We start from the raw sequence: 115,343 nt of genomic DNA, 5'->3' as shown, positions 1-115,343 counted from the left end.
AGTAGATCGGGAAGACCCACACCAGGCAGAACAGCACCGCCAGGGTGTTGGCGAGCACCCGCGGACGCTTGCGGCGGCTCCGGACGACGGGACGTGCCTCGGTGCTGGTCACAGGTCCTCCTCCCCGCTGCGGACGAGCCGGCGGATGTAGTAGCTGGAGAGCACGCCGAGGATGACGGTCGAGATGACCGCGATCGCCGCGCCCTGCCCGTAGGCGTTGGAGACGAACGACTTCACGAAGGTCCAGATGCCGAGCGTCAGGGTGGCGTCCTCGGGACCGCCGCGGGTGAGCAACCAGATCTGGTTGAACACGTTGAAGTCCCAGATCACCGACAGGATCGTCACGAGCAGCAGGGTCGGTGCGAGCGCGGGCAGCGTGATCGCCCGGTACATCGCCCACGTGGTGGCGCCGTCGAGCGAGCCGGCCTCGTAGTACTCCGGCGCGATCTGCGACTGGGCGGCGTACAGCGTCAGCGCGACGAACGGCACGGCCTGCCAGATCACGAGCGTCAGCACGATCGTGTACGCCTGCGCCGGGTGTGACGCCCAGTTGTCCTGCGTGTGGTCGCCGAACACCCGCATCTGCGTGACGACCCAGTTGAGCACGCCGTAGAACGGCTGGAACAGCCACTGCCAGACCAGGCTCGAGGCGACGTTCGGCATCGCCCAGGCCAGCACGAGCACCACGCTCACGACCGTGCGCATCACGACACCGAGCCGCGTGAGCAGCTGCGACACCGCCATCCCGATCAGCAGCGTGCCGAGCACCATCGCCGCGGTGACGACGATCGTCCGCAGGATGACCGGCCAGAAGCTCGCGTCGGTGAGCACGTTCGTGTAGTTCGTGACCCCGGCGAACCCCGCCTGCCCGGTGAAGATCGCGCGCAGGCCGTACTCCTGGAAGGAGATGACGACGAGCCGGACCAGCGGGTAGACGACGAGTGCGAGCAGGATCACGGCGGCCGGGGCCAGGAGCACCAGCGGTGCCCGCGACGCCGTGACCGGACGCCGCCGGCCGGGCCCCGGGCGTCCGAGTCGACCCGGACGCCCCGTGCGGCCCGGACGCCCGGAGCGTCCGGTGTCGGGACCGGCAGCGACATCGGCAGCAGCGGCGTCAGCGCCGGCGACCGGCCCGGCAGCTGCCGGACCGGTCGCCGTGTCAGCGGTCGAGGTCATCGACTACAGACTCGCGTTGAGCGCCGAGGTGAGGTGCTTCGAGAAGTCCTTCGCCGACTCCTCCGCCGTCTTCCGGCCGGTCGCCACGTCGGCGAACATCGACTGGAAGCTCGCGTCGCCCTCGATCGTCGACCAGCCCGGGGTCGCCGGGGTCGGACGGCTCGTCGAGGCGGCCTCGAAGTACGGCTTGTGCAACGTGTCGACGTCACCGGCGACCGCCGAGAGCAGCTGCGTGGAGTTCGGCTCCCAGCCGTCCACCCCGAAGACCTGGTCCTGCTGGAACTTCTTCGAGGTCAGGATCTTCAGGTAGTAGAGCGCCAGGTCCTGGTTCGCCGACTTCGCCGGGATGCCGAGGTCCGAGCCACCGAGGAACACGGGCTGCGTCCCCGATCCGGACACGGACGGCATCGGGAACGTGCCGATCTGGTCCTTCAGCTCCGGCTTGGCGGTGGTGATCGAGCCGATCTCCCACGCCGACCCGAGGAACGCCGAGGTGTTGCCCTGCGCGAAGATGTCCGACTGCGCCGGCTTGTCCGTGTTGATGTCCTGCGTCGACGTCGCCGAGTACGCGTTCTGGAACTGCTTCCAGGCGTCCAGGCCCTTGACGGCCTTGGCGGAGTCGAGCGTGCCGGTCCACTTCCCGCCCTTCTCCGTCGCGATCTGCCCGCCGGCGTCCCACACCCACTGCAGCCCGCCGTACCAGTACTGGCCGGGCATGTAGAACGCGGAGAAGTCGCTGCGCGTGTTCGCGCCCTTGACCTTGTCGAGGTCGGCGGTGAGCTCCTCGTACGTCGTCGGTGCCGCGGTGACGCCCGCGTCCGCCCAGACCTCCTTGTTGTAGATGACCGCACGGTTGCCGGCGAAGAGCGGTGCGCCGTAGAGCTTGCCGTCGACGGTGGCGGGGCCCTCGAGCCCGGAGAGCCACTCCTGACCGCCCTTGAGCTCCGACTTGTACGGCGTCAGGTCCTTGAGTCCACCCGTCGCCGCGTACACCGGCACCTGGGTGTTGCCGAGGTCGACGACGTCGGGGGCGTCCGACTGGGCCAGTGCGGTGGTCAGCTTCGTGGTGATGCCGTCCCACTGCTGGGTCTGCAGCTTCACCTTCGCTCCGGTGGCCTTGGTGAACTGCGTCTGGGCGGCGTCGAGCACCTTCTCGCTGAGGTCGCCGTTCATCATCCAGACGGTGATGGTCTTGCCCTTCCCATCGGGTGTGCCGATGGACTTCGTGCCGCTGTCGGAAGCGCCGTTGCTCCCTGCGGAGCACCCGGTGAGGGCGAGCGCGGCCGCCAGGCCGAGCGCACCGAGTGCAGTGAATCGCGTGCGTGTCACGTTGACTCCCTAGGTCCGGCCTTTATGAAAGGTCGTTGCGTATTCCGCAATAGAAGACCCTGGGACGCCCTGTGTCAACCGTTGGATCGGTCCCTGTGGACACCCGTGATCCGCGTGTTTCCGGGGGATCACGGATGGCGAACGAATCGCGACCGATGCTTGACGAACTGGTCATGACCACCGATCATCCGCAGTGCACCTCGGGGTCCGGACCAGGACCGCCTGGAGGCCCGGTGCCGGTCTCGCAGACCGGCACCGGGCCTCCAGGCGGTGGAGTGGACACCCCTACACAGCCGCCAGCGCACTCGTCGGCGGGATGCGCGCTGCGCGCGCCGCCGGGTACCACCCGGACACCCCGCCGATGACGACCGTCGCGCCGAGCCCACCGAGGACCGCCCACGGCGGGATCGCCACCGGCCACCCCTGTCCGATCGCGAAGACGACCGTCACCGTCGAACCGATGACCACGCCGGCGACGCCGCCGAGGAACGACAGCAGGAGCGACTCGACGAGGAACTGGTCGCGGACGTCGCGTCGTCGAGCACCGAGTGCGCGTCGGACACCGACCTCGGCCCGCCGTTCGAGCACGGTGATGACCATGGTGTTCGCGACACCGATGCCCCCGACGAGCAGTGCCACGCCGCCGATGCCGACGAGCAGCCCGGTGAAGGAGTCGTCCGTGGCGTTCTTCGCGGCGAGGGCGTCCGACGGTCGACTCACGCCCACGTCCTGCGGCGAGCCGGGGCTGATCGCACGTGCCAGCAGGTCTCGCGCCACGACGACCTGCGCGGGGTCGACGCGGGAGTACACGGCGGTCGGGTGCCCGTCGAAGCCGAGCGACGCAGCCGTGCTCGGCGGGACGAACACCTGGGCGTCCAGGTCCTCGGCGAGCGCCATCGGGGCGAGCGTCCCGACGACCTGCACCCAGCGACCACCGAGCCAGACGCGGGAGTCGGCGCGGACGTGGTCGATCCCGAGCGCTGCTGCGGCCGCGGCCCCGAGCACGACCTGGTCGGGCGCGTCGGACCCGCCCACGAGCCAGCGCCCCGACCGCACCGAGCCGCCGAGCACCGCGGGGACGTCGCCCTCCGCGGCCATGATGCCGATGCCCTTCGTCTCGGGTTCCGGCACGTACGGGGTCCGGTAGCCGTGGGCTCCCTCGACCGTGCCGACGGCGGCGGCGGCCTCGACGTCGTCCTGGCGCAGCACCGACCCGAGCGCCGTCGGCGGCAGCGGGGGCGTCTCGGTGATGCTCTGTGCCGTCGTGACGGTGAGGACGTTCGTGCCGAGGGCGTCGAGCGCCCGGTCGAGTTCCGCCTTGCTCGAGGTCGAGATCCCGACGACGGCGATCATCGCCGCGATGCCGATGGCGATGCCGAGTGCCGACAGCACCACGCGGCCCGGGCGGGTGCGGAGCCCGAACACCCCGAGCCGGAGCAGGTCACCGGGCCCGAGGGTCCGCCGCCCGCTCACCGCGGGCCACCGATCGACGCGGCGAGCGCGGCGGCCGTGGTGGTGGCCGCAGTCGTGGTCGTGGTCGTGGTCGTGGTCGTGGCAGCGGAGTCCTCCTGCACGAGACCGTCGCGCATCCGGACCTGTCGGGGCAGCGACGCCGCGAGCTCCAGGTCGTGCGTGATCACGAGCACGGTCGTCCCGCTCGCGTTGAGGTCGCGCAGCAGTGCCAGGACCGCCGCTCCCGACGCGGTGTCGAGTGCCCCGGTGGGCTCGTCCGCGAGCAGGATCGTCGGCGCCCCGACGACCGCCCGCGCGATGGCCACGCGCTGCTTCTCGCCGCCGGAGAGCTCCGGCGGGCGGTGGTGCACGCGGTGTCCGAGCCCGACGCGGTCGAGCGCCTCGAGGGCACGCCGACGTCGCTCGGACCGGGTGGTGCCGCTGTAGAGCAGCCCGTCGGCGACGTTCTCCGCTGCGGTCGCTCCCTGCTGCAGGTGGAAGTGCTGGAACACGAAGCCGATGTGCTGCGCCCGCAGGAGCGACAGCGCGTCGTCGGCCATCGTCGCGACGTCGTTCCCGGCGATCGTCACCGTGCCCGTGGTCGGCCGGTCGAGCGTGCCGACGACGTTCAACATCGTTGACTTGCCCGACCCGGACGGCCCGACCACGGCGACGAGCTCCCCCGCGCCGACGTCGAGCGTGACCCCGCGGAGCGCTCCCACGTCGCCGTACGCCTTCGTCACGTCCCGCAGCGACAGCACCGGACCCGCGGCGTGCGCCCCCGCGGCGAGCCTGCCCGGGTGCGGCCGCGCCGCGGGAGCGGTCCTCCCGCTCATGCCGGCGCCACCACCCGGTCGCCCGCGGCGACGTCCCCGGTGACCGCGACGCGCCCCGACGCCGTGAGCCCGGGGACGACGCGGACGCGCTCCGTCCTGCCGTCACGACGCACCACGTCGACGGCGTACCGCCCGTCGTCGGCAGCCACCAGTGCCGCGACCGGCACCGACAGCACGTCCTGGGCCGTGGTGCCCTGCGCCTCGATCCGGGCGGAGGCCGCCGCGGGGAGCTGTCGGTCACCGGCGTCGAAGGACACCGACACGTCGACCTTCGTGGTGGCGTCGTCGCCGGTGGCCGGTCGGACGTCCGTGACCTCGCCGGACATCGCGTCCCCGGCCCCGTTCACGCGGACGTCGACCGCCGTGCCGACCGCCAGCCGTTCGGCGTCGCGCTGGGACACCGTCGCCGTGACGATGCGCTCCGTGCTCGTCACGTGGAGCACGTCGCCGCTCGCGGGCTGCCCGAGCCGCCCGTCGACCGACGCCACCCGGACCGGCCCGTCGACGAACGCGACGTCGTCCGCCGTGAGCACCCCGGTGACGTCGTGCCCGCGGGCGCGCTGCCACTGCTCGACCGCACGCTGCGTCCGGGGACCGAAGGCGTCGTCCTGCGCCACGTCGTACCCGAGCGCCGTCAGGTTCTCGTTGAGCTGCCGGACGTCGGTGCCCGAGGTCCCGCGCTCCAGGTCCCGCCACAGCGGCACCGTGCCGTACATCGACCGGACGGCGCGCTCGTCGACGGCGTACAGGAACTCGTCACGCGAGACCACCTGCCCGGGCTCCGGCAGCCACGTGATCGTGCCCGACGCGGCGCCGGGCACGCCGGTGGGGGTCCCGTGTCCGAGCGACCCGGCGAACACCTCCGAGTCGGTGAGGTCGCCCCGCGTCACGATCCCGGTCGGCCCCGTGTACCGGTCGCCCGCACCCGCACGCGCACCCGAACCAGCGCCGCCCCCACCGGCAGACGCCGCTGCCGATGCCCCCGTCCGCGCCTCCACGAGCGCCCACGTGCCGGCACCCGCCGCGAGCACGGCGACGAGCCCCACGGTCACGAGCAGGCGCGTGCGTCCCGAGGCGATCACGGTGCGACCCCGGCCGGGCTCCCGCCGAAGGCCTCCTCGGTGCAGGTCTGCGCGACCTCCTCGAACGCCGCCTCGTCGTCCGGGTGGTACTGCGCCTTCGCCGCCTCGTCGTCGGGATAGTCGGTGAAGCCGTGCTCCCGGATGCACGCAGCCGCCTTCCGCGCCTGCTCCGGGCTCGGTCCCATCGGCTTCGCCGCCTGCGCGTCGCCCGCCCCGGTCCCGTCGCCGAGACACCGCTGCAGGTCGCCGCGGTACTGGTCGGGGTCGACGCCCTCGGGCACGCTCAGCCCCACGTCGGAGCTGGAGCGGTCGGGGTCAGGCATGTCGTAGCCCTGGTCGCGCATGCACGCGGCCAGCGACGAGCCCGCCGCGGCGGATCCGCCGGTCGACGAACCGGTGGCCGTGTCGTCGCCGTCGGGCGATCCGCCCGAGCAGGCGGCGAGGAGTCCTGGCAGCAGCAGCACGGCCGTCGCAGCGGCGAGGAACGCGCGGGTCCGGCGGGTGGTCCTGGTGGTGTCGGTGGTGTCCATGCACCCAGCACAGCGGACCGGGTGTTGCGGCCCGCGTCCCCGGCAGCTCACATCGACGAAACACCGACCAGGACGCGCAGGCCGCCGTCCTCGCGGGCTTCGACCCGCAGGTGCCATCCGTGCGCCTGCGCGACCGCGGCGACGATCGACAGGCCGAGGCCGCTGTGGCGTCGTCCGGGCACCGCGTCCGCGCACCGCCGGAAGGGCTCCACGAGCAGCGGTGCCACGTCCGCGGGCACGACCGGCCCGGAGTTCTCGACGACGATCCCGGCCTGCGTGGTGGTGACGTGGACGAACCCGCCGGGCACGTTGTACTCGACGGCGTTGCCGACGAGGTTCACCAGGAGCTGCCGGACCAGAGTCGGCTCCCCGACGAGCGGACCGGCACCGCCTGGAGGCTCGCTGCGGCTCCGGAGCGTGACGGTCACCCCCGCCTCGTCGGCGGGCCCGGCGACCCCGGCGACGACGTCCGCGGCGAGCGAGCCGAGGTCGACGGGCGCCAGGTCGCCGGCGAGTCCCCGGTCGGCCTCGGCGAGCACCAGGAGCGACTCGACGAGGTGCTCGGTGCGACGGTTCTGCTCGAGGAGACCTGCCCGGACGGTGGCCAGCTCCTCGGCGTCGACCCCATCGGCGAGCCCGATCTGGATCGCCGCGCGCTGCACGGTCAGGGGTGTCCGGAGCTCGTGCGACGCCTGCGCCACGAACCGGCGCTGGCTCTCGAACGCGGTCTCGAGTCGGTCGAGCAGGTCGTCGACGGTCCGCGAGAGCCGCCGGAGCTCGTCGTCGGGGCCGTCGAGGGCGATGCGCTCGTGCAGGTTCGCAGCGGAGATCCTGGTCGCGGTGTCGGTGATGCGGTCGATCGGCCGGAGCATCCGCCGACTCAGGAGCCAGCCGATCCCGCCCGCCACCACGCCGGCCCCGGCGACGCCGACCGCCGCCCACTGCCACTGCTGCACGGCGACGACCCGGACGAACGCCAGCTCCGCACCCCGTCCCTGCGCTGCTGCCGTGGGGTCCCGCAGCGTCGCGACCCTCCCCGCGCTCCCGAGGGCCGCCTGCGACATCAGGTTCGTGAACACGACGACGGCCACGGCGAGCGCCATCGACGCCAGCGCGAACACCAGGGCGGTCCTGGCCCGGATGCTCCACGTGCGCGTCACAGCGCGTACCCCTGACCCGGCACCGTCCGCACCGGGTCGGGGTCCCCCAGCTTCCGGCGGAGCTTCGACATCGTCACCCGCACGGCCGAGGTGAACGGGTCGATGTTCATGTCCCAGACCTTCTCGAGCAGCTCCTCGGCCGAGACGACTCGTCCGTCGGCCCGCAACAGGGTCTCGAGGACGCCGAACTCCTTCGCGGTCAGGTCGAGCGGCCGTCCGTGCCGGGTGACCATCCGCCGGTTCGTGTCGAGGGCCAGACCGCCGCGCTCCAGGACGGGCGCGACCGGGGCGACGCTCCGCCGTCCGAGTGCTCGGACCCGGGCGACGAGCTCGGGGTACTCGAACGGCTTCGTCAGGTAGTCGTCCGCGCCGAGTTCGAGTCCGTGGACGCGGTCGGACAGGGTCGTCGCCGCCGTCAGCATGAGGACCCGGGTGACGCTCCCCCTGCTGGCCACGCGTCGGGCCACCTCGTCGCCGTGCACGCCGGGCAGGTCCCGGTCCAGCACCACGACGTCGTAGTCGTTCACCGCCAACAGCTCGTCGGCATCGTCGCCACGGTAGGCGACGTCGACGGCCATGCCCTGCCGGGTCAGCCCCGTCGCGATGAGGTCAGCGAGGGCGGTTTCGTCGTCGGCCACGAGGATGCGCATGCGCACATTGCACGTGACATACCTCTGAACCGGCTGACATCAGCCGTCACCGAGCAACGTCAGCGCGACGCGTCGAACGGGACCTCGCCGTGCTGGCTGACACCCGCGCGCTGCCGGTAGGCCAGGTGTCCGCCGAGGTACCCGCCGACGCTGACGACCGTCAGCGCGGCGAACCCGGTGAGCTTGCCGGCCCCGTGGTTGCCCGCCTTCCGCTGCAGCCAGGACAGTCCGTACAGCGAGATGCCGACCCAGTTGACCGCCTGGTGCACCCAGCCGGTGCGGAGCTGCTCCCGGTCGAGCTCGGACCAGTCGACGTACCCGGCGATGCTCGCACTGCCGGCGGAGGTGATCCCGACACCGATCAGGGTCTTGGCGGCCTTGGCGTTGCCCTTGCCGCCGAGCAGGTCGAGCACCGCGGCGGAGATCCAGGCCCCCAGCGGCACCTGCACCATGAGCGGGTGGATCGGGTGCCCGAACGGCACCCCGTGCAGCAGCTGGCGGAGCGCGCGCGGCTTGGCGGTCAGCTGCACGAGCTTGCGGTCGAAGTCGACGGCGGTGTCGAGGATGCTCGCGCCCTCGATGGCGTCGGTGAGGCGACGGAACGCACGGATCTCAGGCATGGGGCCGACGGTAGGCCAGGAGGCCCGGTGCCGGTCCCAGGGACCGGCACCGGGCCTCCCGTCCGGAGCGCTACTCCTCGACGATCTCCGCGAGTTCGAACGGCTCGACCAGCAGTGCGTCGCCACCGGCGGCGACGTCCACGCGGACGGTGTCGCCGTCCCGGACGTCCCCGGCCAGGATCGCCCGCGCCAGCTGGTCGTCGATCTGGCGCTGCATGAGCCGACGGAGCGGCCGCGCCCCGTAGACCGGGTCGTACCCGCGCTCGGCGAGCCAGCCGCGGGCCTGCGGCGTGACCGCGAGCTCCAGGCGACGGCCGGAGAGTCGGCGTGCCAGCCGGTCGACGTACAGCGAGACGATCTGCCCGAGGTCCTCTTCCGTGAGCGCCTGGAACACGACCATGTCGTCGAGTCGGTTGATGAACTCGGGCCGGAAGGCCTGCTGGACCAGCTCCCGCACCGCGGTCTCGCGCTGCTCGGGCGTCAGGGCCATGTCGGTCAGGAACTGCGAACCGAGGTTCGACGTCAGCACCATGATCGTGTTCCGGAAGTCGACCGTGCGACCCTGCCCGTCGGTGAGTCGACCGTCGTCGAGCACCTGGAGCAGCACGTCGAAGACCTCGGGGTGCGCCTTCTCGACCTCGTCGAGCAGGATCACGGAGTACGGGCGACGCCGGACGGCCTCGGTGAGCTGCCCGCCGGCCTCGTACCCGACGTACCCGGGCGGGGCGCCGATGAGCCGCGCGACGGAGTGCTTCTCGCCGTACTCGCTCATGTCGATGCGGACGAGGGCCTTCTCGTCGTCGAACAGGAACTCGGCGAGCGCCTTCGCGAGCTCGGTCTTGCCGACGCCCGTCGGCCCGAGGAACAGGAACGACCCCGTCGGACGGTCCGGGTCGGAGATGCCCGCGCGCGTGCGCCGGACGGCTTCGGACACGGTGCTGACGGCGGTGCGCTGCCCGATGATCCGGCGCCCGAGCTCGCTCTCCAGGTGCAGGAGCTTCTCGGTCTCGCCCTGCAGCAGACGCCCGAGCGGGATGCCCGTCCACTGCGCGATCACGGCGGCGATGTCCTCGTCGGTGACGCTGTCGTTCACCATCCGGTCGGAGGACTCGGCCTGCTCGGCGGCGGCCAGCTCGGCCTCGATGCGCGGGAGCTCCGCGTACCGGATGCGCGACACGGTCTCGAAGTCGTTCTCGCGGTTCGCCTTGGCCTCGGCCATGTTCAGCTCGTCAATGCGCTGCTTCAGCTCACCGATGCGGTTCAGGGACGCCCGCTCGGCCTGCCAGCGGGTCTCGAGCTCGCGGAGGCGTTCTTCGCGCGACTGCAGCTCGGTGCGCAGGGTCGACAGGCGGGCCTTCGAGGCGTCGTCCCGCTCCTGCTTGAGCGCGAACTCCTCCACGCGCAGCCGGTCGACGCTCCGCTTGAGCTCGTCGATCTCGACCGGGCTGGAGTCGATCTCCATGCGCAGGCGCGACGCTGCCTCGTCGATGAGGTCGATCGCCTTGTCGGGCAGCTGCCGGCCGGAGATGTACCGGTTCGACAGGCTCGCCGCGGCCACGAGGGCGGAGTCGTTGATCGTCACCTTGTGGTGGGCCTCGTAGCGCTCCTTGAGCCCGCGGAGGATCGCCACGGAGTCCTCGACGCTCGGCTCCCCCACGTAGACCTGCTGGAAGCGACGCTCGAGGGCGGCGTCCTTCTCGATGTACTGCCGGTACTCGTCGAGCGTCGTCGCGCCGATCATCCGCAGCTCACCGCGCGCCAGCATCGGCTTGAGCATGTTCGACGCCGCGACCGAGCCCTCGCCGCCGCCTGCGCCCATGAGCGTGTGCAGCTCGTCGATGAACGTGATGACCTGCCCGTCGGAGTCGTTGATCTCCTTGAGCACGGCCTTGAGGCGTTCCTCGAACTCGCCGCGGTACTTCGCGCCGGCGATGAGCGAGGAGATGTCGAGGGAGACGAGTCGCTTGTCCTTGAGGGAGTCGGCGACGTCCCCGGCGACGATGCGCTGCGCGAGCCCCTCGACGACGGCGGTCTTGCCGACGCCGGGCTCGCCGATGAGCACCGGGTTGTTCTTGGTGCGGCGCGTCAGCACCTGCGAGACACGACGGATCTCGGCGTCGCGGCCGATCACGGGGTCGAGCTTGCCGCTCTTCGCGATCGCCGTGAGGTCGACGCCGTACTGCTCGAGGGCGGTCTTCTGCTGCTCCGCAGAGTCAGGAGCGCCCTGGAGGTTCGCCATGCGTTGTCGTCCTTTCGTTGCGGTGGTCGTATGGTCACGAAGTCCTCGGACTCACTTGAGTCCTACTGGCTCAAGTTTACAACGCTGGCAGTCATTCCGCCTCGCGTGATCGTACGTTCACGATGCCGACCGCACTCACCAGGGCCCCCGCCAGCAGCAGGACGGCCATCACGACCATCGCGCGGTGGACCCCGCCGACGCTCACCTCACCGCCGAGCACCACACCCGCCAGCGCCACCATCACGGAGACCGGCGATGCGCGCGACGGCGTTGTTCACGGCGGACCCGACGCCGGCCTCGGACTGCGGCACGGACCCGAGCACCGCGCTCGTCAGCGGGGTCACCATGAGCGTGATCCCGAGCCCGACGAGCACCAGCCCCGGCAGCACCGCGAACCAGTACCCCGACGGGTCGTCGCCCACCGTCACCATGAGCAGTGCACCGGCGGCCGCGACCGCCGGCCCCGCCGCCATGAACCACCGCGGACCGAACCGCCCCGCCAGGCCGCCCACCGTCGTCGAGAGCAGCAGGAGCACCACCGTCGGGGGCAGCGTCGCGAGGCCGGCCAGCCACGCGGGGAAGGCCCACACCTCCTGCAGGAACAGGGTGATCACGAAGAAGACCATGCCGAGGGCGCCGTAGATCGACAGCGTGGCGATGTTGCCGACCGCGAAGTTCCTGGCGCGGAACAGCTCGAGCGGCACCAGCGGGGCACCCGAGGTCCGCGTCACCCGGAGCTCCCACGGCATGAACGCCAGCAGCGCCGCCCCGCCGACGACCAGCGCCGCGACGACCACCGGCGAGCCCCAGCCCAGGCGCTCCTGCTCGATCAGCCCGAGGACCACACCGCCGACCCCGACGACGGCGAGCACCGCACCGACGACGTCCACGCGCGGACGGTGCCCGGCGACCACGTCCCCGGAGATCCGGCGGACGAGCGGGATCGTCACCGCGATCGGCACCGCCGTGACGACGAAGATCCAGCGCCAGCCGATGCCGTCCACGATCAGCCCGCCCACGACCGGGCCGAGGATCGACGCCGCGCTCGACCACGCCGTCCACGTGCCGATCGCCTTCGCCTGCGCCGCACCGCGGAACGCCGCCACGATGAGCGCGAGGGCACTGGGGGTGACCAGGGCACCGCCGACGCCCTGCAGTGCCCGCGCGACGATGAGGACCTCACCGGTGGGGGCGATCGCACACACGATCGAGGCGATGCCGAACACGACGAGCCCCCACGTGATGATCCGCACCCGGCCGAACAGGTCCGACAGGGAGCCTGCGACGAGGATGAGCGACCCGAGCGTCACCAGGTACGCGTCGACGGTCCACTGCTGCACGACCAGTCCCCCGCCGAGCTCCGTCCGGATCGCCGGCAGTGCCACGTTCACGACGCTCGAGTCCAGGCCCACCACGAACGAGGACAGGATCGCGACGACGAGCACCACGCGGCGGTCGTCACGGAGTGGCGCGGTGTACACCGGGGCGGGCGAGGAGGTCATCCCGTCATCATCCGCCTGCCGGGGCTCCGCCGCGCCCGGACATGACGAAGCCCCGGTGTGGGATCACCGGGGCTTCAGCAACGGGGCAGGGCCGGATCAGATCCGGTGGTCTGTGGTGGCGTTCGGCTGGGCCGAGGGGCCAGGGTTCACGACGGGGGCCTGGGAGACCACCGGCGTCTGCGGGACAGTGGGGTCGACGGTCGTGTTCTGGACCGTGCCGTCGGCGTTCTTGCTCTTCTTGTCGTCGATGTCCATCTCCTTCTTGAAGATGTTGATCGACTGGCCGAGGCCCTTGGCGAGGGCCGGGAGCTTCGTCGCACCGAACAGCAGCACCACGATGCCGAGGATGATCAGCAGGTGCATACCGGTGAGGTTTCCGAGCATCATGACTCCTTGATTCTGGAACTGTTCGCCGTCAGCGGGTCATCGTCGATCCACCCGGCGGAAGCCCGTGTTCGTCCAATGGTAACTCGGTCGGCGCTGGATGCCCAGAACAGGGGGTCGAACGGTCACCTCCCGCTCAGGAACCGCGGTCAGTAGGCACCGCGGGACCGGAGCACCGACGGGATGGTCCGCGCGAGGATCACCAGGTCGTGCACGAAGGACCAGTTCTCGACGTAGTGCAGGTCGAGCCGGAGCCCGTCCGCCCAGTCGAGGTCGGACCGGCCGCTGATCTGCCACAACCCCGTCATCCCCGGGGTGACGAGGAGGCGCCGGTCGTCGAAGTCGGCGTACGCAGCGACCTCGCGTGGTGATGCCGGCCGCGGGCCGACCAGGCTCATCGAACCGGTGAGCACGTTCCAGAGCTGCGGGAGCTCGTCGAGCGACGTCCGCCGCAGGAACGCCCCGACACGCGTGATCCGTGGGTCGTCCTTGATCTTGAAGTGCGGCCCGTCGCCGTCGTTGTGGACCACGAGCTCGGCCATCCGGTCCTCGGCGTCGACACACATCGTGCGGAACTTCAGGATCGAGAACTGCGCGCCACCCCGACCGACGCGGACGTGCCGGAAGAGCACCGGGCCGCGGTCGTGCGCGCGGATGCACACGGCGATCACGGCGAACACCGGCAGCAGGAGCACCAGACCGACGGCCGCGCCGGCCACGTCCAGCGCACGCTTGCCGACGCGACGGGTGTAGTCCGGGGTCTCGACGTGCATGAGGGGCAGCCCGTCGACCGGACGCTGGTGGACCCGGCCGGAGTCGATGTCCGCGAGCGGCGACGACACGACGAGCTCCACGCCGCGTTCCTCGAGCTGCCACCCGAGACGTCGGAGGCGCTCGTGCCCACCCGCGACCGCCCCCGCGACGACCACCGCAGCCACGCCAGAACGCTCCGCGGCGGTGACGAGCTCGTCCACACCGCCGACGACGGGGACGTGCACGCTCCCGACCCGCAGGTCGCTGCCCACCGGTTCGCAGTCGGTGACCGCAGCGGTGATCCGGTAGCCGGCTGCCGGCGTCGTCACGATGCGTCGGCCGACGTAGCGGACGTCGTCGGCGTCCCCGGCCAGCAGGACGTCGACGAGCTCCTCGCCACGCGCTCGCCGCCGGGCCAGGGCGCCGCGGACGGCCCGGCGACCGAGCGCGAGCATGAGCAGGCCGATCGGGAAGGCGATGGCGACGTACCCGCGAGCGATGTCGATCCCCATCGCGTACGCGGCGACGGCGACGACGGCCCCGGCGACGAGGCTCGCGGTCAGGAGACGGCGGTACTCCTCTCCCCCGACGCCGATGATCCGCCGGTCACGGGTGCGGTACACCGAGAGGAGGGCCATCCACACGACGACGATCACCGGCGCGGTGAGGAACTCGACCGCACCGGCGGTGCGGAGACCCGCAGCGGGGTCCCAGGGGAAGCGCAGGACGTGTGCGATCGCGAAGGCGGCCACGAGGAGCGCGAGGTCGAGCAACGTCAGCGCACGCCGCGATCGACGCTCGGGCGCCGACGAAGGACGTCGGGGGGCGGGACGAGCGGGACCCGCCCCGAGGGGTCGACGAACGACGAGTGACACGGAGGCCTCCTGCAGGGTCGGCGACCACCGGCCGCCAGCGCCGCCGACCGCAGGCACGGTCAGTCGACGAGACCCCAGGATATCACTGTGGTATGTCGGATATCGACAGTCCGCGGTCGATGGTCCACATCGCCGGTCCCTCGATCAGACGTGGCACGTCGGCCTCGGTGACGCCGCGCAGACGATACGACACCCGCTCCCCGGGCAGCAGCGTCATGAACCCGCGGTCGACCGTGCCCTCGGGCTGCACACGGTCGGGCTGCAGGAGCAGGTCCCGCACGAGCGACTCGGCCTCGATGACGAGCTCGAGCCCGTCGCCGTCCTCCGCCTCGGAGAACGCGGCGCGGTAGTGCGCGGGCTGCCACCGCATGTCCTTGTCCGCCGACGGGGTCCAGACCGCACGGCGCCAGTCCATGTCCGCGACGACGAGCTCGCCGGTGCGGTCCTGCACGATGCCGACCGACTCGGGCAGGGTGACGACCCCGACCCCCGCGCCGTCGAGCCGCACGGGCAGGTGCACCTCGGCCAGGGTCTGCCCGGCCATGTCGATCCGCCGCACGCGCACCACGCTGTCGAGGCCCCGCCGGGTCGAGCGCACGACGACCTCGATCGGTGCGACCGGACGGTCGATGACCGCGGTGTCCCCACGTGCCGCGGACCCGGCCGTGTCGGGGACCGGCAGCGACGCGGTCGACTGGTCCGAGCCTCCAGGCCGACCGGCCGTGTCCGCCGGCGCGCCACCGGGCGCGGTCCGCACCGTGGACACCGGACGGATGGCGAGCAGGACGTCGTCGTACAGACGACGCAGCTCGTGCGCGAGCGGCTTGAGCCGCCCCGCCGAGTCGATCGCCGACCACGACGACACCGACCACAGGTCGTTGAGCTGCCAGACGATGACGCCCGTGTTGCGCGGCCAGTGCGACCGCCAGTGCTCCACGCCCGTCGCGATCGCGCGGGCCTGCTGGAGCTGCGTCAGCCAGTGCCAGCGGTCCAGGTCGCCGTCGGGGACGGTGCCGAAGCGCGGTTCCAGACCGCGTGCGAGCTTGCCCATGCCGTCGGCGGCCTTCTGGTGGTGCACGACCCCTGGTGACGTCGGCGTCATCGGGTCGTCCGACACGGCGTCGCGGAGCGTGCGCCAGGCGGGCGGCGCCTGCCAGCCGAACTCCGAGACGAAGCGCGGCACCGAGTCGCGGTAGTGGTCGTCGGACAGCCGGTTCCAGACGTCCCACGAGTGGTGGGTCTCGTGGTCGACGTCGTTCGCCGGCAGCGACTCGGAGCCGGACCACGGCGACGCCACCGTGTAGAAGCGCGACGGGTCGACGGCGTCGACGATCGTCGGGAGCAGGTCGAGGTAGTAGTCGAGGCCCCAGCCGCGGTCACCGAGCTCGTCGCCCCAGCCGTCGGCGTCGTGCAGCCAGATGTTCTCGTTGTTGCCGTTCCAGACCACGAGCGACGGGTGGCGGGACAGCCGGGCGACGTTGTCGCGGGCCTCGGCGACGACCTCGCTGCGGAGCGGTTCGTCCTCGGGGTAGGCGGAGCAGGCGAACGGGAAGTCCTGCCACACGAGCAGGCCGAGGTCGTCGCAGACCTCGTAGAAGTCGTGCGACTCGTAGACGCCCCCGCCCCACACCCGCACCAGGTTCGCGTTGAGGTCGGCGGCCGCCGCCAGACGGCCCTGGTACCGCTGCCGGTCCACGCGCGACACGATCACGTCGTCGGGGATCCAGTTCACGCCGCGGACGTCGATGAGCGTGCCGTTGACGTGGATGTTGAACGGACGGCCGATCTGGTCCGGCGTGGTGTCGATGCGCGTCGACCGGAAGCCGGTGCGGAAGGTCTGCCGGTCGAGGACCTCGCCCTCCACGGTCTGCAGTTCGACGAACACGTCGTACAGCGGCTGTGCGCCGTAGCCCCGCGGCCACCAGAGACGCGCCTCGGGGATCCGGACCGTGACGACGGTCTCGTTCTCCTTCGGCGTCACCTGCGCGCGCGACCGCTGGCGGGTCTTCGTGCCCTCGACGGTCTCGCCGGACACGGTCACGACGAGCACCAGGTCGTCGTCCTCGCCGTCCTGGTCGAGGTCGTTCATGCCGGAGCGCTCGAAGGCGATGTGGGCGTCGAGCACGCCCTCGCCCGCCTCGACGTCGACGAGTGGACGGACGTCGCGCAGGCGTGCGGTCGACCAGCGCTCGATCGCGACGTCGCGCCACGGGCCGCTCGTGACCGCGGTCAGGCCCCAGTCCCAGCCGAAGTTCGAGGCCATCTTGCGGACGTACGGGAACGGCTCGTCGTACGGGCCGGGCATGCTGCCGGCGCGGGCGGCGACCCGGCCGGCCTCGCGGTACGGCGACTCGAACAGGATCTCGAGCTCGCGCTCGGTGGCGGTGTTGCTGCCGCCCGTCGCATCGAGCAGGTCGAAGCGGTAGCGCCGGTGCATGTTCCTGGTGGCGCCGATCTGCACGCCGTCGACGGTCAGCTCCGTCACGGTGTCCAGGCCCTCGCAGACCAGGTCCACGCGCTCGTGGCCGCGCGGGTCGACGTCGACCGTGCGCCGGTACGTCCAGTCCGCACGACCGACCCAGCGGGTGGCGGCCTCGTTCCGGTCGTGGGTCGGGTCCGGCAGCAGGCCCTCGCGCTCCAGGTCCGTGTGCACCTGACCGGGGACGGTCGCGCTGATCCCGGCGCCGCGGAGCGCGTCGCGCACCTCCGGAGGCACGCCGGCCGGGGCGCTGTCCTCGACGATCGAGACCGTCCAGGCGTCGCGGAGTTCCTCGCGGTCGAGGGTCATGCGGGGTCCTTCTCTGGACGGGCCGCTGGTGCGGTCCGCCGCGGTCTGGCCCGTCTCGGTTCCGTCCCGTGGCCGGTCAACGGCCTGGAGGCACGGCACCGGTCGTCCGGGCGTCGTCGCGTCGCGCGCGCGGAGCGTCGACGGCCCGCGCACGATGGGTGCTCCGCGATGCTAGTACGGGTTGCCATCCGGAACACGTGTACCGCCCGAGCGTGGCAGGTTGGTGTCGTGATCACCGTCGAACTCGCCAAGACCCTCCGCGACGCAGGACTCCGCTGGCACCCCGAGACCGGGGACCGGTTCGTCATCGACAAGCCCGGCGTGGACGAGGACGTCTACACCGTCTCCGAGATGACCGTCGAGCGTCACGACCACCCCTCCGGCACCATCCTCGGCTTCAACGGGACCACCGAGTGGGCCCTCGACTCGGTGACCGCCGACGAGTCGCTCTGGCTGCCCCGCGAGGACCAGCTCCGCGAGCTCCTCGGGCCGGCGTTCGTCGGCCTGACGCGGGTCGCCGCCGGGGAGCGGGTCGTGCACACCGTCACCGCGACGATCGCCGGGGTCGACCGGACGTTCGCGGCCGAGGACCCGGCGATCGCCTACGGTCAGGCGCTGGCGGCGTACATCGCGGCGGCGCTGGCGTAGCGGGACGACCCCCCGTCAGCTCCGAGTCTGGGTGTTGCTGGGGTGCGCGTCGGGTGCGGGCTGGTTGTCTGGGCTCATGACCGTTCCGAACATCACACTCAACGACGGCAAGACCATCCCGCAGCTCGGCTTCGGTGTGTTCCAGATCGATCCCTCCGAGACGAAGGCCGCCACGCTGGCCGCGCTCGAGGTCGGCTACCGCCACATCGACACTGCCGAGATGTACGGCAACGAGAAAGAGGTCGGCGAGGCCATCGCGGAGTCCGGCATCGACCGCTCCGAGATCTTCGTGACCTCGAAGCTGAACAACGGCTTCCACGACCACGACCTCGCGCTGGAGAACGGCAAGAAGTCGGCTGACCTGCTCGGCGGCTACACCGACCTCTTCCTCATCCACTGGCCGCTCCCGACCGTGTCGGACTTCGTCCCCACGTGGAAGGCCTTCGAGGAGCTCTACGCCGCCGGCACCGCCCGCTCCATCGGTGTCTCGAACTTCCAGGCGCACCACCTGCGTCGCCTGATCGCCGAGACGGACGTGCCGCCGGCCGTCAACCAGATCGAGGTGCACCCGTACCTCGCGCAGGACGAGCTCCGCGCCGTCGACCGTGAGCTCGGCATCGCCACCGAGGCCTGGTCCCCCATCGCCCAGGGCCTCGTGCTCGACGACGAGACCATCGTCCGGATCGCCGGCGCCGTCCAGAAGACCCCGGCGCAGGTCGTCCTCCGCTGGCACATCCAGCGCGGCGACATCGTCTTCCCGAAGTCGGTCACCCGTGCCCGCGTCGAGGAGAACTTCGCGATCTTCGACTTCGAGCTCTCCGACGAGGACATGACGGACATCACCACGCTCGACAAGGGGCACCGCACGGGCCCCGACCCCGACACGTTCGACTACGTCCCGGCCTGATCCGGCGGGACGACGAAGGGCGGCTGCGCATCTGCGCAGCCGCCCTTCGGCATCTCCGGTCCTGTCGGTCAGGGGCGTCGCGACGCCGTGACCGTGAAGCGGTCGGTCCGCACGACCTGACGGGTCGGTCCGACGGCCTTCTCGAGCACCGGCCGGTAGCGCAGGTGCGAGTTCCAGACGCACCACAGCTCTCCCCCGGACTGGAGGATCGTGGCCGCGTTCCGGAACATCGCCTCGGCCGCGTCGGTGCTCACCGTGGTGTCCGCGTGGAACGGCGGGTTGCACAGCACCAGCTGCGCCGAGCCCTCGTCGAGCTCGTCACCGGCGTCGCTCCGCACGGTGGTGACCCGGTCGCCGACGCCGTTGAGGTCCGCCGTCATCCTCGTGCTCCGCACCGCTGCGGAGGACACGTCCGTCGCGATGACCCGGATCGCCGGACGCCGCCGGGCGATCTCCGTCGCGATGACGCCGTTGCCGCTGCCGAGGTCCACGGCGACGCGGGCGGTGGGCACCGCGGCGTCCATCGCCTCGATGAGCACGCGCGTGCCGAGGTCGAGCGACGCCCCGGCGAAGACCCCGCCGTGGGCCGCGACCGTGATGCCGAGCTCGTCCAGGTGCACCTGCTTCGGCCACGGCGACGTGATGGCGGCGCGCTTCGCAGCGGCGGTCAACGGGTCCTGCGCGACGAGCAGCCGGGACTTCGCACGCCCCCGTGACGCCACGACGTCCCCGAACGACCGCCGGAGCACGTCGTTCTGCGACAGCGTCATGAACTTGGTCCGCCCGCCCGCGAGCAGCACGACGTCCGGGGCGGCGAAGCGGGCGACCGCGCGGGCGATCTCGTCCAGGCGGTCGTGCGACTTCGTCAGCCGGAGGAGCACGAGTCGGGCGTCACGGAAGGCGTCCTCGAACGAGTCGGGGTGGTGGAACCCGCGCAGGCCGAACGTCCCGGCGTTGGCCTGCAGCGCGCGCTGTCCGACGAGGGAGTCCTGCACCACCCGGACGTTCGCGGCGCCGTGCAGCGCGATGAGGCCGAGCGTCAGGAACCCGCGGACGTCGTCGACCACGACGACGGCACCCGGGGCTCGGACCGCGTCCCCGTGGACGTGCGGTGCCTCGTCGAGCATGAAGCGGTCCGTGCCGTCGAGGGCGACGAGGTCCGGCTCGTCGTCGGGGTCGCGGCGGAAGCGGTCGGCGAAGTCTGGCACCGCGTCAGCGTACCCGGGGCCACTGGAACGGTTGTTCCCATTGCTCTCGGCATACCTTCGAATCCCAAATACCACATGTGCGTATGCTACTGGTTCCCCCAACACAAGGAGCCCTCATGGCACCCTCCCCCTTCCGCACCACCGCAGTGGTCTGCGGCATCGTCACCGCATCACTCAGCGTCGGTCTGCTGACGCCCGCGGTCGCCACCGCTGCCACCACCACTCCCACAGCCGCCTCGTCGTCGGACTCCACCGCGCAGGAGGACGCTCCCGACTTCGACGCGCTGCCCGTCGACCCCTCGCTGACGGCGCCGACGTTCCACCAGGACTGGAGCACGCCGTTCGGATCCCGGATCCTCGCAGGCGACGCTGGCGGCGATGACCTCTGGCTGGTCCTCGGTGACACGGTGTACGACCGCTCGACCGGCGGTGGTGCGTTCTTCATCACCGTGCAGAACCGGCTGCAGGACGCCGGTCTCGAGGTGATCCGGGTCCACACCGCCGCCGATGGCACCCAGACCCGCGGCGAGCGGATCCCGATCCCCCGCACCATCAAGATCGACGGACTGCAGCAGCAGAACACGTTCACGCCTGGCACCACCCACTTCGCCGGCAGTGCAACCGCCGGCGCCACCGTCGTCGCGAAGGACACCACCTCTGGTGCCACCCTCTTCACGACCGAGGTCAGCGGGGCGCGCAACGGGACCGGCACCTGGGACGCCGATGCCCACCTCACCGCCTCCGACCACGTGATCACCCTCACGCAGACGACGACCGACGGCCGGACGAACGAGCTCCGCGACGTCCGGTTCTCGCCGGCGGCATCGGACGCGCCGCAGGCGCCGACGGTCGCGCAGAAGGGGCGCGTCCTCGACGGCTCGTTCGTCGTGGCGGGTTCCGTCGCGAAGGACGTGGACTCGGTCGTCGTGCAGGACGAAGCCGGCACCACCATCGCCGACGCCGACCTCGGCGAGACCGGCTACGCCGCGCGGCTTCCGCAGGACCGTGTCGGCTCCACGGTCTACGTCGTCGGACGCACTGCCGACGGCACCTCGTCGGCCCGCGTGCCCGTCGCACTCGAGCAGCTGCCGGTCGACCCGGCTGCCGCCGCACCGTCCCTCCGGTCCGTGTTCGTCCACCCGGACGGGCGCATCCAGGTGGTCGGGGAGCACGACGACGCTCCTGGGCTCTGGATCCTCGACGGCGACCGCGTCGTCGGGCACGCCACCAGCGCCGATGCCGTGTGGAGCTACACGATCGCCGCCGCCGCGACCGGCAAGCAGCTCGACATGGTCAACCTGGTCTTCGACGGCCGCGACTTCAGCGGGACGTCCGAGCGCGTGCACCTCCCCCGCCTCCTGCAGGTCGACGGCATCGCCGACGACAACACCTACGAGCCCGGCGCGCGGGCCTTCTCAGGGAAGGCCGAGGCCGGTGCGACCATCACCGCCACGGACCAGGACGGCCACCAGCTGTTCCGCACAGAGGCAACCGGCTCGCGGTCCGGCGTCGGGACGTGGAAGGCGGACGCCGACCTCACCGCTCGCGACGGGTACCAGATCACGTTCACGCAGACCACTGCCGACGGACGCACCTCGGTCATGCGGGACATCGCGTTCGACGCCGGCACGACGAAGCCCTTCGCGGTCACGAGCCCCGACGCAGGCTCCGACCAGAAGGGCAAGCAGGTCACCTTCACCGGCACCGGCACGCCCGGCGACACCGTCACCCTCCACGTGAGCAACTTCGCCTCCGCCGACGTGACGACCACGGTCCGCGACGACGGCACCTGGACGACCAGCCGCTACCTCGGCACCGGCGCCTACACGTTCGACGTCACCCAGACGAACACCGCAGGCACCACCACCGGTGAGGTCACGGGCTTCCGCCTCAACCAGGCCCCCGTGACGAAGCCCTTCGCGGTCACGAGCCCCGACGCAGGCTCCGACCAGAAGGGCAAGCAGGTCACCTTCACCGGCACCGGCACGCCCGGCGACACCGTCACCCTCCACGTGAGCAACTTCGCCTCCGCCGACGTGACGACCACGGTCCGTGACGACGGCACCTGGACCACCAGCCGCTACCTCGGCACCGGCGCCTACACGTTCGACGTCACCCAGACGAACACCGCAGGCACCACCACCGGTGAGGTCACGGGCTTCCGCCTCAACCAGGCCCCCGCGAGCGCCGATCAGCCGTTCGCCGTCACCGGACCGACGACCGGGTCCACCTTCACCCCGAACACCGTGCTGGAGTTCTCCGGCACCGGACCGGTGGGTGCCCGCATCGACATCGACCCGGGTGCCGGGCTCGCACCGGTGGAGACCGTCGTCGGCCCGACTGGTGCATGGAAGGTCGGCAAGTACGTCGGCAACGGCGGCTACCGCTTCACCGTGACGATGACCCCGGTCACCGGCACCCCAGAGGTCTCGGACCCGATCGTCGTGACACCCACGCGCTGACACCACGCAGAACGCCCCCGCAGCCTTCTTGGCTGCGGGGGCGTTCTGCGTTGCCGGGTGTGCGCGTTCGCGCTCCTACTTCTTGCTCGAGACCGGTGCGAGCGTCGTGCCGGAGCCGACCTCGTGGTGCGTCGGCTCGGAGCCGCTGTAGTAGATCGTGTTGTCCTTGCCGGAGGTCGTGACCTCCTTCACCGACTTCACCGTGATCGTGTTGCCGTCGCCCTCGACGGTGAGCTTCTCGAGCTTCCCCGCCGTGATCGTGTTGCCGGTGCCCATCACGTCGACGAAGTCGCAGCTGTCGATCGAGAACTCGGCCTTGCTCTTGATCGGCGTCGACACACCGTCGACACAGGCACCGGTGTCATCGGCGACACCGCCCGTCGCGGTCGCGACGGTGGGCGATGCGGTGGGCGTCTTGGTGGCCGTGGAGTCGCCGTTGCCCGAGCACCCCGCGAGGGCGACGGCCGCGAGGACCGAGGCGGTGATCGTGATGCCGATCCGAGTGGTGGTGCGCATTGTTCGTTCCTGTCTGCGAGCTCACGGTGTGGTCGTACCGCGAGGGGGAAGCGTGAAGGCCGGGCCCGGCTGGCGCCGGACCCGGCCGTTGTCATCGACGGACGTCGATGCCGATGAGGGTGGTGATCAGGAGGCGGGCTGGTTGAACTGCAGGCCCTTCGCCTCACCGGTGACGTCACCGGTCGAGACGTTTTTCTGCGTGATGTCGATCGTGTACGCACCGGTACCGAGGAACTTCTCGATCTTCCAGTGACCCGTGCGGTCCACGCGCGTGGTCGCGACTGCACTCTCGAAGTTGGTGACCTTCAGCGAGATCTCCTCGTTCGCGTTGCCAGTCCCCTCGAAGGTGACCGGCTCGCCCTTGTGGTCCGAGCCGTTCTCCGGCGAGGTCACCGCGAAGGGCAGGTTCACGACCGTGTTCAGGACGATGTTCTTCGACTCGCCCGTCACGGCTCCCGCGGAGTTGTTCATGACCACGTCGACGTCGTAGACGCTGACGCCGGCCCAGCGGTTGAGGCTCCAGTGGCCGTTCTTGCCCACGACCGTCGTCCAGGAGGACTGCTCCGGGTTCTTCGGGGTGAAGGACACCGTGTCGCCGGCGTTGCCGGTGCCCGACCAGGTGACGCTCTCACCGAGGTGCTCGGAACCCGACTCCGGCGACGTGATCGCCCACGGCAGGTTCACCGGGTCTTCGTCGGACGGCTGGTTGAACTTGAGGTCCTTGACCTCGCCGGTGACCAGACCAGTGGAGACGTTCTTCTGCGTGATGTCGATCGTGTACGCACCGGTGCCGAGGAACTTCTCGATCTTCCAGTGACCCGTGCGATCGACGCGGACCGGCGTCGGGGACGAGCTCTCGAAGTTGGTGACCTTCAGCGAGATCTCCTCGTTTGCGTTGCCGGTGCCCTCGAAGACGACCGGCTCACCCTTGTGCTCCGACCCGTTCTCCGGCGACGTGAGCGCGAAGGGCAGGTTCACGACCTGGTTCAGCAGCACGTTCTTCGACTCGCCGGTGACGTTGCCAGCGGCGTCCTTCATCACCACGTCGATGTCGTACGCGCCGGTACCGGCCCAACGGGAGACACTCCAGTGGCCGTTCTTGCCCACGACCGTCGTCCAGGAGGACTGCTCCGGGTTCTTCGGGGTGAAGGACACCGTGTCGCCGGCGTTGCCGGTTCCTGCCCAGGTGACGCTCTCAGCGAGGGTGCTCCGAACCCGACTCCGGCGACGTGATCGCCCACGGCAGGTCCACGGGGTCCTCGTCGGACGGCTGGTTGAACTTCAGGTCCTTCGCCTCGCCGGTGACGGCACCGGAGGTGAGGTTCTTCTGCGTGATGTCGATCGTGTACGCACCGGTGCCGAGGAACTTCTCGATCTTCCAGTGACCCGTGCGATCGACGCGGACCGGCGTCGGGGACGAGCTGTCGAAGTTGGTGACCTCCAGCGAGATCTCCTCGTCCGCGTTGCCGGTGCCCTCGAAGGTCACGAGTTCACCCTTGTGGTCGGTGCCGCTCTCCGGCGAGGTCACTGCGAAGGGCAGGTTGACGGACTGGTTCAGCAGCACGTTCTTCGACTCGCCCGTGACCGAACCGGCCGCGTTCTTCATGACCACGTCGATGTCGTACGCGCCGGTACCCGCGAAGTGGTCCACGCTCCAGGTGCCGTTGTTCTTGACGACCGTCGACCAGGAGGACTGCTCCGGGTTCTTCGGGGTGAAGGACACGGTGTCGCCGGCGTTGCCGGTGCCCGTCCACGTGACCATCTCACCGCGGTGCTCGGATCCGGACTCCGGCGACGTGACCGCCCACGGCAGGTTCACCGAACCCTCGTCAGCGGGCTTGTTGACCGTCAGGCCGCGGACCTCACCCGTGAGCGAGCCAGCAGCGTTCGTCTGCGTGACGTCGAAGACGTACATGCCCGTCCCGATCCACCGCGAGACCGACCAGTGCCCGTCGTCGTCCACCTCCGCGGTGACGTCGGCGCTGTCGAAGTTCGTCACGTGGACGCGCACGGTCTCCCCCGCGCGGCCGTTGCCCGAGAAGGTGACCGACTCACCCTTGTGCTCGGAGCCGTTCTCCGGCGTCGCGACGGTGAAGTCGCGGTTGATGCCGTCGACCTTCGCCACGACGTCCGTCGAGTCGAACTCCTGGCCGCCGATCGTCTGCACGACGTGCAGTGTGTTGTCGCCGTACTCCAGACCGCCGACCGTCAGCGTCCACGAGCCGTCGTCGTTCGTGACCTCGACGGACTCGTCCCCGATGGCCACCGTGGCGCCCTTCGTTGCCGTGCCCGAGACGACCGCGGTCTTGTTGACGTTGTCGACCGAGTCCACCTTCGCTTCCAGCGGTGTCTGCGCCGGCGCCTCGACGGTGGTCGCCGTGGTGCTCGTGGTGTTGAACGCGCCCTCGCTTGCCGTCCCGACCAGCGTGGCGCTCATCGACGACGTGTCAGCGACGGCGTCCGCCGGCGTGTCCACGTCGATGTTCCAGCGCATCAGCGATGCGTCGGGGAGGTTCCAGGTCGTGGTGGTGGTCGCGAAGTCGTAGGTGTACTTCGTGCCATCCTCGGAACGGACCCCGTTGGTCAGGGTCATGGCGGCGTTCGTCCAGGCGTCCTCACCCGGCTTCTTGAACGAACCCTCGATCGTGCCCTGGTCCTCGGCGAACGTGGTGCCCTCGGGCGCGGTGAACTCGACCTTGCCCTGCGGGCGGCTGATCGACCCGTTGGTCTTGAAGAGGGACTCCACCGAGGTGACCTCGCCACGCTCGAGCGTGACGGCGGTGCCGTCCTGGCCGGAGATCGCGGCATCGTTGATGACGACGTCGAGGTCCTTCGAGTCGTGCTCCTCGCCGTCGATCTCCTGCACCACGTGCAGCGGGTTCGTACCGCGGTCGAGATCGTTGACCGTGATGCTCCACGCACCGGTCTCCGGATCTGCATCCACGCTCTTGTCGCCGATGGTGACCTTGGCACCCGGCGTGGCCGTGCCCGAGATGACCGCGGACTTGCCCGCGTGGTCGATCGAACCGATGTTCGCGACCAGGTCGACGACCGAGGCGCCGACCGTGGTGGTGGTCGAACCCTGCGCGCGGAAGTCGTTCGTGCTGCTCGTTCCGCTGACGTCGAAGTCCATCGCGCTGGAGCCCTCAGGGGCGTCTGCGCTCGTGGCGACGTCGACCATGAAGCGGTACTGCTGGTCGGCCGGACGCTCGCTGGTCCAGTCCGCGTCGAACGTCAGCGTCGTGTTGTCGTTCGACAGGCGGCCGTTGGTGAGCGGGATGGACGTGGAGGCGTTCCATGCGGTGTTGCCGACGCGTCGCCAGGAGCCCTGGACGGTGTCCTGCTCGGAGAAGGTCGCGCCGTCCGGAGCGGTCAGCACGACCGTGCCCTTGGTGTTCGTGCGGGAGACACGGTTCTCGACGACGAACGGCACCTTCGTGGTCGCACCTCGCTCCAACTCGACCGGCCCCTGGTCGACTGCGAACAGGCCGCCGCCGTCGACGATCGTGGCGGAGACGGTCTTCCGGTCGAACTCGGTGCCGTCGATCTTCTGGATCACGACCAGGTCGTTCTTGCCCGCGGCAAGTCCAGTGACCGTCATCGACCATGCGCCGGTGGTCTTGTCGGCCTCGACTTCTTGGCTGCCAATCGACACCTTCGCACCCGGCGTCGCCGTTCCCGAGACGACCGCGGTCTTCGCGATGTTGCTCACCCGCTCCAGCGAAGCCGAAAGGGCGACGGTGTAGTCAGACATCTGATCGAAGCGGAAGATGTCCGTGGCCGAGGCGTTCGGCTTCAAATTTGCGCTGTTCGGATTGCCTGAGCCTACGGAAATGACGTATCCCCCTTGGCTGTTCTTCAGAACGTGCCCGCCGGACTTCGCTTCCCAAGACCACTCCTGTCCAGAAGAACCGTTGCATTTCTGGATCTGCAGGGCCGGGTATCCATTAGCCGACCCAGTTCGGTCCGCGCAGAGGTCAGTCCCGGAGAGACTGACAGCTCCGACAGAGCCAGCCTTGGGAACGATCCAGTTGCTCGACGCAGATGTCGCGGAGGTTTGGGATGTGTACCAGCTCATTCCCACCATCGCCCCGACGCTTGCCTTTGCCGTGAACGAGTAGAAGTAAGTCCTGTTGTCGAAACCCAATTTCGTCGCGTAGATCTTCCCCTGGAGGCTCCCGGAGGCCTGGATCGTGGCTCCGTCCAGTGGCGCTTGACCAGCCACTGCACGTGCTTTCGGAGCTTCTGAGGCCGCGACGGCTCCTGCAGACCCGAAGGACAAGCCGGAGACGATGGTGGCGGCGGCGAGCCCCGCCGCACCCATGGACTTGAGGGCAGTCGAGGCCCTCTTCTTGTGAGACATGTGCATCTTTCAGGACAGGCCGCATCGTGCACGGCTTGCGGGAAGGGAGCAGCTGCGCCACCCATGGCGCAACGTGTGTATCAAGAATATCATGTGAAATACGAACGGACAGCCAGGCCCGTCCTCGTGTGGAAACTGGGAGTTGAGCCTGATCGACGCAACTTCTGCCTCCTCGACTTGACGTCCAGGCGGGCCTGAGTAGAGTTGAGTCCATCGGACGCAAGTCCAACGACTTACCCCTAGCAAGAAGGAGCACCCACACATGGGACGTGCAGTAGGCATCGACCTCGGAACCACCAACTCGGTCGTCAGCGTGCTCGAGGGCGGCGAGCCCACGGTCATCGCCAACGCCGAGGGACTCCGCACCACGCCGTCGATCGTCGCGTTCACCAAGGACGGGGAAGTCCTCGTCGGTGAGACCGCGAAGCGTCAGGCCGTGACGAACGTCGACCGCACCATCGCCAGCGTGAAGCGCCACATCGGCACCGACTGGACGACGGACATCGACGGCAAGAAGTACACGCCGCAGGAGATCTCGGCCCGTACCCTCGGCAAGCTCAAGCGCGACGCCGAGCAGTACCTCGGTGAGGACGTCACCGACGCGGTCATCACCGTCCCGGCGTACTTCAACGACGCCGAGCGCCAGGCCACGAAGGACGCCGGTGAGATCGCCGGCCTCAACGTCCTCCGCATCATCAACGAGCCGACCGCGGCCGCTCTGGCCTACGGCCTCGACAAGGGCAAGGAAGACGAGCTCATCCTGGTCTTCGACCTCGGTGGCGGCACGTTCGACGTCTCCCTGCTCGAGGTGGGCAAGGACGACGACTTCTCCACGATCCAGGTCCGCTCGACGTCCGGCGACAACCGCCTCGGTGGCGACGACTGGGACCAGCGCATCGTCGACTACCTCGTCAAGAAGTTCAAGGACGAGCACGGCGTCGACCTGTCCACGGACAAGATCGCGAAGCAGCGCCTCAAGGAAGCCGCTGAGCAGGCCAAGAAGGAGCTCTCGTCGCAGATGTCGGCGAACATCCAGCTTCCGTACCTGACGCTGACGGCCAACGGCCCGCTGAACCTCGACGAGACCATCTCGCGTGCCCAGTTCGAGCAGATGACCTCTGACCTGCTCGACCGCACCAAGAAGCCCTTCAACGACGTCATCAAGGAAGCGGGCGTGTCGGTCAACGACATCGCGCACGTGGTCCTCGTCGGTGGCTCGACCCGCATGCCCGCCGTGGCAGAGGTCGTCAAGTCGCTGACCGGTGGCAAGTCGCCGAACCAGGGCGTGAACCCGGACGAGGTCGTCGCCGTCGGCGCCGCGCTGCAGGCCGGTGTCCTGAAGGGCGAGCGCAAGGACGTCCTGCTCATCGACGTCACGCCGCTCTCGCTCGGCATCGAGACCAAGGGCGGCCTGATGACGAAGCTCATCGACCGCAACACCGCGATCCCGACCAAGCGCAGCGAGACCTTCACGACCGCTGACGACAACCAGCCGTCGGTCGCGATCCAGGTCTTCCAGGGCGAGCGCGAGTTCACCCGCGACAACAAGCCGCTCGGCACCTTCGAGCTCACCGGCATCGCGCCGGCTCCCCGTGGCGTGCCGCAGGTCGAGGTCACCTTCGACATCGACGCGAACGGCATCGTGCACGTGTCCGCGAAGGACAAGGGCACCGGCAAGGAGCAGTCGATGGTCATCTCCGGCGGTTCCTCGCTGCCGAAGGAGGACATCGAGCGCATGGTCCGCGAAGCCGAGGAGCACGCGGCCGAGGACAAGGCCCGTCGCGAGGCCAACGAGCGTCGCAACCAGGCCGAGCAGCTCGTCTACTCGATCGAGAAGCTCATCAAGGAGAACGACGAGAAGCTCCCCGCGGACGTCAAGTCCGAGGTGCAGGCCGACGTCGACGCGCTGAAGTCTGCCCTCGCGGGTGACGACGACGACGCGGTCAAGACCGCCTACGACAAGCTCAACGAGTCGCAGGGCAAGCTCGGCCAGGCCATCTACTCCCAGCAGGACGCCGGCGCTGCCGGTGCTCCGGGCGCTGAGGGTGCCGGCGAGCAGCCCCAGGACGGCAACGACGAGGACATCGTCGACGCCGAGGTCGTGGACGACGAGGACGACAAGGACAAGAAGTAAGCGATGGCTGACGAGAAGAACGCCAACGACGACAACGTCCAGAACGAGCCGGAGCCCCAGGTCGAGGGCGACGCCACCAACGCGGAGCAGCCGGAGGACCTCATCGAGGCCGAGGGTCCCGACGTCGAGGTGCCGAGCGACCTGAGCCCCGAGGACCAGGCCCTGCTCGACGACGCCGCCCGCGGCATCGCCGAGGACGGCCTGTCCGCGAGCGACCGCGACCTGGTCGCCGAGATGCGGACGGACATGCTCCGTGCGCAGGCCGAACTGGTGAACTTCCGGAAGCGCGTCGAGCGTGACCGCGAGGCCAACCGCGAGGTCGCGATCGCCGAGGTCGTCCGTGCACTCCTGCCGGCGCTCGACGACCTGAGCCGCGCCGAGGCGCACGGCGACCTGACCGAGGGGCCCATGCAGGTCATCGGCCAGAAGATCCGTGGCGGCTTCGAGAAGTTCAAGCTCGTCCAGATCGGTGAGAAGGGCGAGGCCTTCGACCCGAACATCCACGAGGCGATCGTCCAGCTCCCCACCCCGGGTGCCACCGGCCAGACCGTGGCGGACGTCGTCGAGCCGGGCTACAAGCTCGGTGAGCGCGTCATCCGTGCGGCCAAGGTCGCCGTGGCGGTCCCGGCCTGAGCCGGGAGCGCTCGGACATGGAAGAAGAAGGTAGGTAGCCGTGGCCAGTCAGGACTGGTTCGACAAGGACTTCTACGCGGTCCTCGGCGTCGACAAGAAGGCGTCCGACGCCGACCTGAAGAAGACCTACCGCAAGCTCGCGCGGCAGTTCCACCCGGACTCCAACCCGGGTGACGCTGCGGCCGAGGCGAAGTTCAAGGAGATCAGCGAGGCCTACTCGGTGCTCTCCGACAAGGAACAGCGCGCCGAGTACGACCAGGTCCGTGCCATGGGCTCGGGCGCCCGCTTCACCGCGGGCGGCCCGGGTCAGGGCGGCGGGTTCGAGGACGTCTTCGGCGGGATGTTCGGTGGCGGCGGCCAGCCCGGCGGCGGTGGACAGCGCGTCCGCTTCGGCCAGGGTGGCGGCTTCGAGGACATCCTCGGCGGCATGTTCGGTGGCGGCGCCGGCGGGGCTGGTTTCGGCCAGCCCTCCGGCGGCTACCGCGGCTTCGGTGGTCCGTCCAAGGGCCGTGACGTCACCGCGTCGACGACCCTGGACTTCACGACGGCCATCGCCGGCGACACGATCAAGCTGTCGCAGGGCAACGGCCGGCCGGTCAACGTCCGGATCCCGGCGGGTGTCGCCGACGGGCAGAAGATCCGGTTGCGTGGTCGGGGCGAGCCCTCGCCCGACGGCGGCGACGCCGGTGACCTGGTCGTGCTCGTGCACGTCCGCAAGCACCCGGTCTTCGAGCGCGACGGGCAGCACCTCCGCGTGGACGTCCCCGTGACGTTCGTCGAGGCAGCGCTCGGTGCCACGATCCAGGTGCCCACGCTCGGCGGCGAGCCCGTCAAGCTCCGGGTCGCGCCGGGCACGCCCTCCGGTCGGGTCCTCCGGGTCAAGGGACGCGGCGTCGCGACGAAGGACGGCACGGGCGACCTGCTCGCCACCGTCCAGGTCGCGGTGCCCTCGCACCTGTCGGACAAGGCACGCGATGCCGTCGAGGCACTCGCCGCCGCACTGCCCGACGAGGACCCCCGCGAGGACCTGCTCGCCAAGGCGCGCAGCTAGGACAACGCATCAACGCAACCCAGCCTGGAGGCTCGGTGTGGCTTCCTGACGGACGCTCGCCGGGCCTCCAGGCTGTTCCAGGACCACGCGAACGACGGAAGGACACCCCATGACCGACATGGACGAGAACTCGCCCGTCTTCGCGATCGCGGTCGCCGCGGAGCTGGCGGAGATGCACCCGCAGACGCTGCGGCAGTACGACCGGCTCGGCCTGGTCGTGCCGGGGCGGACGCGCGGTGGGTCGCGTCGGTACTCCATGCGGGACGTCGTGCAGCTGCGCGAGATCGCGCGGCTCGGTTCCGAGGGGGTGTCCCTCGAGGGCATCCGGCGGGTGCTGGAACTCGAGAACGAGAACAAGACGCTGCGCGACCGGGTGCGCGAACTCGAGCGGGCGCTCGCGGACCAGCTGATCAGCCGCCCGGGTGCACGCGTGTTCGCGGCGACGGCCAGTGGTGCGGCCATCTCACTCCGCGCCGGTGCCCGGCCGCAGCGGAACACGCAGATCGTGTTGTACCGCGGACCGCACTGACCGTCAGGTCCCCTGCACCGGTCGTGAGTGGCGTCCACCCGTGTCCGGGTCGACGACGAGCCGTTCCGGCCCTGACGCGGCGTCGTACCGGTAGTCGTACGCAGACCGTCGGGCGGGCTTCGCCATCGTCATGATCGACCCGACTGCGGCGCACCCGACGTCTGCGAGCGCCGCTCGGGCGCCGGCCAGCTGCTTCCGCGTGGTCCGGTGCATCGAGGCGACGAGCAGTGCGCCGCCCGTCAGCTTCGTGAGCACCGCGGCGTCGGCCACCGGCAGGAGCGGCGGGGCGTCCACGAGCACGACGTCGTAACGGCGCTCGAGTTCGGCGATGACGGCGGCCATCGCGTCGCTGCCGAGGAGTTCGGTCGGGTTCGGAGGGATGGCCCCGGACGGCAGGACGGCCAACCCGTCGCGGCCCCACGGTTGCAGGGCGTCGTCGAGCTCCAGGCGGGCGATGAGCACGTCGGTCAGACCGGCGGAGCCCTCGACGCCCATGACGTCCGCGATGCGCGGCCGACGGAGGTCGGCGTCGACGAGGACCACCCGGAGACCGTTCTCGGCGAGCGCGAGTGCGGTGTTGGCGATCGTGGTCGTCTTGCCCTCGCCCGGGATGGAGGACGTGACGACGAAGCTCCGCGTCGGTCGCCCGATCTCGAGGAACTGCAGGTTCATCCGGAGGCGGCGGAACGTCTCGGCGCCGGGGCTGGTGGGCTCTCCCCGCAGGATCAGGGGGTCCTGACGCATCGACTTGTCGTAGGGGATCTCCCCGACGGCGGGTGCGCCACTGATCGACTCGACGTCCGTGCGGGAGTCCAGGCGGGTGTCGAGCGTCGCACGCAGCGCCGCGATCGCGAAGCCGAGCAGGAGCCCGATCGTCAGGCCGCCGGCGACGTTGGCCACCGGCTTCGGTGACGATGCCGTGGTCGGCGCGACGGCTGGTTCGATCGTGCTGATCCGGAACGGACTCGTGCCCTCCACGGGTTCCTCGAGCTCATCGGTCACCACGTGGGCCAGGCTCGTCCCGATCCCGTTCGCGATCGCCGCCGCCCGCACCGGATCGTCGTCCGACACCGTCACGTTGACGAGCACGCTGTCGATCGGCGACTGCGCAGAGACCCGCTTCGCCAGGCGCTCCGGCGTGGTGTCGATGCCGAGGTCCTCGATCACGGGTCGGAGCACCCTGGCGCTCACCGCGACGTTGGCGAAGGACTGCACCTTCTGCTCGGCCGCGGTCCCGCCCTGCGCGAGCTCCGAGGAGTTCGCTGCGCCGGGGACCGACACGTAGAGCGAAGTCGAGGCCTCGTAGGTGGGCTCCTGGACAGCGGCGAGGACCCAGCCCCCAGCGCCACCGACCAGGGTCGCGGCGAGGAGCACCAGCCATCCTCGGCGCAGGATGCGGATGATCGATTCGAAGTCCATCGGGTTCCTCTGATCAGGTCGGTATTGCAAACATTGTATATCACTACGCTGACGCAGGGGCAGGACGTTGCTCGACCACATGCTCGTAGAGCTCGATGTGCTCCCGGACGGCTCGGTCGAGCGACAGCAGTTCCCGTTCGACGGGCGCCTGGGCGAGGAACGTCCGGGCTTGGTGCTCGTAGTCGACGAGACGTTCGCAGCCGAGGGTCAGCCACCGCTCGACGTCCTCGACGGCCGGCAGCTCGTGGCCGACCGGGACCTGCTCGCAGGCAGCGGCGACGTCGAACATGTGGACGGGGAGACCGCTGATGACGGCCTCTCCCGCCACGGTCGACTGCCCCTCGCGGTACGACGGCAGCACGAGCATGTGCGCCCGACGCATCTCCTCGCCGATGCCGGCGCGGTCGCGGGAGCCGACGTAGTGCACGTCCTGCGCGACACCGAGCCGCTCAGCCTCGGCTTCGAGTTCGAGCCGCAGCGTCTCCCGGTGCGACACGACCCGGAGGACTGCGCGGTCGCCCGACTGTCGGATCCGCTGCAGGAGCCGCAGCGCCAGGTGCACGCGCTTGAACTCGACCAGCTGACCGACGTACAGCAGTTCCCAGGGCTCCCCCGCGGCGGGACGGACCCGCGGCACCGCCGAGAAGTGTTCGACGTCGAGCGCGTTCCTGATCACGACGACCTTGTCCTCGGCGACCCGGCCGCCGAGCCGCCGACGCTCGTCCTCGGTGAAGACCACGACGCGGTCCGCCCGACGTTCGGTGGCGCGGAGCGCGAGCCGGTGGTGCACGGGCTTCCAGCCGCTGAAGTGCGGCGTGAAGACGACGCGCGCGCTCGGTGTGACCAGGGACCGCACGCACGCGTTCATCAGGTGGTTGAGGTGCACGACGTCGTAGCGGCTCCAGTCCCCGCGGAAGCGCGGCGCGGCGGTCGTCACGTCGACGCCGGCCCGTGCGAGCCCGGCCGCGAGGAGCGAGTCGGGCGTCTCTGCCATGTGCGTGGCGCGGTACTCCTGGGTCTGGGCGAAGATGCCGCTGAGCATGAGGACCTTCATGTGGTGGGCCTTCCGGTGAGGGAACGAGTGGTCTGGTGTCGCGGAGGGGCCGGGTCGACCGCGGTCGTCGGGACGAACGGCTGGCGAGGGCCGAGCGCACGAGAGGGAAGCACCGACCCCACCGCGACGAGGAAGAGCGGTGGGAGGGCGTAGCAGAGGAGGTTCTGGAAGATCGAGTACGTCCCGACGGCGCTCGGCTGGGACACCCAGAGCGCCACGATGGCCGCTGCGTACGCGGCGGGGAACGACTGCAGCCGTGTCCGCATCCGGTCGCTCAGGAGCATGAGCAGACCGAAGACGAGCCCCACCCCGAAGACCCCGGGCACACCGAAGGACAGGTAGCCCTCGAACCACGTCGGCACGAGCTGGTCCCGGCCGACGAAGCTGTGGTAGACCGCGTGGTTGAACAGGGCGACGCCTGACTGCAGTCGCCACTCGTCAGGGATCCCCGGCACCGGGCCGAGCAGGGAGAGGACGAACGTCCACGGGGTGAAGGCGCCGGTCTCCGCGGCCCACGGCATCGCTCCGGAGAGCTGCATCGGGCTGGCTGCGTACACCAGGACCGACTGCAGCGCCGGGACGATGCCCACCTCGGGCGCCTCGAGACCGGTGCGCTCGAGCCAGAGCGTCGACCTCAGCGTGCCGGCGCCGAAGAAGAACGCCCCGAGCACCGCCACGGCAGCGACCGACGGGACCAGGCGGATGCGCCGGCTGCTCCGGTCGAGGAGGACGAACACGAGCGCGATCACCGCGAAGGCCATCACGGCGCGACGGAGTCCGTAGGAGCCGAGCGCGAACACGACCGAGCCGAGGACCGGGAGCACGAGCCACCACGTGGACGAGCCCGCGCGGTGCCGCTTCCGCATGAGCATCGCGAGACCGATGAAGAGGAGGGGACGAGCGACCTCGGAGAAGAAGGTGATCGGTCCCTTCGGTACGACGTCGTTCCGCTGCAGGCCGTCGATGTCACCGGCGAGGAACGACGTGACCGATGCAACGTCGGGGAACCGGAGGACCAGACCGACCAGGCCGAGCGCGATGAACACCGCGGGCGTGAGCGGTCCGTCGACCAGCGGTGGCACCGTGACCAGTGGGGACCGCACGGCGGCTCCCGTTGCCCGACGTGTCCGGTCGCCCGCCGCAGCGGCCAGACCCCCGGCGGTCGCTCGCGTGACGACCACCGTCGCCGCGAACGCCAGACCGAGGTACAGGACGACGGTTGCGTCCGCGTAGGTGCCGGGGCGCCAGAAGAAGTTCCCGCCGGACCCGAACCACTGGATGATGACGGGCGCGACACAGCCACGGAGGGACTCCCACCCGAGGAAGAGCGTCAGTGCGTCGACGCGCAGACCGGTCCGCGACGCCCGGGAGACCTCGATGCCCACGAGGACGACGACGGACTGCAGGAGGACGGGGAGCACGAAGGGACCGGCAGGGCCCCCGACGAGGCAGGCCTGTGCCAGGGAGAGCGTCGTCGCGATGACGACGACCCCGCGCAGCAGCCAGTGCACCGTGGCACGGCTGGACCGCACCACGTCGGACTCGGTCATCGGACAGCCTCCGGGACCCGGCTGGTCGGCCTGCGCAGTCCGACGAAGCGCGTCGCGATGCCCGCGACGTTGGCGACGGCGGACGCCAGCACGACGAGGACGGCGCCGTGCATGCCGGTCGGCCCGACGAAGACGACGAGGACACCGATGACCGTCACCACGAGGCTGGCCGCATCGGCGACGACCCAGGTCCGCCACCGCCGCTGGGCGACGCAGACCTGCCCGAGGCCGATGAGCACCGCTCGGAGCGACGTCGCCGTGAGGACCGCGGCCAGCATCCACCAGAGTCCGTCGTAGCGGTCGGGGAGCGACGGGAACCCGAGGGCCATCACCCCTGCAGCCAGGAGCGAGCCGACGACGGAGAGCCCGGCGAGCATCCCGACGAAGGACCGCGGCGTCCACTGGTTCGCGGAGAGCCCGGGGGCGGCCAGCTGTCCGATGACCGTCTTGCCGAAGTACACCGGTGCGAGCGTCACGACGGAGGCGAACCGCAGTGCGACGCCGTACGCGCCGAGCCCGAGGGCGCCGCCGGTCGCTCCGATCGCCCAGAGCACCACCCAGTTGGCCACCTGACCGAGGACGTTCGCCACCAGACCGGCGTGCAGTCCGTCCGCGGACCGGTCCGGAGCTGCAGGCGCAGGGACCGCAAGCCCCGTCAGGGTCGTCGTCGCCCGCCGGTGGTTCGTGGCGAGCACGATGGCGGCGACCGCGATCAGGACGTCGGTCGCGAGCAGTCCGACCGTGGCCCACCACGGGCCGGACACCACCCCCAGGACGAGCGCGAGCGCTGCACCGGCGACGGCCCGGACCGCGTCCGTCCACGACGCGGCGCGGTACCGGCCGCTGCCGGCGAGCACCGCGACGACGGTCTCGCCGACCGGGAGCGCGGCGCTCATGATCCCGATGGCGACGAGCATCGGGAGCCGCTCGGGGGTGACACCGACGACGAGGAAGTACCCGACGGGCACGGCGACCGACGAGACCACGAGGTTGACGAGCAGGGCGCGACGGCGTGCGCGGAGCAGCGTGGCGAGGATGGCCCACACCCCGAGGGCACCGTCGCGTGTGGCGCGGGCAGCCGCTGCGTTCGACGACGCCCCCATCGAGGACCCGGTGATGCTCGCGAGGCCGAGGACGAGCACCTGGAGGGTGGAGAACCGACCGTAGTCGGCCGGCGAGACGACGGCAGCCATGGCGGCGAGCGCGAGGAACTGCACGCCGCGTCCGCCGAACGCCGGCAGCGTCACGCGGAGCAGGTGCGCAGAGCGCTGGGCGACAGCTCGCCACTTCGTGGAAGGCACGTGGTCTCCTGGATCAGGACGGGAACATCGAGCATAGCATCTGATATGTCATACTCGAACGATGTCCACACCGCCGAGAGTCTCCGTGATCGTCCCCACCGTCCGTGTCGACGACTGGCTCCGCGCAGCCCTGCAGTCCTTGCTCGCGCAGACCGCGGAACTCGAGGTCGTCGTCGTGCTGGACGGCGTCGAGGACACCACCGGGATGCCCCGACACGAGTGCGTGCGGACCGTCACGCTGCCGCAGCGCTCCGGGTCCGCCGCCGCCATCAACGCCGGCGCGGCCGTCGCGCGCGGCGAGTTCATCGGCCGCCTCGACGCCGACGACCTGGCCGAACCAGGTCGTGTCGCCGCGCAGGTCGCGCTCCTCGACGCCGACCCCGGCATCGTCGCCGTCGGCACCGCCGCCACGGTCATCGACGACGCCGGGAACACCGTCGGGGCCATCGATCCCCCCGCCGGCACCGACCTCGCGAGGGGGCTGCTCCGGAAGAACCTCGTCGTGCACTCCTCCGTCCTCATCCGGCGCTCGGCACTGGTGTCCGTGGGCGGGTACGACACCCGATGCGTCCGGATGCAGGACTACGACCTGTGGCTCCGTCTCGCACGGGTCGGACGCGTGACGAACCTCCCTGGACGCCTCACGCGGTACCGCGTCCACGCGACGATGCACAGCCGGGAGACCAGCCCCTTCAGCGCCTCAGCGACGCGGATCCGCGCCTCCCGCCTCGCCCTCGCGCGCCACCTCGGCCGGTCCGTCCCCGGCCAGACGCTGCGCAACCTCGCGTGGACCGCGTCGCAGTCAGCCCGCCACTGGGGCCTGCGCCGCCCGCGATTCCTCACCCGCTGACCCGAACGACGACCTCAGGAGGACCCGCCATGACCCACCCACGTTCCGGCACGCTCATCGTCAAGACCGACATCGCGCTCGACGTCATGCTCCGTGACCAGCTCCGGTACCTCGACTCCACGGAGCTGGCACCCGTGCGCGTCGCGTCCGACGACACCGGACGGCTCGGACGCGTCCGGGCGCGCGAGGGCGTCGACTCCCACGTCATCTCGCTCGAGCGCGAGCCGTCGCCCATCGCCGACCTGCGCGGACTGGTCCAGCTGATCACGCTGATGCGACGCCTCCGGCCGTACCGCGTCGTCTACGGCACCCCGAAGGCGACCCTGCTCGCCGGCATCGCGGCGCGGATCTGCCGCGTGCCGGTGAGGATCCAGGTCCTGCACTGCCTCCGACTGGAGACGACGAGCGGACTGTTCCGCCGGTTCCTCCTGATGACCGAGCGGCTCGCCCTCGCACTGTCGACGCACACGGTCGCGGTCAGCCACGGGCTGCGCACGCGCCTCGCGGAGCTGGGGGTCGACGTGGCGCGCGTCGACGTCATCGGGAAGGGGTCCGTGGTCGGGGTCGACGGGCAGCGTGCTCGCCGGATCGGTGAGGACGCCGCACTCCGCCGCGAGCAACGCCGTGCGCTCGGTGTCCGTCCCGACGAACTCGTCGTCGGGTTCGTCGGACGAGTCACCCGCGACAAGGGGATCGAGGAGCTGGTCCGGGCGGTCGCGGCACTCCGGGACGAGGGCCTGCCCCTCCGCCTCGCCCTGATCGGACCCGACGAGGGCACGGACGCGCTGGACGCCGACGTCCGTGGACTCCTCGGCACGCCGTGGGTCACGAGCACCGGGAACCTGACGGACCCGGCGGAGGTGTTCGCCGCCTTCGACGTGTTCTGCCTGCCGTCCCACCGCGAGGGGCTGCCGACCGTCGTCCTCGAAGCCTGGGCGACGGGGATCCCCGTGGTCGTGACCGACTGCACCGGGATCCGGGACCTGGTCGTCGACGGGCAGACCGGTGTGGTCGTGCCCACCGGCGACCGCCGCGCGCTCGCCGCAGGGCTCCGCGGTGTGCTCGGTGACGAGGCGCTCGGTGCGCGGCTCCGTGCTGCGGGTCGTGACGAGGTCGAGCAGCACTTCGACCGCACCGGCGTCTGGGAACGGTGCGCGCAGTACTTCCTGGACGCCAGGCCCCGCTGAGACGGGATGCCCGTCCTGGCGAGGGACGGGCATCCGCCGCATCAGGCCGCCGGCAGCCCGACGAGCGCCGACGGCTCGTGAGGCTCCGATGCACCCGCGGCCGACCACGCCGACGACACCGCATCCGTGACCGAGCAGCTCGCAGACCAGTCGAGCAGTCGGACCGCACGCTCGACATCGGCCACCACGATCGCCGGGTCGCCCGACCGTGCGGGGGCGTCCTGCGTCGCGATCCGGAGGCCGGTGACCGCCTCGGCGATCTCCACCACACGGCGGACGGACGTGCCGGTCCCCGTCCCGATGTTGAACGCGTGGGCACCCGAGGTGGACTCGAGGTGGTCGAGCGCGGCGACGTGCGCCCGGGCGAGGTCCAGCACGTGGACGAAGTCCCGGACACAGGTGCCGTCGGGCGTCGGGTGGTCGGTCCCGAACACCGGGACGGCCCGGCCCTGCCGCGCCGCCCAGAGGACGATCGGGATGAGGTTCGCGACGCCGTCGTCCGCGAGCTCCGGCCACCCGGCGCCAGCGACGTTGAAGTAGCGCAGGTTCGCCGTACGCAGGCCCCATGCCCGTGCCGCGTTCTCCGTCATCCACTCGCCGATGAGCTTCGACTGCCCGTACGGGTTGGCCGGCGCGCAGCGGTGGTCCTCGGCCACGAGCGGCGCCGTCGTCTCGCCGTAGACCGCGGCGGACGACGAGAACACCAGGCGATCGACACCCACGCGCTCCATCGCGGCGAGCAGGTTCACGAGGCCGCCCACGTTGCGGTCCATGTAGCGCGTCGGGAACGCCATCGACTCGCCGACCTGCTTCATGGCAGCGAGGTGGACGACGTCGGTGACGCCGTGGTCGACGAGCCCCCGCTCGAGGACGTCGGACGCGGCGGCAGATGCGAGGTCGACCCGGAGGTCGAGCGGGGCACCGAGCCGACGCGCTGAGCCGGTGGAGAGGTCGTCGAGGGTCACGACGCGATCACCCCGGTCACGGAGGACACGAGCGACGTGGGAGCCGATGTAGCCGGCCGCACCGGTGACGAGGACGGTCTTCAGAGGGCGCAGGAGAACGGACATCGAACCAGTGTACCAACATGTGATATTGCAACACGACGGAACGTGTCCGGCTGGGGCAGTAGTGTCGACCCCGTGCGCTGGAGTCGAGTGAACTGGCCCTCGGTGGGCTACGTGTCCCTCGAGGACTTCGACGGACAGCCCGAGCACATCGCACGGCTGCTCGAGGACGCTCCTCCACCGGTCGCAGCCCTCGCCACCGTGCGCTGGACCGACGCCCGGGTCGCGACCCTGCGCAGCGAAGCGGCACACCGACATGCCTCCGATGCCCCGACGGACGCGGCAGACGACGCGACGACCGACACCACCGCGATCCCGGGGCACGGCCTGCCCGACCCGGTGGTCGTGCACGCCGAGGTCGTCGTCCGGAACGACGAGGTGCTCGACACCGCCGACGGACTCTGGCGGCGCTGGAACCATGCCCGTGTGACCCTGCGCTTCGACGACGCCGTGATCGACCCGCCCGACGTGGACGCCGGCGCGGTGCTGGCCGGGGACGCCCACATCGCCCGCGGCGAGCTCGACCACGTGACCGGTGCGGACGCCTGGGAACTGCGGCTGCTCATCTCCCCCGTCGGCGAGGTCGCGATCCGGTTCCGGGACGCCCAGGTCTCGGTGCGCAGCGTCGACGAGTCCGACTACGACGTGCTCGGCGACCGCCCGACACGCGGCTGGCACGGCCCGGTCCCCGACGGCTGGGTGGAGTGGGCGACCGAGGGCGTCCGCGCCGCGGCGTACGGCGACCTCGGTGGGCTGCACCTCGCCGACGACGCCAGCGACGTCGACGACGTCGACCCGCGATGGGGCTTCGCCCCGCTGCACGCCGCCGCGTGGTTCGACCGGCCCGAGATGCTCGAGGAGCTCCTCCGCCGCGGGGCCACGCTCGCCCTGGTGGACTCCGAGGGGCGGACGCCGCTGACGCTGGCGATCGACCGCGACGCCCGGCGGGCACTCCGGGTCCTGATCGCGGCGGGCGCCGACCTGGAGGCACGGGACAGTGACGGCACCACCCCGGTCGTCCGCGCTGCATGGGGTGGCCACGCGGAGGTCGTGCGGGCCCTCGCCGACGCGGGTGCCGACGTCCGGGCCCGGGGCTCGCGCGGTGCGACGCTGCTCATCGCGGCGGTCGACTCCGCGGACCTGGAGACCGTCGGAGTGGTGCTCGCCCTGGACGTCGACCGCGACGCCGAGGACGACGAGGGCTCCACCGCCGCGGACCGCGCTGGGCTCCTCCGCGACGGCGCGATCGCGGCCCTGCTCGCCGCGGACGCGACCGACTAGCGACCCGACCCGACCGGGCACCCGACACGAGGTACCGGGGCCGGCCACGGCCGGACCGAGCCGGCGCGACGGACGCGGGACGAGCCTCCCGTCAGACGGTCAGGGCGTTCGCGGACGCGACGCCGCCGTACCAGTGCGCCGACGGCTTCGGGGTGCGCGCGAAGGTCTCGCGGTCCCATGCCACGAGACCGAAGGTCGGCCGGAAGCCGGAGGCCCACTCGTAGTTGTCGAGCAGCGACCAGTGCTGGTAGCCGCGGACGTCGATGCCGTCCTCGATGCAGCGGTGGACGCCCTCGAGCGCGCCCTGCGTGTAGGCGATGCGGCGGGTGTCGTCCGCGGTGGCGATGCCGTTCTCGGTGACCATGACCGGCACGTGGCCGGACAGCTCCCAGGCGCTGCGGATGCCGGCCGCAGCGGCCTCGGGCCAGAACTCCCAGCCGGTCAAGGTGGTCTCGACGTCGTCCGAGACGGGCAGCGGGCCGTCGGTGCCGATGAAGGTGCGCGTGTAGGCCTGGACGCCGACGAAGTCATCGCCCGCGGACTGCTCCAGGTACCAGTCGTCGCGCGGGTACCCGTACTCGCGGAGCTTCTCGGCCGAGCCCGGCTGGTCGGTCTCCTGGAACGCCTGGGTCGCGATGGTCCACCCGGACTGGAGGCCCGGCACCTGTCCCAGGACATCTCGCGACCGCTTGTGGCTGGCCAGCAGGGCGTCGGCCACCTGCAGGTCCGGGTTCGGCAGGCCGAACGCCACCAGGTTGGCCGCGTCCTCGCCGCCGGCGAGCATCGCGGCGATGTTCGGCTCGTTGATCGTGCAGACGTAGCGGACGCCGTCCTGCACGACGGGGAGCGCGGCCTCGGTGTACCGGGCGAACAGGTCGGCGGCGTCGGGGGCGCGCCAGAAGCCGTCGCGCTCGAACCAGCGCGGCACGGTGAAGTGCATGAGGGTGACGATCGGCTCGATGCCGAACTCGTGGCAGGCCTCGACCATGCGGCGGTAGTGGTCGACCTCGGCGCGGCTGACGAACCCGCGCTCGGGCTCGATGCGGGACCACTCGATGCTGAACCGGTAGGAGTTCAGGCCGAGGTCGGCGGCGATCCGGATGTCCTCGCGGTAGCGGTGGTAGCTGTCGGCCGCGTCGCCGGAGGGCTCGACGATCGTGGTGTCCGGCTCGTGCTCGTGCACCCACCAGTTGCTGTTGACGTTGTTGCCCTCGATCTGGTGGGCAGCCGTGGCGGCGCCCCAGAGGAAGCCGTCGGGGAAGTGCAGCGAAGCGATGATGGTGCCTTTCAGTGGGCGGACAGGAACCGGTCGAAGACCTCGACGGTCCCCTGCGGGTTCTCGATCTGGGGGCCGTGCCAGCTCTCCGGGATCACGACGTACTCGGCGCCGGTGTCCTCGGCCATGGCCCGCTGCCACGGGATCGGCCAGGCGCCGTCCCACTCCCCGTGCGTGACGAGGACGGGGAGCCCGGTGGCACGGAGTTCGGCGGAGCTGTCGGTGTGGTCCTCGAGGATGTGGCCGCCGGCGACGATGCTCAGGGGGCTCGTGGCGTCGAAGCGCTCGCGGACCATGCGCACGTCGTCGGGGAGCTCCTCGTCGGGGCGGTAGGCCCAGAGCGGGTTCGTGGCGTCGAACAGCGTGCGGTTGTTCCCGCCGGTGTCGTGCATGATCGTCAGCTCGGTGACCTTCCGGTACGGCCAGCCGTACGGGCCGGAGCAGAACTGCACGACGTCGCGGAAGGCGCTCGGGTCCTGGATCGCGGCGGCGCGGACGATCACCCCGCCGAGCGAGTGCCCGACCAGGTGCACGGGGGCGCCGTCGTCGAGCAGCCGGGCGACGCGGACGACGTCGGCGGCTTCCTCGTCGAGGGAGTAGTCCCGGGGTTCGATCGGCGCTGCCGAGTCCGCCTGGCCGCGACGGCTGATCGCGACCGCGGTCCAGCCGGCGTCACGGAGCAGGGGCATGAACGTGCGCCAGTCCTCCTTCGAGCCGGTGTACCCGGGGACGACGAGCACGACGCCCTTCGACGGGCCCGTCGGGACGACGCGGTAGGCGGTGAGCCGGCCGACGGGCAGGTCGATGCCGACGACGTCGACGCCCTCGGGTGTGGGCAGGTGGCCGAACGGCGGGACGGTGGGGAACGCGTGCAGATTCGTCATGAGGCCAGTCTGCGACGGGGGTTGGGCACGGCGTCCAGCAGCGCGACCGTGTAGTCGTCCTGCGGGTGCTGCAGCACGTCGGCGGTCCGCCCCCGCTCGACCACGGCGCCGTCGTGGAGCACCATGATGTCGTCGGTGATGAGCCGGGCGCTCAGCAGGTCGTGCGTGATGTAGAGGAGCGAGACGCCCCACTGTTCGCGGAGGTCCTCGAGGAGTGCGAGCACCCCGGCACGCAGGGTCACGTCGAGCATCGAGACCGGCTCGTCGGCGATGATCACCTGCGGGTCGCTCGCCAGCGCCCGGGCGATGACGACGCGCTGCCGCTGCCCGCCGGAGAGCTGGTGCGGGAGCTTCTGCGCGAACTGCTCCACGGGCGTCAGGCCCACGGTCTCGAGGAGCTCGAGCACGCGGCGTCGGGCGTCCTTGCCTCGCAGTCCGGTGTAGTTCACGACCGGACGGGTGAGCGTGTACTCCACCGTGTGCAGCGGGTTGAGCGCCGAGTACGGGTCCTGGAACACCATCTGCACCTCGGAGCGCAGGTCGCGCATGCCCCGACGCCCGAGCTTCGCCACGTCGAGGTCACCGAACCGGACGGTGCCCGAGCTCGGCTTCTCGACGCCGGTGAGCAGCTTCGCGATGGTCGACTTGCCGGAGCCCGACTGGCCGACGAGCGCAAGGGACTGCCCCGGTTCGAGGGTGAACGACACGTCGCGGACCGCCCGGACCGGGTCCTCGCCACGACGGGGCGGGGCGTAGGTCTTCACGAGGTGGTCGACGACGATCGGGTTCCGCGCCGCGCTGCGCTCGCGCGAGCCGACCGTGGCGTGGGAGGTGGTGGCCTCCTGCCGCTTCTCGCCGTGTTCCGCACGGAGCGAGCGGTCCGGGAACCCGGGCAGGGAGACGACCGACGCCCTCGGGTCGGCATAGTGCGACAGGAGCATCTGCGTGTACGGGTCCTGCGGGGCACGGAGCACCTCGCGCGACCCGCCGTCCTCGACGATCCGGCCCTCGTGCATGACGAGGACGCGCTCGGTGGCCTCGAGCACGATGCCGAGGTCGTGGCTGATGAGCACCGCCGTGAAGCCCTCGGCACGCTGCAGCTCGATGATCGTGTCCATCACCGCGTGCTGCACGAGGACGTCGAGCGCCGTGGTCGGCTCGTCGAACACCATGAGCTGCGGTTCGAGCGACAGCGCGAGGGCGATCGAAACGCGCTGCCGCATGCCGCCGGACAGCTCGCCGGGGAACCGCGCCAGCATCGAGTCGGGCAGCTTCACCTTGCCGACGAGCTCCCGCATCCGGCTGTCCCACCGCTCGCGCGGCACGTGGCCGTGGGCCTTGAAGACGTCGATGAAGTGGTTGCGGATCGTCCGCACCGGGTTGAGCGCGTTCATGCCCGACTGCAGCACCATCGCGAAGCCGCCCTGGCGCTGCTGCCGGAGCTCCTCGTCGCCGAGGTCGCGGATGTCCTTCCCCGCGAACACGATGCTGCCGCCGTTCGTCCGCGCCGGGGGCTTCTGCAGCCGGGTCAGCGCGTAGCCGAGCGTCGACTTGCCGGAGCCGGACTCGCCGACCAGGCCGACGAACTCGCCCTTCCGCAGGGAGAAGGACACGTGGTCGACCGCCTGGACGGCGGTCTGCCCTGACGACTCGTAGACGACCGACAGGTCGCGGACGTCCAGCAGGACGTCACCGGCGGTGGATCCGCCGGACGGGAGGCTCGTGGCGGCGCCGGTGGGGGCCTCCAGTCCGGTGGTGGGGACGGGACGTGCACCGCTCATGCGGTCGCCTCCTTGCGCTTCGGGCGCGCGCCTTCGCGCAGCCGCGGGTTCGACACGGCGTCGACGCCGAAGTTGATCAGGGTGAGGCTCATCGCGAGGAGGGCGATGCAGAGCCCGGGGGCGAACAGCAGGATCCACTGGCCGGTGAGCAGCGCGTTGGAGTTCTGCGCCCAGTAGAGGATCGTGCCCCAGCTGACGATCGAGGAGTCGCCGAGGCCGAGGAACTCCAGGCCGGCCTCGGCCAGGATCGCGCTCGTGGCGGCGCCGAAGAAGCTGCCGACGATGAGGCTCGTCATGTTCGGCAGGATCTCGCGGAAGACGATGCGGGTGGCACCCTCGCCGGAGAACTGCGCGGCCGTCACGAAGTCGCGACCACGGAGGGACTGCGTCTGGCTGCGCAGGACGCGAGCGCCCCAGGCCCAGCCGGTGACGACGATCACCGCGATGATGACCGCGATGCCGCCGTTCTGCAGGTACGCCGCGATGACGATCATGAGCGGCAGCCCCGGGATCACCAGGAACAGGTTCACGATGAAACCGATGACCTCGGCGACCCACCCGCGGACGTAGCCCCAGCTGAGGCCGATCGCGACGGCGACGAGCGTGGAGAGGATGCCCGCCACCGCGCCGACCATGACCGAGATGCGGGCACCGTAGATGAGCTGGGAGAGGACGTCCTCGCCAGCGGCGGTGGTTCCCATCCAGTGGGCCCAGGTGGCGTCCTCGCTGCGGGCGAAGCCGTTCTGACTGGCGCCGTACGGGGCGAGGAGCGGGGCCGCGATCGCCACGACGACGAACACCGCGAGGACGATGATGCCGATGCGGGCCTTGGTGTTGGACCAGACGACGCCGAACTGGCGGGCGGCGGACCTGAGCCTGGACGGGGCTTGCTGTTCCGGTGCGTCCTGCGTGCGGACTGCGACGGTTGCGTCGGGTGTGCTCGTGTTCGTCATCGGCGCGTCCTCGGGTGGGGGTTGTGGGCGGGGCACGCCGCTCGTCGCGAGTTGCGGGTCATCGGCGCGTCCTCGGGTCCAGGACGCCGTACAGCACGTCCACGATGAAGTTGGCGATGAGCACCGACACGGTGATCATCAGGAAGAGCGCCTGCATGAGCGGGTAGTCCTGCCCGATGACGGCGTTGAACAGCAGGTAGCCGATGCCCGGGTACCCGAACACCTGCTCGACGAGCACCGAGCCACCGACCACACCGCCGAGGGCCAGGCCGAAGCCGGTCAGGTTCGGCAGGATCGCGTTGCGGGCGGCGTAGCGGATGGCCACGGTGCGACCGCGCAGGCCGTTCGCCTCGGCGAAGGTGACGTAGTCGTCGCCGAGCGTGTTGATCATCGCGTTGCGCATGCCGATGATCCACCCGCCCAGGCTGGTCACCAGGATCGTCACCGCCGGCAGGACCGCGTGCTGCAGGGCGTCACCCGTGAACGCCAGGTTCAGGCCGGGGGTGGTCGTCGCCGAGTACGCGCCGGTGGTCGGGAACCAGTGCAGGACGTAGCCGAGGAAGAACAGCAGGAGCAGCGCCGTCCAGAAGTACGGGAACGTCGACATGAACGACCCCGACAGGGTGGGGAGCGAGTCGAGCCAGGTCCCCCGCTTCCAGGCCGCCGCGATGCCGATCAGGGTGCCGAGGACGAACGCCAGGATCGTCACGACCCCGACCAGGACCAGTGTGTACGGCAGGGCCTTGCCGACGAGGTCGCCGACGGGCTGCGGGTAGAACGTGTAGCTCGTACCGAAGTCGAGGGTGACGACCTGGTGCAGGTAGCTGCCGTACTGGGCCCAGAGGCTGCCGGTCGGGACGCCGAGCTGGGCCTCGATGGCCTTCTTCGTGGCGTCGGTCACCGGGCCGTTCTGGCTGAGCTTCGCGAGGGCCGCGTCGCTCGGGCTGCCCGGCATGAGGCGCGGGAGCACGAAGTTCAGAGTGACCGCGGCCCAGAGGGTCAGGACGAAGAGGACGAGTTTCTGGAGGATGTACTTCACTTGCCCTGCTCGCTCTCGGTCGCGACGATCGCGCGCCCGGCGGCGCTGTCGCGCAGCCGGAGCTTGGTGAAGATGAGCAACGGCGCGGAGTCGTAGTTCTGCGGGGCCATGTACGGGTCCTCCGCGCTCGGCCAGCCGACGAACTTGCCGGTGTTGAACAGGCCCCAGAGCCCGCCGTGGTACATGCCGATGACGGGCAGCTGGTCGTACACGATGGTCTGCAGCTGGTCGAGGATCTCCTGCTGCCGCGTCGTGTCCGTGGTGGCCTTGTACTCGTCGAGCAGCCGCTGCGTCGCCGGGTCCCGGTAGCGCTCGTAGTTGTTCACGGTCGACTTGCCGACGGGCTGGTAGAAGTCGGTCGACATGAGCGAGTTGAACGCCTGGTAGACGTCGCCGTTGCCCATGCCGCCCATCGCCATCTCGAAGGTGCCGTTGTTGATGGCCTGCTGGTAGCCGGCGGGCTGCGGCGCGCTGATCGACACCTTGACGCCGATGGCGGTGAGGTCACGGCGGACCTCCTGCGCGGCGCGGAGCCAGTCGGCGTAGCCGTTCGCGGTCGTGATGGTGATCTCGAGCTGCTTGCCGTCCTTGACGATCTTCCCGCCCTGCTCGACCCACCCGGACTTCGCGAACGACGCCTTCGCCGCGGCGACGTCCTGCGTGACCATGCCCTCGTCGGGGATGTCGGGGTTCGCGTACCGCTCCTGGTTCGGCAGGATCAGGCCGGTCTGGGCCGCCGCGGTGAGGTTGCCCTCGGTGGCGGTCTCGGCGATGTCGTCGCGGTCGAGCGCGAGGGAGATGCCCCGGCGGACGTTGACGTCGTCGTACGGCGCCTTCGTCAGGTTCGGGATGAGGCCGATCACGCCCCCCGGCGGGAACCAGTACGTGTTCGTGTCCGATGCGGCACCCCACGTGCCCTTGACGTCGGAGATGAACGAGTACGCCCAGTCGTAGCCGCGGGTGACGGTGTCGAGCTGCGTGTTCGTCGCCGGCAGGACGAGGTGCTTGATCGCGATCTTGCCCGCCTGCCAGTACCGCGGGTTCTTGTCCATCGAGTACTGCTGGTCGGAGTAGTTGCCGAGGACGAACGGCCCAGTGCCGACCGGGTTCGGGTCACGCCACGTCGTCGGGTCCTCGACCCTCCCCCAGTGGTGCTCGCCGAGGATGTACGTCTGGCCGATGATCGTCAGGCTCGGGACGTCGTCGGACTTCAGGTGGAAGACCACGTGGTCGCCCTGCTGCTCGACGGTGTCGATGTGCTGCCAGGCGCCCTTGACGTCCATCGCGGGGAACTTCTTGAGCAGCTCGAACGTGAAGACGACGTCGCGCGCGGTGAACGGCGTGCCGTCGGACCACTCGACGCCGGTGCGGATCGTCATGTCGATCGTCCGGGCGTCCGGCTGCTCCCACGAGCTGGCGAGCCAGGGGTTCCGCCTGCCGTCGAGGGGGTTGACCTCGATGAGGGGCTCGTACATCCACTTCGACGCCGTGCGGGCGTTCGTGATGTACGGGTTGAAGTTGCGGTCGAACAGCGGGTTGCCGTGGTCGGCGTTGATGAGCATCGTGTCCTTGCCGATGCTCGGGTCCGGCTCCGACCGGACCTGGATGCTGCAGCCGGTCGCTGCGAGGGCCACGACCGCGATGCCGGCGAGGGCTGCGACGAGGCGGCCGCGCCGCGTGTGCGGCGTGCTCCGCGACTCGCGCCTCGTGCGCCGTGGGGTGCGCTGTGGGGGAAGCGTCATTGCTCGGTCGACCTCCGTGTCGAGTGGGTACGAGGGTCAATGTATGCGCTTACATCACGCCGCGCAAGTCGTGGTGCCGCGCAGCAGCCGGCACTACAGCGTCGGGGGGCAGCTCTCGCGCAGGAGCACCTCGACGGGGAGCCGCACGGCACGGGGCGGCCCCTCGCGGCGCTCCAGCCGGTCGACGATCGCGACGACCGCGGCCCGCCCGAGCTCCCCCATCGGCTGGTGCACGGTGGTGAGCCTCGGCGTGGAGAACCGACCGGCGTCGATGCCGTCGAAGCCCGTCACGACGATGTCCTCCGGCACCCGGAGCCCCGCCGCGAGCACTGCGTCGAGCACCCCCAGCGCGGACTGGTCGTTCGAGCAGACGATGGCCCGCGGTGGAGTGTCCGCCAGCAGTGCGACCGCCAGCTCCCGCGCCCGGCCCCGTCCGAAGTCGCCGTGCACGGTGCGGACGGTACGGGGCTCGACGCCGTGGTCGTCGAGCGCCTGGCGGAACCCCGCCGAGCGTTCCTGGTCGTCCGGGGAGTCGATCGGCCCCGCCACGTAGGCGATCGACCGGATGCCGAGCCGCCCGATCACGTGTGCGGCCAGCGTGCGCATGCCCGCGGCGTTGTCGACGCTGACGGAGTCGAACCCGTGCGAGCGCCGGTCGTCCGCGAGCACCACCACGGGCACCCGGCGGGCGACGTGCTCGAGCAGCTCGTCCGGCACGGTCTGCGCCAGCACCGCGAGGCCGTCCACCCGCCCGGCGACGTCGTTCACGATGACGTCGCGGGAGGGTCCGCGCCCGGCGGCGACCATGAGGGCGAGGCCGCGCTGCCAGGCCTCGGTCTCGGCGCCGCGGAGCACCTCGTCGAAGTACAGGTTGGACGCGAACGGCTGCGTCACGTGTCGGCGGTCGTCGACGACCCGCACCCCGCCGTCCGTCACGAGCCCCGGTCGCTCGTCCGGCACCACGTCGAACCCGGGCAGCAGGAGTCCGATCACGCCGGTCCGCTTGCCCGCCAGCGCCCGGGCGTTCCCCGACGGCACGTAGCCGAGGTGCCGGATGGCGGCCTGCACGCGGTCGCGTGTGCCCTCGCGGACGGCGTCGGGTGTGCGGAGGACGCGGGAGACGGTGGCGATGGACACTCCGGAGGCGGCGGCGACGTCGTAGACCGTGGGAGGTGCGGTGCGCTGCTCGGCCAACCAGGGCCTCCCGTCCGTCCGCTCGTGCGCGCCGGAGGCGAGCCGCCCCGACCGCCGACCATCCTAGGCAACCCGTCTCGACACACTTCTCCACAACCGCTGCCAGGCCCTTGCGGCGGACGGCAGCAGCGGATCACACTGGGGCGACCTCAGTACGTCCCGTGAGGAAGCGCAACCAGCGGGCGGTGCCCGCATCGACGCGGGCCGAGCCCGCCTACGGGAAGGACGACACGAGATGTCACAGTCGACGCAGTCAGGACGCCGCGACGCGGTCAGGGTCAGCCTGGACGAAGCCGAGGTGCGCGAAGCACTCCTCGAACGTACGCGCGAACCGCGGGAGGGCGCAGCCGCCTTCGCGCAGCTCGACGGCGCGGATGGGCGCACGCGCATCGAGTGAGCGTCGCCGCGGCCGGATCAGGACGCGGCACTCGGCCATGGAGGCCCGGCTCGCCCCCGCAGGGCGGGTCGGGTCCCGCGCCCGGTCGCGTCCGGACATGAGCACGACTGTGCGGGGGCAGTTGCCCTCAGGCCGTGGACGACGTCCGGTCGGTCGCGCCGATGATCGCCATGCCGGCACCGCGCAGTCGTCGGCGCTCCTGGGCGATCCAGGCGATCAGGCGGTCGTTCGTCCCGGCGACGTGCGCGGCGAGCAGGTCGGCCGCACGGTCGGCGTCCCCGGCCTGCACGGCGTCGAGGACGGCGCTGTGCTCGTCCCACGCGGCGTCGCGGGCCTCGGGCGTGCGGACCTCGATCCAGCGGGTGCGTTCGAGCCGGGTGAGGGCGTCGCCGATGGCGTCCGTGACGAACCGGTTGCCGCCGAGCGCCGCCAGGTCGAGGTGGAACGTCGAGCCCATCCGGATGCCGGCCTGCTGGTCGGGCGTCGGACGGAGGGCGTCGAGGTGCGCCCGGACCTCGGCGAGCGCTGCGGCGTCCGCCCGCTCGACGGCGAACCGGACGGCCGCGGGCTCGAGCACGCCACGGAGTTCGGCGAGCGAGGCGATCTCGTCGAGGTCGATCGGCGTGACCGTCCACGAGCGACCCTCGTGCAGGATGAGCCCCTCGCGTTCGAGCCGGGACAGGGCCGCGCGGACGGGGGTCCGCGACGCGTGGAACCGGGCTTCGAGCCCGCGTTCGGAGATGCGCTCCCCCGGCGCGATCTCGAGCGTCAGGATCGCGGCGCGCAGGTTGTCGTAGAGCTGGGCCGTCTGCGACACGGGCACTGCGTCGGTCGGTTCGGTCACGACGGACCAGCGTAGCGGCGGAGCGGTCCGGATGGTATACCGTTTTGGTATACCAAACCGTTCCGCGACGAAACGACGGCCATGACCACGACTGCCTCCGCGCCCACGACCACCGCCCGCGCGTGGTCGATGCTCGCGCTCGGCGTGGCCGCACAGGCAGCGGGCACGCTCGTCGTCTCGGCGCCGGCCCTGCTCATCCCGTACCTGCACGCGCACGGCACGCCCCTGCCGGTCGCCGGGGTGCTCGCCGCCGCGCCGACCTTCGGCATGGTGCTGACGCTCATCGCGTGGGGAGCGCTCACCGACCGGATCGGCGAACGGGTCGTCATCGCGGGCGGGCTCGTCCTTACCACCCTCGCCACGGTCGGTGCCTGGCTCGCTGCGGGTGACCCGGTGCTGCTCGGCTTGGCGTTCCTGGCGGGCGGGATGACGAGCGCGTCGACGAACGCCGCCAGCGGACGGGTCGTGGTGGGGTGGTTCCCGAAGGAGCGGCGCGGCCTGGCGATGGGGATCCGGCAGATGTCACAGCCGCTCGGCGTGACGCTCGCGGCGGTCACGGTGCCGCAGCTCGCCGAGACGTCCGGCATCCGGGCGGCCCTGGTGCTGCCCATCGTGCTGTGCGCGGTGCTCGCCGTGCTCTGTGCGATCGGCATCGCGAACCCGCCGCGACCGGCACGCAGTGACGCTCCCGCGGCCCACGTCGCCGACCCCTACCGGACGTCGGGCTTCCTGTGGCGGGTCCACGCGGTGTCCGTGTTGCTCGTGGTCCCGCAGTTCACGCTGTCGACGTACGGACTGGTGTGGCTCGTCGGGCTCGGGTGGCCCACGGCCGCGGCGGGGCTGCTCGTCGGGGCGTCGCAGTTCGTCGGGGCGATCGGGCGCATCCTCGTGGGGGTGTGGAGTGACCGGGCGCGCTCCCGGGTCGGTCCGCTGCGGGTCGTCGCCGTGAGCGCGGCGGTCGTGATGGCCGTCATGGCGCTCGTCGACGTCTCCCACCTGGCGGGTGCCGCCGTGTTCCTCGTCGTGGCCACGAGTGTCACGGTCGCGGACAACGGGCTCGCGTACACGTCGGTCGCCGAGGCAGCGGGGCCGTTCTGGTCCGGCCGGGCCCTCGGCGCGCAGAACACCGGCCAGTTCATCGCGGCGAGCGCCGTCGGCCCGGGCATCGGTGCCCTGGTCGGGGTGCTCGGCTTCGCGGCGTCGTTCGGGATCGTGGCGGTGCTGCCGTTGCTGGCGCTGCCGCTCGTCCCGCGGTCGGACCGGTCGACGGGGTGAGCGGTGGGCGTTCCGACCCATGACACCCGCGATGGGAGGTCGGATCGCGCGTTGGGAGCTGGAAGAACCGACCTCCCACGCGCGATCCGACCTGCTGCGCACGATACGACTGACCACGCGCGGTCCCGACCCCCGCACCCACCGCCCCGCGTCAGGCCGGGACGGCCGGGCCCACCCGCCACCGGAGCAGCGCGGACGCCGGTGCCCCGCTCGGCAACGACGCGGCGTTGACGAGCACGAGCTCGGCGTCGGTCAGCACGATCGCCCGGACGAGGGCGCACACCGCGGGCACCTGCCCGAGCACCTCGACCCCGCCCGCCTGCTCGGGCGCCGTCGCCACCCAGGGTGCTGCGGCGAGGGCGTACAGCGTGCGGTCGCCGAGCGCCGCGGCGTCGAGAGCGACCACGGCCGCCTGTGCCTGCTGCAGCGCGTCGACCACGGGGCCGATCCCGCTGACGCTCTCGTTGTCGCCGCGGCCCTCGTGCGTGCGCAGGAGGTCCTGCACGTCGTGCCGCCGCGATGCGAGGACCCGCGCGAGTGCCAGGTCGACGTGCTGCACGAGCGCCTTCTCGGACGCGTCGTCGGCCCGCGGGTCGACGGCGACCTCGGTGACGAGCGCCTTCGTGGCCGCGGAGAGTTCCCCGCGCAGCAGTTCGCGGGCGCGGATGTCCCCCGCCACGACGATGAGCCGGGGCGAGGTGGTGCGGACGGCCTCCTCCAGCGCGGCGGCGACCTCACCGGCCGTCTGCTTCCAGATCTCCTCGGTGTGCTGCTGCCAGTGCGACTGCTTCCAGCCGTTCCCGGACTTGACCTTGTGCAGCGTGTCCGTGCGGCCCTGGACGCGCTGCTCGTCCTCGGGGGCGCCGGACGGGGCATGTCCGAGACGGTAGCCGCGGAAGCCACCGCCCTCGCGGCCGACCTGGACCACCAGGAACGGCAGGTCGAACGGGCGGTGCGCCAACAGCGGGAGCAGGTCGGGGACCGTGCCCGTGCCGACGGACTCCTGCCCGTGCAGGTGACCGGGGAGGACCTCGCTCAGCACGAGTTCGTCGTCGCGGACGAGCACGTAGCGGGCGACGGGCGCCGGGACGCCCGGCTGCTCGACGAGCTCCTCCTCGATGACCTCCACCGCCCGGCCCGAAGCGCCCTGCTGCTGCAGTGCGTCCGACACGGTGCGCCGCTGGAGCGCGGCGAGCCGACGGGGGTCCTCGCGGTTGCCGGAGGCGTCGACGTACGCCCAGGTCCAGGTGCCGGGAGCCTGCAGTGCCTCGACCAGGTCAGGCTGCAGCGCCGTTGTCTCACGCGTCGTCTGTGCCACCGTCCACCACCTCGTTCTCGGTCTCCTCGCCGGTCTCGGTCGTGAAGACGGTGTCGTCGCCGCCCACGGTGTCGCCGGCGACCGCTCCCCCGCCGATCGCGCCCCGGCCGTCCGTGTCCGTGACGACGTCGGCGTCGTCCTCGGGCAGGACGTCCGTGCTGTCGTCCTGCAGCTCGCCCTCGACCTCGCCGTCGTAGCCGGACGCCCGGAGCGTCTCGGCGTCGTCGGTGTCGTCGGGGACCGGCTCGGACTGCCGGAACTCCTCGACGTGGCTGTTGCTGCCGTGGCCCTGGACGATGCTCTGCGCCTCGTGCGCGAGCTGCTCGTCGAGCTCTGGCCGGTGGGTGGTGTTCCCGCGTTCAGCCATCAGTGCTCCTCCCGTTCGTGTCGCCGTGGCGATCGCCGTCGGCGGCCTTCGTGCTTGCTCTGGGTCCCCACCGTCCGCGCTCCGACCTGACGCCGTTCCAAGGTCGGAGCGAACACCCAGGCCCGAACACCCACCGCCACTCGGGTTCCGTGGTTTGCTGAGGCGCAACCCCGATCAATGACGAACCGGAGTGCAGGCAATGACGCCATCATCACGACCACCAATCACGAGACGCCAGCTCTTCGGGCTCGGCATCGGAGCGGCTGCGACGGGTCTCCTCGCCGGTTGCGCGGTGCCCGGCTCGACGAACGTCAACCGGGCGGCACTCGTCCCCGCGGCGGCGAGCGGCGAGACCATCCAGCTCACCTACTGGGCCTGGCTCAAGGACCTGCAGAAGGTCTGCGACGTCTGGAACGCGAAGCACCCCGACGTGCAGGTCACGGCGAACTGGATCCCCGGCGGCAACAGCGGCGGGTACCAGAAGATGTACTCCGCGCTCGCGGCCGGTGGCGGGCCCGACATCGGCCAGGTCGAGCTCCGGCAGATCCCCGAGTTCATGCTCGCGAACGGCCTGGTCGACCTGGCCCGCTACGGCGCGAAGGACGTTCAGGACAAGTACGACGAAGCCGCCTGGGCCCAGGTCTCCTTCGTCGACGGCGTCTACGGCATCCCGCAGGACACCGGCCCGATGGGCTTCTACTACCAGACCGCGATCCGTCGAGCAGGCCGGCGGTGAGCCCCCGACGACGTGGGACGAGTGGAAGGTCCTGGCCGACAAGGTCCGGGGCACCGGCAAGCAGAACTACCTCGAGGTCTTCCCGGTCGCCGACGCCTCACCGTTCGCGGCGTACGCGCAGCAGGCCGGCGCGCGCTGGTTCAAGGTCGACGGCGACGAGTGGGTCGTCGACATGACGGACGACGCCACGCTGGAGGTCGCCGACTTCTTCGACGGGTGCATCGACGAGAAGCTGGTCGACACCAGCGCCGGCGCCTACTCCCCCGGCTGGTACGCCGCGTGCGCCAGCGGTCGGATCGCCGCCGTGACCAGCGCGAGCTGGGGCGACGCCCTCATCGAGTCGATCCAGGGCGGCAAGGGCAAGTGGAAGGTCGCCCCGATGCAGAAGTGGAGCGCCGACGGCTTCGGGTCGAGCGCGATCGGCGGCTCGACGGCCGCGGTCCTCGCGAACGCGAAGCACCCCAAGGAAGCGCTCGACTTCATCACGTGGATGACCACCTCGAAGGAAGGCGTCGACGCCATGATCAAGCACTGCGGCATCGGCTGGTCCCCCGCGAAGGACTACATCGGCGCCCAGCGCGAGCAGCCGAGCGCCTGGTTCTCGGGGCAGAACTACAACGAGGACGTCTTCGCCCCGGCTGCCAAGGAGCAGAACATCGACTGGTCCTGGTCCCCCGTCACGCAGTCGGCGTTCACGTCGCTGCAGAACCAGTTCCGTCGCAAGATCACCGGCGGACTCAAGCTCAGCGACGCCGTCGAACTCGCCCAGCGCGAGATCGTCCAGTCGTTCAAGGACAAGGGCCTCAGCGTCAGGACGGCATCGTGAGCACCCAGACCCCCACCCAGGCGCGCACCACCGAGCGCGCGCAGCCCACCTTCCGCACGAGCACCAAGGCCACCCGGGCACAGAAGCGTGCCCCGTGGATGCTGCTCGCACCGTTCCTGGCGCTCTTCGTCCTGACGTTCATCATCCCGATCATCAGCGCCCTGTTCCAGAGCTTCACCACCGTCGACCGGAAGGGCCTGTTCGGCGAGGACGGCGTCACCGGCCGGTTCGCCGGCTTCGACAACTACGTCACCGCGCTGAACGACAACGGCTTCGTCGCCTCGATCGGCCGCATGCTCCTGTTCGGCATCGTCCAGGTGCCGGTCATGATCATCGCCTGCACGGTCCTGGCGCTGCTGCTCGAGTCGGCGAGCGCCCGCTGGCCGGGCTTCTTCCGGGCGATCTACTTCATGCCGTACGGCGTCCCCGGCGTCATCGCGACGATCCTCTGGTCGTTCCTCTACGTGCCCGGCCTGTCGCCGATCGTGTCGCTGCTGCAGTCGATGGGGCTGCAGCCGGACTTCCTCGGCGCCAACAGCGTGCTGTGGTCGATCGCGAACATCGTCACGTGGACCTACACCGGCTACAACATGCTCATCATCGTGGCGCAGCTGAAGTCGATCCCCGGCGAGGTGTACGAGGCCGCCAAGATGGACGGCGCCGGTCCCTTCCAGGTCGCGTGGCGCATCCAGATCCCGCTCATCGCGCCGGCTCTGGTGCTGACGACGGTGTTCTCGATCATCGGCACGCTGCAGCTCTTCGCGGAGCCGCAGATCCTGTCGACGGTCGCCCCCGCCATCGACACCGAGTACACGCCGAACTACGCCGCGTACACGAACGCGTTCGCGTTCAACGAGTACGGCGTCGCGAGTGCACAGGCGGTCATCATCGCGTTGGCCGCCTTCATCCTGTCCTTCACGTTCCTGGCGCTGACCAACCGTCCGCCCAAGGACGAGCGCGACCAGCGCAAGCGGGCCAGGAAGGACGGCCTGGAGGCCCAGCGCGCGCTCCAGACTCGCGGCACCTCCGCCACCGGGTCGCGTCCGGCGACCGGTGCCGTCACCCGCAGCACGACCACCGGGGCCGGGACGAGCCTCCAGTCCGGACCGAAGGGGACGAGCGCATGAGCGGCGAGACGATCCAGGCACCCATCACGCGGCAGGCGGCCGAGCCCGTCGACACGACGTCCATCTCGGCGCACCAGCGCCGCAAGCTCGACCGCTCGCCGCGGTCGCAGATCGTCGTGACGGGCATCCTCGTCGTCGTCGCGCTGTACTTCCTGGTGCCGCTGTACTGGGTCGTGATCGCCGCCACGAAGACGACGGGGGCGCTGTTCTCGACGAACGGGTTCTGGTTCGGCGGCGACTTCGCGCTGTTCAGCAACCTGCAGCAGGTGTTCACGTACGACGGCGGGATCTTCGTCCGGTGGATCGCGAACAGCATCCTGTACTCCGGCGTCGGCGCGGTCCTGGCGACCTACTTCGCGGCGGCCGGCGGGTACGCGCTCGCGAAGTACGAGTTCCGCGGTCGGCAGCTGGTGTTCGGGACGATCCTCGGCGGCGTGCTCGTGCCGGGGACCGCGACGGCCCTGCCGCTGTTCCTGCTGTTCTCGACGATGGGCCTGACCGACACGTACTGGAGCGTGCTCATCCCGAGCCTGGTCTCGCCGTTCGGCCTGTTCCTGTGCCGGGTCTACGCCTCGGCGTCGATCGACACGGCGCTGATGGAGTCCGCACGGCTCGACGGCGCCAGTGAACTGCGGATCTTCCACACCATCGCGCTCCGGCAGATGACGCCGGCACTCGTCACGGTGTTCCTGTTCCAGGTCGTCGGCATCTGGAACAACTTCTTCCTGCCGCTCATCATGCTGGCAGACCAGAAGCTGTACCCGATCACACTGGGACTGAACAACTGGCGGTCCCAGGTGGACCGTCTGCCAGAGTTCTACCAGCTCACCACCGGCGGAGTGCTCGTCTCGGTCATCCCGCTCGTCATCGCCATCATCGTCCTGCAGCGCTTCTGGCGCGGGGGCCTCACGGAAGGATCGGTCAAGGGTTGACCTCCACCGCCACCGACGACCTGCACGCCACGACGCCCGGATCGGCGTCCCGACTGGCACCGAGGGCGTGGTTGCACACCGATGCACCCGCCCTGACGCTGAACGGGGAGTGGGACTTCCGCTGGTCGCCGGTGGCGGACGCCCCCGGCTTCGACGACCCGGACGGCTGGGGCACGCTGCCGGTCCCCGCGCACTGGGTCCTGCACGGGCACGGGGCGCCGAGCTACACGAACCTGCAGTACCCGTTCCCGATCGACCCGCCGCACCCGCCCGAGGAGAACCCGACCGGCGACCACCGGCGCACCTTCTCGCTGCCGACGTCGTTCGACGCGGCCGCCCGGGTGCTGCTCCGGTTCGACGGCGTGGAGTCGCACTTCCGCGTCTGGCTGAACGACGCCCTGGTCGGCTGGTCGACGGGCTCCCGGCTCGCGACCGAGTTCGACGTCACGTCGCTGCTGCGGCCCGGGGCGAACGAGGTCCGCGTCCGGGTGCACCAGTGGTCCGCGGCGTCGTACCTGGAGGACCAGGACCAGTGGTGGCTGCCGGGCATCTTCCGTGACGTCACCCTGCTCGCGCGTCCCGCGGCGCCGATCGACGACGTGTTCGTGCGCGCGGGCTGGACCGCCACCACGGGGAACGCGGCCTCGGCCGGGACCGCCGCGTCCGGCCGTCCCGCGACGGGCACCGGCACGATCTCCGTCCCCACGCTCGACGCCGTCTTCCCCGTGCGGTTCGCCGTCCCCGAGCTCGGCGTCTCCGTCGTCTGGGACTCAGCGGAGGACGTCGCCCCGATCACGGTGGAGGGCGTCGAACCGTGGAGCGCCGAACTCCCCCGGCTGTACGATGCCACGCTGTCCTCGGACGGCGAGACGGTCTCGCTCCGCCTGGGCTTCCGCACGGTGTCGATCGAGGGCGATCGGTTCCTGGTCAACGGCGAGCGCGTCGTGTTCCACGGCGTGAACCGTCACGAGACCCACCCCGAGCGCGGCCGCGTGTTCGACGAGGCCCACGCACGAGCCGACATGGCGCTCATGAAGCGCCACAACGTCAACGCCATCCGCACCTCGCACTACCCGCCGCACCCGCGCGTGTTGGACCTGGCCGACGAGCTCGGCTTCTGGGTCGTGCTGGAGTGCGACCTCGAGACGCACGGGTTCCTCTTCGTCGACTGGGTCGGCAACCCCTCCGACGACCCGGCGTGGGAGGAGGCCTACCTCGACCGCATCGCGCGGACCGTCGAGCGGGACAAGAACCACGCCTCCATCGTGATGTGGTCGCTCGGCAACGAGTCCGGCACCGGGCGGAACCTCGCGGCGATGTCGTCGTGGGTCCGCGCTCGCGACGCCGAACGTCCCGTGCACTACGAGGGCGACTACACGGGCGAGTACACCGACGTGTACTCGCGGATGTACCCGACGCTGCAGGAGACCGAGTCGATCGGCGGCGGTCCGGCGACGCCGCTGCTCGAGTGCGGCCCGGCCGAGGCGGCGCGGCAGCGGTCCAAGCCCTTCATCCACTGCGAGTACGTGCACGCGATGGGCAACGGCCCCGGGCAGATCCAGGAGTACGAGGACCTGGTCGACCGCTACCCGCGGCTGCACGGTGGCTTCGTGTGGGAGTGGCGCGACCACGGGCTGCTCGCGCACACCCCCGACGGCACCCCCTACCACGCCTACGGCGGCGACTTCCACGAGGTCGTCCACGACGGCAACTTCGTGATGGACGGCCTGGTGCTGCCGGATGACACCCCGACCCCGGGTCTGGCGGAGTTCGCGGCCGTCGTCGCGCCGGTCCGCCTGTCGGTGTCCCCGCTGCACGGCACGACCACCGCGGGCGGCGGCACCGTCCTGGTCGAGAACCGGTTCCACTCGGCGTCCACCTCCGGGCTCCGGTTCACGTGGACCCTGGCGCGGAACGGCGTCGTCGAGGCCACCGGACGCCTGGCGCCCGGTGTCGTGCCGCCGCGGGAGTCGGCCACCGTGCCCGTGCCGAGCGAGGTGCTCGCGGCCGCGGCCGGGCCCCTCGCCCCCGGCGAGGAACTCTGGTTCGACGTCGTCGCGGAGCTCGCCGGACCGACAGCCTGGGCGGACACCGGCCACGTCGTGGCACGCACCCAGACGCTCGTCGCGAGCCGACCGGCGGAGGCCCCACGAGCCTCCGGTGCGGGCTGGGACGGTGACCGGCTCGGGGAGGCGACCTTCACGGCCCGCGGTGACCTGTCGAGCTGGAAGGAGCTGCCCGTCGCCGGGCCGCGCCTGGAGCTCTGGCGGGCACCGACCGACAACGACCGGCTGGCCTCGCAGGGTGGCTACGAGACCGCCGACCCGGTGCTGACGCACGGTGTCGGCGACCCGGACGCGCCGTCGTCGGCGTCGAAGTGGGAGGCGCACGGGCTGGACCGGCTGACGCACCGGCTCGTCTCGGTGTCGCGGACGGAGCACGGCCTCGTGCAGCGCGTCCGCGTCTCGGCGGCGAACAGCGGCGCCGGCGTCGAGGTCACGCACCGCTGGACCCTGACCGAGGCCGGGCTGCAGCTCGACACGACCGCGGTCCCGTTCGGCGCCTGGGGCATCACGTGGCCGCGCATCGGCGTCCGCATCGACCTGCCGGCGTCGCTCGTCGACGAGTCGGCGGAGTGGTTCGGCACCGGGCCGCTGGAGTCGTACGCGGACTCCTCGCACGCGGCGCACGTCGGCCGGTTCGCTGCGCCGGTGTCGCTGCTGACCGTGAACTACTCGATGCCGCAGGAGACCGGGCACCGTCCGGACCTGCGCTCGCTCACCGTGGGGCCGTTCACGGTCTCGTCGGTCGGTGCACGGCGGACCGGCTTCACGCTGACGCCGTGGACGGCGCAGCAGGTCGGCCGTGCAGGGCACCCGTACGAGCTGCCGGCGTCGGACGCGCTGTACCTGTACCTCGACGCGGCGCAGCACGGGCTGGGGTCCCGCGCGTGCGGCCTCGACGTGCTGCCGGAGCACCAGCTGTGGCCGGCGACGACGGCGTGGAGCGTGCTGCTGGGGTAGGGCGCGGGGTCTCGCGGCGGCGCGAGGCGGCGGCTGGCGGCGCACTCCCGAAACCCGCTCGAACCACGGACTTCGGTGGTTGGAGCGGGTTTCCGCTGTGCGGCGACTGCGGCGTGCCTCCTCACCGACCGCGGAGGCCACGGCGTTCTTCGCCATGAAGAGCCGCCGAGCCTTGACCCTCCAGCTGCACGACCCAACGAGCGGGAACAGCGGACAGACCGTCACCATCGCGATGAGGAACATCGACAGCATCTTCCTTGACACCGCCGGAATACTACGTTTCAGTACACATGTGATTTACTCCGCCTTGATGCTCATCGCCAGTGGGTCGGTCATCTCGGTCATTGCCGAGCTGACATCACGAGGCATCGTCGGCCCGAACGGCGGCGCTGGAATCCGCATTGCATCCGTGATGCGATCGGAATCGACTTGGAAGATCGGCCATCGTGCTGCCCGTGGATGGCTCCACGCAGCCGCTACGGCGTTGGTCGGCTCCGGACTGCTGAGCCTCCTGGCGCCACGCATTGCTGACTCGTGGCTCCCCATCGGCATGGCGAGCGCCTTCTGCTTCCTCATCGTCAGCGCCTTCGTCGCGAGTCGTGCCGCCCGGCGGTCCGAAGCCTCGATCCTCGACGACTGACGTACTGAGCCTGACACCGTGGCGCAGCAAACAATCCACCTCAGAAGACCATCAGAACCAGACACCATCTCACAAAGGGGTAGAACATGAGATTGATCGCCACTGCAATTGCGCTCACCGCCACGATCGCCGTTGGCAGCGTGACAGCGGCGCACGCCGACCAGCGCGAGTCATTCTCCGATGAGCAGATCGTTCGTGGACTGGTCTTCGGCCAGGGCGAGTTCGCCGATCGCATCAAGACCAGAGTGGAGCTTCCCGAGGAGCTCAGTGAACCCGAGCTGAAGAAGTACGACGAGGTGACGGACACCATCGTTCTCGATCTCGTCCACAACACGTCCTACGGAACGAACAGGTCGATCAAGGCCATGCGATCTGGGGATCCCTACCAGGTGCTGTCAGGCTTCGATCAACTGCACGAGGCATTCGAGAAATCGCTGCGTTCGCAGTTCCCAGAGGCGATCGCGGAACGGTCCAAGGCGACGCAACCGCGAGTGTGTGGGCCCACCGTCTGCGCTGCAGCGATCGTCGCTGTGATCGCGGTTGGAACGGTACTCGCTGCTGTCAACTTCAACGTCGCGGGGAACGTCAACATGGTCGTCAATCAGAACGGCCTGTGGTCGAACAACGGCGTCTTCGGTTCACGATCCAGTTCGAGCGACGATGCTGATCTCCCAACCGCCGATCCCGCGCACATCGCTGAGCAGTACCCACACCTCGTCGAGTCAGAGGTCGCCGCACGGGTGGCGACCGTCTTCGAATAGAAAATGGACGCCCGCAGGTCGAGGACCGCCCTTGGTGTCGCCGTCGTCGCGATGGCTGGAGCCCTGATCCTCATACTCCTCTCATTCATCGGCAACAAGGCGTCGCAGACCGTGAGTGACCCGACAGGGCGGCAGTTCGATGAGCAGCCCATCGCGCAGCTGTTCCGACAGGGTTGGGGTTTCTTCACCCGGGACGCACGCGAGGACATCGTCCGTGTCGCTCACGCAGACCATCACGGCTGGCGAGTGGCCGACGGGAATGTGACTTCCACGAGGGAGAACCTGTTCGGCCTGTCACGCCGATCCCGCAACTTCGACCAGGACCTGTCCTTCCTGCTCGAGGGCGTGCCGGCCGGGACCCGCTGGACCGACTGCCGGACCGTGACCGAACCCGAGTCCTGTCTGACGGAGACCCAGTTACGGAACGCCCCGGAGCTCAGTCTTCACAGTTCGTCGAGCTCTCTCTGCGGAACGGTGGTCCTCACCCGTCAGCCTCCGGTCCCGTTCGCGTTCTCCCGCTTTCGGGCTGCCCCTCCAGGCGCTGTCCTCGCGCTGGATGTCAAGTGCTTCGCCTAGGTCGTCTGGCGGATCGCTGGGGTGATCGAGTGCTGCTCAGTTGGGCTCGGCCACCCCATGGCTTCCAGCTGACACTCGCACGGTCGGTGCTTGCCTTGTCGACGTTCCTCGTGCTCGCACTGAACCCCACATCAGTGTTGCTCCACGACCCGTCGCGGCCTGAGGCCACAGCATCGACGTGCACGGGTATCGCTTCAGTGGGTGCGTTCTGCGCCGCCCCTCAGGACACTGCCGAACTCGTCCGGTGGCTCCTGGTGATGACGTGCATCCCCACGCTGCTCGGGATCCTGCCCGCAGTGGCAGCGCCTCTGCACGCCTACGCCGCATTCAGCCTCGCCTCGAACACCGTGGGGATTGAGGGCGGTGACTACCTCCAGACCACCGTCACGGTCGTCTTGGTTGGCGTCTGCTGCACGGACGGACGATGGAACGGCTGGCGCCCCCGTCGCACGGCACTCCCCCGGCTGCGGTACATCCCAGCGCACGTCCTGCTGCTCGCGCTGAAGCTACAGCTCGCGTACGTGTACCTCGAAGCAGCGACAGTGAAACAGGTGCATCCCATCTGGGCAGATGGGAGTGCGCTGTGGTTCTGGGTGCAACAACCGAACTTCGGGGCCCGTCCTGAGGTTCAGGATCTCCTGAAATGGGTCTTGTCGCATGCCCCTCTGCTGCACGCGGCTACGTGGGGTGTCATCGTCACCGAGTACGTCCTCGCTCTTTCGGTACTCGCAGCCCGACGTCGAACGCCTCGCTTCTTGACGCTCGGAGTCTCCGCGGCGCTCCATCTCGTCTTCTCGGTGATCCTCGGACTGATCACGTTCGAGATCTCGATGCTCGGTGCGATGCTCGTCCTGATGTGGCAGCCACGGGATGCGATGCCCTGGAGAATGTTCCGGCTGACGCGTCAACGCGAAGATGAGCGTGTAGTCACGCGTCAACAGCGCCTTCGACCAATCGACTGAGACCTCGCCCGCCTGGTCCTACCTCCACGACGGACAGTTGGCGCGGCCCGATCGCCGAGCGAGCAAGACACCGGTGTTCGTCGGTCGCGCCGCGTTCTTCCGCGGCGCGGAGCACGAACACCGGTGTCTTGCGGGGCCGCCGGCCAGCTGCGCGCCTACGCCGAGAGCGCGGGGAGCGCCGCGGGGTCGGCACCGTTCAGGAAGTCCGTCAGGCGCTCGGGCTCGCCGGGCTCCTCGATGGCGATCGCCGCGCGACGCAGGGCGAACAGGGAACGCAGCACCCCGCGGTTCGGCTCGTGCGACCACGGCACCGGCCCGGCACCGCGCCAGCCGGCCCCGCGCAGCGAGTCGAGCCCGCGGTGGTACCCGACGCGGGCGTACGCGTAGGACTCCAGCGTCGCGCCACGGCCCCAGGCCTCGTCCGCCAGGAGTGCCCACGCCAGGCTCGACGAGGGGTGCGCGACGACCACGGACGCCACGGGGGCGTTCGCGGCGAGCGCGGCGTCCACCGCAGGATCGGCGGGCAGCAGGGTCTCGGGGTTGGCCGACGGGGTCGGCAGCAGGTTCTCGGGCATGCCTCCACCCTGTCATCCCTTGCGCCCGTGTGGGGACCGGGCCTACCGTGGTGCCACCTCGTCGTCATCACGAGGCCCCGGGGCGGGAGACCGACCGGCGGCTCGGATGGCGGACACGGGGGTCCCCGACGGAAGACGACGGATTGCTCTCGATCACCGGTCCTGCTCAGCCCACGCGCTGACACCGTGATCGCGCGCCCCGTCGGGCGCTCCACCGCACCGCGGTGGGTCGGTGTCGTGCGCCCAGCACCGACACCGGGGAGACACCTCCATGCCCACCAGTCCATCCGTCGTCCTGCACGACCTCAGCTTCACCTGGCCCGACGGCACCGTCGCGCTCGACCACCTCACCGCCGCCTTCGGGTCGGGCCGGACCGGTCTGGTCGGGAGGAACGGGGCCGGCAAGTCCACGCTCGTCCGGCTGGTCACCGGTCGGCTCCAACCCACGTCCGGTTCCGTCCAGACGACGGGTCCGGTCGACGTCCTGCCCCAGCGGCTGCTCGCGGCAGCCGACGGGGCGCGGGCGACCGACACCGTGGCGGACCTGCTCGGTGTCGCACCGTCGCTCGCAGCACTCCGCGCGATCCTCGGCGGGGACCCCGACCCCGTGCACTTCGACGTCCTCGGTGACGACTGGGACGTCGAGGAGCGGGCCACGGCAGCCGTCGACCCCCTCGGCCTGGACCTCGACCGCCCGGTGTCGACCTTGTCGGGCGGGCAGGCCGTGCTCGTCGCGATCGCGGGGATCCGACTGCGGGGTCGGCCGATCGCGTTCCTCGACGAACCGACGAACAACCTCGACCGCCGGGCGCGCGCGATGCTCCTCGACGTCGTGGACTCCTGGTGCGGGACCCTGGTGCTCGTCAGCCACGACCGGGAGCTCCTGGAGCACGTCGACGAGACGTGCGAGCTCCGCACCGGGTCGGTCACCGTCTTCGGCGGGACCTTCTCGGCGTACGAGGAGCACCTCGCCGTGCAGCAGGCCGCCGTCGAGCGCGAGGTCCGCGTCGCCGACCAGCGGCACCGCACCGAGAAACGGCAGCGCATCGCGGCCGAGACGACGATCGCCCGGCGCGCCAAGGCGGGCGAGAAGGCCGGCCGGTCGATGCCGAAGTCGTACGCGAACGAGATGCGGAAGCACGCGCAGGAGACCGCGGGCCGGCTGCGCGTCGGGTTCGCCGACGACGAGGCCGCGGCACTCGCGACGAAACGCGACGCCCAACTCCGGCTCCGCGACGACGAGTCCGTGCACGTCGAGCTGCCCGACCCGCACGTGCCCGCGTCGCGCCGCATCGCCACGATCACGCTGCGCGGCCGGGACACCGTCGTGCAGGGGCCGGAACGGGTCACGCTCGGCGGGGACAACGGCGTCGGCAAGACCACGCTGCTCGAGCAGCTGGTCGGCGTGCCCACCGCGCGGGACCATCCGCTCCCCGGCACCGGAGCCGTCGCGCACGTCGAGCAGATCGCGTACCTGCCGCAGCGGAAGGACTCGCTCGACGACGCCGCCACCGTGCTCGAGAACGTCCGCCGGAGCGCCCCGCACGTGCCGCCCGCCGAGCTCCGCAACCGTCTGGCGCGGTTCCTGGTGCGTGGGGACACGGTCGACCGCCCGGCCGGGGCGCTGTCCGGCGGCGAGCGCTTCCGGGTCGCGCTGGCCGGGCTGGTGCTCGCGGACCCGCCGCCGCAGCTCCTGGTGCTCGACGAACCGACGAACGACCTCGACCTGACGAGCGTGGACCAGCTCGTCGACGCGCTGCGGGCCTACCGCGGCGCTGTCGTCGTCGTGAGCCACGACGAGTCGTTCCTGGCACGGCTGGAGCCCGACGTCCGCCTGGAACTCGCGTGACGGCGGGAGCTCGCGTGACGACGGCGCTCGCGTGACGGGGTCGGGCTAGCGCTTCCGGGTCGGGCGGATCGAGAGCGACTCGACGGTGCCACGCTCGGGCAGGTCCACGACCGTGCGCACGGCGTCGGCGACGTCCGACGGCGCGAGGTAGTACTCGGTGTCGTAGTCCTCGCCGAGCTTCTCCACGAGCTGCCGCTGCATGTCCGAGTCCGTCCGGCCCGGGTGCACGCTCGACACCCGCACCCCGGCGTCCCGTTCCTCTTCCCGCAGGGCGTCGGTGAACGCACGGAGCGCGAACTTCGACGCCCCGTACACACCACCGCCCGGGCCGGAGACGAAGCCCGAGCCGGAGTTGATCGTCACGACGATGCCCCGGGAGGCCCGGAGCGCGGGCAGCGCCAGCCGGGTCAGCTCCGCGACCGCGAAGACGTTGGTGGCGAAGACGGTCTCCCACGTGGCGCGCGGGGTGTCCGCGACCCGGGAGCCCTGCTCGACCCCGGCGGAGTGCACGAGGACGTCGAGCCGCTCCGGCAGGTCCGGTACGTCGCCGGCGCCGAGGTCACCGACGAAGGGCTCCGCGCTCGGCAGGTCCGCCACGACGGCGGCGACCGCGTCGGCACTGCGGCCACCGACCAGCACGTGGTGGGTGCGGCCGAGGTCGGCCGCGATCGCGCGGCCGATGCCGCGGGTGGCTCCGGTCACCAGGGCGACCGGACGGACTGGAGGCTGTGTCTGCGTCACGCAGGCCAGCCTACGGATGCCGGGGCGAGCCTCCAGTCCGGGTGTCCGTCAACCGGACCGCCGCCGGTCAGTCGTTGTCGACGCCCTGGCGGATCCGGATGCCCTCGAGGACGTCCTGGGCGCGCTTCTCGTCCTGCTTCTCGATCTGGCGGGTGTCGCGCTCGGGGAGCTGGATGTCCTCCTCGGCGCGGATGCCGGCCTGGAGTTCACGGCCGCGCTCGATCTCGGCGTCGAACTCGGCGCCGAAGAGCAGCGCGTTGTTCGTGATCCAGATCCACAGCAGGAACACGATGACGCCACCGAGGGAGCCGTACGTGGCGTTGTAGTTCGAGAAGTTGCCGACGTAGAACCCGAAGCCGACGCTCGCGATGACCCAGATGAGCAGCGCGAGGATGGACCCGCCGCTCACCCACGTGAACTTCGGCTGCTTGACGTTCGGGGACCAGTAGTAGAGCACGGCGATCACGACGATGGCGATCACCAGCAGGATCGGCCACTGCACGATCGACAGCACCAGGGCGGCTGCGTCGCCGAGACCGATGAGGTCGCCGAAGCTCCGCGCGAGCGGGCCGGAGACGAGCGCGAGCAGGCCGATCACCAGCAGGACGACCGTGGTCACGGTGACGCCGAGCATGGTCGGGCGGAGCTTCCAGATCGGGCGGCCCTCGCGGACGTTGTAGATCCGGTTCATCGCACGGCCGAACGCGCCGACGTACCCGGAGGCCGACCAGAGCGCGCCGAGGAGACCGACGATGAAGGTGACCGGTGCGGCGGGCGACCGGACGAGGTTCTCCACCGGGTTCCTGATGAGCTCGACGACCTGCTGCGAGCCGACGTTGCCGATGATCTCGAGGAGCGTGTCGATCGTGGTCTTCGGGTTGGAGACGAGACCGAGGATCGACACCACGGCCAGCAGCCCGGGGAACAGCGCGAGGACGGTGTAGTACGTCAGGCTCGCCGCGAGGTCGGTGCACTGGTCACTGCTGAACTCACGCAGCGTCTTCTTCAGGGTGTAGACGACCGTCGGCTTCTTCAGGTCGGTGGGGCTGTCGGCCTTCCGGGAGTCGTCCGGTGCCGGCTTCGTGTCTTCGCGCGCCATGGGTCAGCCCTTCTTCGCTCGCTTGGCGGCCTGCTTGCGGTACCTGGCGGCCTGCGCCTGCACGGGGGCGAGGCGACGGCGCTGCTTCGTCCGCAGCTGGTAGCCCGGGTCCTGCTCGAGCTGCGCCTGCCGTGCCTTCCGCCCGGCCCGGCGGGCCTTGCGCCCCTTGCGGCCGGGCGCGGACTCGTCGCCGCGCGCGCCGAACGGCAGGAGCGCGGTGAACGCCGTCGACGCAGGTGGTGCCGCGAGGTGCCCGGCGGGGGTCCGGCCGATGCGCGTGCCCACCACGATGGCCACCACGCCGGTGGCCGCGATCGTCGCGAGGGCGACGAGCGGGGTCGGGTCGCGGTGCCAGCGCTGCCGGGTCTTCGCCACGGCCAGTCGGGTGCGCGCGGGCACGTCGACCTTCTGCTTGATGCGCTCGACCGTGTCGGTGATCCGCTCGCGCGTGCGGACGTTCGCGAGCTCGAGCTCGGGGAGACTGTCGTTCGCCATACGTCGTTCGTACACGGTTCCGGGCCTCGGCACCCCAGGACCGCGTTGTGCGACCAGCCCGGCAGTGCGTCCAGCGAGTCGCGTCTACCGTCCCGCGCATGCTGTACCGAGACGTCGCCGAGGGCATCCACCGGCTCGAGATCGCCCACACGAACCAGTACCTGGTCGAGACGGGCGACCAGCTGATCGTCATCGACGCGGGACTCCCCGCGTCGTGGCCGCACCTGTTGCTCGCCGTGCACGAGCTCGGGTACACGCCCGACCGTGTCGAGGGCATCCTGCTCACCCACGGGCACTTCGACCACGTCGGCACCGCTGCCCGGGCGCACCGCGAGTGGGGCACGCCCGTGTTCGTGCACCCCGGCGACCGGGACCTGGCGGCGCACCCGTACTCGTACCAGCCGCAGACGAACCGGTTCGGGTTCGTGCTCGCTCACCCGGGCGGGCTGGCCCCGCTCGGCCGGATGCTGCTCGCCGGCGCCGCGACGGTCGACGGCATCGAGGACACCGTGCCGCTCGAGTCCCGCGCCGAGGTCCCCGGGTCTCCGTGGATCATCGAGACGCCCGGACACACCGACGGGCACGTGGCGCTGCACTTCGCCGACCGGGACGCCGTGGTCGTCGGGGACGCGCTCGTCACCTTCGACCCCTACACGGGCGGGATCGGGCCGCGGGTCGTGGCACCGGCGGCGACGTCCGACATGGACACCGCGGTCGCGTCGCTCGGGCGGCTCGAGGACACCGAGGCGAAGCACGTGCTGCCGGGCCACGGGCCTGCGTGGCCGTGGGGCATCCGGGGCGCGGTGGCGCAGGCGCGGCGGGCGGCCGGCGCGGCCTGACGTTGCGGCTGCGGCGCTTGGGGCGGGCGCTGGCGCGGCCGAGCGACACGCCGAGCGACAGGGTCGACGTCGTACGACAGCGATGGTGTCGTACCGAGTCGAGCTGCGCGGCGTCGGGCCCGTCAGTCGGGGACGACCACGTCCTCGGGCATGCCGGACGCGGCGGACCGCGTCGCCGCCTCCATCAGCGCGAGGCTCCGGAGGTTGTCCCGCCCGCTCGTCTCCGGCGCCGGACCACCGTCGACCGCCCGGGCGAAGGCCTGCAGCCCACCCTGGCGGTCGTGGTGCTCGGCCGTCGGGAGCTCGACCGACGTCTCCGTCGGGCCCGCGTTGCTGCCGCCGGCGTTGCTGGCGCCGGCCTTCCGCACCGTGACGAGGTCACCGCTCACGTCCCCGGGCTCGCCGGCACGGCTGGTGAACCGGATCTCGCCGTCCTCGCCCTGGATGCTCCACTCCCCCGCCCACGGCGTGTGCTCGGCCCGGCTCAACCAGCTGCCGCGGTAGCTGACCACCAGGCCGTCCTCCATCTCGATGAGCATCGACGCGACGGCTTCGTCCTGGTACTTGCTGAACGACGGCCACGTCGCCTTCGCGAACACCCGGACGGCCTCCTGCCCCGTGATCATCCGGAGCAGGTCCAGGTGGTGGATCGCCATGTCGTTGATCATCGCGTGCGGGAACCGGTAGTGCGGGTTGTCCTCGAACGCCGCGTCGTTGTCCCACTGGCGGAAGTCGATGCTGATGGCGGAGAGCTCCCCGAGGGTGCCCGCGGCGAGCAGGTCCTTCGTCACGCGGGGTGCCGGGTAGAACCGGTAGTTCTGGCTGACCTGCAGCACGAGGCCGCGTTCCTCGGCGCGGTGCACGGCCTCGGCTGCCTCGGCCGCCGAGTTCGCGAAGGGCTTCTCCACCAGGACGTGCTTGCCGGCGTCCAGGGCCTCGAGCGCGAGTGGCACGTGCGTGACGGCGGGCGCGGTGATCACGACGGCATCGGCATCGACCCCGGCGAGCGCCGCGGTCAGGGACGGGAACGCCGCGGTCTCCGGCAGGCCGAGGTCCTTCCGCACGGCCTCGAGCGTCGGGGCGCTCGGGTCGGCGATCCCCACGACCTCGACCTCCGACACCGCGGGGAGCGCGACGCGGGCCCAGCTGCCGCCCCACCCTCCGAGACCGACGTGGATGATGCGGACCGTCATGTGTGCACTCCCTCGTGTTCACGTCGACGCCGACCTCGACGTCACGTCCATCCTGCTAGGGACCGCCGACGGGGTGGTCCCGGGAGCGCCTCGTGGTGGACGCCCGCACGCGCGTTCCTTCCCGTCACGCCCGCGGTGGGAAACCGGATCGCGCGTTGACGGTCGGAACGAACGACCCCCGACGCGCGATCCCACTCGCTCCGCGGGAACGGGCCGAGCTGCGCGCGAACGGGCCGAGCTGCGCGGGACCGGGCCGAGCACGCGCGGAACAGCCGACCGCCGCGGGACAGGCGGGCGGGGACAGGAACCCGCCCCGCCCTCAGTGCGTGAACGCGTACGCGATGAGCGCCATCGTGACGATGAACCCCGCCAGGTAGTTGATCCACAGGAACCGCTTCCACCCAGCGTTCGCGGACTCGGCGCCCGCGTCGGTGACGTTCCACCACGGCAGCACGTTGAGCGCGTACGGGATCACGACCACGGCGGCGATGGGCCCCGGGAACGCCGAGAACAGCAGCGCGACGCCCGCGACGACGTACGCCACGAACGCCAGGCGCACGGTCGCCCGTGCACCGATGACCGTCGCCACGGAGCCGATGCCCCCGGCCCGGTCCGCGAGCACGTCCTGTACGGCACCGAACGCGTGCGAGGCGACGCCCCACAGGAAGAACGCGATGCACACCGCGACGAGCTGTCCGGTCCAGTGCGGTCCGGCGAGCGCCAGGCCGTAGACCGCCGGGGACACGAAGTGCGTCGACGAGGTCAGGGAGTCCAGGAACGGCTTCTCCTTGAACCGCAGTCCGGGTGCCGAGTACGCGATGACGGCGAACACGCTGATCGCCAGCACGAGCCACGACCACGGGCCGTTGCCGCCGACACCGCCGAGCAGCACGAGCGCGACGAGGAACGGCACGTTCGTGACGACGACGGCCCACAGCGTGGTGCGGTGCACGCTCTTGTCGAGCAGCGCCCCCTCGACCCCGCCCTTCCGGGGGTTGACGAGGTCGGACTCGTAGTCGAAGACGTCGTTGATGCCGTACATGGCCAGGTTGTAGGGCACCAGGAAGTACACGACACCGACGAGCAGCGCCACGAGCGAGAAGCCGCCACCGCCGTCGACGCCGACGCCGCTGCCGAGCAGGTAGGCCGCCGCGAACGGGTAGGCGGTGTTCACCCAGCTGATCGGCCGGGACGACACGAACAGTGCGCCGAGGGTCGACTGCCGGGAGGCAGGGGTCGCCGTCATCGCGGGTCCTCCGGTTCGGGACGTGGTCGGGTCGTGAGCTCGGCGCGGTGGTCGCGGTCGAGCAGGACCCACAGGGACGGGAGCAGCAGCACGGCACCGATGGCGTAGGCCAGGTCCTCGACGGGGAACGCCCCGATCCGGAGCCCGGTGATGCGCGCCGGGTCGTACGCGACGATGCGCAGCGTGACGATGACGTTGTTGAAAACGATCGTCATGACGAGCAGCGCCACCCCGGCGACGACGCCGGTGACGGCGGTGACCCGTCGGCGTCGGGCAGCGTCCTCGCGCGTCCGGGCACGTCGGTCGGCCACCACGGCGGCGACGACCGCGAGCACGAGGGCGACGAGCAGGAACGGCACCGCGAGCAGCGCGTACACGCCCGACCCGTTCACGACCGGCTCCGACGGTCGGCGGCCCGCGCCACGATCGGCCGGACGGCGCCGAACAGGTTCATCGTCGTGTAGCAGAGCAGCAGCAGGAAGAAGAGCTCCTCGAGCGGGACGTCCGGGGCGAGCAGCACGCCCGTCAGCAGCCTGGTGGGGCCGATGAAGAAGATCCCGAGCGCGACGCCGAGCACGTCCCAGACGAGGAAGAACACGACACCGATCGCCATGACGGCCGCCGCACGCCACGGTGCCCGCCAGAAGAACAGGCGGAACCGGGCGTCGAGCACGGTCATGCCGGTCAGGGAGACCAGCAGCCCGAGGAGGTAGAGCCCGTGCATCACCCAGCGGCCGTCGGCGTGGGGGTCCGCGTCGACGCTGCCGGGGTCACCCGCGGCGGGGCACCGGCGGACCGCTCGAGCGGCGTCGGCAGGGGCTCGGTCGACGTGTCGCCGTGGATGCGCTTCAGCAGGACCTCGGCGGAGATCAGGCACATCGGCAGCCCGATGCCCGGGATCGTCGAGGACCCGGCGTAGTACAGGCCGTCGACCTTGGCGGACGCGTTGCCCTCGCGGAAGAACGCGCTCTGCTTCAGGGTGTGCGCCGGGCCGAGCATGGAGCCGCTCCAGGCGTTGTAGTCGTCCGCGAAGTCGCGGGGGCCGATCGTGCGGCGGACGCGGATCCGGTCGCGGAGGTCCGGCACGCCCGAGCGCTCCGCGACGACGTCGATGGCCCGGTCGGCGATGCGCTCGACCTCCCAGTCGCCGGCGCCGTCGACGCCGCCCTTGCCGATGCCGACGTCGGCGGGCAGCGGCACCAGGATGAACAGGTTGCTCGACCCGCGCGGGGCGACGGTCGGGTCGGTCTCGGACGGTGCGCACACGTAGATCGAGGCGGGGTCCGGCACGTGCCGGTCGTCGCCGAAGACCGCGCCGAAGTTCGCCTTCCAGTCAGCGGTGAACATCAGCGTGTGGTGGAGCAGCCCGGGGACCGGTCCGTCGACGCCGAGGTACACGAGCACCGCAGAGGGGCCCGGGTCGCGCTTCTTCCAGTGCGACTCGTCGTGCGTGCGGTGCTCGCGGTCGAGCAGCTGCATCTCGGTGTGGCGGAGGTCGGCGGCACTGACGACGACGTCCGCGGGAGCGACGTGCTGGACGCCGTCCCGGTCGCGGTGCACGACACCGGTGACGTGGTCGCCCTCGACGGTGATCCGCTCGACCTTGGCGCCGGCGATGATCTGGGCGCCCTCGGCCCGGGCGGCGCGCTCGACCGCGGAGATGACCTCGGTGATGCCGCCCTTCGGGTAGAGCACCCCGTCGGCCAGGTCGAGGTGGCTCATCAGGTGGTACATGCTCGGCGCGGAGTACGGACTGGTGCCGAGGAACACGGCCGGGTAGCCGAGGACCTGCCACAGGCGGCGGTCCCGCACGGCGGTCTCGGCGAAGCTCGACAGCGGCTCGAGCAGCAGCCGCGCGAGCTTGCCCATGCGGAGCAGCACGTCGGGGGCGGCCAGCTTCCGGAAGTCCTGGAACGTGCCGTAGAGGAAGCGGCGAACGGCCATCTCGTACGTGTCGGCAGCGGAGTCGAGGTACTTCGCCATCCGCTTGCCGGCGCCCGGCTCGATCGACTCGAACAGCTCGAGGTTGTCCTCGCGCGTCGCCCGGAGGTCGATCGGCTCGTCGTAGCCCTCGCTGTAGACCCGGTAGCCGGGGTCGAGCTTGACCAGGTCGAGCTGCTCGTCGGCGCTCGTGCCCAGCAGCTGGAAGAAGTGGTCGAAGACCTCGGGCATCAGGTACCAGCTGGGTCCGGTGTCGAACCGGAAGCCGTCCTGCTCCCACGTGCCGGCACGGCCGCCGAGCTGGGTGCGCTGCTCGAGCACGGTGACGGCGAAGCCGTCCCGCGCGAGCAGCGCTGCGGACGCGAGTCCGCTGATGCCGCCGCCGATGACGACGGCGCGACGCACGGGGACCTTGCGGGTGGTCTCTGGACGGGAGGCTCGTGACGGGCTCATGCTGGGCCTCCTGTGTGTCGGCTGGTCACCCTGCGCGACGTGATCGGCGCGCGTCCGGCGAGCACCTGCGCGGCGAGCCGCGCCTTGACGGGGTTCGGGACGCGCACACGGGTGGTGATGAGCCGGGTGGCCGGGGTGGCCGCGATCCGGTCGTTGAGTTCCTGGAACAGGGCGTGGGCCAGGCCGACGGCCTGGCGGGCGTCCTTCGGCAGCAGCGGGACGGTCCGTGCTGCCGTGTCGAGGTCGGCCTGGACGTCGTCGACCAGGCGGGTCTTGGTGGCCTCGTCGAAGGAGCGCAGGTCGACGCCCGGGAAGTACGAGCGGCCCAGCACCTCGAAGTCGGCGTGCAGGTCGCGGAGGAAGTTGACCTTCTGGAAGGCGGCGCCGAGGGCCCTGGCACCGTCGACGAGCACGGTGGCGTCGAACGTCGGCGTGCCGGCGCGGTACACGAAGGCGCGCAGGCACATCAGGCCCACGACCTCGGCCGAGCCGTACACGTACGTGTCGAAGGAGGCCTGGTCGTGCTCGGTCTGCTCGAGGTCCATCCGCATGGACGCGAAGAACGGCTTCGTCAGCTCCGGGCCGAACCCGGTCGTCCGTGCGGTCCTGGCGAACGCGTGCACCACCGGGTTCACCGAGAAGCCGTGCTCCATCGCACGCTCGGTGTCGGCCTCGAGCTCGTCGAGCACCGTGCGGGCGAGTGCCGGGTCGAGCCCCGCCTCGGTCGCCGGGCCGTCCACGACCTCGTCGGCGACGCGGACCAGGGCGTAGACGTTCGTGATGTGCTCGCGGGTGTCCTTCGTGAGCAGGCGCGACGCGAGCCCGAAGGACGTGGAGTAGCGGTCGATGACGACGGCGGACGCGGCCTCTGCGGTGGCGTCGTACAGCGGGAGCCGAGCTGCGTGCCCGCTGCCGGCCTTCGTGGTGCTCGTGGTCACCGGACGCGCTCCACCAGTTCCGACACCAGGGTCTCCAGACGGTCGGCCAGGTCGAAGGGCAGCGCGGCGAGCTCGGCCCGGGCGAGCGCGGTGTGCTCGCGGACCCGGACGAGTGCGGCGTCGTGCGCCCCGCAGTGCACGAGCAGGCGGCGCATCTCGGCAGCGCGTTCCTCGGTCAGGTCGGGGTCACCGAGGTACGGCGCGAGCTCGGCCCAGCACTCGGTGGTGGCGGCGTAGGCGATGAGCATCGTGCGCTTGCCCTCGCGCAGGTCACCGATCGCGGTCTTGCCCGTTGCTGCTTCGTCGCCGAAGACGCCGAGCAGGTCGTCGACCACCTGGTAGGCGATGCCGATCTCGCGGCCGAAGGCGCCGAGCGCGGTGACGATCGACTCGTCGGCGCCGGCGAGCACGGCGCCGGACTGCAGCGGGGCCTCGAACGAGTAGACGCTCGTCTTCGCGCGCTCCATCGCCAGGACCTCGTCCACCGTCGGCATCACGCCGTGGGTCAGGTCGACGTCGGCCATCTCCCCGGCGGCACTGGCGAAGACGGCGTCGTCGAACAGGTCGAGCAGGCGGGTGCGCCGGTCGCCGTCCACGCCGCTCGACTCGATGAAGCGCGGAGCGCCCGAGAGCGCGAGGTCGCCGGCGATGACCGCGGCGCTCATCCCCCGGTGCTCGGCGGTCGGCAGCGGCAGGCCGCCCGTCGTGCCGGTGTCGCGGAAGGACCCGGCGACGTTGGGCTGCCCGCGGCGGGACCAGTCGCGGTCGATGACGTCGTCGTGCACGACCAGCGCGGTGTGCAGGAGTTCGTAGGCGGCGGCGACGTGCGACGCCGCGTGGACGTCGGTGCCACCGAGGCCGGCGTACGCGGTGAGGACCATGCGGGGACGGAAGCGCTTGCCGCCCATGCTCGCCTTGCGGAGCACCCGCCAGAGTTCCTCGGAGGGGCGGCCGAAGGCCTGTGCCCGGGCCGAGGACACGACGAAGAAGCGCTCCAGGCACTCGTCGACCAGGGCGAGGTCGATGTGCGCCACGGTGGCCGCTTCGTCCGTCATTGGCCTAATCTATCGAACTAGATGAACCACTTCCCTGAAACCGTCGTGCTGCTGGCCGAAGACCGTACCCCGATCGGCACCGCGGACAAGTTCGCGGTGCACACCGATCACACGCCGCTGCACCTCGCCTTCAGCTGTCATGTCACCAACGCGGACGGCGACCTGCTCGTCACGCGTCGTGCGCTGTCGAAGAAGGCCTGGCCCGGTGTCTGGACGAACTCCTTCTGCGGCCACCCCGGCCCGGACGAGACGTTCGAGGACGCCATCGCCCGCCGTGCCGAGCGCGAACTCGGCATCACCGTGCGGGACGTGCAGAGCGTGCTGCCCGACTTCCGGTACCGGGCGGTCGACGCCTCCGGGATCGTGGAGAACGAGGTCTGCCCGGTGTTCCGCGCCGTGACCGACGACCTCCCCGCCCCCGCGGACGACGAGGTCTCGGAGTACGAGTGGCTCTCCGAGAGCGCGCTCCGCAGTGCCGTCTCGGCGGCGCCGTTCGCGTTCAGCCCGTGGCTCGGGTGGCAGCTCGAACAGCTGCCGGTCAACGCGCTCGACTGACCCCTCCGGGCGCGTCGCGGGCGTGTCCGTGCGCTCGGCGTCCCGGCCGTGCGGGTGCTGGCCTGTGGCGCACGGTCGCCGTTCCCTCGTCGTCGGTGCACACCCGCGTCGCACCGTGCGCGTTCCCTCGGCCCGTGCGAGGTCGACCACCTGGTGCAGGCCTGTCCCGCGGCACGGGGTGCGCAAGCTCGCACCACGAGGCGGCCTCGCGCACGCCAGCCCGCCGTGGCCCGCACCCGCTCGGACCTCCCGGCTGGCACCCGGGCGGCAGGCGTGCATAATGATCTGGCTCGGAATGTGAACGTGCACATGGGCGTGCCACGACACCGAGCGGGAGAGAGCAAGCAATGGCGTCGACGCGGACACAGCCACCGCGATCGCCCAGCATCCGCGACGTCGCGCGGGTCGCTGGTGTGTCGCACCAGACCGTCTCACGGGTCCTGAACAACTCCGACGCCATCCGCGCCGAGACCCGCGACCGCGTGCTCGCCGCGATGGAGCAGCTGCAGTACCGGCCGAACCGGGCCGCCCGCGCGCTGGTCACGTCCCGCACCCGGACGATCGGGGTGCTGACGGCACAGCGCTCCCACTACGGCCCCGCCGTCACGATGCAGGCCATCGAGGACGCCGCCGTCGCCCGCGGGTACTCCGTCACGACGGCGAACATCGCCGAGCCGACCGACACCGCCGTGCGCGACGGGCTCGGGCACCTGCTCGACCAGGACGTCGAGGGCATGATCGTGATCGCGCCGCAGCAGCGGGTGTTCGACCTCATCGAGGAGCTCGGCGTCCGCACGCCGTACGTCACCCTCCGCTCGAGCATCGGCGAGGACCCGACGGCGCTCTGGGTGGACCAGATGGAGGGCGCCAGGCTCGCCACCGCGCACCTGCTCGACCTCGGCCACGAGTACGTCCGCCACATCGCCGGCCCACAGGACTGGATCGAGGCCGACGCCCGGATGCAGGGCTTCCTGCGCGAGATGTCCGACCGCGACAAGCCCGTGCAGCCGCCGATCCTCGGGGACTGGACCGCCGACTTCGGGTACCACGCCGGCCGTGAGCTCCTGCGGTACCGCGACTGCACCGCGGTGTTCTGCTCGAACGACGCGATGGCCCTCGGGGTCGTGCACGCCGCCAGGTCCTACGGGCTCGACGTGCCGGGCGACCTGTCCGTCGTGGGCTACGACGACATCCCCGAGGCGAAGCACTTCTGGCCGCCGCTGACCACCGTGCAGGTGGACTTCGCCGAGCTCGGGCGCCGCTGCGTCGACCTGCTCCTGCCCGACGAGGACGAGGTGCTCCGCGCGGTCGAGATCGTCCCACAGCTCGTGGTCCGCGCGTCGACCAGCGCACCCCGCCACCGCGGGTAGTGGCCGGAGAACGCACCTCGGTCCGGGCGGACCACCGGGCTGGAGGCACGGTGCCAGGCCGCCACGAGCCTCCCGTCCGATCCGCGGAACGCAGGCGATCGACCCCAGATCGGGGGACAACAGATGTCCGCGATCCCACCGACACCGCGACCGTTACCGAAACGCGACAGTGACGAATTGACACCTGTGGCGTCGCCGTGCGTAGTATTGCCTCCGTTCCAGCCGATGTGACCGTTCACATCACCGTCACACGGGCTGGGGCACTGGACGCGACAACGAAGTCCACGCAGGCCTCCTGCGCCTTCGCTGCCGCAGCAGGACCACCCGAAGGACTGCCGCATCGCAGCGGCAGAAGGAGATGCACCGTGGCGTCAACCCCGATCGACACCGGACTCGAGACCCGGTCGATCACAGCACCCGAGACCATCCTCGAGATGCGCTCGATCACCAAGGAGTTCCCTGGTGTCAAGGCCCTCTCGGAGGTCTCGCTCAACGTCCGCGCCGGCGAGGTCCACGCGATCTGCGGCGAGAACGGTGCCGGCAAGTCGACCCTCATGAAGGTCCTCTCCGGCGTCTACCCGTACGGGACCTACACCGGCGACATCGTCTTCGAGGGCCAGGAAGTCCGCTTCTCGGGCATCAAGCAGTCCGAGCAGGCCGGCATCGTGATCATCCACCAGGAGCTCGCGCTGATCCCGGAGCTCTCGATCACCGAGAACCTGTTCCTCGGCAACGAGCCCGGCCGGTTCGGCACCATCGACTGGACCGCCGCCCAGCTGCGCGCCCAGGACCTGCTCGCCCGCGTCGGTCTCCGTGACGACCCGGACACGCAGATCAAGAACATCGGCGTCGGCAAGCAGCAGCTCGTGGAGATCGCGAAGGCGCTGCACAAGGACGTCAAGCTGCTCATCCTCGACGAGCCCACCGCGGCCCTGAACGAGAACGACTCGCAGCACCTGCTCGACCTGATCGTCGGCCTCAAGGCCAAGGGCATCTCGAGCATCATCATCAGCCACAAGCTCAACGAGATCGAGCAGATCGCGGACAGCATCACGATCATCCGCGACGGCAAGACCATCGAGACGCTCAACGTCAAGGCGGACGGCGTCAACGAGGACCGCATCATCCGCGGCATGGTCGGCCGCTCGCTCGAGTCGCGCTTCCCCGACCGCACCCCGAAGATCGGCGAGACCTTCTTCGAGGTCCGCGACTGGACCGTGCAGCACCCGCTCGACTCCTCGCGTCTGGTGTGCAAGGGCTCGAACTTCCACGTCAAGCGCGGTGAGATCGTCGGGTTCGCCGGGCTCATGGGCGCCGGACGCACCGAACTCGCGATGAGCCTCTTCGGCCACTCGTACGGCACCTTCCTCGGCGGCACGGTCGTCAAGGACGGCCGCGAGATCAAGCTCAACACCGTGCAGCAGGCCATCGACAACGGCATCGGCTACGTCTCCGAGGACCGCAAGGCCCTCGGCCTGAACCTGCTCGACACCGTCAAGCGCTCCACCGTCGCCGCCGACCTGCGGAAGATCTCGAAGGCCGGTGTCGTCGACTCGCTCGAGGAGTACTCGGTCGCCGAGAAGTACCGCAAGATGCTCCGCACGAAGGTGCCGAGCGTCGAGGACAACGTCGGCAAGCTCTCCGGCGGGAACCAGCAGAAGGTCGTCCTGTCGAAGTGGATGTTCACCGACCCCGACCTGCTCATCCTCGACGAGCCCACCCGCGGCATCGACGTCGGCGCGAAGTTCGAGATCTACGGCATCATCCAGCAGCTCGCGGCCGAGGGGAAGGGCATCATCCTCATCTCGTCCGAGCTCCCCGAGCTCCTCGGGCTCTCCGACCGCATCTACACCATCTTCGAGGGTCAGATCACCGCTGACCTGCCGGCCGACCAGGCCGATCCTGAATCGCTCATGCGCAGCATGACCTCCGCGCGGAAGGGCGCCACAGCCTCATGAACAACCTGAAACAGCTCTTCGGCAAGGGCAACAGCATCGGCCAGTACGGCATGGTCATCGCGCTCATCGCGCTGCTGATCTTCTTCTCGATCACGACCCAGGGCCTCATCCTCGAGCCCACCAACGTGATCAACCTGTTCCTGCAGTACTCCTACATCCTGATCCTGGCGCTCGGCATGGTCATGGTGATCATCGCCGGCCACATCGACCTGTCGGTCGGTTCGGTCGCGGCGGTCGTCGGCATCATCGTGGCGCAGTCCATGGCGGTCTGGCACTTCCCGGTGTGGACCGCGATCATCCTCGGCCTCGCCGTCGGTGCCCTCATCGGTGCCTGGCAGGGCTTCTGGGTCGCGTTCGTCCGCGTCCCGGCGTTCATCGTGACCCTGGCCGGCCAGCTCATCTTCCGTGGCGTCAACCAGATCATCGGCAACTCGACCTCGGTCCCCGTCCCGGACGCCTACACCCCGATCGGCGCCGGCTTCCTCGGTGACTTCGGTCCGGACTTCGGCTACAGCAACGGCACCCTGCTCATCGGGCTCGTCACCATCGCCGCGCTGATCATCATCGAGGCCCGCGGCCGTGGCCGTCGTCGCAAGATGCAGGCCGAGGTCCCGCCGCTGTGGGTCTCCGTCGTCCGCACCGGCATCCTCGTCGCGGTCACGCTCGTCGCCACGTACCTGTTCGGCGCCGGCCCCGTCGGCACCTCGGTCCCGATCGTCGCGATCATCCTCGGTGTCCTGACGATCATCTACGGCTTCGTGACGAAGAACACGATCTTCGGTCGCCAGGTCTACGCGGTCGGTGGCAACTCCAGCGCCGCGGTGCTCTCCGGTGTCAGCGCGAAGAAGGTCAACTTCTTCGTCATGATGAACATGTCCGTCCTCGCCGCCGTCGCCGGCATGGTGTTCGTCGCCTACTCGGGTGCCTCCGGCCCCGCGGACGGCACCGGCTGGGAGCTCGACGCGATCGCCGCGGTGTTCGTCGGTGGTGCCGCCGTCGCCGGTGGTGTCGGCACGATCTCCGGCTCGATCATCGGTGGTCTCGTGATGGCGCTGCTGTCCAACGGCCTGCAGCTGATGGGCCTCGAGTCCAACAAGGTGCAGATCATCCGCGGTCTGGTGCTGCTCGTCGCCGTCGCCTTCGACGTCTACTCGAAGTCGCAGGGGCGTCCGTCGCTCATCGGCGGCATGATGCGGCAGTTCCAGCGCAAGGACACCGAGCAGAACACGGTGGCGGCCCAGCAGCCGCGGTCCATCGAGGACCAGCCCGAGAAGGTCACCCTCCCCTAGCCCTCCACCCCTCACAGCGGGGCCTCGGCCCCACCCTCCTCAACGAAGAGAAAGCAATCACATGCGCAAGAAGATCGTCGCCGGCCTCAGCCTGGCGCTCATCACCGGCCTCGCCCTCAGCGGCTGCTCGGCCCGTGGCTCGGACTCCGGCAGCGGCACCGACGCGGCCATCAAGAAGGGCGACCTCATCGGCGTCGCGCTCCCCGCCAAGACCTCGCAGAACTGGGTCCTCGCGGGCGCCGCGTTCAAGAAGTCGATCGAGGACGCCGGCTTCAAGGCCGACATCCAGTACGCCAACGCCGGCAACCCGGTCCCCGACCAGCAGTCGCAGATCTCGGGCATGATCACCAAGGGCGCCAAGGCCGTCATCATCGGTGCCGCCGACGGTTCGCAGCTCACCTCCCAGGTCAAGTCGGCGAAGTCCTCGGGCGCCGTCGTCATCGCCTGGGACCGCAACATCCTGAACACGAAGAACGTCGACTACTACGTCGCGTTCAACAACTACAAGGTCGGCCAGCTGCAGGCCAACGCCCTCCTCAAGGGCCTCAAGGAGAAGAAGGGCGACGGACCCTACAACGTCGAGCTCTTCGCCGGTTCCGCCGACGACGCCAACGCGACCGTCTTCTTCAACGGCGCGATGAACGTCCTGCAGCCGAAGATCGACGACGGCACGATCAAGGTCGTCTCGGGTCAGACCACCTTCCAGAAGGTGCAGACCAAGGGCTGGCTCGCGCAGAACGCCCAGTCGCGCATGACCGACCTGATCTCGCAGTACTACTCGGGCGACACCAAGCTCGACGGCGTCCTGTCGCCGAACGACACGCTCGCCCGTGCGATCCTCACCGCGACCAAGGCCGCCGGCAAGGAGAACCCGGTCGTCACCGGTCAGGACTCCGAGACCGCGTCGATCCCGCTCATCATGAACGGCACGCAGTACTCGACCATCTACAAGAACACGACGGACGAGGCCCAGGCGGCCATCGACCTGGTGTCCGACATCGCCGACGGCAAGACGCCGAAGACGACCAAGGACAAGAACAACGACAACGGTGCGAAGGTCGTCCCCGCCGTCGAGCTCACCCCGGTGCTCGTCACGAAGGACAACGCCGTCGAGGCCTACAAGGGCAACGACGCACTCGAGCAGCTGGCCAAGGCCGGCGAGTAGTCACTCGTCCCACCCACAGGGCCCCGTCCGCATCGCGGACGGGGCCCTGTGCCGTCTCCCCGGCACGCTCGCCCGGACCCGGACCCGGACCGGAACCCGGACCCGGACCCGGAACGGATTCCGAATTGCCGGCTGACGGATCCGGTTCCGGTTCCTCGGGCCGAGCCGACCAGATCCGTCAACACCAGATCGCGATGTCGTCCCCCGGCCGGCTCGATGCAGTGGCCGCGATCGCGGCCGGACCGGAGGCCCGGAAGCCCGGAAGCCCGGAAGCGAGTTCGGCCGTTCGGCCATCCGCCCGCTCGCGCATCTGACAGGACATCCGGACAGCCGGACCGCCGTTCGTCCGTCCATCCGTCCGTCGACATGGGACGGTTCCCGGAACGGCGGCTGACGGATCCGGTTCGGGATCCTCGGGCTGAGCCGACCAGATCCGTCAACGCCAGATCGCGACGTCAGCGCACGGCCGGACCGAGGCCGTGGTCGCGACCACGGCTGGACGGGAGGCGCCCTGCCAGCCCGGACCGAGCCTCCCGTCCGGTGGGACGTGCGCTGGCGACCGGCCGCACCCGCCGTCAGCGCTGGCTGGCCCGGAGTCGCTGCGCTGCCTGCTGCAGGTGCGGGACGTCGACCTGCGCGGTCCCGAGGACGAGTGCGGGGGTGGTGTCGAAGTACCGGCGCGTGAGGCGCTCCCCCAGCAGCGAGACGCGCGACCACGGGATGCCGGGCTCGCCGGCGGTCACGGCGACGGGGAGCATCCGCACCGCCTCGCCGATCTCGACCAGGCGCATCCGGACGGCGTCGTACACGACGTCGTCCGGCAGGGTGTCCGCCGAGACGTAGCGGCCGATCACGCGGCAGGCGCGGATGACGTCCTCGAGTCGTTGGTCGACGTCCCGGTTCACAGGGGCACCGCCTGCCGGACGACCTCCGGGCGCATGCCGTCGGCGGCGACGACGTCGACCCGCACGCCGAGCACCTCCTCGGCGGCGTCCTGGATCCGCATCAGCGTGAACATGCCGAGACCCGGGCAGAGGTCGACCATCAGGTCGACGTCGCTGTCCGGGCCGTCCTCGCCGCGCGCGACGCTGCCGAACAGGCGCGGGTTGGTGCCGCCGAGACGGGTGACGGCGTCGCACAGTTCGGTGCGGTGGGCTGCGACGCGCTCGCGGAGCGACGACACGGTGGCCAACGGCTCGAGGTCGATCACCGTCAGGAACCCGGCGGCGCGGAGCAGCCGCTGCAGGGCGGCGAGGGAGGGCTCGCGGCGACCGTTCTCGTACGTGCTGATGACGCTCTGCGTGACCCCGGCGCGACGGGCGAGCTGCACCTGGGTGAGGGCGGCGCGGTCGCGTGCGCCGCGGATCAGGTCAGCGCCGGAGACGGGCGGCGGTGTCCGTGTCGGAGCTCCGGTCATGGTGCAACGATACACACCATTCTGTATTTCGCAGCCGGACGGAGTCAGTCGCGCTCGGAGACGTCCGCGCGGTGGAAGTTGAGCGCCGAGCGGGACGCCGTCGGGCCGCGCTGTCCCTGGTAGCGGGACTGGTACTCGGCCGAGCCGTAGGGCTTGTCCGCGGGGCTCGACAGCTGGAAGAAGCAGAGCTGCCCGATCTTCATGCCCGGCCAGAGCTTGATCGGCAGGGTGGCCACGTTCGAGAGCTCGAGCGTGACGTGGCCCGAGAAGCCCGGGTCGATGAAGCCCGCGGTGGAGTGCGTCAGCAGGCCGAGGCGACCGAGCGAGCTCTTGCCCTCGAGCCGGGCCGCGATGTCGTCGGGCAGCGTGACGACCTCGTACGTCGAGCCGAGGACGAACTCGCCGGGGTGCAGCACGAAGGCCTCGTCCGGGTCGGTCTCCACCAGCCGGGTGAGGTCGGGCTGGTCGACCGCGGGGTCGATGTGCGGGTACTTGTGGTTGTCGAACAGCCGGAAGTACTTGTCCAGACGGACGTCGATGCTCGACGGCTGGACGAGCGAGGCGTCGTGGGGGTCGAGGCCGATCCGTCCGGCGGCGAGCTGGGCGGTGATGTCGCGGTCGGAGAGCAGCACGGTACCGAAGCCTAGCGGCCGGGATCGACGCGCCGGTAGGCTGGCCGGCTGCCCTGCACCGTGCTCGGTGGCGGGAAGGGACCACCGTGTACCGCGTCATCGAGCTCGACGTACCGAGGACCATGGACGACGACCCGGCGGCCGTCGCGGCGTTCCGCGAGTGGGTGGCCGTGTCGGCCCGGTCCGAGGTGGCCGTCCACGGACTGACCGAGCTCGTCTGGACCGCCGAGGCCCAGCTCGCGATGATGCACGACCCCGAGGCGCCGAGTCGGTTGTTCGTCGTGCGGGACGAGGACGACCTCGTCGTCGCTGCCGGCTCCTACGACTCGAAGACCGCGGCCGGCACCCCGAACTGCTGGCTCTCCGTCGGCGTCGACCCCGACCACCGTCGTCGTGGCGTCGGGACACTGCTCGCCGACCACCTGGAGGGCATCGCCCGGGCCGAGGGCCGCACCCAGTGGAAGACGTACGCCGTGTCGCGGCAGGTCGGGTCGGCGACCGGGCCCGGGTACCTGCAGGCGCCCACCGGGTTCGGTGCCGTGCCGGAGGACGAGGCCGGCGTGCGCTTCCTGACCGGTCGCGGGTGGCGGTTCGGCCAGGTGAACCGGATCAGCCGGCTCGCGCTGCCCACCGACGCCTCGGTCGTGCGCACCCTGCACGACCGCGCCGTGGCCGCCGCTGGCCCGGGGTACCGGGTGCACGCCTGGACCGGCCCGACACCGCCGCGGTGGCAGGAGGGCATCGCGCTGCTCGAGACCCGGATGAGCACCGACGCCCCCGAGGGCGACATGGAGGAGCCCGAGGACGTCTGGACCGTGGAGCGACTGCAGGAGCACGACGCGCTGCTCGACGCTTCACCGCGCACGATGCTCACCGTCGCCGTCGAACACGTCCCGACCGGGGTCCTCGCCGGGTTCACGCAGTTGGCGGTGCCGGACGAGGTGGCCGAGCCCGTCTTCCAGTGGGACACCCTCGTGCTGCGCGAGCACCGTGGGCACCGGCTCGGGTGGCTGCTCAAGGTGGTGGGCATCGAGACGGTCGAGCGGGACCACCCCGGACACCCGTCGATCATCACCTTCAACGCCGAGGAGAACCGTCCGATGCTCGACGTCAACGAGGCGGTCGGGTTCGTCGGTGTCGGCAGTGAGGGGATCTGGGAGCGCCGGGTCAGCGGTGGGGGCGCCGGGGGCGCCGGGGGTGCCGAGGGTGCCGAGGGTGCCGAGGGTGCCGGGGGTGCCGGGTAGGGTCGGCCGCATGACGCGCTCACGGGGGATGCAGGCACTCATCGACGACGGGGTCTTCCTGGCCTACGAGGCCCAGCTGGCATTGGCTGACCGCTTCGAGGACCACGAGCACTGGGACGTGGACCTGGCAGCGGGGCAGTTCCACTTCTCCGGGGCGAACCCGGCCACCTTCCCGGTGCAGTTCCTCGGCACCGCTGCCCCGGGCCCGCGCAGCTGGTTGTGGGGATGGGCGAACCCGGGCCAGCACCCGGAGTCGGTGCTCACCGCGGCCACCGCGACACGGGCGCTCGGCGAACGGTACGACGTCCCCGAGCTCGTGCAGGGCGAGGTGGCGTTCGACGGCGCCCCCGACGACGACGCCGTCCGCACCGGGTACGAGCTCGGGTGGGGCCTGTCCATCGCAGCGCGGCTGGCAAGCGGCACCTGGTTCGGCTACAACGCCGAGGTCGGCGGGGGCACCCGGGTGTGGCTGCTGCTCGAGGGGCTGCTCTTCGACGCCCCGACGGTCCCCCGCATGCTCCGCGTGTTCGGTGAGGGCATCCGGTCGATCGAGGTCCAGGACCACCGTCGAGCCGTCGCGAGCTGGGCGTCGCTCCGCGGTGCGCCGTGGGACGGTCGCACACTGACCCTGTCCGGCGGCACGATCACGGTGGACTTCGACGAGCAGGGACGCCTGGGGCACATGGAGGGCACCGCGGGTTCCTGAGCAGACGGACGGCGTGGATCCAGGCCCGCGCGCCTACGATGGAGGGTCCGCGGTCTCGCGGGCGAAAGCGTCCCCGGAACAGGTCGATGTCCGTCACCACCACCGCAACCACCGCTGGAGGCCCGACGCCGGAAGCGGCGCCCGTCACCGCTCGCACGTCCACCGTCGCGACCGTGCTCGCCGTCGCCGTGCCGCTCGCCGTCGCGTGCTCGATCCTCGGCATGACCGTGACCGGGGCCTTCACCGCGAACCAGCAGCTCGTCAGCGCCGGCGACCTCGTGCAGTACGGCCTCCCCGTCGCGCGGGCCGTGCACGACACCATGGCCGCGCTGACGATCGGCCTGCTCATCGTCGCAGCGTTCGCACTGCCGGCGCAGAAGGCCGACCACCGAGCCATCTCGAGCGTGCAGCACCGCGCGGTCCGCTGGGCGGCGACGACCGGGGCCGTGTGGTTCCTGTCCGCCGTCGTGGGCATCGTGTTCACGGGCGCGAACACCCTCGGGTCCTCCATCACCTCGCCGCTCTTCGCCCGCAACTTCATGGTCTTCGCGTTCCAGGTCGAGATCGGGCAGTCGCTCGTGGTGTCGGCCGTCGCGATCCTCGTCGCCACGGTGCTGGCGGCCTTCGCCACCCGTGTCACCACGCTCGCGGTGGCCACGGTCGCCGGGCTGTTCGCGCTGCTGCCCCTCGCCCTCTCCGGGCACGCCGCCGGGTCGCTCGAGCACGCCAACGCGGTCAACTCCCTCGCGATCCACCTCATCGGGGTGTGCGTCTGGGCCGGCGGCCTGGTCGCCGTGCTCCTGCTCCGCACCGGTACGAAGGGCGCCACCGGCCGCGTCGTCGCGCGGTACTCGACCCTCGCCGGATGGTCGTTCGCGGCCGTCGCCTTCTCGGGCATCGTCAACGCGTCACTCCGTCTGACCGGTCCGCTCGACCTGGTCACTACGACCTACGGCTGGCTCATCACGGTCAAGGCCGTGATCCTCGTGTTGCTCGGACTGGCCGGGATCGTCCAGCGCCGCAAGCTCGTCCCCGCCCTGCTGCGCTCCCCGCTCGACCGCCGTTCCTTCACGCGGTTCGCCCTGGCCGAGGTCGTCTTCATGGCGATCGCCATCGGTGTCTCGGTCGCGGTGTCGCGCAGCCAGCCGCCGATCCCCCAGACACCGGAGACCGGCCAGGACACCCGCTCCGGGCTCATCGGCTACCCGTACCCGCCGACGCAGACGCTCCACACGTTCCTGACGCAGTGGCACATCGACTGGGTGTGGCTCGCCCTCGCCGTCGTCGGAGCCGGCTGGTACCTGCTCGCGGTGCGTAAGCTCCGCAAGCGCGGGGACTCGTGGCCCGTCGGCCGCACGATCTCGTGGGTGCTCGGCTGCGCCGTGTTCATCTGGACGACCTCGGCCGGGCCGTCGGTCTACGGCATGATCCACTTCTCGTCGCACATGATCCAGCACATGCTGCTGATGATGTTCGTGCCGCTGCCGCTCGTGCTCGGCGGCCCGGTGCTGCTCGCCCTGCGGACCCTGCCGGTGCGCAATGACGGCTCCCGCGGAGCCCGCGAGTGGTTGATGCTGTTCGTGCACTCGCGCTACATGCAGTTCATGGCCAAGCCGGCCGTCGCCGGGGTGATCTTCGCCGGGTCCCTCGTGGTGTTCTACTTCACGCCCGCGTTCCAGTTCGCGATGCAGTCGCACGAGTGGCACGTCGCGATGGTCGTCCACTTCGTGCTGAGCGGCTACCTGTTCTTCTGGGTCTTCGTCGGCATCGACCCGGGCCCCCAGCGCCCGCAGTACCCGATCCTCATCATCGCGCTGCTGGCGACCCTGGCGTTCCACGCGTTCTTCGGCGTCGCGGTGATGACGTCGCAGGCCGTGTACGCCGCCGACTGGTTCCACGCCCTCGGGCAGACGAACGACGTCGGGCTGCTCGCGGACCAGCACACCGGCGGCGGCATCGCGTGGGGTGCCTCCGAGCTGCCGATGGTGTTCGTCGCGCTGCTCGTCGTCCGGAACTGGGTGAAGTCGGACAAGCGCGACGCGAAGCGCCTCGACCGCCAGGCAGAGCGGGACGGCGACGCGGAGCTCAAGGCCTACAACGAGCGCCTGAGCGCGATGCGCCAGCGCGACTGAGCGGCGCCTCGGCTCAGTCGCCGTGCACGATGCACACGGCGTCGAGGTCCATCGCGGCCTCGAGCGCTGCGCTGATCCCGGACTCGCCGTCCGGGCCCGCGGGCATCACCGTGTCGACCCACCACACGGGGATCGTCATGGGCGGGGCGTCCGGCAGGATCCGCTCGACCTCGTCGAGCACGTCCACGCGTCGGACCCCGAGCACCGTCACCACAGGGTGGTCCTGGTCACGGCAGACCTGCATCACGGGGCCGTCGTCGAGTGCCCGCACACCCCAGGTGTCATCGTGCAGGAGCAGCGCCTCGGCGACCTCCCGCACCTCCACCGGGCCCCGGCAGAGCAGGGTCACGTCACGCGGCACCGTGCGCTCCGTGCACGCCACCGGCGCTGACGTGGCCGTCGAGGGAGCCCTCGTCGTGCGAGGGGTCGAGCGGAGCGCCACCGACGAGCTGCAGGAAGCGGTCCTCGTCGATGCGGTCGAGGAAGGCCTCGAGCGCCGTCCAGCCGTCCTCGAGCCGGACGATGAGCCCGGCACCGTCGGAACCGGCGCCGTCGGGACCGGTCCCGCCCACGAAGCTCGACGTCGAGGTGTGCGGCGGCGGCCAGACGTCCCCGCGGTCGAGGAGCCCGGTGGCCTCGGGTCCGACGACGACCGCGAGGGGTGCCGGCTCCCCGTGGGACACGGGCCGGACGAGGTGGTCGGCGTCACCGCGGCGCTGCATGACCACGCCGAACACCGTCATGACCTCGCCGGCGACGCGCTGCACGGCGTCGAGCATCCGCTCGGCGAGCGCCGGGTCGGTGCCCTCGTCGGGCACGGTCAGGACGGCGGACATGGTCTCGATCACGACGCCGTCGGTCAGGTGCGCGGTCATCGTCGCGGAGAAGCCGTCGCCCACCGCGTAGGACGTGCTGATGCCCGGGGACTCGTGTTTGGCGTACTGCGTGACGACCCAGCGGTCCCACGGCACGGCGAGCGGCTCGGTGGTGCCCCACCGTGTCGGACAGGTGCCGACCGTGTGGCAGAGGGCCTCGATCGCGGAGCCGATGTCGACTGCCCGTTCGGCGTGGTGGCGGAGGGTCAGGTCGATGCTGATCTGCCGGACGGACCCCTCGGCGACCGGGTGTGCGAGCGAGGGCACCCCGAGCAGCTCCGGTCCGTGCGTCGCGAAGTCCGTGACGTCCGTGGCCTCGACTCCGGTCCGGCCGTCCCGCAGGCTGCCGTCGGGCGCCGTCACGGCCCAGGCCGCTCCGTGCGCTCCGAGTGCGTGGCGCAGTGCGGGCGTGATGGCGGCGTCGGGGCGGGTCCGCAGGACGACGACGCGTTCGGCGGCCAAAGCGCGCTGCAGCAGGGAGGCCAGCGCGTCCGTCAGCCACACCACGTGGGAGTCGGAATCGACCACGATCGCGGAGCCGATCACGTCGTCGATGAGGGGATGCCTGACCATCCGGGCCTCCTCGGGGTCGGGGTCGATCAACTCCCTGGACGGTACACACGGCCCCGACACCTGTCCGTCAGCGGGGCGGCCTCACAGGGGAGACACGGCCATCACGCATGGTCGGTCGCCGCGACGGCCGGGAGGCTCGGCTCGGCCCGGCGCATCGGCCTGCGACACGTGGTCGGCTGGCGTCCAGGGCGGAATCCGGTATGGTTGTCGAGTCCCGCCGAGCGGGCGCGCGAGTGTAGTTCAATGGTAGAACTCCAGCTTCCCAAGCTGGTAGCGCGGGTTCGATTCCCGTCACTCGCTCCGAAGAACCGACCATCGTGTCGTCCGGGTCACCGCTAGTTTGGCGTTGTGAGTTCCAGTGCTGCACAGGCGTCGTCGTTCTTCCGGGAGATCGGTGGCAACGGCCCGGTGTGGACGGTCGAAGACGACAACGGCGTGCCGGCACCGAAGGCAGCCGATGGTCGCCGGGCAATGCCGTTCTGGTCTCGGCGGTCGCGGGCGGAGCGCGTCATCGCACAGGTTCCGGCGTACGAGGGGTTTCGACCCCTGGAGATCTCGCGCGCTGACTTCGAGAGCCGATGGCTTCCTGGAATCGAGCGGGACGGACTCAGCGCAGGTCTGAACTGGTCCGGACCTCGTGCGACGGGCTACGACCTGACGCCAGGAGAGCTCCGAGCCCGACTGACCGCCTGACGATCCGCTCCCGAATGATCGTGGGAGGAGTCGCTGCCGATCACTACGATCGTTCGCGGACGCCGAGCGTCCGGCGTCGTTCATCGTGGGAAGGAACTCGTTGTCATCGGCATCGAATCCGGACGAGTGGGTCCTCCACCCCTCGCCGGTGTGGGGCGACCGAGTCGACGTCGTCGCGAACACGACGTTCGACGACAGCGGTCCGGGGACGCTCCGGTTCGAACAGTTGCTCTTCGAGAAGCTCGACGAGCAGCGCTTCCGGCTGTGCTGCATCCCGTTCTTCACGTCTGGCTACAGCCTCGGTGACGTCGTCGCGCTCAAGGACGACCAGGAGATCGGCGTGTCCCCCGGGGAAGTCGTCGAGCGCAGCGACCACTGGTCCCTCCGAGTCCTCGTCACGCCCAACGGAGACGCCGCCGCTCTGCAGGACCTCCTCACGACGCACGGCGCGGAGGTCGAGACACGCGGGCACCTCGTCGCCTGCTCCGTGGTCGGTCGTGAACAGCTGCGGTCCTTCCGCAGGGGGCTCGATGAACTCGAGCACGGCGGGCACCTCGTATACGAGACCGCGTGGATCTGAACGACCTCTAGTCGAGCCCTGTCGCGCCGCCCTCGAGGAGGCGGAGTGCCCCAGGAAGGGCGTAGACCGCGCTCACGGTCCTGACTCGGACGTCCAGATCCGGCCGCACGGCCCCCTTCTCGAGTCCCCAGACCTTGGTCCCCCGTCGTCGGACCCATCCCATCACTCGCTTGACCCACCGCTCGTACTCCGGTGAGATCGCGCGCATCGCCTGTGCCTGGGAGCCGATGAGGTGGGTCGTCAACTCCCCGTCACCGACCCGACCGGGTTGCCAGAAGAGCACGGGTGACCGGTCGGGGTGGACGAGGCCAACGCCTGGTCCGGGGTCGAGACGCTGGAAGTTGATCGTCGACATGACCGCGGTGACAGTCCCTTCGCGCAGCACAGGGTCATCGCGGTACATGACGACCGGCGGCCCGAACTCCTCGGAGAGGACCACGACCGACCGATGTCCACCCGCCTCCGTGCGACTGAGACTGACTGGTTCGCGCTCCACGAGTGGCCACTGCCAGATGGTTGCCGTTCGTCCTTCCCCGATGTGGTCGAGCAACGCTGTGACGTCGTCGTCCGACGCGTAGAACTGGACCGCAGCGACCACGACGCAATGGTAGGGGATGTGTGTCATGCCGGCAGGTTCGAAGGAGGACCCTTCAGGACAGGATGGTGAGGAGCCGGTTCCCGAAGAGCGCTGCGAAGCCTCCCTGTCTCCGCAGGATGTGTTGCACGTGGTCGGCCGTCCGTGGGAGTCGTCGAGGACACGCCGACGAGGGAACCGATCGCGGGTCTGCGGACAACTCAGGACATGAACGAGATCACGGGTGACCGGGCCGACTGGGCCCTGAGCACCGCGGGCGACGGGCAGGCGTTCGGGCGGGTGTTCGACCGCCATGCCCCACGACTGCGGCGGCACGCGGTCGGACTCGTCCCCAGCCCCGCCGACGCGGACGCCTCGTCGCCGTCGCGTTCCTCGAGGCGTGGCGGCGACGCGACGAGGTCCGCTTCGTCGACGATTCGCTGCTGCCGTGGCTGCTCGTCACGACGACGAACGCGGCCCACAACCTGACCCGGTCGACCGGGCGACACCGCCGCTTCCTCGGCCGGTTCCCCGTCGACGACCCGGCACCGGACCCCGCTGACCAGTACACGGACGGCGACGCCGTGACGGCACTCCGCGGACTCGGGCTCGCCGACCAACGCGTGCTCACGTTGTGCGTCATCGAGGGGCTCAGCGAGCGCGAGGCCGCCGCCGCTCTCGGTGTCGCACCCGGGACCGTCAAGTCCCGGCTCCACCGAGCGAAGGCTCGACTCCACCAGCGCTACACAGCCACAGCGGAACCCCTCGGAGGCGCACTGTGAACGACGACATCTCCCCCCGCCTGACCGCGATGCGCGACGCCCTCGTCGCCGACGTCGCGTCCACCCGCACGACGGGCCCCGAGCGCCACCGCCGACCCCGTCCGACCCGTGGGGCGGTCATCGCCGTGGCGGTCGCGTTCCTCGTCGGTGGTGGCCTGACCGGCGGGCTCACCGCCGCGGCGCTCCCGGGCAGCGACCCCGACGTCGCCGTCCAGAGCTCCCTCGCCACGACGGCGCGCTACATGGTCGAGGACGCGAACCACGGCCGGATCCTGGGCACGCCGACGTTCCGGGTGGTGCGGGGCGCCACCTCGCTGACCCCGTCCGATCGCCCTGCCGGCGCGGACAGCGTCGCGGTGGCGTGGGCGTGCCTCGACGGCGACACACCCACCGTCGAGGTCGCCGGCCGCCCCACGGTGGGCAGCGTCTGCGGTCGACGGGGCGATCCGACGTCCGAGGCCACCGGCTGGTCGCTGTCCCCGGCGGCCTCGACCGGAGCCACGGCAGTGACCTTCTCCGCCGGTGACACCGACCGGTACGCCGTCTGGGTGTCCTGGGCACAGGCTCCGCGCATCGCCGCACCCTCCGCACAGCAGCGCGCCGAGACCACCGACGGCGTCGTCTCCCTGGACGAGTACCGGACGGCGTTCAACCGCCTGCTCGCGTGCCAGGCACAGGCGGGACAGGCGATGGACGACGTCCCCCTCATCTGGTACGCGGACGGCCTGTGGAACAGGAGCGGACGAGGGACCGGGCCCTGGTACCTGTACGCGACGCCGTCCACCGGCAGCGAGGTCTTCGACACGCAGTGCTACCCGCGCGAGTTCGGCGCGGTGGACGCGATCTGGCAGGACGAGCACCCACAGCCCGAGGACCCGCCGGTCGATCCCGCTGTCGGCTGAGACCGGGGAGCTCGACGTTGGTGGGAGGCGTCTTCCTGGCGCGGAGCAGTGACCTGATCCAGTGAGCGGAGCGGGCCTCTCGTCCTGCGACGGCCGCCCCGGTCACTGCCATGATGAGCCGATGAACGGAACCACCGCGGTCATCGTGATCGACATGCAGGTCGGCGTCCTCGACGGCTGCCACGACGCCGGCGGGGTGACCCACCGCACCGCGTTGCTCGTGGAGCGTGCCCGCGCGGCCGGTGTCCCGGTGATCTGGGTCCAGGACCACGACGACTTCCCGGAGGGGACGCCGGAGTGGGAGCTGGCGGCACCGCTCCGACGGCGGCAGGACGAACCGCTCATGCGGAAGACCCGGCGTGACGCGTTCGTCGGCACGGAACTCGCCGACGCCCTCGCCGAACTGAGCGTGACGCACCTCGTCGTGGCCGGCGCGCAGACGGACTACTGCATCCGGACCACCACCCAGTCCGCTGCGGTCCGAGGGTTCGACGTCACGCTGGTCGGTGACGCACACACGACCGTCGACGCCGAGCACGAGGGCGTGCCGATCAGCGCCCGGCAGGTCATCGCACACACGAACATGTACTTCTCCGGGTTGCGGTACCCGGGACTCCGCTTCGGTGTCGGACGGCACGACCGGGTCGAGTTCGCACCGAACCGCTGAGGACCGGACCACGGAGCGCATCGACGCGACGAGCAGCGACAGAACCTACCCTGGGGGGATGCTCTCCCGACGCGATGCCGCCGTCCGCCTCGACATCCCCATCGAGATGGCGACCCACCACGGGATCCCGTCGCGCCTCAGCGAAGCCGAACTCCAGGCCATCGAGCAGGACCCGCCCGCCTGGCTCGTGCAGTCCCGGGCGAACCGCACGGGGACCAAGAAGGTCTGGGTCCACCTCGAGTGCTCGGTCTGCGGCTACTCGGAAGAGGCACGGCCCAAGAAGTGGTGGCCGGACTGGGACCACCTGATGTGCGACTACCACGCGCCCTACCAGGCGCCGGACCCGACCGCCGGGCTCGTCCGGCGTGAGGTCGACGGCGTGGGCAGCCGGTTCGTCGCCCTCGTCGACGAACGGCCGTAGTCGGGCTGCAGCCGAGTCCGCCGAGCATCCGTGCCGGATGTCCTGGGTACGCTGACCTGACCTGCGCCGGCCCCACCAGCCGACGCTCGGATCAGGCACGCTCCCCAGGAGGAGGCACGGCATGCTCGTCGATGCGAGGTTCACGACGCACGACCGCGACGAGGCACAGGAACTCGTCCAGCGGGTCTACCCCGGCAGTGCCTTCCGTGAATGCGTGGCGCCCTTCACGTACAAGCAGCGGGTCGTCGGCGACAGCGATGCGGTGAGCGTCGCCCGGTTCGAGGTGAGTTCGCGGTCCGAGCTTGCCGTCCGCTTCGACGGGGTCGTCGGCATCGGGATGGCGTCGGGCGGTGAGTACCGCGTCACGAGCAACGACGACCCCCTCGACACGACGAAGCCCTTCCTGCTCCGCCCGGGGATCGCCCGGTCGTGGTCGTCGGACCACCACCTGATGGTGGTCAACCTCGACGTCGGCGCACTCGCCCGACACGTCGGCGCCGACGCCCAGGGCGCGCGCCTCGTGACGGCGTCCTCGGGACCGCTCACCGATGCGGCGGCGAGCTACTGGTGCCACGTCGCCCGCCACGCTGCGAGCGTCTTCTCGACCTCGGCCCTCAGCGGCTACGCGCTCATCCGCAAGGCGACGACCGACCTCGTCCTGGCCTCGGCGGTGGACGCCTTCGGCATGACGGTCGAGCAGGTCGGCTCCCCGTCCTGCGACGCCGCGCTGCCCACCGCGGTGCGTCGTGCGGCCCAGTTCATCGAGGACAACGCTGCCGCGCCGATCGGCATCGTCGAGATCGCCGAGGCCGCGCGGATGAGCGTCCGGGGCATCCAGCTGGCGTTCCGGCGAGCGCTCGACACGACGCCGACGGAGTACCTGCGGCGAGCGCGCCTGCGCCACGCCCGAGAGCACCTGGCGACGGCGACCCCGGCCGAGACGACCGTCACGGAGGTGGCACGGAGCTGGGGGTTCACGAACCTCAGCCGCTTCAGCTCGGCGTACCGCCAGGCGTACGACGAGTCCCCGCGGCAGACGCTCGAGCGCTGAGCTCGTCGCCGCACGACCGGAGCCGTCCTGGACGCAGGGCGCACCGAGGAGACACCCGGCGCAGGATCGGCCGCCCCGCAGCGCAGCGGAGGCCGAACGGCTCGGATCGACGGGACGACTGCTCGATCATGGGGAGGCCTCGATCCGGTCGCTCAGGGACGGTCGAGAAGAGGGGCGGGGAGCCAACCACTCCCCGCCCCTTCATCCCGCGTCACCGCTGGTCGGCTCGGTAGGCGGCGGCGTTGGACCGCCAGCGCTCGGCTTCGTCGTCGAAGTCGGGGATGCTGTCGCGGTCCGGGCCACCGACGGCGTAGTGCTCCACGATGGCGTCGTTCGCTGCCCTGCCCATCGCGGCGCCGCGATGGGTCATGACCGACTCGAACCCGCGGACGGCGACGGCGAGGTCCGTGCCTGCGCGGAGCGCCCCGACGACGGCGCGGGCGAGCTCGGCCCCGTCGAGGAGTGCGAGGTTGACGCCGTTCCCGCCGAAGGGCGACATGACGTGGGCGGCGTCGCCGAGCAGCGTGACGCCCGGCCGGTGCTCCCACGTGGTCGGGGTCGGCAGCGCGAAGACGGGTCGGTTGGGGAGCACCCCCTCGGACTCGTCGATGACGCGCAGGAGCTCGGGCGCGAAGTCGGAGAAGCGCTCCCGCAGGACCTGTCGGACGCGCTCGGTGTCGGTGGCCGTCGTGCCGCTGGCGTCGAGGACGCCGCCACGACCGTCGGGAGCACCGAGGCCGGCGGTGGCGAGCCAGTCGAGCTCGGTCCGGAACGAGATGTACCCGCGGACGACGTCGCCGCTGTTGCGTTGCAGCACGAGGGTCTTCCCGTCGCCGTTGGCCCACATGTGGCCGTCACCGACGAGCGCGGCGATCTCCGGGTGCCGGTGGGTGACGTCCGTGAAGAGGGCCTCGACGAACGTGACCCCGGTGTACTGCGGGACGGCGTCGGTGAGGACAGCCCGGACACGTGACCAGGCGCCATCGGCACCGATGACCAGGTCGGCGGTCACGGTCGTGCCGTCGGCGAACGACAGGGTGCAGCCATCGACGTCCACCAGGCGGTGTCCCCACCGGATGGTGCCCGGCGCGAGGGACCCGGCGAGCATCTCCCGCAGCTGCGCCCGGTCGATCTCGGGTGCGGCGGTCTCCCCGGGTGCCGGGTGCTGCTCGGCGACGACCACGCCGCTCGGGTCGAGGAGGCGGTGGGCCTGCCCCTCCGGACGCGCCAGCGCGAGGAACTGCTCGGTGAGGCCGGCGTCGTCGATCGCGATCTGCCCGGAGTCGGCATGCAGGTCGAGCGTGCCGCCCTGCATCCGGGACCCCAGCGACACATCGGCATCGTGGACGGTGACGGTGACGCCGCCGAGCTGCAGGATGCGCGCCGCGAGGAGGCCGCCGGGGCCAGCGCCGATGATCGCGACGGATGGCTGCGCGGTGCGGGTTGGGGGCTTCATGGTCCATTCCATTCGTCTTTACCGAACGATCGTTCGGTAATCCCGACCATACTGACCGAACGATCGTTCTGCAACTAGGCTGTGGCCATGGAGAACCTGAAGCGTCGGCCTGGCAGCGAGACCCGTTCGGAGATCCTCCGTGTCGCCCTCGAGCTGTTCACCGAGCGCGGCTTCGAGGGAGCGTCGATCCGCGACCTCGCCGAGGCCCTCGGCATGACGAAGTCGTCGCTCTACTACCACTTCGCCAGCAAGGACGCGATCCTCGCCGCCCTCATGGAGAACCGGCGCACCGAGGTCGACGACCTGCTCGCCTGGGTCGACGACCAGCCTCGAACGCCCGACCTGCTCCGCCGGACGGCCTTGCGCTGGGTCGACTCCACCGCGGAGGAGCGGCTGCAGGGGATGCGCTTCGCCCACGCCAACGGGCCCGTCATGCAACGGCTCGCGGCGGACGGCACGGATCGGCGGTCCCTGTTCGGCGCCGTCATCGACCGGGTCCTGCCCGGATCGACGACCGTGCCCGAGCGGCTCCGGGCGCAGATGGCGTTCGACAGCGTCAGCGCCGCGCTGTTCGCCGCGCAGGGCACCACCGCGTCGGACGCCGACGTCCTGGCCGCAGCGCGCGATGCCACCGTCCGCCTGACCGACGACGCCTAGGCCGGGCACGACCGCCGCCGTAGGATCGCGGGATGCACGCAGCGTTCGACCACGTCGTCGTCGGGGGCGGGGTCGTCGGCGCCGCGAGCGCACGGTCCCTCGCCGCTCGGGGTGAGCACGTCCTGCTCGTCGAACAGCACGGCCGCGGGCACGACCACGGCTCCTCGCACGGAGCCAGCCGCATCTTCCGCATGGGCTACGCAGACCCCGAGTACGTCGCGCTCTGCCAGCAGGCCCTGGCGGCGTGGGTCGCGCTCGAAGCCGCCAGCGGGCGTCCGCTGCTCGACCGCACCGGCGCCGTCGACCACGGCCGACCGGCGCAGGTCGACGCCATCGCGCGGGAGCTCGCCGCGGCGGGCATCGACCACGAACGCCTCACGCCCGAGCAGGCCACGGCACGGTGGCCGGGCCTGGCGTTCGAGGGACACGTCCTGACGCACGCCTCGGCCGGTCGGATCCGCTCGGCCGACACCGTCGAGGCGCTCCTCGACCTGGCGGCGTCGGACGGCGCCGAGCTCCGCTTCGCCACGCGCGTCACCGGCATCGAGGACCACGGGGACACCGTCACGCTGACGCTCGACGGCCCGGACGGCGCCACGACCGTGACGGCGCCGAGCATCGTGGCGGCGGTCGGGTCCTGGGCCCCCACGCTGGTCGGCGAGCTGTTCCGGGGACGCGGGGCGAGCCTCCCGGCCATCCGCGTCACCCAGGAGCAGCCGGCCCACTTCCCCAGCCACCTGCCGGACGCCACCTGGCCGAGCTTCGTGCACTGGCCGGAGGACGGCCCCGACGTCTACGGGCTGTTCACCCCCGGCGAGGGCGTCAAGGTCGGGTTCCACGGCACCGGCCCCGTCGTCGACCCGGACCGGCGCGACCGCACGCCCGTCCCCGAGGAGCTGGAGCGCCTGCAGGCCTACGTGGCGCGCTTCGTGCCGGGGGTCGACGCGAGCCGGCCCGACCCGATCAGCTGCCTGTACGACAACTCCCCCGCTGACGACTTCGTCATCGACCGACGTGGACCGGTCACGGTCGCGACGGGGTTCTCCGGGCACGGGTTCAAGTTCGCGCCGCTGCTCGGGACGATGGTCGCGGACCTGGCGACGGGCGGGGCGCCGCACCCGCGCTTCGCGCTGCCCGGCTGACCCGGCCGACCCGGCCGACCCGGCCGACCCGGCTGACCCGGCTGACCGCTAGCGTTGCTGCGTGCATGTCGTCGTCGCGCCGGACTCGTTCAAGGGGACGGCCACCGCTGCCGCCGTCGCCGTCGCCATCGGGGACGGGTGGCTGACCACCCGGCCCGACGACACCGTGACGCTGCTGCCGATGGCCGACGGTGGCGAGGGCACCCTCGACGCGTTCGCGGCCGCCGTCCCCGGATCGCGGCGGATGCCGGTGACGGTGACCGGGCCGGCCGGTGCCCCGGTGGACGCCGAGTGGCTCGCGCTGCCCGACGGACGCGCGGTGGTCGAGCTCGCGGCGACGAGTGGACTCCCCCTGCTGTCGACGCTCGAGCCCGATGCCGCGCAGACGACCGGGTTCGGTGAGGCCATCGCCGCCGCACTCGACGCCGGGGCGACGGGGCTGGTGCTCGGCATCGGCGGGAGTGCGTCGACGGACGGTGGGGCGGGCCTCCTCGGGGCGCTCGGACTCGGGGGCGTCGGGGCGGGTGGCGGCGCCGGTCCCGGCAGCGGTTCCGGTTCCGGTTCCGCCGGACCGGGGTCCCTGCTCGACGGGCTCGACGGGCTCGATGACCTCGGGGACCTGACCACGTCGACGCTCCGGCCGCTGCCACCCCTCGGTGTCACCGTCCTGACCGACGTCACGTCGCCGCTCCTCGGCCCGACCGGTGCCGCGGCGGTCTTCGGACCGCAGAAGGGCGTGACGCCCGACCGGGTCCCGGTGCACGAGGCCCGGCTGGCCGCCTGGGCTGCACGCTTCCCCGACGTCGACCCGACGACGCCCGGAGCCGGTGCCGCGGGCGGGGCCGGCTTCGGCCTGCTGGTGTGGGGCGCGACGCTCGCGCGCGGCGCCGGAGCGGTGGCAGCGGTGCTCGGGCTGCCCGACGTGGTGGCGACCGCCGACGTGGTGGTCACGGGCGAAGGACGCTTCGACGGGCAGTCCGCCGCGGGCAAGGTCGCGTCGGTCGTGTGCGCGATGGCCGAGGGTCGCCGGCGGATGCTCGTCGCGGGGGCGATCGACGCGCCCGTGGACGACTTCGACGCGGCGGCCTCGCTCACGGTGATCGCGACGCAGACCACGGGCGAACCGTCCGACGCGATGGCCGACCCGCTGCGCTTCGCCCGGATCGCGGGGCAGCGGCTGGCCGCGCGGGCCTGAGCGCGGACCGACCAGCACGCAGCGCGGTGGCCACCCCCGCCGGACCGGGCGAGCACGGGCGGTCCAGCCGTCCTGCGTACGGTGGAGCCATGGCAGGCTCCTGGACCCGCAGACCGCACGTCCTGACCCTCGTCGCAGCCCTGGTGCTGCTGCTCGTGGGGATCGGGCTCCTGATCGCTCCGTGGGACGGTGCCGTGGGAGCCGTGGCCTGGGTCCTGATCATCGGGGCCGGTGTGCTCGGGGCGCTGGCACTGTTCTTCGCGCGGACGCCGCGGAGCTAGGAGTCGGTTCAGCCGAGCAGGGGTACCCCGGGCCCATGGAAGGGCCAGTGCGAGCACCGCGACCGCGACCGTCGAGTGTCGTCGGACGCCTGTCGGGTGTGGTCAGCACGGCATCGATCGTCCTGGTCGTCGTCGCCGGGTGCAGTGCCGGTGGATCGGCACGGGCCGGGGCCGAGGCCACCGCCGAGCAGTTCGCGCAGGCGGTCTCGGCTGGCCACGGCGCCGGAGCGTGTGCGCTCCTCACGCGGGATGCCCGCGAGGACGTCGAGACGGCGAGCGGGGTGACGTGCGCGACCGGGATCGGCCGGCTCCGGCTCGCGGTGCCGTCGGCCGACGCTCCTGACGACGCTCGGGTGTACGGCCGGGCGGCGATGGTCGGCCGGGATGGGGCAGCGCTGTTCCTCGCCCGCTCCGGATCGACCTGGCTGGTGCGTGCTGCGGGGTGCGCGTCGCGGACCGACGCCCCGTACGACTGCACCGTGGACGGGAGCTGACATGCGCCGCGTCGCCTGGGGCTACGTCGCCGTGATCGCCGTCGGTCTCGGGTGCTTCCTGACCCTCGGGCTGCTGGGGCGGTGACCACGGTGCGGTTCCTGCGGCAGAACTCGCTCAGCCTGTTCTTCGGCGCGCTGTTCGTGGCCGCCCTCGTCGGGCAGTCCTTCGCGGGGTGGGCGGCCTTCAACGAGACGCAGGTGTCCGAAGGACTCGTGTCCGTCGGGTGGGTCGAGTACGTCACCTCGTCGAGCTTCGCGGCGGACGTGGCGGAGAACTGGCAGTCGGAGTACCTGCAGTTCCTGCTCTACATCTGGGCGACGATCTGGTTCGTGCAGCGCGGCTCGTCGGAGTCCAAGGACGTCGACCAGGCGGGCCCGGGTTCGGACCAGGAGCAGCGGGTCGGCCGCTTCGCCCGCCCAGACTCCCCGGCGTGGGCCCGTGCCGGTGGTCTGCGGCAGGTCGTGTTCGCACACTCACTGCTCATCGTGATGGGCGGCATCTTCCTGCTGTCGTGGCTGGCGCAGTCCGTGGCCGGGGTGGTCGCGTACGACGAGGAACAGCTCACCGCATTGGAGGCCCCGGTCACCTGGGTCGAGTACGTCCACAGCGCGGACTTCTGGAACCGCACGCTGCAGAACTGGCAGTCGGAGTTCCTCGCCGTCGGGAGCATGGCCGTGCTGGGCATCGTGCTCCGTGCACGCGGGTCGTCCGAGTCGAAACCCGTCGGGGCGAGCCACGAGGACACGGGCGCCTGACGGGGAGCAGCGGTCCGGCCGGCTCAGCGCTCAGGCGGGCTCCGCGCTCAGGCGACCTGTTCGCCGAGGAAGTCCGCGTAGGTCGGTTCGTGCAGGTCCGTGTGGTGGACGAGGCGGGCCTCGACCAGGGCGGCGATCTCGGCGGGGGAACGGAGCCCGCGGCGGTGCCATTCGTGGGTGGGCAGTGAAGCGGTCGTGGCGGTCATGCGACCAGCCCCTTCGTGGGCGGTGAAGGCCCGTGCTGCCGAGGTGTTCCGCTGTGTCAGGGATCCGCAGGACGCGGGTGACATCGTGACGACGGAATCGGTACCAACTCGGTAGCTCCACCGTAGGGCCTCACCCGGACGTCCTCGAAGCCCGGTGCGCGAACTGGTCAGCGGCCCGGGGTGCCCTGTCCGTGCCTCCCTCAGGAGCGCTCCACCGGGCACCATGGACGGTGGATCGGAAGCGGTCCGCCCCGCGCGGGCCCACGGGCCCGCACTCTGCGAGCACACCGCTGACGTCCCGTGCGGGCCCACCGGCCCGCACCCTGCGAGTCCACCGGCTCGCACCCCGGAACCCCACGAGGAGACCAATGCGCACCGTCAACGCGTACGCGGCACCGTCCGCCACCGAACCGCTCGTCAAGACCACCATCGAGCGCCGCGACGTCGGGCCGGACGACGTCGAGATCGACATCGCCTACGCCGGCATCTGCCACTCGGACATCCACACCGTCCGCGGCGAGTGGGGCGACATCCAGTACCCCCAGGTCGTCGGCCACGAGATCGTCGGCCACGTCCGTGCCGTCGGCGAGAACGTCACCAAGCACCAGGTCGGCGACCTCGTCGGCGTCGGCTGCATGGTGAACTCCTGCCGCGAGTGCGAGCAGTGTCTCGCCGGCCAGGAGCAGTACTGCCTCAAGGGCAACGTCGGCACCTACACGAGCGTCGACCCGGCCGACGGCACGATCACCCAGGGCGGCTACTCCCAGGCCGTCGTCGTGGACCAGGACTTCGTCCTCCGCGTCCCCGAGTCGCTCGACATCGAGAAGGTCGCGCCGCTCCTCTGCGCCGGCATCACGCTGTACTCGCCGCTGCACCACTGGAAGGCCGGCCCCGGCATGTCCGTGGCGATCGTCGGCCTCGGCGGCCTCGGTCACATGGGCGTCAAGATCGCCGCAGCGCTCGGCGCCGAGGTCACCGTCCTGTCGCAGACCACCGCGAAGCAGGAGGACTCGCTGAAGTTCGGCGCGAAGGCCCACTACGCGACCAAGGACCCGGAGACCTTCGAGACGCTCAAGGGCTCCTTCGACCTCATCATCAACACGGTGTCGGCCAAGGTCGACATGGGCGCGTACCTCGGCCTGCTCAAGGTCGACGGCACGCTCGTCAACGTCGGCGCCCCGTCCGAGCCGCTCGAGGTCCCCGCGTTCGCGCTGCTCCCGGGCCGCCGCAGCTGGGCGGGATCGTCCATCGGTGGCATCAAGGAGACCCAGGAGATGCTCGACTTCTGCGCCGAGCACGGGATCCTGCCGGAGACCGAGCTCATCAACGCCGAGCAGATCAACGAGGCCTACGAGCGCGTGCTGTCCTCGGACGTCCGCTACCGCTTCGTGATCGACGCGGCGACGCTGGCGTAGTCCACCCGCACCACCCCCGACGAGGGAGCAGCGGACGTCCGACCGGACGTCTCCTGCTCCCTCGTCCTCGTTCCCAGGGTGCGCCTACCCGACCTCGTCGCCGCTCGGCAGCGCCGTGCACCAGTCGACCTGCTCGCCGGCGGTGCTCGCCTCGAGCGCACCGGTGGTCGCGTCGACGATGCTGACGAGCGCGCCGTCCCGGGACCGCGTGGCGAGCGCCACGAACTGCCCGTTCGGCGACGGGCACACCGCGTTCAGGGTCGCGTCGCCCGCGATGGTCACGGGCAGCCGGGAGGCTCGGGTGCCGTCCACGCGCACGATGCGGCTGGCGATCGTCCCGTCGTCACGGACGTCGCCCACCGTGCGCAGGTACGTCCGGTCCGTCAGCTGCGCGATGCGCCCCAGGTAGGGCGCGTCGGTGCTCAGCGCGGGAGCGGTGATGGGCGTCCGCTTCCCGCTCGTCAGGTCGACCTGCTCGATGCCCGTGCCGGACTCGACGACCGCGGTGGTGCCGGACCCGACGAAGCCGTGCAGGTAGGTGGCGGACCCGAGCCGCACGGCCTCGGCGCGCCCACTCATGTCGACGAGGAACAGCTCGTCGGTGCCCGTGCGCACCAGGGCGCTCTCGGTCCGTGGGACGTAGGCCCACTGGCTGACGGTCATCGGCACGGCACCGGTGGTCGGCGTGCCGTCGGCCGCGATCGCCTCGGGCATGTGGGTGCCGGTCATGTCGACGACGTACAGCCCGACGTCCTTCGACTCCCCCGACGACGTGTCGGCGTACTGGAACCCGAACGAGGCCCCGTCGTCCGCGGCGTGCAGCGCGGACGCGTGCCCGGCGGAGGTCGGCAGCGTCAGGTGTTCGACGGGCGCGTCCTGGTCCTCGACCCCGTCCGCCAACGACACGACGTCGATGCTCGACTCCCCCACCGCGGTGTCGCTGAGCACCACGAGGAACCGGCTGAGGCGCACGTACTCGGTGATGTCCGTCCCCTCGTACACGGTCGTCGCACCCGAGGCGTCGAGCGACCGCCGCACGATGCGGTCCTTCGCTGCGCCGGCACCGCGGACGAGGGCGAGGACGTCGGTGCTGCCCGTGCGGATCGTCGCCCGCAGGTCCGAGGTCGCCCGCTGCCCGGGCGCCGGCGCACGCGCGACCGTGACCGTGTAGCGGCGGTCGTACTCGAGCGGCCCGGCGAACTCGACCGCCACCGTGTTGCCGCTCGAGGTCACCGTGTGCGCCGCCGCCGGACTGACCCGGACGTCCGACGCCGTGACGCGCTGCAGCGCCTGGTTCGCCGTGATGATGACCCGCTGCGCCGGGCGGGACACGATGCCGCTGGCGTCGTACGCCACCGACCGCAGCCGTGGGCCCTGCTGCGAGCCGACGACGGCCGCGAGTCCCGCCACGACCACGAGCACCAGCACGACGGCCACGAAGCGCCGTCGGAAGCGCTCGGCGACGGGCCGCCGCGTCTCAGTACTCATAGGGGTCCTCGGGCTGCTGCACACGCTTGACCGTCTGCGCCTTCACGACCGTGCGGGCGTCGGCGGCCTGGTCCGGGTTCGCGGCGAGCGCCCCGCTGACGGTCACCCACTGGTTCGCGGCGGGGACGGTGCCGTCCGTGGTCACGACGAGACCGACGGGCTGTGCGTCGACGGCACAGCAGCTGATCACGAACCGCGTCAGGGTGAAGGTGCCGTCCGCGCCGGGCACGACGAACCCCGTGAGCTGCACCCGCTTGCCGACGAGCGAGCTCGTGTCGGTCGTCTGCCGGATGAGCGCTGCCCAGTCCTTCACGCCGTAGCCCGCGGTGTCGACGGAACCGCTGCCGAGGAGCGCCACGTTCCCGCTCGACCCCGTGGCGTCCGAGAGCGTCGCGCTGTCGACGCTCCGCTGCTGCGCGGTCCTGGCCGACAGCGTCGTCGGGGGCAGGACCAGCATCGCCAGCGTGAGCGCGATCGTGACGGCCGCCGCGACGCCACCGAGGACGGTCCCGAGGAGGCGAGCCGGGCCTCCAGACCGGCCGGAGGCGACCACGTCGTCGTCGGGACCAGCGTGGTCGTGGGTGTGTCCCGCTCCCCGTGCGACGACGAGCAGGCCGGCGACCGACGCGGGCACGGCGACGGCCGCGAGCACGACGGTGAAGACCGAGTACCGCGGGTTGATGTAGAGGTCGAGGTGGCCGACGGCGGCGAGCCACAGCGTGCACAGGGCCACGGCGAGCACCGAGCCGAGGCCGACCAGCGCGCGCCGCCGACCATCGCCGTGGGCGCTGCCGTGCGGGGCGTCGTGCTCAGACGAGGACATTCATCACCAACCCCACGGCAGCGGCGAACAGGACACAGACGACGGCGAGCAGCACGAGGAACCGCACGCGGAAGGTCGTCCGGAGCAGGGCGAGCATCTTCACGTCGATGATCGGCCCGATGACGAGGAACGCCGTGATCGACCCGGGCAGGAACGTCGAGGCGAAGGACAGCGCGAAGAAGGCGTCCACGTTCGAGCACAGCGACACCGTCATCGCCAGCAGCATCATCGCCAGGACGGACAGCACCGGGTTCGACCCGATCGCCACGAGCGTGGACCGGGGCACCGCGACCTGGATAGCGGCGGCGAGCCCGGCGCCGACGAACAGCGCCGGCATCATCGTCGCGGTCTCACCGCCGAACTGGGCGGCGCTCTCCCGCCAGCGGTTCGTCGGGGCGGCGCTGCCGACGGCGGCGCGGCAGCGGGCCTCGAACGCGGGGAGCAGCAGGTCGGCGGGACGACGGTGCGCGGCGACGATCCACCCGACCAGGTTCGCGACGACGAAGCCACCCAGGATCCGGACGGGCAGGATCCACCCCGACCAGCCGAACGCCTGCGCCGTGCTGATGATCACGAGGGGGTTGAGGATCGGGGCAGCGACCAGGAACGTGACCGCCTCGGCGGGGGTGAAGCCGCGGAGCATCAGCCCCCGGGCGAGCGGGACGTTGCCGCACTCACACACGGGGAACAGCATGCCGATGAGCGAGATGACGGCTCGGCGGGGCATCGGGCGGCTCGGCAGGATGCGCTCGAGGGCACCCTGCGGCACCCAGACCTCGACGACGATCGAGAGCACGATGCCGAGCACGACGAACGGCAGGGACTCCACGACGACGCTGATCGCCAGGGTGAGGAAGTCCTGCACCACGTCGGGCAGGCCCGCTGACCCGATGCTCGGCGTGGCCAGGCGGATGCCCAGGAGGACCACGACGGCCAACAGCACCAGGCCGGGGCCGGTGAGCGTCCGGGCCCGCTGCTGCGGCGGCGTGGTGGGCGTCGTCACCGGGACAGGATAGGCGACGGACGTGGCGCGGTCGGTGCGCGTGGGGGTTCCGCGGGTCGTTCCGCGTGGGGGTTCCGCGGGTCGGTGCGCGTGGGGGTTCCGCGGGTCGTTCCGCGCGGAGGAGGTCGATTCGCGCGTCGGCGGTCGTTCCTCCCGACCTGCAACGCGCGGAACGACCCACCTGCCGGACGGGCGCGCCCCGCTCAGCGGCGACGCGAAGCGTTGCGCGGGGCGCGCCGACCGAGCCTGCGAGGGAGGGGTGCCAGCTGGCACCGGGCCTCCAGGCCGTCACGGGGTGACGATCAGACCGACGCTCCGGTGAACTCGTCGACGGCGGCGACGTGGTCGCTGCCGACGGCACCCGCGAGGCGGGCTGCCGCGACGCGCTCGGCGTGGCTCGGCGGGTTGCTCGGGACGTGGGCGGGGCGGCCCTCCTCGTTGATCCTGCGGAGCTCGGGGACGATGTCCTCGGCCAGGACGTCGATCTGCTCGAGCACCGTCTTCAGCGGCAGGCCGGCGTGGTCGATGAGGAAGAGCTGGCGCTGGTAGTGGCCGACGTGGTCCTTCATCGCGGCGTACCGGTCGATGACCTGCTGGGGCGAGCCGACGGTGAGCGGGGTCTGCGCGGTGAAGTCCTCCATCGAGGGGCCGTGGCCGTAGACCGGGGCGTTGTCGAAGTACGGCCGGAACTCGTTGACCGCGTCCTGCGAGTTCTTCCGCGCGAAGAACTGGCCGCCGAGCCCGACGATCGCCTGGTCGGCGCTGCCGTGGCCGTGGTGCTCGAAGCGCTGGCGGTACAGGCCGACCATCTGCTCGGTGTGCTGGATCGGCCAGAAGATGTTGTTGTGGAAGAAGCCGTCGCCGTAGTACGCGGCCTGCTCGGCGATCTCCGGCGTGCGGATGGAGCCGTGCCAGACGAACGGCGCGACGCCGTCGAGCGGACGCGGGGTCGAGGTGAAGCCCTGCAGCGGCGTGCGGAACCGGCCCTGCCAGTTCACGACGTCGTTCTCCCACAGCTGGCGGACGAGCGCGTAGTTCTCGATCGCCAGGTTGACGCCCTGCCGGATGTCCTGCCCGAACCACGGGTAGACCGGGCCGGTGTTGCCGCGGCCCATCATCAGGTCCATGCGGCCGTCGGAGATGACCTGGAGCATCGCGTACTCCTCGGCGATGCGCACGGGGTCGTTCGTCGTGATGAGGGTCGTGCTCGTGGAGAGCGTGATGTGCTTCGTGCGCCCGGCCAGGTAGCCGAGCATCGTCGTCGGGCTCGAGGCCACGAACGGCGGGTTGTGGTGCTCCCCCGTGGCGAAGACGTCGAGCCCGGCCTGGTCGGCGTGCTCGGCGATCGTCATGATGTCGCGGACGCGCTGCGTGTCGTCCGGGGTGGTCCCCGTCTTGGGGTCGGTGGTGACGTCGCTGACCGTGAAGATCCCGAACTGCATGATGCGCCTGCCTTCCACAAGGTCGATGCGTTTGCATCGAACTGATGGGTACAACGTAGCGCACGGGGAGACATTCCCGCTGGGGGTGCGGCTGTTGGTGTTGGTGCTGGTGCTGGTGCTGGTGTTGGTGCTGGTGCTGGTGCTGGTGCTGGTGCTGCCGTTGCAGCTGCGTCCGAGCCGCTGCTCAGCGGTGGGCTGGCGCGCCCGTCGGGTCCGTCGTCGGCGCCGCGTGGTGCAGACCGTCCGCCAGCCACACCACGGTGACCGTGAGCAGCACGCTCGCCGAGGACGCCATCCGACCGGCGACGAGCATCGCGTCGCGGTCACCCGAGGGGTCGGTCAGCGCGACCACGAACGCCGTCGCACCGACCGCGAGCGTCACCCCCGTCGCGATGAGCAGCAGCGCCGTCACGAGCTTGCGCGGGCCTCGGCGTCCGTCACGGTCCCCGCGGACGCCCAGGTCGACCCGCGGGCCGAGCCACCGGACGAGCCCGAGCCAGAACAGCGCCACCGCACAGGCGCCGACGATGTCGCTCACCCGGTGCCACCCGTAGACCACGGTCTGGTTCGCCACGAACACGGCGTAGACCGTGCCCAGGACGAGCACGACCGGGCGGAAGCGTCGGGGTGTGACCATCAGCACCGCGAACAGCGCCGCCATCGCGATGGTCGCGTGTCCCGAGGGGAACGAGTTCGGCGTCGTCGACTGAGCGATCTCCGGGCGCACGGCGATACTCTTGACCAGGGTCGACGTCCCCGCCGATGCGAGCACGACGACCCCCGCCGCCAGACCGACGGCGAGCCGCCTCCGTGCGAACGCGACGGCGGCGATCACGACCACGAGCAGCAGGATCACCGGGACCGAGATCACGTTGAGCGCGGTGTCCGACCCGAACAGGTCGGTCTCGCGAACACCGCCGAGCGCCGAGTCCTCCACCCGCTGCCCGAGCGGCGTCAGCACGGCGACCGCGTAGACGAGAGGCACGATCACGAACCCCAGAGCCGCGAGCACACCCCACCGGAGCCGTCGCGACACACTCGGCCCCCGGGCGTCGCGCGACCCCGGCACGTCGCGCTCGGGTGTCCGGATCACGGGGATCATCCTCCTCGGGGTGGTCGTCGCGGGTGTCGTCGCACGCCTGCTCGGCCTGCTCCGATTCGGTCGCTCGGGGTCGGACACGATACCGTTGGAGGGCCGGTCGAACCCTGGGAACCAGGGCACGCTCGGCGGGTTCCGCCAGGCTGACGCTCCTGCGCGGACGCCCCGGCAGGGTGACGTTCCTGCACGGGCGGCAAGCGCCACGACGACCATCGTGGCACCAGACGAGGAGACCGACGTGGCCATCAAGGAACCGAGCATCATCGCTTCGCCGAACCGTGCGCTCGCGCTGACGGCCGGCACCGTCCTGACCGTCTGGGGCATCCTCGGCTTCTTCTTCGCCCACGAGCGCGGTCACGCCTTCTTCGGCGACGTCGGCGGCCTGCTGTGGAACGCCTTCCAGGTGAACCCGGCGCTCGGTGCGGTCTGGACCCTGCTGGCGTTCGCGCTCTTCATCGTCGGGCTCGGCAACACCATCGGCTCGCGCAACGTGAACCTGGTCGTGGGCATCGTGCTCGTGGTCCTCGCTGTGTACGGCTTCGTCTTCTCCAGCACCTCGGCCAACGTCTTCGCGCTGAACACCCCGGACAACGTCTTCAACGCCATCGTCGGCGTGGTCCTGGTGCTCACCGCACTCGGTGCCGACAAGCAGAACATCAGCGCACTGCGGGCCGCTCAGGCCTGAGTCGCGCTGCGTCCGACGCCCGTCTGCCGTTCGGCAGGCGGGCGTCGTCGTGTGTGGGGCGCGCCGACCCGACTCGGAACGACAGCGTCGCTGTCGTACGACGTCGAGGTTGTCGCACCGAGCACCGAGCACCGACGTCGGCCCGGGACAAGCGCACCCGACGCTGAACGACACCATCGCTGTCGTACGACTTCGACGTTGTCGCTCCTGCCGCGGACGTCGGCCCGGCGCACTCGGGGCCGGACCCCGAACGACACCACCGCTGTCGTACGACCTCGACGTTGTCGCACCATGCACACGCATGCGCCGACACCGCACCCGTCGAACGACTCGTGCGACGTCGCAGCATGCGCACGCACCACATCCGTCGGCATGATCCGACACGACGGACGTCGAACGACACGTGCCGCGTCGCACGATGCGGACGCATGCAGCCGCGGGCCCTGGACCCGGCCATCCACCGGACGGGAGGCCCGGTGCAAGGCCGCCACGGGCCTCCTGGCCGGTGGGCGGTGCTGGGTCAGGCGTCGGGCTTCGGGGCGTCGGGCTTGGAGGCGTCGGGCTTCGGGGCTTCGAGCTGGGTGGCGACGATGCGCGGCGCCTCGGACATGAAGCGCCGGACGTCGAGGTCCACGATGATGTCCGACGGGCGCAACGGCCGCGACAGGAAGAGCCCGTCGAGCGAGGTCAGCCGCGAGAGCGCGACGTAGGTCTGGCCGGCGCTGAACACCCGGTTGCCGAGGTCGATCATCGCCCGGTCGTAGGTGCTGCCCTGCGACTTGTGGATCGTCACGGCCCAGGCCAGGCGCAGGGGGAACTGCTGGAACTCCCCGACGGTGTCCTTCTTGAGCTCCTTCTTGTCGGCGTCGTAGGAGTACCTGAACTTCTCCCAGACCGAGGGCTGGACCTCGAAGGACTCCCCGTCGACGTCGACCCACACGGTGTCGCGGATGGTCTGCACGACTCCGAGCGTGCCGTTCACCCAGCGCTGGTCCGGGTCGTTGCGGAGGAACATCACGTGGGCCCCGGGCTTGAGCTCGAGGGCCTCGTCCGCGGGGAAGTTCCGGCCGCCGAAGTCGCCGTTGACGTCGGCCTTGGCGGTCTTCGTCGTGCCGGGGAGCCGGTCGAGCGCCGCCTTGTTGATCTTGGCCACGGTGTCGTTCCGCGTCGCCAGGGTGATGGCGTCGTCGGGTGCCGGGCGTGCGCCGGCCTCGTTCAGGCGGTTCGCGATGTCCCCGGTGACCCGGCCGTGGCGGACCGCCGTGAGCATCGCGGCGAAGGCGTCGTCGCGCTGGCGGTGCACGGTGGCGAGCTCGATGATGTGGAGCTCGGCCTCGAGCCAGACACGGGCGTCGAAGAACCACAGCGACCGGTAGTGGTCGGTGAAGTACGCGCGTTCATCGGCATCGCCCGGCACCGGCGGCAACTGGTACGGGTCGCCGAACATGACGACCTGGACGCCGCCGAAGGCCTCGAACTGCCGCCCGCGGGCCTTGCGCAGCGAGCGGTCGATGGCGTCGAGCAGGTCTGCGTTGACCATCGAGACCTCGTCGATCACCAGGGTGTCCATGGTGTTCAGCAGCTTGCGGGTCTCCGGGCCCTGGCGGAGGTCGGCGTCGGCGATGAGACCGATCGGCAGCCGGAAGAGCGAGTGGATGGTCTGACCGCCGACGTTGAGCGCAGCGACACCCGTCGGGGCGCAGATGACGACCTGTTTGTCGGTGTTCCAGGCCAGGTGGTTGAGCAGGGTCGACTTGCCCGTCCCCGCGCGGCCGGTGATGAAGACGTGGTCGCGGGTGGACTCGATGTACTCGAAGACGGCGCGCTGTTCGGCGCTGAGTTCCACGCTCACCGGGGAGCCGTCCCGTCGTCGGGCGCGTCGGCGGTGGTCGCGCGGACGGCGACCGGGGCGGGCACGGACGCGGGCATGCCGGACGCCGGCGCGCTCGTCGCACCGCGCCGGAGCTGCACGAGTCCGACGACGACCACGGCGATGACCAGCAGCACGCCGACCACGACGAGCACCACGCCCGCTCGCGCCTGGTCGACCAGCGGGTCCGGCCCCCAGGTGCGACCCATCGCGCCGAACCACGACGCCTGCAGCAGCCCGAGCGGCCCCTGCATCGCGATGCCGAGCGACACGGTGCCGGCAGCGACCACCACGGCACCGACGACCCGTACCAGGAACGCCGGCAGCGACGCTCGACGGGCTCCGGCGGCGACCGGGGTGAACAGCGTCGGCAGGGCGAGCAGTCCGACGAGCAGGAAGACGACGTCGATGACCGTCCGGCCGATCGGGTCGCCGGTGGACCACCGCACGGCCTGGGTGCCGTAGAACGCCCACCAGACGGCGGCCAGCAGCACGAACGCCGGGAAGGGCTGCACGAGGTAGCGCACGGCGGCGTTGTCCACGAGCACGCCGGTCCACTCGCGGACGCCGGTGCTGTCGTCGTCGCGGGGCAGGACCGCCGACCGGATCAGCTGCACGGGCGCGGCCGCCCACACCAGCGCGGGGACGACGAGGCCGAGCAGCACGTGTGCGCCGACGTTCGCGGAGATGAGGAACCGGTCGTACTCGTGGAGGGACCCGGAGGTCGCGACGACCAGGCTGACGACGGCGAGTACCGCCGCGATGGCCCGACGTGCCGCCCAGGACACCCCGCGGCGACGGAGCCGGATGACCCCCGCGGCGTACGTCGCCACGACGAGCACGGCGGCCATCAGCCAGAACAGGTCGACGTTCCAGTGCGTGAGCCATCCCCAGGCGCCGGGAGCGTGGGGCAGCGGGTCGTCGGTGAGGAGCTCGGCGGGTGACGGGTCCGCCGTCTTGCTCGGGGCGATCTGCGAGACCGGGGGCGCCGTCCGGCCGAGCGCGGCCGCGAACCCGGCGGCCACGCCCATCACGGCGAGCTCCACCACGATCAGCGTCCAGAACGGACGGTGCCGTGCGGGTGTCGCGGCGAGGGCGACCACGGTGCGGCGGCGCTGCACGGCCCCGAGGACGCCGAGTGCCACGATCGCCCCGATCTTCACCAGGACCAGGGCGCCGTACGGGCTGAACAGGTTCGACAGCGCACCGACGCGGATCTGCGCCGAGGCCACACCGGAGACGGCGACGAGCACGAAGCACCCGAGCGCGATGCTGGAGTACCGACCGACGACCGCGGCGAGACGGCCCTGGGTCACGACCCCGCGGACCAGCACGAGCATGACGATGCCACCGATCCAGAGCGCGGCGCCGACGAGGTGCAGGCCGAGCGCGGTGACGGCGGCGTCGTGGCTGGCGGTCCCCGCTGCGTGTCCCTGCTGCGCGAGCGGCACCAGGCCGATCATCGCGACGCCCGCGGTCAGCGCCACCATGCCCCGGGACCGCACGGCGAAGCAGAGCACCGTGACGGCGGCCGCGACGAGCACGGTCACGAGCCACGCGAGGCCGAGGTCGGTGCCGGTGAGGAACACGCCCATCGACTGACCGAACTGGTCGTCGAGGCTGACCCGCGACCCGGCGACGCTCAGGAACGTGAGGAAGGTCGTGACGGCCGACGCGACCGTCCACACACCGGCGGAGGCAGCTGCGACGTCGATCGCGCGGTTCCACTCCGGGGCGGTGCGTGAGAGCCCGACCGTCGCGAGGGCGAGGCCGCCGATGGCCGTCGCTACCGCCAGGTCGACGAGGACACGCGCGATCGGGAGGCCGAACCGGACGACGGGGCCGGGGTCGGCGATGAGTGCGGGATCCGCTCCCCCGCCGATGACGAGGGCGACGAGGACGGACACGAACGCGACGAGCACCAGCACGGCTGGGCCGCTGATGCGCGCGATCCGGTTCACCCGTCAAGCCTAGGCGGTGCCCACCCCCGGCAGCACCCGCGGACACCGACCTGTGGAGACCCGTCCGCACGACGACGACGGGGACGACCGGAGCCGGCTCCACGAACGACGACGGGGACGACCGGAGCCGCCCCCACGAACGACGACGGGGACGGCCGAAGCCGTCCCCGTCGTGCGTCGAACAGTCCTACTTGACCGCAGCCTTGAGCTTCGAGCCGGCGCTGACCTTGACCGAGTCGCTCGCGGCGATCTCGATGGCGTCACCCGTCTGCGGGTTGCGGCCGGTGCGGGCGGCACGGTGCGTCTTCTCGAAGGCGATCCAACCGGGGATCGTGACCTTCGTGCCGTCGGCGACGGAGCCCGAGACGACGCTGAAGAGCGCGTCGACGACGCCGTTGACGGTGGCCTGGCTCTGGCCGGACTCGGCGGCGACAGCAGCGACGAGCTCGGTGCGGTTCAGTGACTTGTCAGCCATTGGGTGTCCTCCTCGGACTTCTTGCGTATCGGTCGGACGCACGTGGCGCCCGGTGCCCTTGGCGGTTGCCCCGGGCTTCGGACCAGCGGGCCGAGGGCCCGGCGGAACCGGAGTTGAACCTACCAGCCGGGTGCAGCGAATCCTGCCGACTCGCCCGGATTTCCGGGCTTGTCAGGCGTCTGGAGCGACAGATGTGGCCAATGTGACGACCTTGTCCCCCGAATGCGACGAACGCGAACGCAACGAACGCCCCGCCACCGGTGAGGGTGACGGGGCGTTCGTGGAGTGCGTGCTTACCAGGAGCTCTTCGTGATGCCCGGCAGCTCGCCACGGTGCGCCATGTCGCGGAAGCGGACACGGCTGATGCCGAACTGCGTCAGGTGGCCGCGGGGGCGGCCGTCGATGGCGTCGCGGTTGCGGTAGCGCACCGGCGAGGCGTCGCGGGGGAGCTTCTGCAGCCCCACGCGAGCGGCCTCACGCGACTCGTCCGTGCCGTTCGGGTCCACGAGGGCCTTCTTCAGCTCGAGACGACGCTCGGCGTAGCGCGCGATGATGACTGCACGCTGGTTGTTCTTCGCGATCATGCTCTTCTTCGCCATGCTTAGCGCTCCTCACGGAAGTCGACGTGCTTGCGGACCACCGGGTCGTACTTCTTCAGCACGAGACGGTCCGGGTTGTTGCGACGGTTCTTCTTGG

At 70.9% G+C, this 115,343-nt stretch carries 105 protein-coding genes, 1 tRNA gene and 2 pseudogenes (2 of these 108 running past the window's edge); 45 read left to right on the top strand and 63 right to left on the bottom strand.

Going from position 1 to position 115,343, the window contains the following annotated elements; translation table 11 throughout:
* The 15 genes from OVA28_RS06595 to OVA28_RS06525 all read right to left on the bottom strand — a co-directional run.
* On the bottom strand, positions 1–112 hold the beginning of the coding sequence (locus tag OVA28_RS06595; protein WP_268096264.1) for a carbohydrate ABC transporter permease. 749 nt of this gene lie to the left of the window's left edge; only the first 112 of its 861 coding nucleotides appear in the window; it begins with the start codon at positions 110–112; its stop codon lies off the left edge, out of view.
* Entirely contained in the window at positions 109–1,176 is a 1,068-nt protein-coding gene (locus tag OVA28_RS06590) for a carbohydrate ABC transporter permease (RefSeq protein ID WP_268096263.1), read from the bottom strand. The genes OVA28_RS06595 and OVA28_RS06590 overlap by 4 nt, the downstream gene beginning before the upstream one ends.
* 3 nt (positions 1,177–1,179) lie before the next feature.
* Positions 1,180–2,505: a sugar ABC transporter substrate-binding protein gene (locus OVA28_RS06585; protein WP_268096262.1), complete on the bottom strand. Its 1,326-nt coding sequence runs from the start codon at positions 2,503–2,505 to the stop codon at positions 1,180–1,182.
* A 285-nt stretch (positions 2,506–2,790) separates the two neighbouring features.
* Positions 2,791–3,978 carry an ABC transporter permease gene (locus OVA28_RS06580; protein ID WP_268096261.1) on the bottom strand — a complete coding sequence of 396 codons (1,188 nt, stop codon included), beginning with the start codon at positions 3,976–3,978 and terminating at the stop codon, positions 2,791–2,793.
* The gene (locus OVA28_RS06575) at positions 3,975–4,793 is read right to left on the bottom strand and encodes an ABC transporter ATP-binding protein (protein WP_268096259.1); all 819 of its coding nucleotides are present in this window, start codon (positions 4,791–4,793) and stop codon (positions 3,975–3,977) included. Before OVA28_RS06575 ends, OVA28_RS06580 begins: the two co-directional genes overlap by 4 nt.
* Positions 4,790–5,875, bottom strand: a complete 1,086-nt coding sequence (locus OVA28_RS06570; protein WP_268096258.1) for a peptidoglycan-binding protein — start codon at positions 5,873–5,875, stop codon at positions 4,790–4,792. The genes OVA28_RS06575 and OVA28_RS06570 overlap by 4 nt, the downstream gene beginning before the upstream one ends.
* Positions 5,872–6,405 carry a hypothetical protein gene (locus OVA28_RS06565; protein ID WP_268096257.1) on the bottom strand — a complete coding sequence of 178 codons (534 nt, stop codon included), beginning with the start codon at positions 6,403–6,405 and terminating at the stop codon, positions 5,872–5,874. The genes OVA28_RS06570 and OVA28_RS06565 overlap by 4 nt, the downstream gene beginning before the upstream one ends.
* A gap of 47 nt (positions 6,406–6,452) precedes the next feature.
* Positions 6,453–7,565, bottom strand: coding sequence for a sensor histidine kinase (locus OVA28_RS06560; protein WP_268096256.1), 1,113 nt, complete (start codon positions 7,563–7,565; stop codon positions 6,453–6,455).
* Entirely contained in the window at positions 7,562–8,215 is a 654-nt protein-coding gene (locus OVA28_RS06555; RefSeq protein WP_268096255.1) for a response regulator transcription factor, read from the bottom strand. The genes OVA28_RS06560 and OVA28_RS06555 overlap by 4 nt, the downstream gene beginning before the upstream one ends.
* Before the next feature lie 59 nt (positions 8,216–8,274).
* Positions 8,275–8,835, bottom strand: a complete 561-nt coding sequence (locus tag OVA28_RS06550) for a DUF2231 domain-containing protein (protein ID WP_268096254.1) — start codon at positions 8,833–8,835, stop codon at positions 8,275–8,277.
* Positions 8,836–8,905: 70 nt separating this feature from the next.
* Positions 8,906–11,074, bottom strand: a complete 2,169-nt coding sequence (locus OVA28_RS06545) for an ATP-dependent Clp protease ATP-binding subunit (protein WP_268096253.1) — start codon at positions 11,072–11,074, stop codon at positions 8,906–8,908.
* A gap of 206 nt (positions 11,075–11,280) precedes the next feature.
* Positions 11,281–12,576, bottom strand: a complete 1,296-nt coding sequence (locus tag OVA28_RS06540) for an MFS transporter (protein ID WP_326493740.1) — start codon at positions 12,574–12,576, stop codon at positions 11,281–11,283.
* 96 nt (positions 12,577–12,672) lie between these two features.
* Entirely contained in the window at positions 12,673–12,963 is a 291-nt protein-coding gene (gene tatA / locus OVA28_RS06535) for a twin-arginine translocase TatA/TatE family subunit (protein ID WP_416354634.1), read from the bottom strand.
* Positions 12,964–13,109: 146 nt separating this feature from the next.
* Positions 13,110–14,588: a sugar transferase gene (locus OVA28_RS06530; RefSeq protein ID WP_268096251.1), complete on the bottom strand. Its 1,479-nt coding sequence runs from the start codon at positions 14,586–14,588 to the stop codon at positions 13,110–13,112.
* Positions 14,589–14,670: 82 nt separating this feature from the next.
* Entirely contained in the window at positions 14,671–17,376 is a 2,706-nt protein-coding gene (locus tag OVA28_RS06525) for a glycoside hydrolase family 2 protein (protein ID WP_268096249.1), read from the bottom strand.
* A gap of 228 nt (positions 17,377–17,604) precedes the next feature.
* Here OVA28_RS06525 and OVA28_RS06520 point away from each other — a divergent pair, with 228 nt between their 5' ends.
* Together OVA28_RS06520 and OVA28_RS06515 are read left to right on the top strand one after the other, a co-directional pair.
* Entirely contained in the window at positions 17,605–18,024 is a 420-nt protein-coding gene (locus OVA28_RS06520) for a pilus assembly protein CpaE (protein WP_194659983.1), read from the top strand.
* Between the two features lie 76 nt (positions 18,025–18,100).
* A complete protein-coding gene (locus OVA28_RS06515; protein ID WP_194659982.1) occupies positions 18,101–18,931 on the top strand; it encodes an aldo/keto reductase in 831 nt (276 codons plus the stop codon).
* A 68-nt stretch (positions 18,932–18,999) separates the two neighbouring features.
* Here the strand turns inward: OVA28_RS06515 and OVA28_RS06510 are convergent, their stop codons facing one another.
* On the bottom strand, positions 19,000–20,139 hold the full coding sequence (locus tag OVA28_RS06510; RefSeq protein ID WP_268096247.1) for a class I SAM-dependent methyltransferase: 1,140 nt from the start codon (positions 20,137–20,139) through the stop codon (positions 19,000–19,002).
* A 116-nt stretch (positions 20,140–20,255) separates the two neighbouring features.
* Here OVA28_RS06510 and OVA28_RS06505 point away from each other — a divergent pair, with 116 nt between their 5' ends.
* On the top strand, positions 20,256–22,601 hold the full coding sequence (locus tag OVA28_RS06505; protein WP_268096245.1) for a hypothetical protein: 2,346 nt from the start codon (positions 20,256–20,258) through the stop codon (positions 22,599–22,601).
* 75 nt (positions 22,602–22,676) lie between these two features.
* Here OVA28_RS06505 and OVA28_RS06500 read toward each other — a convergent pair whose 3' ends face one another.
* The 3 genes from OVA28_RS06500 to OVA28_RS06490 all read right to left on the bottom strand — a co-directional run bounded on the left by OVA28_RS06500 (position 22,677) and on the right by OVA28_RS06490 (position 26,829).
* The gene (locus OVA28_RS06500; RefSeq protein WP_268096244.1) at positions 22,677–23,117 is read right to left on the bottom strand and encodes a DUF3060 domain-containing protein; all 441 of its coding nucleotides are present in this window, start codon (positions 23,115–23,117) and stop codon (positions 22,677–22,679) included.
* A 126-nt stretch (positions 23,118–23,243) separates the two neighbouring features.
* On the bottom strand, positions 23,244–24,272 hold the full coding sequence (locus OVA28_RS06495) for a hypothetical protein (protein WP_268096243.1): 1,029 nt from the start codon (positions 24,270–24,272) through the stop codon (positions 23,244–23,246).
* 40 nt (positions 24,273–24,312) lie between these two features.
* A complete protein-coding gene (locus tag OVA28_RS06490) occupies positions 24,313–26,829 on the bottom strand; it encodes a hypothetical protein (RefSeq protein WP_268096241.1) in 2,517 nt (838 codons plus the stop codon).
* Between the two features lie 913 nt (positions 26,830–27,742).
* Between OVA28_RS06490 and dnaK the strand changes: the two genes are divergently transcribed.
* The 4 genes from dnaK (at position 27,743) to OVA28_RS06470 (ending at position 31,827) form a co-directional block, all read left to right on the top strand.
* On the top strand, positions 27,743–29,614 hold the full coding sequence (dnaK, locus tag OVA28_RS06485) for a molecular chaperone DnaK (protein WP_194659978.1): 1,872 nt from the start codon (positions 27,743–27,745) through the stop codon (positions 29,612–29,614).
* Between the two features lie 3 nt (positions 29,615–29,617).
* Positions 29,618–30,247, top strand: coding sequence for a nucleotide exchange factor GrpE (locus tag OVA28_RS06480; protein WP_071279674.1), 630 nt, complete (start codon positions 29,618–29,620; stop codon positions 30,245–30,247).
* 40 nt (positions 30,248–30,287) lie between these two features.
* Entirely contained in the window at positions 30,288–31,298 is a 1,011-nt protein-coding gene (locus tag OVA28_RS06475) for a DnaJ C-terminal domain-containing protein (protein WP_194659977.1), read from the top strand.
* Between the two features lie 118 nt (positions 31,299–31,416).
* On the top strand, positions 31,417–31,827 hold the full coding sequence (locus OVA28_RS06470) for a heat shock protein transcriptional repressor HspR (protein ID WP_194660187.1): 411 nt from the start codon (positions 31,417–31,419) through the stop codon (positions 31,825–31,827).
* Between the two features lie 3 nt (positions 31,828–31,830).
* Here the strand turns inward: OVA28_RS06470 and OVA28_RS06465 are convergent, their stop codons facing one another.
* Genes OVA28_RS06465 through OVA28_RS06450 form a run of 4 tightly spaced genes read right to left on the bottom strand, consistent with a single transcriptional unit; the run spans position 31,831 to position 37,151 of the window.
* Positions 31,831–33,246, bottom strand: coding sequence for a polysaccharide biosynthesis tyrosine autokinase (locus tag OVA28_RS06465; RefSeq protein WP_268096240.1), 1,416 nt, complete (start codon positions 33,244–33,246; stop codon positions 31,831–31,833).
* A gap of 43 nt (positions 33,247–33,289) precedes the next feature.
* Positions 33,290–34,300, bottom strand: a complete 1,011-nt coding sequence (locus tag OVA28_RS06460) for a glycosyltransferase family 4 protein (protein ID WP_268096239.1) — start codon at positions 34,298–34,300, stop codon at positions 33,290–33,292.
* Entirely contained in the window at positions 34,297–35,850 is a 1,554-nt protein-coding gene (locus OVA28_RS06455; protein WP_268096238.1) for a hypothetical protein, read from the bottom strand. Before OVA28_RS06455 ends, OVA28_RS06460 begins: the two co-directional genes overlap by 4 nt.
* Positions 35,847–37,151: a hypothetical protein gene (locus tag OVA28_RS06450; protein ID WP_268096237.1), complete on the bottom strand. Its 1,305-nt coding sequence runs from the start codon at positions 37,149–37,151 to the stop codon at positions 35,847–35,849. The genes OVA28_RS06455 and OVA28_RS06450 overlap by 4 nt, the downstream gene beginning before the upstream one ends.
* A gap of 85 nt (positions 37,152–37,236) precedes the next feature.
* Here OVA28_RS06450 and OVA28_RS06445 point away from each other — a divergent pair, with 85 nt between their 5' ends.
* Together OVA28_RS06445 and OVA28_RS06440 are read left to right on the top strand one after the other, a co-directional pair.
* Positions 37,237–38,001 (top strand): glycosyltransferase, encoded by a 765-nt coding sequence (locus tag OVA28_RS06445; protein WP_442780769.1) that lies wholly within the window; start codon positions 37,237–37,239, stop codon positions 37,999–38,001.
* Positions 38,002–38,030: 29 nt separating this feature from the next.
* Positions 38,031–39,188 (top strand): glycosyltransferase, encoded by a 1,158-nt coding sequence (locus OVA28_RS06440; protein ID WP_268096235.1) that lies wholly within the window; start codon positions 38,031–38,033, stop codon positions 39,186–39,188.
* Between the two features lie 41 nt (positions 39,189–39,229).
* Here the strand turns inward: OVA28_RS06440 and galE are convergent, their stop codons facing one another.
* The gene (gene galE / locus OVA28_RS06435; RefSeq protein ID WP_268096234.1) at positions 39,230–40,258 is read right to left on the bottom strand and encodes a UDP-glucose 4-epimerase GalE; all 1,029 of its coding nucleotides are present in this window, start codon (positions 40,256–40,258) and stop codon (positions 39,230–39,232) included.
* Between the two features lie 72 nt (positions 40,259–40,330).
* Between galE and OVA28_RS06430 the strand changes: the two genes are divergently transcribed.
* Positions 40,331–41,536 carry an ankyrin repeat domain-containing protein gene (locus OVA28_RS06430; RefSeq protein ID WP_268096233.1) on the top strand — a complete coding sequence of 402 codons (1,206 nt, stop codon included), beginning with the start codon at positions 40,331–40,333 and terminating at the stop codon, positions 41,534–41,536.
* A gap of 91 nt (positions 41,537–41,627) precedes the next feature.
* Here the strand turns inward: OVA28_RS06430 and OVA28_RS06425 are convergent, their stop codons facing one another.
* The 8 genes from OVA28_RS06425 to OVA28_RS06390 form a co-directional block, all read right to left on the bottom strand.
* A complete protein-coding gene (locus OVA28_RS06425; protein WP_268098164.1) occupies positions 41,628–42,803 on the bottom strand; it encodes a glycoside hydrolase family 1 protein in 1,176 nt (391 codons plus the stop codon).
* 20 nt (positions 42,804–42,823) lie between these two features.
* Positions 42,824–43,696: an alpha/beta fold hydrolase gene (locus OVA28_RS06420; RefSeq protein WP_268096232.1), complete on the bottom strand. Its 873-nt coding sequence runs from the start codon at positions 43,694–43,696 to the stop codon at positions 42,824–42,826.
* Positions 43,693–45,477: an ABC transporter ATP-binding protein gene (locus OVA28_RS06415; protein WP_268096231.1), complete on the bottom strand. Its 1,785-nt coding sequence runs from the start codon at positions 45,475–45,477 to the stop codon at positions 43,693–43,695. The genes OVA28_RS06420 and OVA28_RS06415 overlap by 4 nt, the downstream gene beginning before the upstream one ends.
* Positions 45,474–46,430 (bottom strand): ABC transporter permease, encoded by a 957-nt coding sequence (locus tag OVA28_RS06410; protein WP_268096230.1) that lies wholly within the window; start codon positions 46,428–46,430, stop codon positions 45,474–45,476. The genes OVA28_RS06415 and OVA28_RS06410 overlap by 4 nt, the downstream gene beginning before the upstream one ends.
* A gap of 58 nt (positions 46,431–46,488) precedes the next feature.
* On the bottom strand, positions 46,489–47,469 hold the full coding sequence (locus tag OVA28_RS06405; protein ID WP_194629130.1) for an ABC transporter permease: 981 nt from the start codon (positions 47,467–47,469) through the stop codon (positions 46,489–46,491).
* Positions 47,466–49,211, bottom strand: coding sequence for an ABC transporter substrate-binding protein (locus tag OVA28_RS06400; protein ID WP_268096229.1), 1,746 nt, complete (start codon positions 49,209–49,211; stop codon positions 47,466–47,468). The genes OVA28_RS06405 and OVA28_RS06400 overlap by 4 nt, the downstream gene beginning before the upstream one ends.
* A gap of 93 nt (positions 49,212–49,304) precedes the next feature.
* Positions 49,305–50,405, bottom strand: coding sequence for a LacI family DNA-binding transcriptional regulator (locus OVA28_RS06395; protein ID WP_268096228.1), 1,101 nt, complete (start codon positions 50,403–50,405; stop codon positions 49,305–49,307).
* Between the two features lie 524 nt (positions 50,406–50,929).
* Entirely contained in the window at positions 50,930–51,646 is a 717-nt protein-coding gene (locus OVA28_RS06390) for a GntR family transcriptional regulator (protein WP_268096226.1), read from the bottom strand.
* Positions 51,647–51,727: 81 nt separating this feature from the next.
* Here OVA28_RS06390 and OVA28_RS06385 point away from each other — a divergent pair, with 81 nt between their 5' ends.
* Positions 51,728–52,921 (top strand): MFS transporter, encoded by a 1,194-nt coding sequence (locus OVA28_RS06385; RefSeq protein ID WP_268096224.1) that lies wholly within the window; start codon positions 51,728–51,730, stop codon positions 52,919–52,921.
* A gap of 151 nt (positions 52,922–53,072) precedes the next feature.
* Here OVA28_RS06385 and OVA28_RS06380 read toward each other — a convergent pair whose 3' ends face one another.
* The gene (locus tag OVA28_RS06380) at positions 53,073–54,239 is read right to left on the bottom strand and encodes a baeRF2 domain-containing protein (RefSeq protein ID WP_268096223.1); all 1,167 of its coding nucleotides are present in this window, start codon (positions 54,237–54,239) and stop codon (positions 53,073–53,075) included.
* Positions 54,220–54,606, bottom strand: coding sequence for a hypothetical protein (locus tag OVA28_RS06375; protein ID WP_194659962.1), 387 nt, complete (start codon positions 54,604–54,606; stop codon positions 54,220–54,222). The genes OVA28_RS06380 and OVA28_RS06375 overlap by 20 nt, the downstream gene beginning before the upstream one ends.
* Before the next feature lie 199 nt (positions 54,607–54,805).
* Between OVA28_RS06375 and OVA28_RS06370 the strand changes: the two are divergent.
* The 8 genes and pseudogenes from OVA28_RS06370 (at position 54,806) to OVA28_RS06335 (ending at position 64,189) form a co-directional block, all read left to right on the top strand.
* Positions 54,806–56,168: pseudogene (locus tag OVA28_RS06370) on the top strand (extracellular solute-binding protein).
* Between the two features lie 98 nt (positions 56,169–56,266).
* A pseudogene (locus OVA28_RS06365) lies at positions 56,267–57,109 on the top strand (carbohydrate ABC transporter permease); the annotation flags it as partial.
* 182 nt (positions 57,110–57,291) lie between these two features.
* Positions 57,292–58,227 carry a carbohydrate ABC transporter permease gene (locus OVA28_RS06360; protein WP_228504453.1) on the top strand — a complete coding sequence of 312 codons (936 nt, stop codon included), beginning with the start codon at positions 57,292–57,294 and terminating at the stop codon, positions 58,225–58,227.
* Entirely contained in the window at positions 58,224–61,250 is a 3,027-nt protein-coding gene (locus OVA28_RS06355; RefSeq protein ID WP_268096222.1) for a glycoside hydrolase family 2 TIM barrel-domain containing protein, read from the top strand. Before OVA28_RS06360 ends, OVA28_RS06355 begins: the two co-directional genes overlap by 4 nt.
* 232 nt (positions 61,251–61,482) lie before the next feature.
* Complete coding sequence (locus OVA28_RS06350) at positions 61,483–61,890, top strand: SdpI family protein (RefSeq protein WP_268096221.1); 408 nt, start codon at positions 61,483–61,485, stop codon at positions 61,888–61,890.
* 86 nt (positions 61,891–61,976) lie between these two features.
* The gene (locus OVA28_RS06345) at positions 61,977–62,651 is read left to right on the top strand and encodes a hypothetical protein (protein ID WP_268096220.1); all 675 of its coding nucleotides are present in this window, start codon (positions 61,977–61,979) and stop codon (positions 62,649–62,651) included.
* Between the two features lie 3 nt (positions 62,652–62,654).
* Entirely contained in the window at positions 62,655–63,227 is a 573-nt protein-coding gene (locus OVA28_RS06340) for an SdpA family antimicrobial peptide system protein (RefSeq protein ID WP_268096219.1), read from the top strand.
* A 95-nt stretch (positions 63,228–63,322) separates the two neighbouring features.
* Positions 63,323–64,189, top strand: a complete 867-nt coding sequence (locus OVA28_RS06335) for a hypothetical protein (RefSeq protein ID WP_268096217.1) — start codon at positions 63,323–63,325, stop codon at positions 64,187–64,189.
* 155 nt (positions 64,190–64,344) lie between these two features.
* Here the strand turns inward: OVA28_RS06335 and OVA28_RS06330 are convergent, their stop codons facing one another.
* The gene (locus tag OVA28_RS06330; RefSeq protein WP_268096216.1) at positions 64,345–64,764 is read right to left on the bottom strand and encodes a DUF3151 domain-containing protein; all 420 of its coding nucleotides are present in this window, start codon (positions 64,762–64,764) and stop codon (positions 64,345–64,347) included.
* Positions 64,765–65,035: 271 nt separating this feature from the next.
* Here OVA28_RS06330 and OVA28_RS06325 point away from each other — a divergent pair, with 271 nt between their 5' ends.
* Positions 65,036–66,613 carry an ABC-F family ATP-binding cassette domain-containing protein gene (locus OVA28_RS06325; RefSeq protein ID WP_268096215.1) on the top strand — a complete coding sequence of 526 codons (1,578 nt, stop codon included), beginning with the start codon at positions 65,036–65,038 and terminating at the stop codon, positions 66,611–66,613.
* Between the two features lie 45 nt (positions 66,614–66,658).
* Here the strand turns inward: OVA28_RS06325 and OVA28_RS06320 are convergent, their stop codons facing one another.
* The 3 genes from OVA28_RS06320 to OVA28_RS06310 form a co-directional block, all read right to left on the bottom strand.
* Entirely contained in the window at positions 66,659–67,354 is a 696-nt protein-coding gene (locus OVA28_RS06320; protein ID WP_268096214.1) for an SDR family oxidoreductase, read from the bottom strand.
* Between the two features lie 67 nt (positions 67,355–67,421).
* On the bottom strand, positions 67,422–68,453 hold the full coding sequence (locus tag OVA28_RS06315) for a YihY/virulence factor BrkB family protein (protein ID WP_194659956.1): 1,032 nt from the start codon (positions 68,451–68,453) through the stop codon (positions 67,422–67,424).
* A 3-nt stretch (positions 68,454–68,456) separates the two neighbouring features.
* Positions 68,457–68,948, bottom strand: a complete 492-nt coding sequence (locus tag OVA28_RS06310; RefSeq protein ID WP_194659955.1) for a hypothetical protein — start codon at positions 68,946–68,948, stop codon at positions 68,457–68,459.
* Positions 68,949–69,046: 98 nt separating this feature from the next.
* On the opposite strand from OVA28_RS06310, the gene OVA28_RS06305 reads away from it, so the two are divergent.
* On the top strand, positions 69,047–69,787 hold the full coding sequence (locus tag OVA28_RS06305) for an MBL fold metallo-hydrolase (protein WP_268096213.1): 741 nt from the start codon (positions 69,047–69,049) through the stop codon (positions 69,785–69,787).
* 122 nt (positions 69,788–69,909) lie between these two features.
* Here the strand turns inward: OVA28_RS06305 and OVA28_RS06300 are convergent, their stop codons facing one another.
* The 7 genes from OVA28_RS06300 to OVA28_RS06270 form a co-directional block, all read right to left on the bottom strand.
* On the bottom strand, positions 69,910–70,980 hold the full coding sequence (locus OVA28_RS06300) for a Gfo/Idh/MocA family protein (RefSeq protein ID WP_268096212.1): 1,071 nt from the start codon (positions 70,978–70,980) through the stop codon (positions 69,910–69,912).
* 319 nt (positions 70,981–71,299) lie between these two features.
* A complete protein-coding gene (locus OVA28_RS06295; protein ID WP_194659952.1) occupies positions 71,300–72,226 on the bottom strand; it encodes a prenyltransferase in 927 nt (308 codons plus the stop codon).
* On the bottom strand, positions 72,223–72,618 hold the full coding sequence (locus OVA28_RS06290) for a lycopene cyclase domain-containing protein (protein ID WP_268096211.1): 396 nt from the start codon (positions 72,616–72,618) through the stop codon (positions 72,223–72,225). Before OVA28_RS06290 ends, OVA28_RS06295 begins: the two co-directional genes overlap by 4 nt.
* Positions 72,615–72,950, bottom strand: a complete 336-nt coding sequence (locus OVA28_RS06285) for a lycopene cyclase domain-containing protein (protein ID WP_194660182.1) — start codon at positions 72,948–72,950, stop codon at positions 72,615–72,617. Before OVA28_RS06285 ends, OVA28_RS06290 begins: the two co-directional genes overlap by 4 nt.
* Positions 72,950–74,620, bottom strand: a complete 1,671-nt coding sequence (gene crtI, locus OVA28_RS06280) for a phytoene desaturase family protein (protein WP_268096209.1) — start codon at positions 74,618–74,620, stop codon at positions 72,950–72,952. Before crtI ends, OVA28_RS06285 begins: the two co-directional genes overlap by 1 nt.
* Positions 74,617–75,558 (bottom strand): phytoene/squalene synthase family protein, encoded by a 942-nt coding sequence (locus OVA28_RS06275; protein WP_194659950.1) that lies wholly within the window; start codon positions 75,556–75,558, stop codon positions 74,617–74,619. Before OVA28_RS06275 ends, crtI begins: the two co-directional genes overlap by 4 nt.
* On the bottom strand, positions 75,555–76,613 hold the full coding sequence (locus tag OVA28_RS06270; protein WP_194659949.1) for a polyprenyl synthetase family protein: 1,059 nt from the start codon (positions 76,611–76,613) through the stop codon (positions 75,555–75,557). Before OVA28_RS06270 ends, OVA28_RS06275 begins: the two co-directional genes overlap by 4 nt.
* A 21-nt stretch (positions 76,614–76,634) precedes the next feature.
* Between OVA28_RS06270 and idi the strand changes: the two genes are divergently transcribed.
* The 5 genes from idi to OVA28_RS06245 all read left to right on the top strand — a co-directional run bounded on the left by idi (position 76,635) and on the right by OVA28_RS06245 (position 82,950).
* Positions 76,635–77,168, top strand: coding sequence for an isopentenyl-diphosphate Delta-isomerase (gene idi, locus OVA28_RS06265; protein ID WP_194659948.1), 534 nt, complete (start codon positions 76,635–76,637; stop codon positions 77,166–77,168).
* A gap of 347 nt (positions 77,169–77,515) precedes the next feature.
* Positions 77,516–78,538, top strand: coding sequence for a LacI family DNA-binding transcriptional regulator (locus OVA28_RS06260; protein ID WP_194629177.1), 1,023 nt, complete (start codon positions 77,516–77,518; stop codon positions 78,536–78,538).
* 434 nt (positions 78,539–78,972) lie between these two features.
* A complete protein-coding gene (gene mmsA / locus OVA28_RS06255) occupies positions 78,973–80,496 on the top strand; it encodes a multiple monosaccharide ABC transporter ATP-binding protein (RefSeq protein ID WP_268098162.1) in 1,524 nt (507 codons plus the stop codon).
* Complete coding sequence (mmsB, locus tag OVA28_RS06250; RefSeq protein ID WP_194659947.1) at positions 80,493–81,785, top strand: multiple monosaccharide ABC transporter permease; 1,293 nt, start codon at positions 80,493–80,495, stop codon at positions 81,783–81,785. Before mmsA ends, mmsB begins: the two co-directional genes overlap by 4 nt.
* Positions 81,786–81,846: 61 nt before the next feature.
* Positions 81,847–82,950, top strand: a complete 1,104-nt coding sequence (locus OVA28_RS06245; RefSeq protein ID WP_268096208.1) for a substrate-binding domain-containing protein — start codon at positions 81,847–81,849, stop codon at positions 82,948–82,950.
* A gap of 575 nt (positions 82,951–83,525) precedes the next feature.
* Here OVA28_RS06245 and OVA28_RS06240 read toward each other — a convergent pair.
* Genes OVA28_RS06240 through dcd form a run of 3 tightly spaced genes read right to left on the bottom strand, consistent with a single transcriptional unit; the run spans position 83,526 to position 84,999 of the window.
* Complete coding sequence (locus OVA28_RS06240; RefSeq protein WP_268096207.1) at positions 83,526–83,855, bottom strand: HepT-like ribonuclease domain-containing protein; 330 nt, start codon at positions 83,853–83,855, stop codon at positions 83,526–83,528.
* Positions 83,852–84,367 carry a helix-turn-helix domain-containing protein gene (locus OVA28_RS06235; RefSeq protein WP_268096206.1) on the bottom strand — a complete coding sequence of 172 codons (516 nt, stop codon included), beginning with the start codon at positions 84,365–84,367 and terminating at the stop codon, positions 83,852–83,854. Before OVA28_RS06235 ends, OVA28_RS06240 begins: the two co-directional genes overlap by 4 nt.
* Before the next feature lie 44 nt (positions 84,368–84,411).
* Entirely contained in the window at positions 84,412–84,999 is a 588-nt protein-coding gene (dcd, locus tag OVA28_RS06230; RefSeq protein WP_071279613.1) for a dCTP deaminase, read from the bottom strand.
* An 86-nt stretch (positions 85,000–85,085) separates the two neighbouring features.
* Between dcd and OVA28_RS06225 the strand changes: the two genes are divergently transcribed.
* From OVA28_RS06225 to OVA28_RS06215, 3 genes are all read left to right on the top strand, one after another.
* The gene (locus OVA28_RS06225) at positions 85,086–86,243 is read left to right on the top strand and encodes a GNAT family N-acetyltransferase (RefSeq protein WP_268096205.1); all 1,158 of its coding nucleotides are present in this window, start codon (positions 85,086–85,088) and stop codon (positions 86,241–86,243) included.
* 10 nt (positions 86,244–86,253) lie between these two features.
* Complete coding sequence (locus OVA28_RS06220; RefSeq protein ID WP_268096204.1) at positions 86,254–86,949, top strand: DUF6882 domain-containing protein; 696 nt, start codon at positions 86,254–86,256, stop codon at positions 86,947–86,949.
* A gap of 86 nt (positions 86,950–87,035) precedes the next feature.
* Positions 87,036–89,081, top strand: coding sequence for a cytochrome c oxidase assembly protein (locus OVA28_RS06215; protein ID WP_268096203.1), 2,046 nt, complete (start codon positions 87,036–87,038; stop codon positions 89,079–89,081).
* Positions 89,082–89,094: 13 nt separating this feature from the next.
* Here the strand turns inward: OVA28_RS06215 and OVA28_RS06210 are convergent, their stop codons facing one another.
* A complete protein-coding gene (locus OVA28_RS06210) occupies positions 89,095–89,442 on the bottom strand; it encodes a hypothetical protein (RefSeq protein ID WP_139200826.1) in 348 nt (115 codons plus the stop codon).
* Positions 89,432–90,529, bottom strand: coding sequence for a DUF6177 family protein (locus OVA28_RS06205; protein WP_268096201.1), 1,098 nt, complete (start codon positions 90,527–90,529; stop codon positions 89,432–89,434). The genes OVA28_RS06210 and OVA28_RS06205 overlap by 11 nt, the downstream gene beginning before the upstream one ends.
* 229 nt (positions 90,530–90,758) lie before the next feature.
* Between OVA28_RS06205 and OVA28_RS06200 the strand changes: the two genes are divergently transcribed.
* The 3 genes from OVA28_RS06200 (at position 90,759) to OVA28_RS06190 (ending at position 91,802) form a co-directional block, all read left to right on the top strand.
* A tRNA-Gly gene (locus tag OVA28_RS06200) sits at positions 90,759–90,829 on the top strand.
* A gap of 48 nt (positions 90,830–90,877) precedes the next feature.
* Complete coding sequence (locus OVA28_RS06195; protein ID WP_194659939.1) at positions 90,878–91,222, top strand: DUF2750 domain-containing protein; 345 nt, start codon at positions 90,878–90,880, stop codon at positions 91,220–91,222.
* 100 nt (positions 91,223–91,322) lie between these two features.
* Entirely contained in the window at positions 91,323–91,802 is a 480-nt protein-coding gene (locus tag OVA28_RS06190) for a DUF4265 domain-containing protein (RefSeq protein WP_268096200.1), read from the top strand.
* Between the two features lie 7 nt (positions 91,803–91,809).
* Here OVA28_RS06190 and OVA28_RS06185 read toward each other — a convergent pair whose 3' ends face one another.
* A complete protein-coding gene (locus tag OVA28_RS06185; protein ID WP_268096199.1) occupies positions 91,810–92,400 on the bottom strand; it encodes a hypothetical protein in 591 nt (196 codons plus the stop codon).
* Positions 92,401–92,960: 560 nt separating this feature from the next.
* On the opposite strand from OVA28_RS06185, the gene OVA28_RS06180 reads away from it, so the two are divergent.
* The 5 genes from OVA28_RS06180 (at position 92,961) to OVA28_RS06160 (ending at position 96,199) form a co-directional block, all read left to right on the top strand.
* On the top strand, positions 92,961–93,158 hold the full coding sequence (locus OVA28_RS06180) for an RNA polymerase sigma factor (RefSeq protein WP_268096198.1): 198 nt from the start codon (positions 92,961–92,963) through the stop codon (positions 93,156–93,158).
* Entirely contained in the window at positions 93,155–94,060 is a 906-nt protein-coding gene (locus OVA28_RS06175) for a hypothetical protein (protein WP_268096197.1), read from the top strand. Before OVA28_RS06180 ends, OVA28_RS06175 begins: the two co-directional genes overlap by 4 nt.
* A gap of 121 nt (positions 94,061–94,181) precedes the next feature.
* On the top strand, positions 94,182–94,727 hold the full coding sequence (locus OVA28_RS06170; protein WP_268096196.1) for a cysteine hydrolase family protein: 546 nt from the start codon (positions 94,182–94,184) through the stop codon (positions 94,725–94,727).
* Positions 94,728–94,785: 58 nt separating this feature from the next.
* Positions 94,786–95,148, top strand: coding sequence for a hypothetical protein (locus OVA28_RS06165; RefSeq protein WP_194659932.1), 363 nt, complete (start codon positions 94,786–94,788; stop codon positions 95,146–95,148).
* Between the two features lie 121 nt (positions 95,149–95,269).
* Positions 95,270–96,199, top strand: coding sequence for a helix-turn-helix transcriptional regulator (locus OVA28_RS06160; protein ID WP_268096194.1), 930 nt, complete (start codon positions 95,270–95,272; stop codon positions 96,197–96,199).
* Between the two features lie 211 nt (positions 96,200–96,410).
* Here the strand turns inward: OVA28_RS06160 and OVA28_RS06155 are convergent, their stop codons facing one another.
* A complete protein-coding gene (locus OVA28_RS06155; RefSeq protein ID WP_268096193.1) occupies positions 96,411–97,655 on the bottom strand; it encodes an FAD-dependent oxidoreductase in 1,245 nt (414 codons plus the stop codon).
* A gap of 87 nt (positions 97,656–97,742) precedes the next feature.
* On the opposite strand from OVA28_RS06155, the gene OVA28_RS06150 reads away from it, so the two are divergent.
* The 6 genes from OVA28_RS06150 to OVA28_RS06125 all read left to right on the top strand — a co-directional run bounded on the left by OVA28_RS06150 (position 97,743) and on the right by OVA28_RS06125 (position 102,180).
* Positions 97,743–98,312, top strand: coding sequence for a TetR/AcrR family transcriptional regulator (locus OVA28_RS06150; RefSeq protein ID WP_268096192.1), 570 nt, complete (start codon positions 97,743–97,745; stop codon positions 98,310–98,312).
* Positions 98,313–98,344: 32 nt separating this feature from the next.
* On the top strand, positions 98,345–99,454 hold the full coding sequence (locus tag OVA28_RS06145) for an FAD-dependent oxidoreductase (protein WP_268096190.1): 1,110 nt from the start codon (positions 98,345–98,347) through the stop codon (positions 99,452–99,454).
* A 61-nt stretch (positions 99,455–99,515) separates the two neighbouring features.
* Positions 99,516–100,649 carry a glycerate kinase gene (locus OVA28_RS06140; protein WP_268096189.1) on the top strand — a complete coding sequence of 378 codons (1,134 nt, stop codon included), beginning with the start codon at positions 99,516–99,518 and terminating at the stop codon, positions 100,647–100,649.
* Between the two features lie 89 nt (positions 100,650–100,738).
* Positions 100,739–100,930, top strand: coding sequence for a hypothetical protein (locus OVA28_RS06135; protein WP_071279573.1), 192 nt, complete (start codon positions 100,739–100,741; stop codon positions 100,928–100,930).
* A 98-nt stretch (positions 100,931–101,028) separates the two neighbouring features.
* Entirely contained in the window at positions 101,029–101,424 is a 396-nt protein-coding gene (locus OVA28_RS06130; protein WP_268096188.1) for a hypothetical protein, read from the top strand.
* Positions 101,425–101,514: 90 nt separating this feature from the next.
* Positions 101,515–102,180 (top strand): DUF6766 family protein, encoded by a 666-nt coding sequence (locus tag OVA28_RS06125; RefSeq protein WP_268098160.1) that lies wholly within the window; start codon positions 101,515–101,517, stop codon positions 102,178–102,180.
* A gap of 47 nt (positions 102,181–102,227) precedes the next feature.
* Here the strand turns inward: OVA28_RS06125 and OVA28_RS06120 are convergent, their stop codons facing one another.
* Positions 102,228–102,386: a hypothetical protein gene (locus OVA28_RS06120; RefSeq protein WP_194659927.1), complete on the bottom strand. Its 159-nt coding sequence runs from the start codon at positions 102,384–102,386 to the stop codon at positions 102,228–102,230.
* Positions 102,387–102,754: 368 nt separating this feature from the next.
* Here OVA28_RS06120 and OVA28_RS06115 point away from each other — a divergent pair, with 368 nt between their 5' ends.
* On the top strand, positions 102,755–103,801 hold the full coding sequence (locus OVA28_RS06115; RefSeq protein ID WP_268096186.1) for an NAD(P)-dependent alcohol dehydrogenase: 1,047 nt from the start codon (positions 102,755–102,757) through the stop codon (positions 103,799–103,801).
* Between the two features lie 84 nt (positions 103,802–103,885).
* Here the strand turns inward: OVA28_RS06115 and OVA28_RS06110 are convergent, their stop codons facing one another.
* The 5 genes from OVA28_RS06110 to OVA28_RS06090 all read right to left on the bottom strand — a co-directional run bounded on the left by OVA28_RS06110 (position 103,886) and on the right by OVA28_RS06090 (position 109,650).
* Positions 103,886–105,289, bottom strand: a complete 1,404-nt coding sequence (locus OVA28_RS06110; RefSeq protein WP_268096185.1) for a hypothetical protein — start codon at positions 105,287–105,289, stop codon at positions 103,886–103,888.
* Positions 105,279–106,112 carry a TIGR03943 family putative permease subunit gene (locus OVA28_RS06105; RefSeq protein ID WP_268096183.1) on the bottom strand — a complete coding sequence of 278 codons (834 nt, stop codon included), beginning with the start codon at positions 106,110–106,112 and terminating at the stop codon, positions 105,279–105,281. Before OVA28_RS06105 ends, OVA28_RS06110 begins: the two co-directional genes overlap by 11 nt.
* Positions 106,099–107,115: a permease gene (locus tag OVA28_RS06100; RefSeq protein WP_268096181.1), complete on the bottom strand. Its 1,017-nt coding sequence runs from the start codon at positions 107,113–107,115 to the stop codon at positions 106,099–106,101. Before OVA28_RS06100 ends, OVA28_RS06105 begins: the two co-directional genes overlap by 14 nt.
* Positions 107,116–107,417: 302 nt before the next feature.
* On the bottom strand, positions 107,418–108,557 hold the full coding sequence (locus OVA28_RS06095) for an LLM class flavin-dependent oxidoreductase (RefSeq protein WP_268096180.1): 1,140 nt from the start codon (positions 108,555–108,557) through the stop codon (positions 107,418–107,420).
* Between the two features lie 184 nt (positions 108,558–108,741).
* The gene (locus OVA28_RS06090) at positions 108,742–109,650 is read right to left on the bottom strand and encodes a phosphatase PAP2 family protein (RefSeq protein ID WP_268096179.1); all 909 of its coding nucleotides are present in this window, start codon (positions 109,648–109,650) and stop codon (positions 108,742–108,744) included.
* A 244-nt stretch (positions 109,651–109,894) separates the two neighbouring features.
* Between OVA28_RS06090 and OVA28_RS06085 the strand changes: the two genes are divergently transcribed.
* Positions 109,895–110,341, top strand: coding sequence for a DUF4383 domain-containing protein (locus OVA28_RS06085; RefSeq protein WP_194629242.1), 447 nt, complete (start codon positions 109,895–109,897; stop codon positions 110,339–110,341).
* 520 nt (positions 110,342–110,861) lie between these two features.
* On the opposite strand, the gene OVA28_RS06080 is transcribed toward OVA28_RS06085, so the two are convergent.
* The 5 genes from OVA28_RS06080 to rpmG all read right to left on the bottom strand — a co-directional run.
* The gene (locus OVA28_RS06080; RefSeq protein ID WP_268096178.1) at positions 110,862–112,193 is read right to left on the bottom strand and encodes an ATP-dependent DNA helicase; all 1,332 of its coding nucleotides are present in this window, start codon (positions 112,191–112,193) and stop codon (positions 110,862–110,864) included.
* Positions 112,190–114,172, bottom strand: coding sequence for a cytochrome c oxidase assembly protein (locus tag OVA28_RS06075; RefSeq protein WP_268096176.1), 1,983 nt, complete (start codon positions 114,170–114,172; stop codon positions 112,190–112,192). The genes OVA28_RS06080 and OVA28_RS06075 overlap by 4 nt, the downstream gene beginning before the upstream one ends.
* Before the next feature lie 187 nt (positions 114,173–114,359).
* The gene (locus OVA28_RS06070) at positions 114,360–114,647 is read right to left on the bottom strand and encodes an HU family DNA-binding protein (RefSeq protein WP_056123550.1); all 288 of its coding nucleotides are present in this window, start codon (positions 114,645–114,647) and stop codon (positions 114,360–114,362) included.
* Positions 114,648–114,940: 293 nt separating this feature from the next.
* Positions 114,941–115,246: a 30S ribosomal protein S14 gene (gene rpsN, locus OVA28_RS06065; RefSeq protein WP_071279555.1), complete on the bottom strand. Its 306-nt coding sequence runs from the start codon at positions 115,244–115,246 to the stop codon at positions 114,941–114,943.
* Between the two features lie 2 nt (positions 115,247–115,248).
* Positions 115,249–115,343, bottom strand: partial view of a 50S ribosomal protein L33 gene (gene rpmG / locus OVA28_RS06060; RefSeq protein ID WP_056123557.1) — the 3' portion only. 76 nt of this gene lie beyond the right edge of the window; the window shows 95 of its 171 coding nt (coding positions 77–171); its start codon lies beyond the right edge, outside the window — the gene reads right to left on this strand; the stop codon is at positions 115,249–115,251.

Source organism: Curtobacterium sp. SL109, assembly GCF_026672405.1.
Taxonomy (GTDB): Bacteria; Actinomycetota; Actinomycetes; order Actinomycetales; family Microbacteriaceae; genus Curtobacterium.
The sequence above is the reverse complement of the archived record's forward strand: the minus strand, read 5'-3'. Positions and strand labels throughout refer to the sequence as shown.

Excerpts from the sequence above, each read along its gene's own strand:
- OVA28_RS06120 (WP_194659927.1), bottom strand. The coding sequence starts at position 102,386 with ATGACCGCCACGACCGCTTCACTGCCCACCCACGAATGGCACCGCCGC.
- OVA28_RS06555 (WP_268096255.1), bottom strand. The coding sequence starts at position 8,215 with ATGCGCATCCTCGTGGCCGACGACGAAACCGCCCTCGCTGACCTCATC.
- OVA28_RS06455 (WP_268096238.1), bottom strand. The coding sequence starts at position 35,850 with ATGACCGAGTCCGACGTGGTGCGGTCCAGCCGTGCCACGGTGCACTGG.
- OVA28_RS06170 (WP_268096196.1), top strand. The coding sequence starts at position 94,182 with ATGAACGGAACCACCGCGGTCATCGTGATCGACATGCAGGTCGGCGTC.
- OVA28_RS06460 (WP_268096239.1), bottom strand. The coding sequence starts at position 34,300 with ATGAAGGTCCTCATGCTCAGCGGCATCTTCGCCCAGACCCAGGAGTAC.
- OVA28_RS06410 (WP_268096230.1), bottom strand. The coding sequence starts at position 46,430 with ATGACGAACACGAGCACACCCGACGCAACCGTCGCAGTCCGCACGCAG.
- OVA28_RS06375 (WP_194659962.1), bottom strand. The coding sequence starts at position 54,606 with ATGGCTGAACGCGGGAACACCACCCACCGGCCAGAGCTCGACGAGCAG.
- OVA28_RS06110 (WP_268096185.1), bottom strand. The coding sequence starts at position 105,289 with ATGAGTACTGAGACGCGGCGGCCCGTCGCCGAGCGCTTCCGACGGCGC.
- OVA28_RS06575 (WP_268096259.1), bottom strand. The coding sequence starts at position 4,793 with ATGAGCGGGAGGACCGCTCCCGCGGCGCGGCCGCACCCGGGCAGGCTC.
- mmsB (WP_194659947.1), top strand. The coding sequence starts at position 80,493 with ATGAACAACCTGAAACAGCTCTTCGGCAAGGGCAACAGCATCGGCCAG.
- rpsN (WP_071279555.1), bottom strand. The coding sequence starts at position 115,246 with ATGGCGAAGAAGAGCATGATCGCGAAGAACAACCAGCGTGCAGTCATC.
- OVA28_RS06550 (WP_268096254.1), bottom strand. The coding sequence starts at position 8,835 with ATGCCTGAGATCCGTGCGTTCCGTCGCCTCACCGACGCCATCGAGGGC.
- OVA28_RS06150 (WP_268096192.1), top strand. The coding sequence starts at position 97,743 with ATGGAGAACCTGAAGCGTCGGCCTGGCAGCGAGACCCGTTCGGAGATC.
- OVA28_RS06300 (WP_268096212.1), bottom strand. The coding sequence starts at position 70,980 with ATGACGGTCCGCATCATCCACGTCGGTCTCGGAGGGTGGGGCGGCAGC.
- galE (WP_268096234.1), bottom strand. The coding sequence starts at position 40,258 with ATGTCCGTTCTCCTGCGCCCTCTGAAGACCGTCCTCGTCACCGGTGCG.
- OVA28_RS06160 (WP_268096194.1), top strand. The coding sequence starts at position 95,270 with ATGCTCGTCGATGCGAGGTTCACGACGCACGACCGCGACGAGGCACAG.
- OVA28_RS06310 (WP_194659955.1), bottom strand. The coding sequence starts at position 68,948 with ATGGCGAACGACAGTCTCCCCGAGCTCGAGCTCGCGAACGTCCGCACG.
- OVA28_RS06315 (WP_194659956.1), bottom strand. The coding sequence starts at position 68,453 with ATGGCGCGCGAAGACACGAAGCCGGCACCGGACGACTCCCGGAAGGCC.
- OVA28_RS06340 (WP_268096219.1), top strand. The coding sequence starts at position 62,655 with ATGGACGCCCGCAGGTCGAGGACCGCCCTTGGTGTCGCCGTCGTCGCG.
- crtI (WP_268096209.1), bottom strand. The coding sequence starts at position 74,620 with ATGAGCCCGTCACGAGCCTCCCGTCCAGAGACCACCCGCAAGGTCCCC.
- OVA28_RS06480 (WP_071279674.1), top strand. The coding sequence starts at position 29,618 with ATGGCTGACGAGAAGAACGCCAACGACGACAACGTCCAGAACGAGCCG.
- OVA28_RS06590 (WP_268096263.1), bottom strand. The coding sequence starts at position 1,176 with ATGACCTCGACCGCTGACACGGCGACCGGTCCGGCAGCTGCCGGGCCG.
- dnaK (WP_194659978.1), top strand. The coding sequence starts at position 27,743 with ATGGGACGTGCAGTAGGCATCGACCTCGGAACCACCAACTCGGTCGTC.
- idi (WP_194659948.1), top strand. The coding sequence starts at position 76,635 with ATGAACCACTTCCCTGAAACCGTCGTGCTGCTGGCCGAAGACCGTACC.
- OVA28_RS06235 (WP_268096206.1), bottom strand. The coding sequence starts at position 84,367 with ATGACCGGAGCTCCGACACGGACACCGCCGCCCGTCTCCGGCGCTGAC.
- OVA28_RS06270 (WP_194659949.1), bottom strand. The coding sequence starts at position 76,613 with ATGACGGACGAAGCGGCCACCGTGGCGCACATCGACCTCGCCCTGGTC.
- OVA28_RS06470 (WP_194660187.1), top strand. The coding sequence starts at position 31,417 with ATGGACGAGAACTCGCCCGTCTTCGCGATCGCGGTCGCCGCGGAGCTG.
- OVA28_RS06505 (WP_268096245.1), top strand. The coding sequence starts at position 20,256 with ATGGCACCCTCCCCCTTCCGCACCACCGCAGTGGTCTGCGGCATCGTC.
- OVA28_RS06400 (WP_268096229.1), bottom strand. The coding sequence starts at position 49,211 with ATGACGCTTCCCCCACAGCGCACCCCACGGCGCACGAGGCGCGAGTCG.
- OVA28_RS06155 (WP_268096193.1), bottom strand. The coding sequence starts at position 97,655 with ATGAAGCCCCCAACCCGCACCGCGCAGCCATCCGTCGCGATCATCGGC.
- OVA28_RS06540 (WP_326493740.1), bottom strand. The coding sequence starts at position 12,576 with ATGACCTCCTCGCCCGCCCCGGTGTACACCGCGCCACTCCGTGACGAC.
- OVA28_RS06440 (WP_268096235.1), top strand. The coding sequence starts at position 38,031 with ATGACCCACCCACGTTCCGGCACGCTCATCGTCAAGACCGACATCGCG.
- OVA28_RS06215 (WP_268096203.1), top strand. The coding sequence starts at position 87,036 with ATGTCCGTCACCACCACCGCAACCACCGCTGGAGGCCCGACGCCGGAA.
- OVA28_RS06350 (WP_268096221.1), top strand. The coding sequence starts at position 61,483 with ATGAGGAACATCGACAGCATCTTCCTTGACACCGCCGGAATACTACGT.
- OVA28_RS06245 (WP_268096208.1), top strand. The coding sequence starts at position 81,847 with ATGCGCAAGAAGATCGTCGCCGGCCTCAGCCTGGCGCTCATCACCGGC.
- OVA28_RS06070 (WP_056123550.1), bottom strand. The coding sequence starts at position 114,647 with ATGGCTGACAAGTCACTGAACCGCACCGAGCTCGTCGCTGCTGTCGCC.
- OVA28_RS06345 (WP_268096220.1), top strand. The coding sequence starts at position 61,977 with ATGAGATTGATCGCCACTGCAATTGCGCTCACCGCCACGATCGCCGTT.
- OVA28_RS06465 (WP_268096240.1), bottom strand. The coding sequence starts at position 33,246 with ATGGACTTCGAATCGATCATCCGCATCCTGCGCCGAGGATGGCTGGTG.
- OVA28_RS06545 (WP_268096253.1), bottom strand. The coding sequence starts at position 11,074 with ATGGCGAACCTCCAGGGCGCTCCTGACTCTGCGGAGCAGCAGAAGACC.
- OVA28_RS06095 (WP_268096180.1), bottom strand. The coding sequence starts at position 108,557 with ATGCAGTTCGGGATCTTCACGGTCAGCGACGTCACCACCGACCCCAAG.
- OVA28_RS06360 (WP_228504453.1), top strand. The coding sequence starts at position 57,292 with ATGAGCGGCGAGACGATCCAGGCACCCATCACGCGGCAGGCGGCCGAG.
- OVA28_RS06285 (WP_194660182.1), bottom strand. The coding sequence starts at position 72,950 with ATGCACGGGCTCTACCTCCTCGGGCTGCTGGTCTCCCTGACCGGCATG.
- OVA28_RS06325 (WP_268096215.1), top strand. The coding sequence starts at position 65,036 with ATGCCCACCAGTCCATCCGTCGTCCTGCACGACCTCAGCTTCACCTGG.
- OVA28_RS06165 (WP_194659932.1), top strand. The coding sequence starts at position 94,786 with ATGCTCTCCCGACGCGATGCCGCCGTCCGCCTCGACATCCCCATCGAG.
- OVA28_RS06420 (WP_268096232.1), bottom strand. The coding sequence starts at position 43,696 with ATGACGAATCTGCACGCGTTCCCCACCGTCCCGCCGTTCGGCCACCTG.
- OVA28_RS06515 (WP_194659982.1), top strand. The coding sequence starts at position 18,101 with ATGACCGTTCCGAACATCACACTCAACGACGGCAAGACCATCCCGCAG.
- OVA28_RS06500 (WP_268096244.1), bottom strand. The coding sequence starts at position 23,117 with ATGCGCACCACCACTCGGATCGGCATCACGATCACCGCCTCGGTCCTC.
- OVA28_RS06305 (WP_268096213.1), top strand. The coding sequence starts at position 69,047 with ATGCTGTACCGAGACGTCGCCGAGGGCATCCACCGGCTCGAGATCGCC.
- mmsA (WP_268098162.1), top strand. The coding sequence starts at position 78,973 with ATGCGCTCGATCACCAAGGAGTTCCCTGGTGTCAAGGCCCTCTCGGAG.
- OVA28_RS06260 (WP_194629177.1), top strand. The coding sequence starts at position 77,516 with ATGGCGTCGACGCGGACACAGCCACCGCGATCGCCCAGCATCCGCGAC.
- OVA28_RS06385 (WP_268096224.1), top strand. The coding sequence starts at position 51,728 with ATGACCACGACTGCCTCCGCGCCCACGACCACCGCCCGCGCGTGGTCG.
- OVA28_RS06145 (WP_268096190.1), top strand. The coding sequence starts at position 98,345 with ATGCACGCAGCGTTCGACCACGTCGTCGTCGGGGGCGGGGTCGTCGGC.
- OVA28_RS06115 (WP_268096186.1), top strand. The coding sequence starts at position 102,755 with ATGCGCACCGTCAACGCGTACGCGGCACCGTCCGCCACCGAACCGCTC.
- OVA28_RS06330 (WP_268096216.1), bottom strand. The coding sequence starts at position 64,764 with ATGCCCGAGAACCTGCTGCCGACCCCGTCGGCCAACCCCGAGACCCTG.
- OVA28_RS06205 (WP_268096201.1), bottom strand. The coding sequence starts at position 90,529 with ATGGTCAGGCATCCCCTCATCGACGACGTGATCGGCTCCGCGATCGTG.
- OVA28_RS06135 (WP_071279573.1), top strand. The coding sequence starts at position 100,739 with ATGGCAGGCTCCTGGACCCGCAGACCGCACGTCCTGACCCTCGTCGCA.
- OVA28_RS06220 (WP_268096204.1), top strand. The coding sequence starts at position 86,254 with ATGACGCGCTCACGGGGGATGCAGGCACTCATCGACGACGGGGTCTTC.
- OVA28_RS06525 (WP_268096249.1), bottom strand. The coding sequence starts at position 17,376 with ATGACCCTCGACCGCGAGGAACTCCGCGACGCCTGGACGGTCTCGATC.
- OVA28_RS06565 (WP_268096257.1), bottom strand. The coding sequence starts at position 6,405 with ATGGACACCACCGACACCACCAGGACCACCCGCCGGACCCGCGCGTTC.
- OVA28_RS06415 (WP_268096231.1), bottom strand. The coding sequence starts at position 45,477 with ATGAGCGGTGCACGTCCCGTCCCCACCACCGGACTGGAGGCCCCCACC.
- OVA28_RS06105 (WP_268096183.1), bottom strand. The coding sequence starts at position 106,112 with ATGTCCTCGTCTGAGCACGACGCCCCGCACGGCAGCGCCCACGGCGAT.
- OVA28_RS06295 (WP_194659952.1), bottom strand. The coding sequence starts at position 72,226 with ATGACGGCGACCCCTGCCTCCCGGCAGTCGACCCTCGGCGCACTGTTC.
- tatA (WP_416354634.1), bottom strand. The coding sequence starts at position 12,963 with ATGATGCTCGGAAACCTCACCGGTATGCACCTGCTGATCATCCTCGGC.